The sequence below is a fragment of the Lederbergia lenta NBRC 16444 genome, assembly GCF_001591545.1.
GTDB lineage: Bacteria > Bacillota > Bacilli > Bacillales > Bacillaceae_C > Lederbergia > Lederbergia lenta.
This window is the reverse complement of record NZ_BCVC01000006.1, coordinates 57,672-160,778: the sequence shown is the minus strand read 5'-3', so window position 1 is coordinate 160,778 and position 103,107 is coordinate 57,672. Positions and strand designations below refer to the sequence as shown.

General features: G+C 35.4%; 87 protein-coding genes, 2 pseudogenes and 1 riboswitch (1 of these 90 cut by a window edge). Of the genes and pseudogenes, 19 read left to right on the top strand and 70 right to left on the bottom strand.

Annotated elements, in window-relative coordinates:
* The 5 genes from BLE01S_RS16505 to yicI form a co-directional block, all read right to left on the bottom strand.
* Positions 1–557, bottom strand: a 557-nt coding sequence (locus BLE01S_RS16505; RefSeq protein ID WP_157419507.1) for an FAD-binding oxidoreductase, incomplete at its 3' end; no start/stop codon positions are given.
* A 488-nt stretch (positions 558–1,045) separates the two neighbouring features.
* Positions 1,046–1,870 (bottom strand): carbohydrate ABC transporter permease, encoded by an 825-nt coding sequence (locus BLE01S_RS16500; protein ID WP_066144900.1) that lies wholly within the window; start codon positions 1,868–1,870, stop codon positions 1,046–1,048.
* Positions 1,867–2,730, bottom strand: coding sequence for a carbohydrate ABC transporter permease (locus BLE01S_RS16495; RefSeq protein ID WP_066144898.1), 864 nt, complete (start codon positions 2,728–2,730; stop codon positions 1,867–1,869). The genes BLE01S_RS16500 and BLE01S_RS16495 overlap by 4 nt, the downstream gene beginning before the upstream one ends.
* 78 nt (positions 2,731–2,808) lie before the next feature.
* A complete protein-coding gene (locus BLE01S_RS16490; protein WP_066144896.1) occupies positions 2,809–4,086 on the bottom strand; it encodes an ABC transporter substrate-binding protein in 1,278 nt (425 codons plus the stop codon).
* 69 nt (positions 4,087–4,155) lie between these two features.
* Complete coding sequence (gene yicI / locus BLE01S_RS16485; protein ID WP_066144894.1) at positions 4,156–6,468, bottom strand: alpha-xylosidase; 2,313 nt, start codon at positions 6,466–6,468, stop codon at positions 4,156–4,158.
* A gap of 174 nt (positions 6,469–6,642) precedes the next feature.
* On the opposite strand from yicI, the gene BLE01S_RS16480 reads away from it, so the two are divergent.
* Entirely contained in the window at positions 6,643–7,530 is an 888-nt protein-coding gene (locus tag BLE01S_RS16480) for an AraC family transcriptional regulator (RefSeq protein ID WP_066144892.1), read from the top strand.
* 167 nt (positions 7,531–7,697) lie between these two features.
* Here the strand turns inward: BLE01S_RS16480 and BLE01S_RS16475 are convergent, their stop codons facing one another.
* The 18 genes from BLE01S_RS16475 to BLE01S_RS21015 form a co-directional block, all read right to left on the bottom strand.
* Positions 7,698–8,759 carry a sugar ABC transporter substrate-binding protein gene (locus tag BLE01S_RS16475; RefSeq protein ID WP_066144890.1) on the bottom strand — a complete coding sequence of 354 codons (1,062 nt, stop codon included), beginning with the start codon at positions 8,757–8,759 and terminating at the stop codon, positions 7,698–7,700.
* A 24-nt stretch (positions 8,760–8,783) separates the two neighbouring features.
* Entirely contained in the window at positions 8,784–10,490 is a 1,707-nt protein-coding gene (locus BLE01S_RS16470) for a methyl-accepting chemotaxis protein (RefSeq protein WP_066144888.1), read from the bottom strand.
* 169 nt (positions 10,491–10,659) lie between these two features.
* On the bottom strand, positions 10,660–11,835 hold the full coding sequence (locus BLE01S_RS16465; RefSeq protein ID WP_066144885.1) for a sugar ABC transporter permease: 1,176 nt from the start codon (positions 11,833–11,835) through the stop codon (positions 10,660–10,662).
* A 12-nt stretch (positions 11,836–11,847) separates the two neighbouring features.
* The gene (locus BLE01S_RS16460) at positions 11,848–13,368 is read right to left on the bottom strand and encodes an ATP-binding cassette domain-containing protein (RefSeq protein ID WP_066144882.1); all 1,521 of its coding nucleotides are present in this window, start codon (positions 13,366–13,368) and stop codon (positions 11,848–11,850) included.
* Between the two features lie 98 nt (positions 13,369–13,466).
* Positions 13,467–14,609: a sugar ABC transporter substrate-binding protein gene (locus BLE01S_RS16455; RefSeq protein ID WP_066144879.1), complete on the bottom strand. Its 1,143-nt coding sequence runs from the start codon at positions 14,607–14,609 to the stop codon at positions 13,467–13,469.
* Positions 14,610–14,841: 232 nt separating this feature from the next.
* A complete protein-coding gene (gene xylF, locus BLE01S_RS16450) occupies positions 14,842–15,939 on the bottom strand; it encodes a D-xylose ABC transporter substrate-binding protein (RefSeq protein WP_231955870.1) in 1,098 nt (365 codons plus the stop codon).
* Between the two features lie 10 nt (positions 15,940–15,949).
* A complete protein-coding gene (locus BLE01S_RS16445) occupies positions 15,950–17,491 on the bottom strand; it encodes a response regulator (RefSeq protein WP_066144875.1) in 1,542 nt (513 codons plus the stop codon).
* Entirely contained in the window at positions 17,466–18,932 is a 1,467-nt protein-coding gene (locus BLE01S_RS16440; protein WP_066144873.1) for a sensor histidine kinase, read from the bottom strand. Before BLE01S_RS16440 ends, BLE01S_RS16445 begins: the two co-directional genes overlap by 26 nt.
* Positions 18,929–19,906: a sugar ABC transporter substrate-binding protein gene (locus BLE01S_RS16435; RefSeq protein WP_066144915.1), complete on the bottom strand. Its 978-nt coding sequence runs from the start codon at positions 19,904–19,906 to the stop codon at positions 18,929–18,931. The genes BLE01S_RS16440 and BLE01S_RS16435 overlap by 4 nt, the downstream gene beginning before the upstream one ends.
* An 864-nt stretch (positions 19,907–20,770) precedes the next feature.
* Positions 20,771–20,932 (bottom strand): hypothetical protein, encoded by a 162-nt coding sequence (locus tag BLE01S_RS20875; protein WP_157419506.1) that lies wholly within the window; start codon positions 20,930–20,932, stop codon positions 20,771–20,773.
* A gap of 34 nt (positions 20,933–20,966) precedes the next feature.
* On the bottom strand, positions 20,967–21,707 hold the full coding sequence (locus BLE01S_RS16425; RefSeq protein WP_066144869.1) for a hypothetical protein: 741 nt from the start codon (positions 21,705–21,707) through the stop codon (positions 20,967–20,969).
* Between the two features lie 843 nt (positions 21,708–22,550).
* Positions 22,551–22,973: a MarR family winged helix-turn-helix transcriptional regulator gene (locus tag BLE01S_RS16420; protein WP_066144867.1), complete on the bottom strand. Its 423-nt coding sequence runs from the start codon at positions 22,971–22,973 to the stop codon at positions 22,551–22,553.
* A 68-nt stretch (positions 22,974–23,041) separates the two neighbouring features.
* On the bottom strand, positions 23,042–23,776 hold the full coding sequence (locus tag BLE01S_RS16415) for an SDR family NAD(P)-dependent oxidoreductase (protein WP_066144864.1): 735 nt from the start codon (positions 23,774–23,776) through the stop codon (positions 23,042–23,044).
* A 13-nt stretch (positions 23,777–23,789) separates the two neighbouring features.
* Positions 23,790–24,539, bottom strand: a complete 750-nt coding sequence (locus BLE01S_RS16410; protein ID WP_066144862.1) for an SDR family NAD(P)-dependent oxidoreductase — start codon at positions 24,537–24,539, stop codon at positions 23,790–23,792.
* A 73-nt stretch (positions 24,540–24,612) separates the two neighbouring features.
* Positions 24,613–25,884, bottom strand: coding sequence for an MFS transporter (locus BLE01S_RS16405; protein ID WP_066144860.1), 1,272 nt, complete (start codon positions 25,882–25,884; stop codon positions 24,613–24,615).
* Between the two features lie 89 nt (positions 25,885–25,973).
* A complete protein-coding gene (locus BLE01S_RS16400; protein WP_066144858.1) occupies positions 25,974–26,780 on the bottom strand; it encodes an SDR family NAD(P)-dependent oxidoreductase in 807 nt (268 codons plus the stop codon).
* A 475-nt stretch (positions 26,781–27,255) separates the two neighbouring features.
* Positions 27,256–27,483, bottom strand: a complete 228-nt coding sequence (locus BLE01S_RS21020) for a uracil-DNA glycosylase family protein (RefSeq protein ID WP_174521741.1) — start codon at positions 27,481–27,483, stop codon at positions 27,256–27,258.
* A 112-nt stretch (positions 27,484–27,595) separates the two neighbouring features.
* Positions 27,596–28,030 (bottom strand): hypothetical protein, encoded by a 435-nt coding sequence (locus BLE01S_RS21015; RefSeq protein ID WP_066144854.1) that lies wholly within the window; start codon positions 28,028–28,030, stop codon positions 27,596–27,598.
* A 429-nt stretch (positions 28,031–28,459) separates the two neighbouring features.
* On the opposite strand from BLE01S_RS21015, the gene ahpC reads away from it, so the two are divergent.
* The gene (gene ahpC / locus BLE01S_RS16385) at positions 28,460–29,029 is read left to right on the top strand and encodes an alkyl hydroperoxide reductase subunit C (RefSeq protein WP_066144852.1); all 570 of its coding nucleotides are present in this window, start codon (positions 28,460–28,462) and stop codon (positions 29,027–29,029) included.
* Positions 29,030–29,041: 12 nt separating this feature from the next.
* Entirely contained in the window at positions 29,042–30,571 is a 1,530-nt protein-coding gene (gene ahpF / locus BLE01S_RS16380; RefSeq protein WP_066144850.1) for an alkyl hydroperoxide reductase subunit F, read from the top strand.
* A gap of 305 nt (positions 30,572–30,876) precedes the next feature.
* On the opposite strand, the gene BLE01S_RS16375 is transcribed toward ahpF, so the two are convergent.
* Positions 30,877–32,931: a catalase gene (locus BLE01S_RS16375; protein ID WP_066144913.1), complete on the bottom strand. Its 2,055-nt coding sequence runs from the start codon at positions 32,929–32,931 to the stop codon at positions 30,877–30,879.
* A 254-nt stretch (positions 32,932–33,185) separates the two neighbouring features.
* Here BLE01S_RS16375 and BLE01S_RS16370 point away from each other — a divergent pair, with 254 nt between their 5' ends.
* Positions 33,186–33,803 (top strand): hypothetical protein, encoded by a 618-nt coding sequence (locus BLE01S_RS16370; RefSeq protein ID WP_066144848.1) that lies wholly within the window; start codon positions 33,186–33,188, stop codon positions 33,801–33,803.
* Between the two features lie 231 nt (positions 33,804–34,034).
* On the opposite strand, the gene BLE01S_RS16365 is transcribed toward BLE01S_RS16370, so the two are convergent.
* Positions 34,035–34,487 (bottom strand): helix-turn-helix domain-containing protein, encoded by a 453-nt coding sequence (locus BLE01S_RS16365; protein WP_066144846.1) that lies wholly within the window; start codon positions 34,485–34,487, stop codon positions 34,035–34,037.
* 479 nt (positions 34,488–34,966) lie between these two features.
* Here BLE01S_RS16365 and BLE01S_RS16360 point away from each other — a divergent pair, with 479 nt between their 5' ends.
* Both BLE01S_RS16360 and BLE01S_RS16355 read left to right on the top strand, forming a co-directional pair.
* Positions 34,967–36,247 carry a phytoene desaturase family protein gene (locus BLE01S_RS16360; RefSeq protein WP_066144844.1) on the top strand — a complete coding sequence of 427 codons (1,281 nt, stop codon included), beginning with the start codon at positions 34,967–34,969 and terminating at the stop codon, positions 36,245–36,247.
* Positions 36,201–37,115 (top strand): RNA polymerase sigma-70 factor, encoded by a 915-nt coding sequence (locus tag BLE01S_RS16355; protein ID WP_326255780.1) that lies wholly within the window; start codon positions 36,201–36,203, stop codon positions 37,113–37,115. The genes BLE01S_RS16360 and BLE01S_RS16355 overlap by 47 nt, the downstream gene beginning before the upstream one ends.
* Positions 37,116–37,314: 199 nt before the next feature.
* Here the strand turns inward: BLE01S_RS16355 and BLE01S_RS16350 are convergent, their stop codons facing one another.
* Genes BLE01S_RS16350 through BLE01S_RS16340 form a run of 3 tightly spaced genes read right to left on the bottom strand, consistent with a single transcriptional unit; the run spans position 37,315 to position 40,496 of the window.
* Positions 37,315–38,529, bottom strand: coding sequence for a NupC/NupG family nucleoside CNT transporter (locus tag BLE01S_RS16350; RefSeq protein WP_066144842.1), 1,215 nt, complete (start codon positions 38,527–38,529; stop codon positions 37,315–37,317).
* Between the two features lie 57 nt (positions 38,530–38,586).
* Positions 38,587–39,543: a nucleoside hydrolase gene (locus BLE01S_RS16345; RefSeq protein WP_066144840.1), complete on the bottom strand. Its 957-nt coding sequence runs from the start codon at positions 39,541–39,543 to the stop codon at positions 38,587–38,589.
* Positions 39,540–40,496 carry a nucleoside hydrolase gene (locus BLE01S_RS16340; protein ID WP_066144838.1) on the bottom strand — a complete coding sequence of 319 codons (957 nt, stop codon included), beginning with the start codon at positions 40,494–40,496 and terminating at the stop codon, positions 39,540–39,542. Before BLE01S_RS16340 ends, BLE01S_RS16345 begins: the two co-directional genes overlap by 4 nt.
* A gap of 188 nt (positions 40,497–40,684) precedes the next feature.
* A riboswitch (purine riboswitch) is annotated at positions 40,685–40,786 on the bottom strand.
* A 213-nt stretch (positions 40,787–40,999) separates the two neighbouring features.
* Here BLE01S_RS16340 and BLE01S_RS16335 point away from each other — a divergent pair.
* On the top strand, positions 41,000–41,854 hold the full coding sequence (locus tag BLE01S_RS16335; protein WP_066144836.1) for a 5'-methylthioadenosine/S-adenosylhomocysteine nucleosidase: 855 nt from the start codon (positions 41,000–41,002) through the stop codon (positions 41,852–41,854).
* A 100-nt stretch (positions 41,855–41,954) separates the two neighbouring features.
* On the opposite strand, the gene BLE01S_RS16330 is transcribed toward BLE01S_RS16335, so the two are convergent.
* The 5 genes and pseudogenes from BLE01S_RS16330 to BLE01S_RS16310 form a co-directional block, all read right to left on the bottom strand.
* Complete coding sequence (locus BLE01S_RS16330) at positions 41,955–42,578, bottom strand: NDxxF motif lipoprotein (protein ID WP_066144834.1); 624 nt, start codon at positions 42,576–42,578, stop codon at positions 41,955–41,957.
* 4 nt (positions 42,579–42,582) lie between these two features.
* Positions 42,583–43,125: an HAAS signaling domain-containing protein gene (locus tag BLE01S_RS16325; RefSeq protein WP_432806514.1), complete on the bottom strand. Its 543-nt coding sequence runs from the start codon at positions 43,123–43,125 to the stop codon at positions 42,583–42,585.
* 711 nt (positions 43,126–43,836) lie between these two features.
* Positions 43,837–45,018, bottom strand: a complete 1,182-nt coding sequence (locus BLE01S_RS16320) for a saccharopine dehydrogenase family protein (protein WP_066144828.1) — start codon at positions 45,016–45,018, stop codon at positions 43,837–43,839.
* A 625-nt stretch (positions 45,019–45,643) separates the two neighbouring features.
* Positions 45,644–46,393, bottom strand: a pseudogene (locus tag BLE01S_RS16315) (AraC family transcriptional regulator); the annotation flags it as partial.
* Between the two features lie 32 nt (positions 46,394–46,425).
* Positions 46,426–47,388, bottom strand: coding sequence for a helix-turn-helix transcriptional regulator (locus BLE01S_RS16310; protein WP_066144822.1), 963 nt, complete (start codon positions 47,386–47,388; stop codon positions 46,426–46,428).
* A 110-nt stretch (positions 47,389–47,498) separates the two neighbouring features.
* Here BLE01S_RS16310 and BLE01S_RS16305 point away from each other — a divergent pair, with 110 nt between their 5' ends.
* Together BLE01S_RS16305 and BLE01S_RS16300 are read left to right on the top strand one after the other, a co-directional pair.
* A complete protein-coding gene (locus tag BLE01S_RS16305; protein ID WP_066144820.1) occupies positions 47,499–47,993 on the top strand; it encodes a GyrI-like domain-containing protein in 495 nt (164 codons plus the stop codon).
* Positions 47,994–48,932: 939 nt separating this feature from the next.
* Complete coding sequence (locus tag BLE01S_RS16300; protein WP_066144818.1) at positions 48,933–51,086, top strand: SNF2-related protein; 2,154 nt, start codon at positions 48,933–48,935, stop codon at positions 51,084–51,086.
* 137 nt (positions 51,087–51,223) lie between these two features.
* On the opposite strand, the gene BLE01S_RS16295 is transcribed toward BLE01S_RS16300, so the two are convergent.
* From BLE01S_RS16295 to BLE01S_RS16265, 7 genes are all read right to left on the bottom strand, one after another.
* Entirely contained in the window at positions 51,224–52,075 is an 852-nt protein-coding gene (locus tag BLE01S_RS16295) for a sugar phosphate isomerase/epimerase family protein (protein WP_066144816.1), read from the bottom strand.
* A 106-nt stretch (positions 52,076–52,181) separates the two neighbouring features.
* Complete coding sequence (locus BLE01S_RS16290) at positions 52,182–53,069, bottom strand: carbohydrate ABC transporter permease (protein ID WP_066144814.1); 888 nt, start codon at positions 53,067–53,069, stop codon at positions 52,182–52,184.
* An 18-nt stretch (positions 53,070–53,087) separates the two neighbouring features.
* Entirely contained in the window at positions 53,088–54,059 is a 972-nt protein-coding gene (locus BLE01S_RS16285; protein WP_066144811.1) for an ABC transporter permease, read from the bottom strand.
* Between the two features lie 111 nt (positions 54,060–54,170).
* Complete coding sequence (locus BLE01S_RS16280) at positions 54,171–55,661, bottom strand: ABC transporter substrate-binding protein (protein WP_066144809.1); 1,491 nt, start codon at positions 55,659–55,661, stop codon at positions 54,171–54,173.
* Entirely contained in the window at positions 55,654–55,860 is a 207-nt protein-coding gene (locus BLE01S_RS16275; protein WP_066144807.1) for a hypothetical protein, read from the bottom strand. Before BLE01S_RS16275 ends, BLE01S_RS16280 begins: the two co-directional genes overlap by 8 nt.
* 87 nt (positions 55,861–55,947) lie before the next feature.
* Complete coding sequence (locus BLE01S_RS16270; protein ID WP_066144804.1) at positions 55,948–57,558, bottom strand: response regulator transcription factor; 1,611 nt, start codon at positions 57,556–57,558, stop codon at positions 55,948–55,950.
* 81 nt (positions 57,559–57,639) lie between these two features.
* A complete protein-coding gene (locus BLE01S_RS16265; RefSeq protein WP_066144802.1) occupies positions 57,640–59,406 on the bottom strand; it encodes a sensor histidine kinase in 1,767 nt (588 codons plus the stop codon).
* Positions 59,407–59,991: 585 nt separating this feature from the next.
* Between BLE01S_RS16265 and BLE01S_RS16260 the strand changes: the two genes are divergently transcribed.
* Positions 59,992–60,414 (top strand): hypothetical protein, encoded by a 423-nt coding sequence (locus tag BLE01S_RS16260; RefSeq protein WP_066144799.1) that lies wholly within the window; start codon positions 59,992–59,994, stop codon positions 60,412–60,414.
* Between the two features lie 487 nt (positions 60,415–60,901).
* On the opposite strand, the gene BLE01S_RS16255 is transcribed toward BLE01S_RS16260, so the two are convergent.
* The 5 genes from BLE01S_RS16255 to BLE01S_RS16230 form a co-directional block, all read right to left on the bottom strand.
* A complete protein-coding gene (locus BLE01S_RS16255) occupies positions 60,902–62,836 on the bottom strand; it encodes a fructose-bisphosphatase class III (protein WP_066144797.1) in 1,935 nt (644 codons plus the stop codon).
* A gap of 756 nt (positions 62,837–63,592) precedes the next feature.
* Positions 63,593–63,808, bottom strand: a complete 216-nt coding sequence (locus BLE01S_RS16250) for a DUF7695 domain-containing protein (RefSeq protein ID WP_066144794.1) — start codon at positions 63,806–63,808, stop codon at positions 63,593–63,595.
* 731 nt (positions 63,809–64,539) lie between these two features.
* Positions 64,540–65,967: a 6-phospho-beta-glucosidase gene (locus BLE01S_RS16240; RefSeq protein ID WP_066144788.1), complete on the bottom strand. Its 1,428-nt coding sequence runs from the start codon at positions 65,965–65,967 to the stop codon at positions 64,540–64,542.
* 19 nt (positions 65,968–65,986) lie between these two features.
* The gene (locus BLE01S_RS16235; protein ID WP_066144785.1) at positions 65,987–67,834 is read right to left on the bottom strand and encodes a glucose PTS transporter subunit IIA; all 1,848 of its coding nucleotides are present in this window, start codon (positions 67,832–67,834) and stop codon (positions 65,987–65,989) included.
* Positions 67,835–67,953: 119 nt separating this feature from the next.
* Complete coding sequence (locus tag BLE01S_RS16230; RefSeq protein WP_066144782.1) at positions 67,954–68,790, bottom strand: BglG family transcription antiterminator; 837 nt, start codon at positions 68,788–68,790, stop codon at positions 67,954–67,956.
* Positions 68,791–69,288: 498 nt separating this feature from the next.
* On the opposite strand from BLE01S_RS16230, the gene BLE01S_RS20870 reads away from it, so the two are divergent.
* From BLE01S_RS20870 to BLE01S_RS16215, 5 genes are all read left to right on the top strand, one after another.
* The gene (locus BLE01S_RS20870; RefSeq protein ID WP_157419505.1) at positions 69,289–69,426 is read left to right on the top strand and encodes a hypothetical protein; all 138 of its coding nucleotides are present in this window, start codon (positions 69,289–69,291) and stop codon (positions 69,424–69,426) included.
* A 95-nt stretch (positions 69,427–69,521) separates the two neighbouring features.
* Positions 69,522–69,938: an IDEAL domain-containing protein gene (locus BLE01S_RS16225; protein ID WP_082788784.1), complete on the top strand. Its 417-nt coding sequence runs from the start codon at positions 69,522–69,524 to the stop codon at positions 69,936–69,938.
* Between the two features lie 23 nt (positions 69,939–69,961).
* The gene (locus BLE01S_RS20525) at positions 69,962–70,123 is read left to right on the top strand and encodes a Fur-regulated basic protein FbpA (RefSeq protein WP_082788783.1); all 162 of its coding nucleotides are present in this window, start codon (positions 69,962–69,964) and stop codon (positions 70,121–70,123) included.
* A 520-nt stretch (positions 70,124–70,643) separates the two neighbouring features.
* Complete coding sequence (locus BLE01S_RS16220) at positions 70,644–71,180, top strand: sigma-70 family RNA polymerase sigma factor (RefSeq protein WP_066144776.1); 537 nt, start codon at positions 70,644–70,646, stop codon at positions 71,178–71,180.
* A complete protein-coding gene (locus BLE01S_RS16215; protein WP_066144773.1) occupies positions 71,161–72,132 on the top strand; it encodes a DUF4179 domain-containing protein in 972 nt (323 codons plus the stop codon). The genes BLE01S_RS16220 and BLE01S_RS16215 overlap by 20 nt, the downstream gene beginning before the upstream one ends.
* Before the next feature lie 417 nt (positions 72,133–72,549).
* Here BLE01S_RS16215 and BLE01S_RS16210 read toward each other — a convergent pair whose 3' ends face one another.
* The 8 genes from BLE01S_RS16210 to BLE01S_RS16175 form a co-directional block, all read right to left on the bottom strand.
* Entirely contained in the window at positions 72,550–73,167 is a 618-nt protein-coding gene (locus BLE01S_RS16210) for a Cap15 family cyclic dinucleotide receptor domain-containing protein (protein ID WP_066144769.1), read from the bottom strand.
* A 10-nt stretch (positions 73,168–73,177) separates the two neighbouring features.
* Positions 73,178–74,137, bottom strand: a complete 960-nt coding sequence (locus tag BLE01S_RS16205) for a nucleotidyltransferase domain-containing protein (protein WP_066144766.1) — start codon at positions 74,135–74,137, stop codon at positions 73,178–73,180.
* 316 nt (positions 74,138–74,453) lie between these two features.
* Entirely contained in the window at positions 74,454–75,179 is a 726-nt protein-coding gene (locus tag BLE01S_RS16200; protein ID WP_066144763.1) for a M48 family metallopeptidase, read from the bottom strand.
* Positions 75,180–75,191: 12 nt separating this feature from the next.
* Positions 75,192–78,287 carry a type I restriction endonuclease subunit R gene (locus BLE01S_RS16195; RefSeq protein ID WP_066144760.1) on the bottom strand — a complete coding sequence of 1,032 codons (3,096 nt, stop codon included), beginning with the start codon at positions 78,285–78,287 and terminating at the stop codon, positions 75,192–75,194.
* A gap of 42 nt (positions 78,288–78,329) precedes the next feature.
* A complete protein-coding gene (locus BLE01S_RS16190; RefSeq protein ID WP_066144757.1) occupies positions 78,330–79,571 on the bottom strand; it encodes a restriction endonuclease subunit S in 1,242 nt (413 codons plus the stop codon).
* An 8-nt stretch (positions 79,572–79,579) separates the two neighbouring features.
* Complete coding sequence (locus BLE01S_RS16185) at positions 79,580–81,109, bottom strand: type I restriction-modification system subunit M (RefSeq protein ID WP_066144755.1); 1,530 nt, start codon at positions 81,107–81,109, stop codon at positions 79,580–79,582.
* Between the two features lie 11 nt (positions 81,110–81,120).
* Positions 81,121–81,702 carry a restriction endonuclease subunit S domain-containing protein gene (locus BLE01S_RS16180; RefSeq protein ID WP_066144751.1) on the bottom strand — a complete coding sequence of 194 codons (582 nt, stop codon included), beginning with the start codon at positions 81,700–81,702 and terminating at the stop codon, positions 81,121–81,123.
* A 269-nt stretch (positions 81,703–81,971) separates the two neighbouring features.
* A complete protein-coding gene (locus tag BLE01S_RS16175; protein ID WP_066144748.1) occupies positions 81,972–82,271 on the bottom strand; it encodes a helix-turn-helix domain-containing protein in 300 nt (99 codons plus the stop codon).
* 166 nt (positions 82,272–82,437) lie between these two features.
* On the opposite strand from BLE01S_RS16175, the gene BLE01S_RS16170 reads away from it, so the two are divergent.
* Complete coding sequence (locus BLE01S_RS16170; protein WP_231955872.1) at positions 82,438–82,950, top strand: hypothetical protein; 513 nt, start codon at positions 82,438–82,440, stop codon at positions 82,948–82,950.
* Positions 82,951–83,053: 103 nt separating this feature from the next.
* Here the strand turns inward: BLE01S_RS16170 and BLE01S_RS16165 are convergent, their stop codons facing one another.
* From BLE01S_RS16165 to BLE01S_RS16130, 8 genes are all read right to left on the bottom strand, one after another.
* Entirely contained in the window at positions 83,054–83,962 is a 909-nt protein-coding gene (locus BLE01S_RS16165) for a hypothetical protein (RefSeq protein WP_145981941.1), read from the bottom strand.
* A 717-nt stretch (positions 83,963–84,679) separates the two neighbouring features.
* On the bottom strand, positions 84,680–85,747 hold the full coding sequence (locus BLE01S_RS16160; protein WP_066144742.1) for an RNA-guided endonuclease InsQ/TnpB family protein: 1,068 nt from the start codon (positions 85,745–85,747) through the stop codon (positions 84,680–84,682).
* Between the two features lie 20 nt (positions 85,748–85,767).
* Positions 85,768–86,127 (bottom strand): hypothetical protein, encoded by a 360-nt coding sequence (locus BLE01S_RS16155; protein ID WP_066144739.1) that lies wholly within the window; start codon positions 86,125–86,127, stop codon positions 85,768–85,770.
* 135 nt (positions 86,128–86,262) lie between these two features.
* Positions 86,263–86,463 carry a hypothetical protein gene (locus tag BLE01S_RS16150; RefSeq protein WP_066144736.1) on the bottom strand — a complete coding sequence of 67 codons (201 nt, stop codon included), beginning with the start codon at positions 86,461–86,463 and terminating at the stop codon, positions 86,263–86,265.
* A 26-nt stretch (positions 86,464–86,489) separates the two neighbouring features.
* Entirely contained in the window at positions 86,490–87,050 is a 561-nt protein-coding gene (locus tag BLE01S_RS16145) for a DnaA N-terminal domain-containing protein (protein WP_066144733.1), read from the bottom strand.
* Positions 87,051–87,208: 158 nt separating this feature from the next.
* Positions 87,209–88,657 (bottom strand): hypothetical protein, encoded by a 1,449-nt coding sequence (locus BLE01S_RS16140; protein WP_066144730.1) that lies wholly within the window; start codon positions 88,655–88,657, stop codon positions 87,209–87,211.
* Positions 88,658–88,776: 119 nt separating this feature from the next.
* Complete coding sequence (locus BLE01S_RS16135) at positions 88,777–89,349, bottom strand: hypothetical protein (RefSeq protein WP_145981942.1); 573 nt, start codon at positions 89,347–89,349, stop codon at positions 88,777–88,779.
* Between the two features lie 301 nt (positions 89,350–89,650).
* Positions 89,651–90,418: a four helix bundle protein gene (locus tag BLE01S_RS16130; RefSeq protein ID WP_066144725.1), complete on the bottom strand. Its 768-nt coding sequence runs from the start codon at positions 90,416–90,418 to the stop codon at positions 89,651–89,653.
* Positions 90,419–90,799: 381 nt separating this feature from the next.
* Here BLE01S_RS16130 and BLE01S_RS20865 point away from each other — a divergent pair, with 381 nt between their 5' ends.
* The 3 genes and pseudogenes from BLE01S_RS20865 to BLE01S_RS21215 all read left to right on the top strand — a co-directional run.
* Positions 90,800–90,961 (top strand): hypothetical protein, encoded by a 162-nt coding sequence (locus BLE01S_RS20865; protein ID WP_157419504.1) that lies wholly within the window; start codon positions 90,800–90,802, stop codon positions 90,959–90,961.
* 14 nt (positions 90,962–90,975) lie between these two features.
* On the top strand, positions 90,976–92,460 hold the full coding sequence (locus BLE01S_RS16125; RefSeq protein WP_066144722.1) for a recombinase family protein: 1,485 nt from the start codon (positions 90,976–90,978) through the stop codon (positions 92,458–92,460).
* A 66-nt stretch (positions 92,461–92,526) separates the two neighbouring features.
* Positions 92,527–93,579 (top strand): annotated as a pseudogene (locus BLE01S_RS21215) (recombinase family protein); the annotation flags it as partial.
* 603 nt (positions 93,580–94,182) lie between these two features.
* Here BLE01S_RS21215 and rlmH read toward each other — a convergent pair.
* The 9 genes from rlmH to BLE01S_RS16085 all read right to left on the bottom strand — a co-directional run.
* On the bottom strand, positions 94,183–94,662 hold the full coding sequence (gene rlmH, locus BLE01S_RS20520; RefSeq protein WP_082788779.1) for a 23S rRNA (pseudouridine(1915)-N(3))-methyltransferase RlmH: 480 nt from the start codon (positions 94,660–94,662) through the stop codon (positions 94,183–94,185).
* Between the two features lie 94 nt (positions 94,663–94,756).
* Positions 94,757–94,930, bottom strand: coding sequence for a CxxH/CxxC protein (locus tag BLE01S_RS20515; RefSeq protein WP_082788778.1), 174 nt, complete (start codon positions 94,928–94,930; stop codon positions 94,757–94,759).
* 195 nt (positions 94,931–95,125) lie between these two features.
* Positions 95,126–96,337, bottom strand: a complete 1,212-nt coding sequence (locus tag BLE01S_RS16115; protein WP_066144717.1) for a S1C family serine protease — start codon at positions 96,335–96,337, stop codon at positions 95,126–95,128.
* Positions 96,338–96,602: 265 nt separating this feature from the next.
* Entirely contained in the window at positions 96,603–97,397 is a 795-nt protein-coding gene (locus BLE01S_RS16110) for an MBL fold metallo-hydrolase (RefSeq protein ID WP_066144714.1), read from the bottom strand.
* 5 nt (positions 97,398–97,402) lie between these two features.
* A complete protein-coding gene (locus BLE01S_RS16105) occupies positions 97,403–98,209 on the bottom strand; it encodes a two-component system regulatory protein YycI (RefSeq protein ID WP_066144711.1) in 807 nt (268 codons plus the stop codon).
* On the bottom strand, positions 98,196–99,533 hold the full coding sequence (locus tag BLE01S_RS16100; protein ID WP_066144706.1) for a YycH family regulatory protein: 1,338 nt from the start codon (positions 99,531–99,533) through the stop codon (positions 98,196–98,198). The genes BLE01S_RS16105 and BLE01S_RS16100 overlap by 14 nt, the downstream gene beginning before the upstream one ends.
* Positions 99,530–101,356, bottom strand: coding sequence for a cell wall metabolism sensor histidine kinase WalK (gene walK, locus BLE01S_RS16095; protein ID WP_066144703.1), 1,827 nt, complete (start codon positions 101,354–101,356; stop codon positions 99,530–99,532). The genes BLE01S_RS16100 and walK overlap by 4 nt, the downstream gene beginning before the upstream one ends.
* Positions 101,357–101,361: 5 nt before the next feature.
* Positions 101,362–102,069 carry a response regulator YycF gene (gene yycF / locus BLE01S_RS16090; protein ID WP_066144700.1) on the bottom strand — a complete coding sequence of 236 codons (708 nt, stop codon included), beginning with the start codon at positions 102,067–102,069 and terminating at the stop codon, positions 101,362–101,364.
* A 132-nt stretch (positions 102,070–102,201) separates the two neighbouring features.
* A protein-coding gene (locus tag BLE01S_RS16085) for a M23 family metallopeptidase (RefSeq protein WP_066144697.1) crosses the window boundary here: on the bottom strand, positions 102,202–103,107 show its 3' portion. The gene runs 528 nt beyond the window's last position; 906 of the gene's 1,434 nt are visible here — the last part of the coding sequence; its start codon lies beyond the right edge, outside the window; the stop codon is at positions 102,202–102,204.

The window sequence follows — 103,107 nt, the reverse complement described above, 5'->3', positions numbered from 1 at the left end:
TCCCCCCCCCCCCCCCCGCAACAAGCCCAAAATAGATCACTATTTTCACTTTTATTTGCTTTAATAAGTTCTCCATTTGCACTTACCATTTCAATTTCAATCAAATTATCACTAGTAAGTCCGAATGGCCGTGATAACATACCAATTCCCCCACCGAGTGTAAGACCAACTATACCTACACTACTTTCGGTACCTGCTGGAATGGTCATACCATATTTCCATAATTTATTATATACTTTCCCTAAGTTAGCTCCTGCTTCAATTTTTGCGGTCATCTTCTTGGAGTTAATTAAAATCTTGTTCATTTCACTAACATCAATGACCAAGCCACCAGTGATTAATGAGAAATTTTCATAACTATGCCTGCCGCTTCTTAATCGAAAAGGTACCTTATTTTCTTTTGCCCACCTTAATGCATTTAATATATCTTCTGTTTTTTGACAAAAAACAATTTTACTAGGAAATTTTGAGATGCTTAAATTATTATTTATTCTTGCACGTTCATATTCCTTATCATCAGGAGTAACGATTCGCCCTGTAAGCTTTGTCCTTTCCAAAACATAACCCCTTTCTCAAGTGTGTAAAGTTACATGTAACATATTATGCAAAACCCTTGAGAAGGACGTGTGTTGAATCACCATGATTGACTAGGTGTTTTACACAGCCATAGCGAATAATTTTGTATTTTACGTTTCACAGGAATGTCCCTCTTTTTAGCATACACAAACAACCTATGTATACATTAATGATGATAATGAAAAGGCATATACGAGAACACCGATGAAATTATTGCATCAAACTTTAATATAATGTTACCCGGTGATTTATTAAAATGAGGTTAAATGGCTCCACTGGGCTAATCTTCAGTCGTAGAGAAAAGTGGAAAAATCTTGTCAAGGAATCTTAAATATCTAATATTTTACAAAAAATGTAATCGAAATGTTTTTCATAATCAGATTGATAAGAGTGATACTGATGACTTTGTCTATTACCTAAGAAAAGACACCTCAAGAGGTGTCTTTCAATCATAAAATATTGCCAACTCCTATTTCACTGCACCATCTGAGATTCCTTTTATAATGTATTTTTGTAAAAACATATATACAACGACAATAGGGATAATCGCTATGATCAATGCAGCTAGCGCTAAGTGCCATTGTTTGGAATACTCCCCAAAGAAATAGAACATTTTTAGAGGTATTGTGTACATCCCATCTTTATTGATAACTAAAGATGGTAGTAAATAATCATTCCAGAACCAAATGGCATTTAACACAATAACTGTTACCGTCGTTGGCTTCAGAATTGGCAAAATGATATACCTAAATACTTGGAATCTATTACATCCATCAATGATAGCTGCCTCATCTAATGCGATTGGTATCCCTCTGAGCGCACCAAAGTATAAAAAGATGGATAAACTCGAAGCTAAACCTAAATACATAATCATCAACCCGAAACGATTTAGCATGTCAAAACTTCCAAAGATAGATATAAGGGGAATCATAATCGATTGAAATGGGATTAACATACAAATAGCAAAGATAAAATAAATGAGCGAGCTTGTTCTTCCTTTTCTACGGGACAATGCATATGCCGCCATAGACGCGCAAATGCAAATGAGAAAAATACTTGATACTGTGATAATTAAGGAATTAAAAAAGCTTGATACAAAGTCCAATGCTCCAAACGCTTGAGGATAATTTTCAACCGTCCCTTCGGAGGGTAAACCAAGTGTATTAACAAAAATTTCCGCCTTCGTTTTAAAAGAATTCACTATAACTAAATAAAAAGGGTAAAACCAAAAAAGTGATAATACCAACCCAAGCACTATATATCCGTATGTTTTGGTTTTATTTTGTGTAATCATAAGTCAGTCTCCCTTTTTCTCGTGAAGTAAAGTTGGACTACTGAAATCACGGTAATAATAATTAAGAAGATAATTGCTTTTGCTTGAGCATAGCCCATTTCCTGTACTTTGAATGCGGTATCATATATATTCATCGTTACCATTTGTGTCGAGTTAAATGGCCCACCAGCTGTCAATGCCATATTCTGATCATATACCTTGAAGGCGTTAGATAAAGTAAGAAACAAACTCACCGTAAATGCTGGTGCCAGTAACGGAAATTTAATCTTCCAAAATTTTTGCCAACCATTGGCACCGTCAATTGTAGATGCTTCTAATAATTCATCTGGGATACTATTTAAAAAGGAGATATAAATGATCATAATATATCCACCCATTTGCCATATGAAAAGAATGACCAATCCCCAGAAACCTGTAGCAGTATCAGATAACCAACCCTTAAAGAACTCTAAACCAGTTAGATCAGCTATTCCCTCAAATGCCTTCAGATAAATAAACTGCCAAATAAATCCCAAGATAATACCACCAATTAAGTTAGGCATAAAAAATATTGTTCTAAAAAGGGTGTTAAGTCTCCCCATTTTCTGCGTAACAAATAATGCCAAAAGTAACCCTACAATATTAATTCCAATAACGGACACAACGGAGAATCCTCCAGTAAACCAAAGACTATAAAGAAACTGGTCATCCTTCAATAATTTGATATAGTTGTCAAAACCAACAAATCCATTTACTTGAAAACCATTATATTCTGTAAAAGAATAATACACACCTTGTATAAAGGGAATGACTAATACGATTGTTAATGCTAATAGACATGGTGCTAGAAATACCCAATAGGTGAGACTTTTCATTTTCATCTTTACTCACACCCCAAATTAAGAAATAGCTAAATGGAGTTAAGATTGACTCCATAACTCCATTTATTGTAATAATTATTAACGCATTTCTGTATATTGCTTAATCGTTGTTTTTTCAAGTTCATCCCATTTAATATCACCATTTAAATACTTTTGGTACTCTGGGAATAATGCAGTTGAAGAGAATCCATTTGGATATTGATTATGTGCCCAAACGCTTGATTTTCCATCGAGTAACATTTGATACACTTCTTTTGATACAGGATCCTGCATGCTTTCAATATCATAGCCATCATGTGCAGGTATATATTTGAATTCATCTACTATTTGTTGTTTTCCATAATCAGAGGTGTACATCCAGTCGACGAAGTCCTTAGAAGCTTTTACTACTTCTTCGTCCTTTTCTTTATTTATACCCCAGAACCAAGAAGGACCAGCACTAATAAATCCTTCCTCATCACTCTTTACAAATAGCGGTAAGATCCCTAGTTTCTCCTTAGAAAAGTCTGGATCTATGCTATCAAGAGAAGGAACGATCCAGTTTCCTTGGTGAATAATTGCTACTTTATCATTCGTGAATAGCTCCTCAACAGACGTACTGTAGTCGAGCGACAAAATCGGTTGAACATTATACTGATTCACTAAATCTGTATATTCTTTCAAGCGACTTCCATATTTAAAGTTTAATTCGCTAGCTTCATAGGCGATCTTTAAATCATTCTCAAACTCAGGAGCGGTAAAGTGATTTGAAAATTGACTAACGACCCAATCCTCTTTCCCACTAAATCCGAATACAGCTTGTAACCCAAGTTCTTCTTTTTTGCTATCAATTGTTTCAACGGCATTAACAAAATCACTGTAGCTAGCAATAGTAGATGGGTCTACTCCAGCAGCTTTAAAGATTTCTTTGTTAATCATCCAACCAAAACCTTCAATATTTAATGGAATTCCATATGGTGTATCCTCGATTGTTGCCCCTTGTAATGTGCCTTCAATTGCTGTTTTTGCCGACTCCATATCAGATACGTCTAGTAAATACTTTTGGTACTTCTCCACATCCGATAGGCCACCTAATAAAAATATTGATGGTTCCTCATTGGAAGAAAACTTTGCCTGTAAAGCAGATGATGCATCTTGTCCACCACCAACAGTAGTTAACTTAATGTCAACGCCTTCATTTTCGCTTTCATATTTTTTAATCAATGCATCTAACTGATCCTTCGTTTCTACTTTAATATTAAATACATCAACAACTACCTTTTTTCCACCACCGCTACTCCCACCAGAGGAACATCCTGCTAATAGCCCAATAACTAAAAAAACAACACCTAATCTTTTAATTAAGCCTTTTTTCATTGTTTCTTACCTCCGATATTTTATTGGTACTAGATTGGCTACTATACAAGTAGCCAATCCTTGTTCAATCTACAAAACAATCTCTAATTTTTGTGATCCTTGAAGTCTAATTCTCGCTCCGTTCGAACTCGTTTCTATCTCCCCCGCAGATGCTGAACTGATCGCTTTATAACAGTTTAGCAAAATCGAATAAGCGAGATCTTCCATATTTGTTTCAATCGTTATTTTGTTGTCCTTTTTTATTGCTTTAATATCTCCTTTATAATTACCATCTACATCGGTAACAAAAGTGCTTGCTTCTTGCCCATCCTGTAATTCATAGATTTCAAAAGTAACATTTTTTGAAAAGTCATAATCCGACCGACTATTTTGGTCTCCTATAGCTAAAATAGAATTTTCTCTTACATATAATGGGAGACTCATATAATCATAGTTTTCCTTTTTCCAAGACCCACCTTCAACGACTTCTTTCGTCAGTAAGTGCGTCCATCTTCCATGTGGCAAATAATAAGTGCCCAAGCCATCCTCATTCATAATGGGTGCAACTAACAAACTACCACCCAACATATACTGTCGATCCAATACATGCGCATTTGGGTCATCCGCAAACTCCAAAATCATTGGTCGCATAACCGGGATGCCCGTCTGATTATTTTCAACAGATGTACCATATAGATAGGGCATTAAACTGTTTTTTAATTTAGAAAAGTGCTTGGTTACTTCTACCGCTTCTTCATCAAATAGCCACGGAACACGATAGGACGAACTGCCATGCAAGCGACTATGGCTTGATAACAAACCAAAGGCAATCCAACGTTTAAATAAGTCTGGGGTAGCTGTACTTTCAAATCCACCAATATCATGACTCCAATAACCAAAACCAGACAATGATAACGATAGACCCCCTCGTAAGCTCTCTGCCATGGATTCGTATGTCGCATTACAATCACCGCCCCAATGAACTGGGAATTTCTGTCCACCGACCGATGCGGATCTGGCAAACACAACTGCTTCACGTTTTCCTCTCTCTTCCTCCAATAAATCAAAAACAACTTGATTATATTGGTAAGCATAGAAGTTGTGCATACGCTTCGGATTCGAGCCATCATGATAAACTACGTCAGTTGGTATTCTTTCGCCGAAGTCCGTTTTAAAACTGTCTACCCCCATATCTAGCAAGGTTTTTAATTTTGAGCGATACCAATCACATGCACTAGGGTTAGTAAAATCAACAATGCCCATTCCTGCCTGCCAGAGGTCCCACTGCCAAACATCACCATTTGCCTTTTTCAATAAATAGCCTTTATTCGCAGCCTCTTCAAATAAGGGAGACTTTTCTGCAATATACGGATTGATCCATAAACTAATTTTCAATCCTTTTTCTTTCAACCTCTTTATCATCGCTTCCGGTTCAGGGAAGGCATCTCGATCCCATGCAAAATTACACCATTCAAACTCTTTCATCCAAAAACAATCAAAATGGAACACACTTAGTGGAATATCTCGCTCAGCCATACCATCAATAAAATGATTGACTGTTTCTTCATTGTAGTCAGTAGTAAATGAAGTGGTTAGCCACAATCCATAAGACCATGCTGGTGGGAGAGCAGGTGTGCCAGTTAATTGTGTATAATTACTTAATACTTCCTTTAAGCTTGATCCACCAATAATGTAGTACTCGATCATTTCCCCTTCTACACTGAACTGGGTTTTAGAGACTGCTTCCGATCCTATCTCAAAGCTTACATTCTCCGGATGATTAACTAATACACCGTACCCTTTATTACTTAAGTAAAATGGTATATTTTTATATGATTGCTCGGAGCTTGTCCCACCATCCTCGTTCCAACTTTCAACCAATTGGCCATTTTTAACATAAGGAGTAAAACGTTCGCCAAGACCGTAAATATTCTCACCGACACCTAAGTTTAATTGACTACGCATATAACTCTCTTTTTCAGGCCCTTGAATCCAAGCCACTCCCTTTGGATCGACCTTTGTTAGAACTTGATCATCGTGATAAAAGGTGATTTTAAATGGTTCGTGTGAAACTTCTACCCGAACATCCCCACTCTTAAAGTTTGTTTCTCCCTTTGTGTTAACAGCTCCTAGTGGAATTAATCCTTGCTTCACATCAAAATTAGGTGTTTGACTCACTCCGCCTTTATGATGCCACGCCCGTACTCGAATAACATTTTCCATCGAAGAAGATAGTTGGATAGTTAGTGAGGGAGTATTTAATGTATCACCTCTATGCCGAATTTCCTTACATGGTGCATAAAGCGTTACCATTTTATCTTTTATAGATACATCACGAACATTATGCGCATGATGAATATCAAATCCTTCCCTAGTAAGCCAAAACCCATCAGTAAATTTCATTTAAATCACTCCTCATTGTCTAGATTGGCAGCGCAATCATTATAGTTTTTATTATTTAACGGTTCTAAATTATTTACTAATTAATATGATAACGACATTAATTATGCTTTTCTTGCACAATCACGACATTAAGTAACACAATTCTGATATATTAATAAAAAGGTGATGATCATTGTGGAAAAAGAAACGTTATTGGAGGCAAGAGTACACGGAGATTCTATGTTTCCGTTCCGTCTATATATGGTTGACTACCTAGATGGAAATGTCATATTTAATATGCATTGGCATCATGAGATTGAGTTCATTTATGTCGAGAAGGGACCTATTCATTTTCAAATCGGCACTAAGCAATACACGCTTGCTGAAGGTAGTGGTTTTTTTATTCCTAGTGAACAATTACACGGAGCCTACCCTTCCGGTAATTCTTCATTCAAACTCCACGCAATTGTTTTTCATATTGATCTATTACGGAGCTTTGGCTATGACTTAATTGAAAGTAATTATTTAGAAGCTGTTAGAAATTTCTCTGTCTTTCACTCCACCCTCTTGACGCCTGACAATAAAGATGACAGGGATATGTTACACATACTGAGGAATATAGTAGAGACCCATTCATCTAAAACCCCTAGCTTTGAACTTAAGCTAAAAGGATACTTATTTTTACTATTCTCAGAGATTTTTAGAAAAAAGGCATGGAAAAATAATGAGCAAATTTCCAAACGAGATATAACGAAAACAGAATTATTAAAAAGGGTTCTACAGTATATTGAAAAGCACTACAAACAAAAAATAACCGTGTTAGAACTCGCTTCTCAAATTCAGATGAGTGAAGGACATTTTAGTCGGTTTTTTAAATCCTTAGTGCGAATGACGCCAATGGAATACATTAATAACATTAGAATTAGCAAGGCTTGTATATTAATAGAAAAAACTAATCGTAAGATGTTAGATATTGCCTTAGATGTCGGTTTTACAAACCAGAGTTATTTCATTCGGTTATTTAAGAAACAAAAGGGATGCACACCTAAGGAATTTAAATTAAAACTGGATAGGGAGGTATGATGGATCATAAGGAAACATTCAACGCTTCAGTAAAATGAAAGGGAGAGCATACGATGCTTTTTGGGTAGGTATAGGTAAAAGCTTTCCCTATGCTAGCATTTCAAAAAATAAAAAGAACTTCAATAAACTTGAAGTTCCTGTTTCAAACATTATCATAGAAGCCTTTTTTATTTATATACTTCCTCCTCAGTTAAATATCCATCCTTTATCACTGTGTCCACTATATTATCTTTTGTCACAGCAACAGGTTCAAGCAATACAGAAGGGACATCTATTTGACCATTATTAACTTTATTGTTGGTATCGATCTGTTCGCCCTTCCCTACCTTGATAGCCATTTCAGCCGCTTCGGCTGCTAAAACTGGAATAGGCTTATAGACAGTCATTGTTTGAGTACCTTCTATTATTCTATGAATTCCAGCCAATTCAGCATCCTGTCCTGAAACAGGTATTTTTCCAGCTAAGCCAATAGTAGATAATGACTGAATAACACCACCAGCTGTCCCATCATTCGCAGCGATCACCGCATCAATTTGGTTTTTGCCTTTTTTCAACGCCTCAAGCATATTTTTTTCTGCAATTTTAGGTTCCCATTCCTTCGTATATTGATCATATACTAGATTGATTTCCCCTTTATCAATAAAAGGCTGCAACACATTCATTGCCCCTTGACGAAACAATATAGCGTTATTGTCGGACTCAGCCCCACCAATATATGCAAAGCTTCCTTTAGTTACTTGATTCAATACTTCCGTTGCTTGTATTTCCCCCACTTTTTCATTATCAAAGGAAATATAATAATCTAATTCTGCATTTCTGATTAATCGATCGTAAGATATAACCTTAATTCCAGCTTTATGTGCTAGTTTGACTATGGTCGCAGATACTTCAGCGTCATGTGGAACGACAACTAAAACGTCTGCTCCTTCGTCAATCAATAATTCGGCTTGTTTAATTTGGACATCGTCTAGTCCATTTGCTGCCAAGGTCTTCACGTTTCCACCTAGACTAACGATGTGTTCTTCAAATAATGCTTTGTCTTTGTACCACCGTTCATCCTTTAGCGTATCTAGCAAAAAACCAACATAAATCTTTTTTTCATCCGATGTCAACTTAACATTCGTACTTGCTGTAGATTTTTCAATCAGACTAGCATTAGAACAAGCAGTATTTACTAATAATGTTAATCCTATAAAAAATCCGATGATTATTTTACTTTTATTAAACATGCAATTCTCCCCCTTTCCTATATTTTAAAGTTGAAATTTATTGATCATAGCATTCATACGTTCTACCATATCCGTTAATTTTTTAGCACTTGATGAAATATGATTGACCGCTTGACTTTGCTCATGCATCGTTGCAGTAATCTCCTCAGTGCCTGCCGCGGCTTCTTCTGAAGCAGCTGCAACATATTCTATTGCTTCATTAATTTCTTGGCTCGACTGTTGAATTTCTATGAACACAGCTGAAATATTTTTAATTCTATTCGACATTTCTTCAACTTTGTCATTAATATTCATGAATTGTGTACCTGATAATTCAATTTGCTTTGTTCCCTTATTTACCTCCAGATAGCCACTGTTCAATTCACTAGCAATATTTGTCGTTTCTTTTTTTATACTAAATGTAATAGAAGCGATATTTTCTATAGAATTCGTTACCTCTTCTGCCAACTTTCTAACTTCTAAAGCGACTACAGCAAATCCCTTACCGGCATCACCAGCTCTTGCTGCTTCAATAGACGCATTTAAGGCAAGAAGATTCGTTTGGTCAGCTATAGATTTTATAACACTCACAATTTCCGTTATAGACTGAGTCCTCTCTTCTAATGTCTTCACATTGATGACTGAAATTTGGAAGACATTATTGATCAACTTCATTTGTTTTAAAGACTCTCTCATCTGTCTGTTACCATTGGTGGAGACATTCAGAACTTGGTTAGAGAATTGAACCAATTCTTCACTATGCGCATTTACAGCTAAAATTTGATCAGTTAACCCTTGTGTATTCTGGGATATATTTACAGCATTTTCTGATTGAGAGCCCACTCCAGTCGCCAAATCCTCAATCGTAATAGCCACTTGTTCACTACCACTGTTAACCGCTCTCGATGCTGTAAACAACAATTTGCTTTGATTATCAACCTCAGTCGACAGGCCGGAAACCTGAGCAATCATATCACGAAGGCTTTTTCCCATATGATTTATTGATTTTGAAAGTTGACCAATTTCATCCGTTCCTACATACGTAAGCTCATCCACATTTAACTTACCACTAGCAATTTCTTCACTTCTTTCTACAATTTTATTTAAATGATTCCTTATCTTCCTACTCATGAAAAATATGAAAAAGAGTGAAATAAAAATGGAAGCAGCCGCTGAAAAAACTAAAACTAAATTAATCTTCTTTAGGTCTTTTTGAGTGCTATTAAGCGCTGAATTACTAGAGCTAGTCGCCCACTCCTTTAACTCTTTTCCTAATGCCACTGTTTCGACTTTTAGAGCGTTTGTCTCTTTTTGTAACCGCTCAAATTCATTTACGTTTATTTGCTGTACATTTGGAACGACCATACTAAAGAAATATTGATCTAGCTGATTGTTATTTTTAATAATCTTATTAAAAATGGTAAGTTGCTCTTTAGGCAATTGTTGTTTTAGGCTTTTTGCCTTTACCGTAAACTCTTTACTATAATATAAATAATCATTTAACTTACCGTCATCTGATAATATGATATATTCCGGAATTAGAAGATACTTCTCATGATATAGAGCCACTATGTCTTCCGCCTCGGATGATATTTTATTTTTGATGATAGTAGAATCCATATATTTACTCGAATTATTTAAAAATGAATAGGTAATCAAAATAGATAGAAGGAATGCAACAACTATAATTAAAAAAATGATCGTATATTTTCCTCCTATTTTGATATTATTCCATCTGATCTTACTTAGCATATGACCACTCCTATCCGCCATAACGATCGAATACAAATCCTCTACAGCATGTATCAGTATGACTTATCATTTGTTGTCTTAAATTGTATCTGTATACTTTAATTAAAAAAATAAAATGCCAACTATTAAATATAGCTGGCTCCTTTTCTTCATCATTCAAAATAGGCGGTTATGCCCTTTGTTTACGAGTAAATACGTCAAAGATAACCGCCAAGGCCAATACGCCACCACGGATAATATATTGAGGTGCAATTCCTACACCCATCAAGTTCATACCGTTTGTTAGTGTAGCCATAACGAGGGCACCAATAATTGCTCCAGTTACTTTACCAACTCCACCTGCTGCAGAAACACCACCAACAAACGCCGCTGCTATTGCATCAAGTTCAAAAAGCGTCCCGGCAGTCGTTGTAGCGGATTGTAAACGAGAAGTAAACAAGATACCGGATAGTGCAGATAACATTCCCATGGAACCAAATACAAGGAATGTAATTTTACTTACATTAATTCCACTAAGATGGGCTGCTTCCGGGTTGCTCCCTACCGCATAAATATGCCTTCCTATTACAGTCTTTGTTGTAATAAAATGATAGACAATAACGACAAGAAGGATAATAATAACTGTCCATGATAAGCCGTTGTAGCTAGCTAGAACCCAGGTAATATAACCAATAATGGCTGATACAAAAATTAATTGTAGAATAAATATTTCTTTAGATACAACTTCAAAACTATATTTTATTTTATTTTTCCTATTTTTTACTGTACTAAAAATATAAAAGATAATCGCCAGTGCACCGATTATTATGGATAAAAGATGTACACCATTAATTACTAAAATGGATGGAATATACCCATTGCCAATAGCGTTGAATGCATCATTATTAATGATAATTGTTCCAGTCTTCTCTGTTGCCATCAGAATAGCCCCTCTATAAATAAGCCATCCGGCAAGTGTAGCAACGAATGCAGGAATCCCAACTTTAGCTACTAAAAAACCTGTAATCGATCCAGCGGCTATTCCGAGAATGAGGATAATAGGAATGACAATATAAATTGGCCATCCCAATTGCATAAGTAATATTGCTGCAAGAGCACCAAGGAATCCAGCTAAAAACCCTATGGATAAGTCAATATGTCTAATCACTATAACTAGCATGACACCTACAGCTAAAACCGCAATATACCCTGCAGAATCTAGTAAATTACTTATATTCCTTGAGGACATAAATAGGCCATCTGTTAGAATTGAAAATGTTACCATAATAACAATTAAAGCAATGTACATCCCATAATCACGAATATTATCCTTAATTAAATGCTTCGCTTCATTTAATAGTTTCATATTATTGTCCTCCTATTGCGTAGCAAGTTGTATAATTTTTTCCTGATCAGCTTCCTCAGATGACAACTCACCTTTGATTTCTCCTTCTGCCATTACATAAATGCGGTCGCTCATCCCAAGAACCTCACCAAGTTCTGAAGAAATCATAATAATACTCATACCTTGATCTATTAGTTCATTCATAACTGAATAAATTTCAAATTTCGCACCAACATCAATCCCCCTTGTTGGTTCGTCTAATATAAGTAATTTAGGACCTACAAACAGCCATTTACCTAATGAAACTTTTTGTTGATTGCCACCGCTCAAATTACCTACTAGTTGTTGCAAAGATGATGTTTTAATACCTAATGAGCCTTTATAATGATCAGCAATATTAATTTCTTCATTTACATTAATAATCCCATTTGAAGAGATTCCCTTTAAATTTGCTGCAGTAATATTATTCTTAATATCCTGTAATAAAAACAGACCATCACCTTTTCGATCTTCCGTCACATAAGCAATTCCTGATTTTATGGCCTGGCTAGTATGTTTAAAGTTGACAGGAATCCCTTCCACCAATAGACTCCCTTGTAACTTATATGACTTTGAATTACCAAAAATACTAAGGGCAAGTTCTGTTCGTCCTGAGCCCATTAATCCGGCTATACCAACAATTTCTCCTTTTCGCACATGTAAGTCGATATCCTTAGAAACATTGCGTCCCAGTTGAGGATCATAGGCAGTCCATTTAGATAACTCAATAACTTTTTCACCCAAAACCTTTTTCTCTCTTTTCGGGTAAATATCCTCAATTTCTCGACCGACCATATTCTTGATAATTGCACCTTCATTTATCTCTCCCTTAGAAGCGTCCAGTGTGCAGATCGTTTCTCCATCACGGATAACGGTTGCCTTATCTGCAATAGATATTACTTCCTTCAATTTATGGGAAATCATAATACAGGTAATCCCCTGCTTCTTTAATTCCCGCAATAACTCTAATAGGTTTTCACTATCGTCTTCATTCAGCGCTGCTGTCGGTTCATCTAAAATAAGCAACTTTACATCTTTGCTTAAAGCTTTTGCAATTTCGATCAACTGTTGTTTTCCTACTCCTAAATCTTTAATTAGAGTTTCAGGAGTTACTTTCAGTTTGACCTTATCAAGCAGCTTTTTCGATTCAACAATGGTTTTGTTAAAATCCAATATCCCGCTATGATTAACTTCATTGCCTATAAAGATATTTTCATAAACAGAGAGGTCCGGAAATAAAGCAAGTTCTTGATAGATAATAACGACCCCCGTTTCAACACTGTCATTAATTTTGTTAAATTGTTGCACTTTATCATTGAAAATGATGTCCCCCGTGTACGAACCATATGGATAAACACCACTAAGTATTTTCATTAAAGTAGATTTACCGGCCCCATTTTCACCAACTAGGCAGTGAATCTCTCCCTTTTTCACTTTAAAATTGACATTACTGAGCGCTTTGACTCCTGTAAATTCCTTCGTAATCTGTCTCATTTCCAGAATATATTCGCTCACTGTTTTACCTCCTCAACAAACAATATGACAAGCAGGAGATAGTGACAGATTTTTTTATCCATCACTATCCCTAAAGATTGCTCTAGGTATTCATATTTTTATAGTCCAGTAAACTCACTCTCTTTATAGTAGTCCGAATCAATGAGTTCAGCTTTAACGTTCTCTTGCTCAACAACGATAACATCTGTCTGTTTTGCAGATATCTCCTTACTTCCATTGTCGTATGAGCCAGTAGTTTCAGGCTCTTTGCCATCAAGAATGTCAACAGCCATTCCCATAGCGTCCTGAACGAGTGTACGAACGTCTTTAAATACTGTCATTGACTGTTTTCCATCGATAATATATTGAATAGAGGCCTTTTCGGCATCTTGACCAGTTATTACATAGTTTGAAACGTCTGGGTCTCCGGCAAATACATCTGCAATAGAACGTGAAGTACCGTCATTTGGAGCAAGTATTGCAATATCTCCCTTTAAGTCCGCAGTAGCTGCTGTCAGGTGAGTTTGAGCTTTATTTTTTGCTTCATTTGGATCCCAATTTGTTGTAACTTGACCAAGTATCTTGCCTAATTCATCACGTGAAAGTTCTGCTTTATCTTTTAACCCCTCAGCTGTACTCGAGTTAGCAACAACGAAAGTTCCATCCGCAATCTTCGGTTGCAGCGCTTTCCATGCTCCTTCAAAAAATAAAAAGGCATTATTATCAGAAGCTGCTCCAGCATAAAGATACAATGGGATATCTTTGCCTTCACCTGCGTGATCAATTAAGAATTGTCCCTGTGCTTCACCTACCGCAACACTGTCAAATGTTACATAATAATCAACTGCTTCTGTATCCGTAATTAAACGATCATACGCAATGACTGTAATACCTTCCTTTTTCGCAGCTTCTACAGCCGCACCCGCCGCCGGACCATCATGTGGAGCAATAATTAAAACATCAATCCCTTTACTAATGAGGATTTCTACATTTTCCTTTTCTTTAGCGGATGATCCTTGGCTAAATAAAATTTCAGTTGTATAATCGGAATCCTTTAACGCATCATGAAATCGCGTCTCATCTTGGACCCATCTCGGTTCATCTTTCGTTGGTAAAACAATTCCAACATTTACTTTACCTCCAGGTTTTTTCCCATTATTACTTTCTCCGCTACTCTTTGTACTATTATTACTACAGCCAACTGCGATAATTGCCATTATCATTACAACGAGCAAGACAGAAACCAATTTAAAATGCTTCATATTGAAACCCCACTCTCATCTATAATTTTTAACTACAATTCAAATATATCAGCTTCACTTTCCTGTAAAACGCTTTCTTATAGCATTATTTTATTATCGTCTGTATTTTTTAAATGTTCTAGAATCAAGGATGCAGTAAGCTACAAGATGACGAGTCCAACCTATAGGTCTTAAGAACTAATACATTAAAATAAAGTCACCAGGATAATTCCTGGTGACTTTAGCAGTTAAACTATTCATGCTTTTTTCCATAGACTTCTTGTTTTGTATGGAAACCATCTGCAATTATTGTTTCATCAATGTTTTTTTTATCAACAGCAATTGGAGAGTATAGCACGGATGGGACTTCAGCTTTCCCATTGTTTATAATTCTTTCTCCCTCTACTTCTTCCCCTCTGGCAAGTTTTACGGCAAGCTCAGCGGCTTGGCCTGCAAGTTCTTTCAATGGCTTATATACTGTCATGGTTTGCGTGCCTAGAACGATTCTTTGTGCAGCAGCAAGGTCAGCATCCTGCCCAGCAACAGGTACTTTTCCTGCAAGACCTTGTTTAGCCAGTGCTTGAATTACCTTACCAGCTGTAGCATCATTTGCTGAGATCACAGCATCTACCTTATTATTGTTTGCTAATAAAGCCTCTTCCATATTGGACAGAGCATATTCAGGAATCCAATCCTTTGTCCATTGGTCATAAACAATGGTAATATCTCCTTTGTCAATAAGAGGTTGGAGAATATTAAAGACGCCTTTTTTAAACAAATGTGCATTGTAATCTGTTTCTGCTCCACCTATATACACATAATTTCCTTTCGGAACTAATTTTGTTATTGCCTTTGCTTGGAGTTCGCCTACCATTTCATTGTCATAAGAAATATAAAGATCAATTTCAGAATTTCTTACTAATCGATCATATGATAGTACTTTAATCCCTGATGCATGTGCCTTTTTAACAATCATAGCTGTTGACTCGGCGTTATGTGGCACAATGACTAGTATATCGATACCCTCATTGATTAATGTTTCGGCCTGCAAAATTTGCTGTGCATCATCCCCCTTTGATGCCAGTATCTTTACCTCTGCCCCTAAGTCTTCCACAGCCTCCTTAAACAACTCGCGGTCCCTTAGCCATCTTTCCTCGGCTAATGTGTCCATAGAAAAACCAATAACTATCTTGCTGGTCTTTTCTACTTGACCCTCATTAGTTTCTTTGTTTAATGAGGCTTCCCCGTCTAAAACTTGTTTTTCAGAACGGTTCGACTTTTGTTGACAACCAGTAGCAGTATAGATTACAAGAAACATAAGTAATAGAATATATACCTTTTTCAGTTTCAACCCCCCTTAGCTATCCTTTCGTGCCGATTAATGATCTTCTATACTCTGTTGGTGATGCACCATACATCTTTTTAAAAACCTTACTGAAATAGTTTGGATCTTGGTATCCAACATCGAAAGTAATTTCTTTCAAGCTCTTTTCTGGAATCATCATTAATTTCCTAGCTCTTTTTAATCTACATTCAGTCAAAAAGGTTATATAGTTCACGCCTAATTGTTCTTTAAAAAGTTTGCTAATATAAATAGGGCTTAATTCAAATTTATGTGCTATCCCATCTAGGGAAATTTCCTCATGAGAATGTTCAACTATATACTGCTTAATCCGCTGAATTGTATCATCTTCTATTTCATTATAATACTCGATATAAGACTGCCACATTTGGTTCATTAGATGATTCGTTTCGGTGCGCAATTGCCTAAAGTCTTTTATTTGAATGGAATACAAAGGAGTATCAGTTTCCACTCCCATTTCATTTAACACCCGAGAGGCAATCCAAAGCAGCTCTAAAATACGTTGCTGGGTCTCAATAAGACTAACACCTTTATTCTCAAAAAAACCAATTAATTCAGCTGCTTCTATTATAATTTCCCGCCACTGACCATTTCGAATCTGATCAAAAAATTTACTTTCCAATACCCTTGAATTATATCCAGCTATTTTTGTATCAGCTAGTGGCATATCGGCATAAAAGCGATACTTAACAGGCAGAGAAATATCTTTGGTAGTAATAAGCGATTCTTGATAAGACTGCCTAATTTTATCCAACGAGTCGCAAATATTACCAATCCCAATAAACCAACCAGCTCTATCGTGGGTACTGGATACGGATAAAATACTTCTAGCCAAAGTTATAGCTTGGGAACGAAATGATTGACCAGGCTGCCTAAATACAATCATTGGAATCTGTCGTCCATATAAAGCACCAACCCATGTACTCCCTATTTTTCTAACTTTTTGTTTAATTTCCGCATATAGGCTTTCCGAATCCTGTGGTAATAAAATACTCATTACAAACTTTTCACTAGTCATGGGAGTATCCAATAGCTCAACTAACTCATCCAAATGTATCTCGTGAACATGGTCAAATAATAACTGTGTTACAACATCTGTTTCTACAATAGTTAATGCCTTTTGCAAGGTATTTTGCTGAAATAGATTTTCTTTCCTAGACAGTTTTTCCTCATTGATTTGACTTATTACCCTACTTACGGTTTGTACAACCTCTGTTGCTTTACTTGGCTTAAGGAGATAATCTTTTACACCTAGCATTATCGCGGACTTTGCATATTCAAACTCGGCATATGCTGTAATCATAATAAACTTGATATGAGGATTTTTCTCGTTCATAAGGCGGATCGCTTCAAGACCAGACATTTTAGGCATCTTTATATCCATTAATACCAAATCAGGCATAAATAACTCAGCCATCTCTAAGGCAACCTTCCCATTTTTCGCTTCTTTTATTTCAAGCTCTGGAAAGTTATTAGATAGTATCGCTTTTAGGCCTTCTCTTACTATCTGTTCATCATCCACGATGAGGAGTCGCTTCATTGCCGTCCACTCTCCTTGTTTTCGGTATTTTTAAAATTACCTTTGTACCTTTCCCTGGTGAGCTCTCCATATCAAATACATCATTGCGATTGTAAAATAAATTTAAACGCTTTACGACGTTGTTAATCCCAATTCCTGTAAAATGACCTTCCCCTTTATTATTATTTACTTGAAGTATTTGTTTAATCTTTTCTTCCGTCATGCCTGGACCATTATCCTCCATCTCTATTCTTACGTGGTCAATTCCATCTTTAACGCAAAAGCTGATTATTCCTCCATCCTCATTTGGCTCTATTGCATGGATAACGGCATTTTCTATGATTGGCTGCAAGGTTAACCGTGGAATTTTTACACCTAAACAGGATTCATCAATCTCCATATGAAAGTGCAACCGGTCTGTGAACCTTGCATATTGAATATCTATATATTGTTTAAGGACCTGCACTTCTTCGAATAAGGCGGCTGAGTTTTCTAACTTATTAAGGTTATAGCGTAAAAGCCCCGCAACACTTACTAAAAGATCACTTGTTTCTTCCGACCCTTCTAAATAGGCCTTTTTTGATAATATATCCAAAGTGTTATACAGAAAATGGGGGTTAATCTGGCTTTGCAGGCTATGAAGCTGGCTTTCTTGCAATAGCAGTTTACTTTGTTGGAGTTCATGCTCCAGCTGTGCCTTCTGTTTAATTTCAGATAAATAGTTATTAATATTGATTCGCATCTTATCAAACATTTTTGCAAGAAAGGAAATTTCATCATCCGAATCCACTTCAATTTTCAAATCAAATCTCCCCATAGATAACTCTTGTGCTGCTTCCGTTAGCTTTATGACAGGCCGAGTAATCCTTTTTGAAAACCAATGGGCCAATAGCAACAACAATAAGGTAATCAAAAGTAAGAGCCAGAATCCCAATATTCGTAATTTTTCCGAACGTTCAATAATGCTACGGTAGAATCGTTCATATGTTTTAATCTCTGTGTCAATTAATGTAAGTGTCATTTCCGAAATATACTTCGAAATTCGGCTCGCTTCAGAAAATGCACTCAAATAATCTTCTGTTTGTTGTTCTGTGCGGGCTAGTACAGATTGATTCATTGTTTCAAGAAGGCTGTCGATTAAGTTTTCGTAATTAGTTAATGCATAATCATTATCCACATTTCTAAATTTGGAAACTTCATCTGTTGTTCTCTGAATTTTAATTTCACCTAAATGGAGTGCCTTTAAATTTGCTTCTGTCGGTTCAATTAAATAATTATTAAGAGTAGTGACAATTTGTTGGCTATCACTTGTCACTTCATTCATGATTAAATAGCGCTCTAATATTTCATTGTACTGATTTTGCATTTTTTGATTATAGTGGGTCAATGAAATCCAAATAGCAGCCATAATAAATAAAACAGTTAGGACGAGTACCAATATTTTTTTCTGAATGCTATTCATCTTTCATCCATCGCCTCTACAATCCGAATTTCCGTTTGATATCCATTTAAATCTAAAGGAACACTTTTATTATTAAGCCATTCTAATATTAGTTTCACACTCATCGTCCCCATCTCTTCTGGAGACTGCTCTATGATTCCATCAATCTTCCCCTGATTAAGCAATGTGATAGATTCATAATCATCATCAAATGAATAAATATAATATGGCTCAATTTGTGATCTACTCTCAACTTCTTGGATCATTCCCGCCAATATATCAGCATTAATGGCAATGAAAGCATCAATATTCGGGTGATGGTTCAGTACCTCTTTTGTTTTTGCAATGACTTGATCCCTTGCATCAGGGGTCTCTATATTAATTATTTGTATATCTGGGTATTTTCGCAAAACATCTTTAATACCTTTAAGGCGTAGCTTTTGAAAGTATTGTTGTTGTATATCAATCATGATCACTACTTCTCCTTCGTTACCCATATCAGCAACTAATTGTTCACCAATCATTTTTCCAGCTAAGTATTGATCTGATCCTACATACGATTTTCTAAGACTATCCCCCATAGGAACATCATTCGCTACAGTAATAATGGGAATTCCATAAGAAGCTGCCTTTATTTTTGTTAACGCTTTAAACTCATCAGTATCTAGCCCTTGAACAATAATTCCATCCATTTGCGAATATATAGCGATTTCAAGCTTTTTTAAAAAATCCTCTCGGTTATTGCCATAGCTTCCCCAAACTTCAAGACTTGCTGATTCTTGTGCGGCCTGTTCCATTGCACCCTTTGCTACTTTGTCCCAAAAAGGCGTTTCAAGTTCTTGTGTAATTAGTACCAGTCGATGATTCCCATCTATTTGTTCTACAGCTTTGGGCAACTCCCAATCTGATTCAAAGACTTTAACTCCAGAAACAATAGTAAAATAGAAAAGGAGAATGCAAACTAAAATGGTTATAACGATAGCTATTCTACGCAAAAGATACATCAACCTTTCCACGATAACCTTATGTTTATTTTAGTATAAATGAGCCCTTCTCCATTTAAAATTCATGTTCAAAGCTTTTGTAATTAAAAGTGAATGTCTTTTGATTGATACAATTTCATATACTAAATTTTAGCTTTAATTGATTAAATGGGTACTTAGATACAAAGAAGTACTACTTTTCAAATGGATACTAGCACATTATGCTATTTTTAACAATCAAAAAAGAAAGATAACATGATATCCACGGCCATTTTCACATATTGGACTTAGAAAAAGCCGTAAAATTCCTTCTCATGAATTAACATTTGCTGATAATACGAGTGATATTAATAAAGTTTGAATGGCTATGGGTAGTAGGAATGCTACCTGACGAAAGGGAAATTCAAAAATAAGGAATTTTCTTTTCCCTAGATATTGATTTGGGATAAAGAAGGCCAAATCTTTATAGAAGTGAACATCGTAAGTGGTCATCACAAAACCATAACATGGATTTTAGTTAACCTCCTAATTGAATATGAAAAAGGCAAAAATAATGGATAAATTCATTATCACGTCATTCCATTAGATCTAGGTAAATAGCTATAATCCCTGGTACTACTGTTTTAATTTAGGTTTTCGGGATACAAGGGACCGAACAGTTTCAAGGTGTTCCTTTATGTACTGGGCCATTTTTCCAATAAAAAAGATCGTATCCAAGATGATACGATCTAATAAGACATTAAATAACTAGCAGGTAAATGTAATTACCTAAATTCTAAAATCACACTACATAGTTCCTTATTTTCCCCTTGTTATTTCTACATATACTAAGTATATTATAGCAATAACAAATACTACTATTTCCGGAATTTTAGATTAAGAATGAGTAACTTCTAGAGCATAGTCGAACATTCCTTCACCCAAATTCCCTTCTTTTCGTCCCATGATCGCAGCAACCATTAAATGTGAAGTATTTCTAAAAATAAACAATGTGGCTGAAACAATCAACAAAGAAATTCCTGCAGCTCGTTTATTCATAAAGTCACCTTTATTCTTCCATATTGTCTAGTTGTTATTTAGGTGCTTTACTTGCTTCTTTGACGGCATAGATTCCATCTGGCAGTCCCGCATTACCTTTTTTAGCGATATATAAATCAAGGAAGTATTTCTTATCAATTATTTTCACATTGCTACCAGCATAATAATTCCATACCTCCTCATACGTAGTTCCATATGAGCTTTTCATGTTAGGTGTATATTCTACCCAAGAATATATCTTTAGTGGGATTGGCTGACTAATTGAATCTGAGCTAGAGTAAGATTTATTCCAAGAAGCTCCTACAGTAGCTTGAACTGCACTTTTCGCATAACTTGATGAAAGAGAAACATTACTTGTATAGCCTCTAGAAACTGAATAGCTGATGGTCCGGGTAATTTTCTGAGTTGTACCATTATATACAGGAACCGAGACTCTTTTCTTTAAATCAGTTCGATATACAGAGGAAATTAAACCAGCTTGTACATAGCGACTTTGATTTATGATTGCAAATGGAGTCACTGAATTATTTTCAGGCGCACTTATAAGCCCGTTATTATTAGCAATCTCTTTTTCCTTGAACCCCTCTATTTGTTGTAATTTTTCTTCACTTCCCTCCAATATACGATCATATTCTTTAGGATTGATCTCCTTTTCGACACCATCCTCTACTAATATTGCTCTTACAACCTCTGAATCATTAGATTTTAAATCCTCTGATTCTGCAAAGGATAACATACCCGGGAATACAAATATAGAAACGATTAGTGACATCATAACTGGTACTCTTAGTAATTTCATTTTACATAGCAATTCAATGATTCGTCAGAATAAGTTAAACAACAACATTCTGACGAATCCCTCCTTCCTTTTCCATAGACTTCTAAAAGACGTCAAGAAGTCAAAAGTAGTTCCTCATTTTCTTAAATTAACTTTTATGCTTTTCTTTTTATACTCCTCTAAAATAAGATAGTAATAACCTTGTTATGACTCGCTAAAACGCTATATTCAAAACCAAAAGGGAGTGATTACTCCCTCTTCTATATTCTTTCTTTATGGCGTTGAAAGATCTCTATTATTTTTATCTATCCTTAAAATAAAAACTTACGAAGGAAATCATGGGAAATATACAAGATGTTCATGCTGCTTAATGGTTAAACCAATGAGCACCGCTCTCAACCCAATGTTTATTAAATGATTGAATCAAACATCCCTGTCGGAGTATCCGATATTACAGGAGTAGATCTTTAAGTGAGGGTTAGTAAAACATGGCATGGTACGGTTAACTTTGAAGTTGTAATTTTTGTAAATTGACACCACTTTAAACGGAAGGAGGTCGTTTGTGGAGTATGTCATTATAAATGCAAATGCTACCTCAAAAATCCCTAAAATGGTTTCCTTTGAATAGGCTACATCTATTCTCACTACTGCATGACTGCTTATAAAGCCGTCATGCAAAAATTCTTAGCTTTTATAAATTAATACAAAATGTGGTGATTCTAATAGTAAATAAAATTCTCCCTCGAAGGGAATTAACAGCAGGAGGAGCCATATCCAAGGGTAAATCACTGCTAAATTGAAATTTCGTTAAGCTTCTTTATCATGCTATGAATGAAAAGTTTAGTTTCTATTATCATTTAGTTTCTTATAAATATTTAACAATTGTAGCCTTTCCTCATCCGTTAGCTTTTCAAATAAATTTTTGCGGAGTATTTGGCCTTCTATATTAGCTCTCTTCACTATTTCGATACCTTTATCCGTAATTCCCAAATAAATAATTCTTCGATCGGATTTATCTTCTAGTCTAATAGCTAATTCTTTTTGTACGAGCTTCTCTGATAAATGTGTTAAAGTCGGCGGTGTTAGTCCCAGTACTCTTGCGATATCTGATGGACGGCTTTTTCCATTTTCCATTATATGACCAAGTACTAAAATGTGAGAAACACCTAGGTTTTCATAAAATATTTTATTCCACTGGATAATAAGGTTATTTGTTACTTTGTCCATATTATGAATGATCTCGAAAATAGTCTGTTCTTTCATAAAATTCAATCCCTGCTTTCCAAAGATAAGAGCCCCTATTCCCTAGAGGCTCTTTTTATCTTAGCATGTTATTGAGCTGAGAATCCACCATCAATCACCAATTCAGAGCCTGTGATATAAGACGATTCATCAGATGCAAAGAATAAAGCTGCATTTGCAATATCTGCTGGCTGCCCTAATCTTTGTAAAGGTGTTGCCTGGATTAAATGACCAAGCAATTCCTTTGAGGTACTTAAAGTTTGTGTCATAGGTGTTTCAATAATCCCTGGAAATAATGTATTTACACGTACACCTTGTTTACCAAAAGTTGTTGCGGCTGCCTTAGAAATAGCACGTACCGCACCTTTAGAAGCAGAGTAATGGTTAAATCCTTGACCAATTTGTGCTGTATAAGATGAAATATTCACGATAGAGCCTTTATTTTGAGCTGTCATATATGGCGCCACATGTTTCATCCCTGCAAATGGGCCAAATCCATTGATGGATAGCATTTTTTGCCAATCATCTAGGTTAATATCTTGGTAAGGTTTTTCTGATGAAATTCCTGCATTGTTCACAAGGATATCAATTTTACCGAAGCGGTCATTTACTTCTTTAGCAAATGTTGCCCATCCTTCGTCTGAAGCAACGTTTAATTTCATGCCATGCACATTATCCATCTGGCTTACTTTTTCAAGTGCTTCATCATTTATGTCTGCCGCGATTACGATTGCACCTTCTTTGCTGAATAATTCAACCATTCCTAAACCAATGCCTGAAGCTCCACCTGTAATAATTGCAACTTTATTATCTAATCTTCCCATGATTAAACACTCCTTAACGTAATTTAATGGAACCACCATCTACCATAATTGTTTGACCAGTAATATAATCTGAATCCTTGCTTGCTAGGAATACAGCAACTTGACCGATATCTTGTTCAGGATCGCCAAGACGACGTAATGGGATTCGGTTTATCATTGCATCATACATCTCTGGAGCATTTTCACGCCATTGCTCTACACCAGGAGTAAGTGCAATCGGAGAAATTAAGTTTACATTAATGCCTTCTGGCCCCCACTCGTTTGCTGCAACACGTGAAATGGCACGAATCGCTTCCTTAGCAGCAGCATAAGAAGTTTGTGTTACTTGTCCATCAAGCCCAGCACCTGATGCAAAGTTAATCACCTTACCTTGAGACTTCTTCAATTCTGGATATGCCGCTTGCATGAAATGGAATGTAGGATAGAAGCCTGTACCAAAAGATAAATCTAATAATTCTTCTGTTGTTTCGCTAAATGGAGCTTGTTTAGATACGTGTGCATTATTCACAAGGATATCTATCTTTCCGAACTTTTCGACTACACTGGAAACAATCTCATATACATTTTCCTTTTTCGAAATATCTTTAATAAAAAGTAATCCTTCTGCATGCTCATTCACTTGGGCAAGTGTTTCTTTTCCTTTTTTTTCATTTACGTCAACGATTACGATGTGGGCACCTTCCTTAGCCATTGCAAGAGCGATTCCTTTTCCAATACCTGATGCACTTCCTGTTACAATCCCTACTTTACCTTTTAACTTCATTACGATTACCTCTTTCCCTGATATCTTTGATAGCTAAATATAACGTGTTAAAACTTATTTCTCCAAAATATGGTTAATTCCAAGATCCATCTTCCACCAATTTCTTCTTTCCTTTATAAGCAACAAATACACAGAATATATTAATAATCAACATCGCTATAATTGCGTAAAGTACTATCGTGTAACTACCAGTAAAGTCAAACGCATAACCATAGAGCGGCAACGCAACGACGGAAGAGATCGCTAATCCCATAGATGCAGTTGAATAAATTTGGCTATACTCTCTATTCCCAAACAAGCTCGACGTTAGGGATGGCCCTAATGTTCCAATGGAAGATGAAATGACACCGAAAAGCCCAACAGCAAACGTAATCATGCCTGTACTATTACTAGAGAATGTTAAAAGACAGATCGCAATCAAACCAGCACCCATTGCTATGATCGCTGTTAGCTTAGAACCGATTTTATCGCTCAAGAAGCCAATGACTAATGAACCTACCAATACACCAATCATGTACGTCCCCATCACATTCCCAGCAAAAGTAACATCAAAGCCCTTATCCATTAAATAGGTCGGAATATGCATCGAAAAGCTGGCTATCGATGTAATTAGGAAGAAAAAGAGCACCAATGCATAAAATGACGATGATTTCCTCGCAACAGACAAAGTGACACCTTTATTTCCTGCATCTGCTTCCGTGTTAATCCCTTCTTGTACTTGTTGCTTTTCTTCCATCCCATATGGAAGCAATCCCTTCGCTTGTGGCGACCTCTTGATCAGAAGTAATACGATTGGAATAATAATGATAATGACTGCAATACCAACAGAAATATAAGCCGCTCTCCAGCCTTGTCCCCCAATCAGTTTACCAACTATCGGTTGAGCAACTGCGCCAAGCGCTCCACCAGCAGCACTCATAATTCCAAGCGCCAAACCATTCCCTTTTTTAAACCATTGGTTCACAATGACGGGCCCAGCAATCACTGTAATAAACACACCACCAACAGCTAATGGAACAGCGAAAATATACCATCCCCATACGGAACTCATTAAACCAAACATCGCAAATGCACCAGCTTGAAGGATGATTCCAACAATTAAGATCAAACGCGTATCATATTTCGCCATCAGTTTACCACCTATAGGTAAAAAGAGCATTGTCACAATCGCTGATACACTAAAATATAATGATAAATTACCCATTCCAATTCCAAGATCTTTTGTTACAGGTGTTAAGAACAGACCAGATGAATTATTTAATGCACCTTTTCCTAACCCGACGATGATACAAAGTGCAATTAAAATCCACCAAGCATAATGAAATCTATTTTTATTCTGACTCACGAAGTTTCCCTACTTCCTCGTATACTTTCAATTCTTTCATACCACAACATATATGGGATGCATTTCTGATTCTATTGGAAATTGCGTTTTTAGCCTTGTGCTTTATTCATATAATCTCTGAAGTCCGGAATGCTAGGATTCCCAATATAATGTCCACCTTCCACTTGAATCGTCTGCCCAGTAATGAACTTAGACTCATCTGAAGCTAGGAATAACACCGTATAACCAATGTCATCGGCTTCACCATGATATGGCAATGCATTATATTTTTCGAAGATATCCAATACTTCAGGTGCCATATTATTTTTAGCCGCTGGAGTTAAAATCAATCCAGGTGCCACTGCGTTACAGCGAATTTTATCTTTCCCGTATTGCGTTGCAATATACTTCGTAAGATTTACAACACCCGCTTTCGAAGCACCATATGCCGCACGAATGGCATCTCCATGAAAACCCGCCATAGAAGCAGTATTAATAATCGATCCACCACCAGCTTTGATCATATGTGGAATCGCATATTTACTACCCATTAATACACTTTTTAAATTTACATTTAAGAGGCGATCCCACTCATCCAGATCCATATTGACCACATCTAAATCCTTCTTCAGATTTGTTAAGCCAACATTGTTAAAAAGGACATTAATCTTTCCATAGTGGTTAACAGTTAATTCAACCGCTTCCTCAATAGACTTGCCATCTCCCGCATCTATAAAAATACCAATAGCCTCTCCGCCTTGAGCTTTAATATCTTCCGCTGCTTGCTTCGCCCCTTCAAGGTTAAAGTCAGCAATCACTACTTTGCAGCCTTCTTTCGCTAATAACTTTGCGGTTGATAAGCCAATTCCCGAAGCGCTTCCAGTCAATAATGCTACCTTACCATTTACTCTACCCATGATCTGAGTAACCCCTCTCTAAGAAACATCTGATTTTCAAAACTCGATATTCACACCTTGTCGTAATAAGCATTCCCTTAAAGAATGATTAAAATAATTTACATATAAAGTTTTCTATATAACAGGCCTTTGCAGAAATTCTCGTTACGAGTTCCTGTTTACTACAAACCGTAATTTTAGTTCTAATATATCTTTTCACTTAAAATAGTTAGACGTCGAACCATTCAGCACCTAAATAGTACCAAAATGATAGAACAAATGCAACGAGAAGATATTATTATTTATAATCATTTTAGTTTGAGCGCAATCATTGCAACTAAACATTTGGCACCGAAAGTAATAGTATTCACACACTATTTATATAGGAAGATATGTGTATATTTTTACTACTAAATTTGTGGGAATTTACGGGTGTACATCCAAATTTCCACTGTAAAATAACATCGATCATTTCAAATTATTGGATAATCATTTTCTACGATTTAGTTTTGCTTTGATCAAATTGATTTGCGTATTTCTTAACAATACGTTGAAGCTCTGGCTTAACCATTTCAAACTGTCTTTTTCTATGACCATTAGCACCAGAAGGATGTGGGAACCCAAAAAGACAACTGTATTCCGTAATATTCCCTTGATTTACTAACTTTTTGACTACTTCACTTACCGCCTTTCCAAGCGGAATAAGTAAAATGTCATTTTTCATTTCTTCTATTTCTTTAGGAAATACTTGATATGCAAATTCTGTCAGCAATGAGGATTGAGTTATTTTCGGGGTATGTCCTGTATAATTCTTTCCTTTAATAAAGACAGGATATTTAATTAGAGAAGTCGTATGCATCAAGTTTTGGCATTGGGCTAAATAGTAGTTGACTGGTACTTAGTTGCAAAGCATCATTCACTCCACATGCATCTAGCATTTCTATTAGATTGGTTCTCATCGTACCTGCAAAACCTGCCGCTCTCTTAGAGCTTTTCATCAACTGTATGAGTGTAGCGTCTTGTTGTAAACATACTTTGGCCTCCTGGAAGGCAGCTTTCATTTGTGTCCATCCCGGGGTGATCCCAACTATAACAATTTTAGCATCACGGTTTATATACTCATTATGTGGTGCATAATATATTTCAATGTCACTGGCTTTTTCTATTAAAAATTTTTCGTTTATTAGATCTCCTTTATCAATCTTAGTAGGATTAGGCAAACGATTGATAGAAGGCAAATAGCGTTTTAATTGAAGGTAATCTACTGTCAAACCAAACACCTCTTATCATTTAGTCATGGAACATATCTAATCCAAATAGACCGTTTACTAGATGCGCTTATTTTCGTTATCACATAAACTTCGGCTATGGTATCTCTAATATCTACAATTGGGAAGTTCTAATGTTAATTGAGAATAAATCTTTTGCAATCAAATTCAAATAATAATTTAAACCACGATATATACTCATTCATCCCATTGGATTCACCAACTGCCATTATTGATTAGAAAGAGCAAATTAATGTAGTTCAAGATGAAGGTAGTCTATTCTTGACAAATGTGAAGTAATATACGATAATGAATATCGAATTAGAATTATTATAGTTAACCATCAAAATACATGATTGGTTGTTTAAGGTTTAAGTTACTCCTAAACGAACAACTATTAATTCTAAAAACATACTAGGAGGAATATATATTATGTCTCTAATTGGTAAAGAAATTCAAACATTTAAAGCAACAGCTTACAATAGTGGTAATGGTGAGTTTATCGACATTACTGATGAAAATATGAAAGGTCAATGGAGTGTTGTTTGCTTTTACCCAGCAGACTTTACATTTGTTTGCCCAACAGAACTTGAAGATCTTCAAAATCAATACGCAACTCTTAAAGACCTTGGTGTTGAAGTTTATTCCGTTTCAACGGATACTCACTTCACTCATAAAGCATGGCACGATCATTCAGATGCGATTAGCAAACTTGAATATATTATGATCGGCGACCCTTCACAAACAATTTCCCGCAACTTCGATGTACTTGATGAGGAAGCAGGTCTGGCACAACGTGGTACATTCATTATTGATCCAGACGGTATTGTACAAGCAGCTGAAATCAATGCAGACGGTATCGGCCGTGATGCAAGTACGCTTATTGACAAAATTAAAGCAGCACAATATGTTCGTAATAACCCAGGCGAAGTTTGCCCAGCAAAATGGCAAGAAGGCGGCGAAACACTTAAACCAAGTCTTGACCTTGTAGGAAAAATTTAAGGAGTGCATTCCATGTTACTTGATGCAGATATAAAAGCACAATTAGCCCAATATCTTCAAATGATGGAGGGCGGAGTGCTTCTCAAAGTAAGTGCGGGAACAGATGAGGTTTCACGCGATATGATGTCACTAGTGGACGAATTAGCCACTATGTCATCACAAATTAAAGTGGATAACACGGAGTTGAAGCGAACTCCGAGCTTCAGTGTGAATCGTATTGGCGAAGATACAGGAGTTACTTTCGCTGGTATCCCTCTTGGTCATGAATTCACTTCTCTCGTACTAGCTCTTTTGCAAGTCAGCGGCAGAGCTCCTAAAGTCGATCAAAAGGTAATTGACCAAATTAAAAATATTAAAGAAGAGTACCACTTTGAATCGTATATCAGTCTAAGTTGTCAAAACTGCCCAGAGGTAGTACAGGCACTTAACTTAATGAGTATTCTAAACCCTAATATTACTCATACCATGATTGATGGTGCAGCATACAAAGAAGAAGTAGAAAGCAAAAACATCATGGCGGTGCCAACAGTGTTCCTTAATGGAGAATCATTTGGTAGCGGCCGAATGACTGTGGAAGAAATCCTTGCTAAATTAGGTAGTGCACCAGATGCATCTGAATTTGCTGATAAGGAACCATTCGATGTACTTGTTGTCGGTGGTGGACCAGCGGGTGCAAGTGCAGCAATCTATGCAGCACGTAAAGGTATTCGCACAGGTATCGCTGCTGAACGTTTTGGTGGCCAAATCCTTGATACAGCTTCTATTGAGAACTTTATTAGTGTTAAACACACAGAAGGCCCTAAGCTTGCAGCAAGTCTTGAGGAACATGTGAAAGAGTACAATATTGATGTGATGAATCTACAACGTGCTAAACGTTTGGAGAAAAAGGATCTCATTGAAATTGAACTTGAAAACGGCGCTGTACTTAAGAGCAAAACCGTTATTCTTTCAACAGGTGCTCGCTGGCGTGATGTTGGCGTTCCTGGAGAAGCTGAATTCAGAAATAAAGGTGTGGCGTACTGTCCGCATTGTGATGGCCCATTGTTTGAAGGTAAACATGTAGCTGTTATTGGTGGAGGTAATTCAGGTGTGGAAGCAGCAATTGATCTCGCCGGCATTGTTAAGCATGTAACAGTTCTTGAATTTATGCCAGAGTTGAAAGCTGATTCTGTATTACAAGATCGTCTTTATAGCCTACCAAATGTTACTGTACTTAAAAATGTTCAAACAAAAGAAATTACTGGTACAGATAGCGTAAATGGAATTAGCTACATTGAACGTGATACAGAAATAGAACAACATATTGAACTATCAGGTGTATTTGTTCAAATCGGTCTTGTACCGAATACAGATTGGTTAGGCGACTCAGTGGAACGTAATCGTTTTGGCGAGATTGTTATTGATAACCGAGGAGCAACAAACGTACCTGGCGTATTTGCTGCTGGAGACTGCACGACTAATCCATATAAACAGATCATTATTTCTATGGGATCAGGTGCGACAGCATCCTTAGGGGCTTTCGATTATCTAGTTAGAAATTAATGAACGAATATGATTAGTTCAAGTATACCTATATAAGTATACGAAGAAAGTCACCTTGCTCTCATAGCAAGGTGACTTTCTTTTTTACAAGCTCAAAAAATTTTCCTATTATCTAGTTATTTGAATGAATTTCATCATAGACAGACTCACACAGGAACCCGAACAAAGTTGATTTCCGCTCCATTCAATTAGGTTGAGACCCTATTCGCAAATTATTGAGTGCACTTTCGTGTAAAGCTTCGGATTTTAGTGATTAAGTAATGATGAAATTAAATCATATATAAACTAACTAATTTTTCCTTTTCTTATACAATCAGCCTATCCCAGAATCGGTGAGCTGCAATTGCGTTAACTAGTTGATCTGTGAAGATATTTGCTTGTTCACTACCAAGTATGACACCTAATTTACTAGGTAATTGCTGATCTTTAAACCACTGCTCTCCTATATCTGTTGCTGCGATCGGTTTATAATGAATAAAGGCCTCTTTCATAAACATTTTCGCATCATGTTCGAATTGTTTACTCGCAGATGTTCCTCCAGCAATGTAGACCCCATCAAAAACAACAGAAGCATCGGTGGCAAATGTATGTTTCGACATATGTACACTGCCATCATCTGCTTTAATTGGACCTAATTTATCACTTAAAATAACTGCTTGTACACCGGATAATAGTAAATTTTCTACTACGGATTTAACGGTTTTACCATTAAATCCATCAGCAACAACTACTGCTACTTTTCGCGTTTTTGCCAATTTCGGTGTATTCTCTTGACTGAGTGCAGGTGAAGATTTGGTCACCCCTGTCCCTCCTGATGAAGGAGTAACAGCGCCAAGTGTCACAGCAAAAGCATTCGCTAATCCTAAATCGACATTGCTAAACATATCAACAATTCTTTGTTGTATTTCTTTATTTTTCACTTTACTAAGTTCAAATCGGAAAGCATTGATAATATGATCCTTTTCAGCATTACTCATACTGTTCCAAAACAATGTCGCTTGGCTGAAGTGATCATCAAAGCTTTTACTTCTTGCCCGTATTTTTCTCCCTTCCACTTTCTCTTGATAATGTGCATATCCACCGTTTTCTTCACTTACACTATGTGGAGAATTATTGGCTAATGCATTGTTACGGTATGCAACTTGACCTATGTTAATCGTTTGGCGATGATACCCATCGCGTTGATTATTATTAAATGGGCAAATTGGACGATTGATTGGAATTTCATGAAAGTTCGGTCCACCAAGACGGATCAACTGTGTATCTGTATAAGAAAAAAGACGTGTTTGAAGCAATGGATCATTGGTAAAGTCTATGCCAGGAACGACATTTCCGACATGAAAAGCCACTTGTTCTGTTTCAGCAAAGACATTGTCAACATTTCGATTTAGCGTCATTTTCCCTATAAGTTGTACGGGAATATCTTCCTCTGGCCAAAGCTTTGTCGAATCGAGAATATCAAAATCAAAAGCAAATTCATCTTTTTCTTCAAGGATTTGAACGCCAAGCTCAAATTCTGCATAATTGCCCATATTAATAGATTCCCATAAATCACGACGATTAAAATCTGGGTCTTTTCCACCTATTTTTTGTGCCTCATCCCACACAAGTGAGTGTGTACCTAAAACCGGCTTCCAATGGAATTTTACGAAATGTGCTTTGCCTTCTTCATTTATCAAACGAAACGTATGCACACCGAACCCTTCCATCATTCGGTAGCTTCGCGGAATCGCGCGATCACTCATTAGCCACATAACCATATGGGCACTTTCTTGATTTTGCGAAACCCAATCCCAAAACGTATCATGGGCGGAAGCTGCTTGCGGCATTTCATTGTGGGGTTCAGGTTTAATTGCATGGATAACATCAGGAAACTTAATACCATCTTGGATGAAAAAGACGGGCATATTATTTGCAACTAAATCGAAGTTGCCTTCCTCTGTATAAAACTTGGTTGCAAATCCTCTAACATCTCTTGGCGTATCCATTGATCCTCTAAAACCAACAACAGTAGAGAAGCGGACAAAAACAGATGTTTTTATACTGGGATCTTGCAAAAACTTAGCTTTAGTAAAAGGTTTCATCGAGTCATTATATACTTGAAATTCTCCATGTGCGCCAAAACCTCGCGCATGGACTACTCGTTCTGGAATACGCTCATGATCAAAATGAGTCATCTTTTCACGAAAATGAAAATCCTCTAGTAATGTTGGTCCACGTTCTCCCGCTGTTAGAGACAGCCCATCTTCTGATACTTTCAATCCTTGATTGGTCGTCAAATCTTTATTCTGATTATCATCACTTCGAAATTGATCTAGTTGTTCATTTTTTTTGTTTTTAATAATTTTCTCATCTTTCACAGTCAAACCTCACTCCTTTTTGGTGTTCATTCCCTTGACGTAGTCTTTGTAAAAAATGAGTATATTATGTAAGAATATTCATTCTCGAGAATACAAAGGATTAAAAAAGGTGACTTAGCTTGGTTTGATCTTCATATAGCGTTCATAATGAAACTTTATAACACTTTCATTCGTAATCACTAGGAGAATAGGTAAAATATTCATTGGCAATATACCGCACCTGAATGAAATAGGCGAATGAGAGGTTTATGTTTATGAGGAAAAAACCAATAAAAGTAAATAAAGAACAGAACAAAAAGCGACTACGAATCATTTATGGCTTTTTAATGATCATGATTGTTTTGCTTCTAATAGGAGGCACTTTTATTGAATCGAATGGGTTTATGACGGATCTTTATAAAGCGTTCGTCTTTAACTTTATTGGAATGTCCTTTGTGTTTGCCGCTGCTTTGACATTCTGTTTCTTTTTTCTGTATCACATCTTTGTAATCATCATTTATAATCCCCAGAGGATTATAAAATCATCGGTCATCAAATTCGCAATTGGTGGGATATTCACCTTAATAATTACCATTTTTTTATTAATTTTCGGTGTTACTGAAGCCAAAAAGTCTATTCAGAGTATGAAAGATTATAAAAATGGCGAATGGCAAGTCAAAGACTTAGTAGTTACAGATGTTTATAGAGGATCTCATGCACATAAAGGATCTCTTCGTACTAAGAGTGTACTAATTGAAACTGATAAAGGTGAAATGACACTCTATTTTGAGGACTTTCTAATATATAAAGGAGAGAAATATCGTTTTACTTACTTAGATGCAACAAAGACGATTATCAAAGTCGAAGAAATGAAAGGTGAAACAAATCCCTGACTATGGAGTGTAGTGCTCAGCTTACTTTCTTTACTTTTGTGCTCGATTAGCAATAATAATTTTTCTTACATTTGTACTAAAAAACCTCATTTACCTGTGATAGGCTTAGCGTGATAAAGCAAAATGAGGTTTTTATTTTTTAATTTAATATTTTTATGAGGACAAAACTGTGTTGAATTAGCACGAAATGACGTATTTAAATACAAATTGAATATATTAGTATTTGTTTAATTAAATATATTTATTTTTCAATTGATCACTGCCGATGCCACCAATCACCATTAAAATTAGTGGTAAAAAATTGGTAACAACTTTTGGTAAACCCTCTAGTATAAGAATATTTGTACCGAAAAAATGGTTTAATGCGAGAATGATGATTTTAAATACTAATAAGAAAACACCTAATAAAAAAATACTATCGAACAAATCTTTCCACTTTGGGTACGCCAATTGCTTACTATCCTGGATTACTTTCTCCTTCAACTCTTCATCACTCCTTAATAGTTCATCTATCGTAATACCGAATAAATCACTCAGATCGATGATTATCTCGATATTAGGATAGTTTTTTCCAGTCTCCCATTTTGAAACAGACTGACGACTAACATGAATCTTGTCAGCAAGCTCTGCTTGTGACCACCCCTTTTTTTCTCTTTCTCTTTTTAATCGATCACTAAAATTCATCATCTCATCTCCTTTCCTTACAATTCCATTATTAAAGAATAAGTAAATGAAGTAAAGCTAGTTCTAGGCGCATCAAGGCGCAACCTCTAGTTGCCACATTCTATACGTCTCAAATTCATTTACTATTTTCGGATTTTATCATCTTCATGTAGTATTATATTCCCCATCCGTTATAAACAAATTGGCTACAGAAAAAACAAGGAAATTGTGCGTTCAATCTCCTTACCATTTTTTAATTTAAATTTTATATCAATCCAACAATAAGGGAGGGGAAAATTTCCAATAATTCTCCAGCAAATCTTCAAAACCTCATTAAGATATTTTACTATTCCTTTGTCTTAAGTGAACTTCTAACAAAATTCCCGATCACTTCAAAGCCAGTAATTTGATCTCCCTTATGCACAAATTTCCATGAGATGTGTCACATTTATCCTCCTATACACGTCATGAGTTATGAAAAAACTTTGGGAGGTTTGATTATGACTAAAAAATGGGATGTTATTATTGTCGGTGGTGGGCTAGCTGGTTTAGTGGCAGCTAATTATTTAGCTAAAACCGATTTGTCTATATTAGTTCTAGAAAAAGGGAAAAAGATTGGTGGAAGGGCTAGAACGGATTGCATACGTCAACAGTATTTAAATTTAGGTCCCCATGCCCTTTACAAAAAAGGAAAAGCCAAGTTGATTCTCGAAGAATTAGATGTTGAACTTAATGGAAAATCCCCTAAATTAGGTGGCATTTTAGTTGAAAAAAATATGGAATACACTGCACCTTTTACTCTGTTGGGGATTTTTTCAACAAGTCTTTTAAATTGGAAAGAACGTATTGAATGGGCTAGAGTTTTGATAAAAGTGATTTTAATTAATACCGAAACGTTAGCACAGCAGACGTTCGAAGAATGGGTTCAGCAAACATCAGATTCAGAAAAAGTTCAATCATTATTTTATTTACTAGGTAGACTTGGGACGTATTGCCATGCCTCTGAAAAGGCAAGTGCAAAAATCATTGTATCGCATTTGAAGGCTGTTCTGAGCGGAGTACTTTATTTAGATAACGGTTGGCAGACAATTATAGACCAACTCCACAATAAAGCAGTTATCTCGGGTGTACAGATTCAAACACATAAAGCTATCAAACAAATTGACCCCATTGAAAATGATCATTTTAAATTAGTTCTATCTAATAACGAGGAATTTTCCGGAAAGTATGTGTTATGTACAACAGCCCCTCATGAACTTAATCACATGTTAGGTGAAAAGGCTACCCTCTCTCAAATTGACGCCTTTTCCAAAATGACAGCAGTAAAGGGAGCTACGATCGATGTTGCTTTAACGCAGCTTCCTAATCCTAAGCAATTGTTCGCTATGGGTCTAACGGACCCGCTCTATTTCTCCGTACATTCAAGTTATGCCCGACTTTCTGAAGATGCTAAGAGCGCTGTACTTCATGTGTTTAGATATTATCATCCAGATGAACAAATAGACGGAATAACGGTAAAAAACGAGCTTGAACAATTCTTAGAAAAGATGCAGCCAGGGTGGAAAAATTATGTAATTACAAGTCGTTTTATTCCTCAAATTAACGTGAATCAGCGCTTGCCTCGAATAGGAGATGAGCAAAGGCTAAACCGTTTTAAAACAGAATTTCCAGGATTATATATAGCAGGAGATTGGGCTTCTCTCGATTCTATATTGTCAGAAGGAGCAGTCAGCAGTGGAAAACAAGCAGCGGAAGAAATTATTAAAAAGGAAAAGAGTTGATATCGTGCAAATTAGTAATGAGGATTATCAACAATTTAAACCATTGTTGTTTTCAATAGGTTATCGTATGTTAGGTACAATCTCGGAAGCAGAAGATATTGTACAAGAAACCTTTTTAAGAGCGTACCAAATGAAGGAACAGAAGATAGATAATAAGAAAGCGTATCTCTGCAAAATGGTGACAAACCGCTGTCTGGATGTTTTAAAGTCAGCACGGTACAAAAGAGAACAATATATAGGGCCATGGAATCCTGAGCCATTGTTAATCGAGAAAACAGAGGACTCTGACCCATCTGAAATTGTCTTGCAAAAAGAAGGATTGAGTATTGCCTTTTTACGGATGATGGAGCATTTGGCACCAGATGAACGAGCAGTCCTGCTATTAAGGGAGGTATTTGACTTCCCATATTCGGAGATTGCTAACATCATGGAGAAGAAAGAAGAAAACTGTAGGAAGATCTTCAGTCGTGCTAAGCAAAAGATCTCTCTCATAGAAGGCGAAAGCTTAAACTTTGAGGAGAATAAATCTATTATTAATCGCTTTATCCAGGCCTTTCAAATGCAAAATATAGATGCCTTATTAAAACTTGTATCTGAAAATGTCACCCTATACTCGGATGGCGGAGGAAAAGTTAAGGCTGCTGTTCGCCCAATCGTAGCTATATCCAACGTCTTGGCATTACTATACGGTATAATGAAAAAAGCCGAAAAAGACTTTTATTTTGAAATTAAAAATGTTAATAGTCAGCCAGCAATCGTGGTATATATGAATGGCACGGTTCATAGCATCCTTAGCTTTTATATTATTAATGAAAAAATTAACGAAATATATATGACTATGAATCCTGAGAAACTGCCCATTCATTAAGAAAATATGTAGTAGAAAAATCTGATTTACCATTTGAATGGTGACAAAAGGCGAATGTATTGGACTAATACAAAAGTGAAATAATAATGGGCAGCACTATTCTTACCGACTTTTGCTAGGCGGATTACTGCAAAAAAAGAAACTACTTGGGCTATTCCCAAGTAGTTTCTAATAATATTCTCATATTCTCGGAGCTCAGCTAAACCAACATCCCTGCAATGGCTGCGCTCATCAGATTAGCAAGTGTTGCCGCTATAATTGCTCGTAATCCCATCTCGGCAATATCCTGTCTTCTTGACGGTGCCATTCCTCCTAATCCACCAATTAACAATGCAATGGCTGCAAGGTTGGCAAAACCACAAAGTGCAAAACTAATCATTACTACACTTTTAGGTGATAGGTTAGCTATTTCCGGAGCAAATGAAGTATAGGCAACAAATTCGTTTAATACAAACTTTTGCCCAATAAAAGAGGCAGCCTTTAATGCTTCATCCCATGGAATTCCAATGAGGAAGGCAAATGGAAAGAATAGATAACCTAATATTTGTTCAAGCGTTAAAGAGTCGTAACCAAAGATTCCACCGATTGCTCCAATAATCATATTAACTAAAAAGATAAGTGATATAAATGCAATTAACAATGCCCCTACACTCACGGCTATTTTTAATCCGTCCATAGCCCCACGGGATGCCGCATCGATAACATTTCTCGATTCCTCATCTTTGACCATTTGAATACGATTGTTTGAGTCTATTTTTTCTGTTTGGGGAACAATTATTTTTGCAAATAACAATCCGGCCGGAGCACCCATAAATGCAGCAGCTAACAGATAATCAAGCGGAACACCAAGCGTAGCATATCCACCTAAAACAGCCCCTGATACGCAGGCCATTCCACCTACCATGACGGCAAATAACTCCGATTTTGTCATTTTATCAATATAAGGTTTTATAACTAATGGAGCTTCTGTCGGTCCTAGAAAAATATTGGCAGCAGCTGACATCGATTCGGGCTCACTTGTCTTAAGAGCCTTTGCCAAAAGCCCACCGATGATTTTTGTAGCAAACTGCATAACTCCCAAATAATATAGAACCGAAATTAATGAAGCAAAGAAAATAATAATAGGCAGCACTTGTAATGCAAAAGTAAATCCCGCGTTTTCTGCGCTTAAAATCCCGCCGAACATGAACTGAACTCCAGCATCAGATGAGTCAATCACTTTTTGCACAATGCCTGAAATGACTTGCAGTATTTTTCTTCCGAAATCCCATTTCAAGACGATAAATGCAAAGATAAGTTGAATGGCTAACGCGCCAATTACAGTTCTTAAATTAATAGATTTACGTGCTGTTGATAAGGCAAATGCAATTGATAATATACCGATGATCCCAATGATTCCCCAGATGTATTGCATAGCTGCTCCCCCGTCATGGTGAAATTAAGTAAATGGTATTCATATTTAATAAATCGTCTATTGGATGGAACGCAGTACATCAAATAGCATTGCTTCAAAAGCATCACGATCAATACCTTCACATACACGAACATTTTTTTTGCGTTCTAAGCGATTGTTTATATCCACTAAGCTGTACCCTCTTGTGAGTTCGCCAGTTAATTCAATATCTACATGATAAAGATTAGACTTGGTCATTATTTCTTCCTTTGCTGCAACAGCAGCTAAAAGTGTATCTGGGTGTGTTGTACCATTTAATTTGTGGACACTTTTATTAAACTTCATCACAACTTGGTTAATATCTGTGAAAAACTTTGACCCTTTTGTCGCTAATGCTGCAATAGCTTCATGGTCAGTGTCATCCATAATTGAATATTCCGTACACATTTCCCAACCAACCATTGTGATTGGAATCGCTGAATGAAGAACAATTTTTGCTGCTTCAGGGTCAACCCAGAAGTTATATTCCGCACTTGGTGTAATGTTTCCAAGGGCATTATTCGTTCCGCCCATAATGTAGAGATGAGGAATTTTCGGAACAATTGTCGGATCCTTTTTAATTGCCATTGCGATATTTGTTAAAGGAGCAATAGCAATTAAATGAATATCCCCCGGATATTTATGAACCGTTTCAATAAGAAAATCAACCGCATGTCCCTCAGCTGGACGCTGGATAGCCTTGTCAAAAAATGAATCCCCCATCCCATCTTTTCCGTGAACATCCTCTACCGTGCGATGTTCTTTTTCTCCAAGCCCCATTAGTGGACGCTCATAACCTTTATACACAGGTACTTGTCCACCTTTACCAGCAACCTCAATCGTGTAAAGGGCATTTTCTACTTGCTGATCAAATTGGACGTTCCCACCTGTGATCGTAATTCCCTCCACTTGAAAATAATGAAGGGCAGTTAATATTGCAATCGTGTCGTCTCCAGCTGTATCCGTATCAATAATAACTCTTTTTTTCTCTATCATTTCGAATTCTCCCCACTAACTTGCTTAGCTAATTCGGTCATATAATCGAAGAAAGCATCGCGATTAACATCATAAACGACATTAACAGGACGACCATTAGGTGTTTCAACTGTTCGCCCCTGGCTTGGTCCATCTGTGATAACAGTACTATTAACCTTTTGTACTTTAACAAGATCGGTATTGCCAATGAATGCAGTCGTTAACACATCCCATAAATAATAGGTGGAATTTGTTTTAAAATGAACGAGCGGTGGTACCATTGCATAACATTGGCCAAGGAAATCAACCCCAATATATTTACGCTCTCTTGCCCAACGTTCACGCACATCTAAAGTCAAAGGTACTTGATTCGTACTTTCAAGTGCCACTAAATCAATTTCTATATTTGTTTCCCATACTCGACCTGCAGCTTCTGGATCCCAAAATACATTCCATTCCGCTGTCCCATCATGTTCAGGTTCATGAACATTGCCGTCCTCACGGAAAGTGCCGCCCATCCATACAAGTCTCTCAATTTTTTCTTCAATATCTGGAGCTTCATCTAAAGCACGAGCAAGATCAGTTAGAGGGCCCGTGAATAATAAAGTTGTTTTTTCTGGATTATTGCGAATTGCATCGATCATATGAAGATGTGCTGGTTTTTCTGCCACTGGTGTAATAATTTCCCCAGATTCGTTTAAAATCGGCAGTGCATCTACAAGAAACGCATGCATTCTCCAATCTTTTGGAAATGGGTTCTTTCCACGTGAATTTGACTCAGCAACATCAAGACCAGCTTTTCCAAAGCGATCCATAATTTTTCGACTTGCGAATACCGCTGGCTCTAAATAACAATCAGCCGGAATGACCGATACACCTGTTAATTCAATATTGTCCATTTGTAATAATAAAAACAACGATACAAGATCATCCACACCGCCGTCATGATTAAAATAAATTTGTTTCTTTGCCATTTCACATTCACCCTTTTCAAAAATTGTTTATATGAACACGTCACCAGTCTCTACCTAATCTTCTTATGGCCCCTCATTTTCAAAGGAGAATATTCAAGGCTAGTAAAACGCAAAAAAACCGGGTATATATTCTACCCAGGCTGCGGAATTACATTCAAAAGTAACAGAAATAGAGAATACAAGTTTCCATTTCCAGTCACTTTTCATGTAGTCCGGTAGTTTACGGTTACCAGGTAGAGACGCTTGTGCCATATTCACAAGCATATACATTTAATTAAATTATCTTTTCCTCTTCTATTAATAGCATAAAAGCTCTATAGCGGTCAATCCAATCACGAATGTTTATATGTTTTGACAATTATAATGTTCGTGTATACAAGCCGAGTCATTAATCTCTCTTGTCAAATTCCTTTTGATATAGTATACTCCTAAATGCAAATTATTACGTGATGATTTGCATTTAATGTTCGTGTTTACATATATACTGAAAGGATAGATAAAAAATGAACAATTATTTTAAGCTATTTACGAATATTGTTATTTTACTTTTATTGTTGGTGGGATGTTCAACAAATGCGGAAAAGTCACCTGAAACAGACCAGCAACCGAAGAAGGAACAACCAATTGCCGTCCAAGGCGCGATGGATGTGGAGGTTTCAGAATTTCTAAAGGCCATGGGCGATTATAAAGAGGAGAAACATGGGAATTACTCCTTTTATGTAGGGGAATTGGAGGGCATTCCGATTGTAGTGTCCCGAACAGAAGTCGGAATGGTGAATGCAGCGGCATCGACAACTCTATTAATTGAAAAGTACAAGCCTAAAGCGGTAATCAATCAAGGAACAGCTGGTGGGCATGATCCAAATATTCATGTGTTCGACACGGTAATTGGCACTGAGGTCATTAATATCGGCAGCTTCCGCTCTGAACGTATGGAGGATGGCCAAGGAATGAAACCCGAGAAATGGATCCATATGTCAACAGAGCTTAGAGATAAGAATGGTGAAAAGCAAGATTATGCATCATTACCAAGTGACCCAAAACTCGTAGAAGTTGCAAAAAGTGTAGCTGACCAGTATAAGCATGGAAAAGTCGTGGAGGGAGTTATAGGTAGTGGTGATTGGTGGAATCGGGAAATCGATCGTATCCAATGGTTTCATGAGAACTTTGGAACAAGTGGAGAAGAGATGGAAGCTTTCGCTGTTGCCCAAGTTGCTCATTTACTAGATGTTCCATACCTATCCTTACGAACGATTTCCAATTCTGAAGTAACAGATGACAATATTGAGGATTTGGAAAAAGCGGGCCATTATGGCGCAGAGTTTACGATTGATGTTGTAAAAGCCATCGCCAATTAACTCCAATTAAACGATGTATACAAACATGCAGCACCTCCCAAAATGGAGGCACTGCATGTTTTATTCAGACATATGATAAAAATGACCTTGGGTAATTCTTTTACCCTTCTTTTTGTTCCCGTCCAAATGCCTTAGTATCAATGTTTTTCTTATTAAGAAAGTCTTCTATTTTCTTCTGTTCTTTTCCATTTACTCCATCAAATTTATCCATTATTGATTTAATGTTTACTTTTGGAAGAGCTTCTTCACTTGCGGGGTTTGTTACATTATCAAACATTTCATCTATTGCATGAAGTGTCTCATTAACGCCTGTAATGTACCGACTTATTCTCTTAGATTCCTCTTGATAACCTTCAGGCAATGTATTGTTTGAAATATAGTTAGAGAAATTCTCATCATTTTCTTTTGTAAGTTTATTAATTTTATCCAACTTCTCTAGCTCTTCTTTCGTTAATTCCTTTTCATCATATATAGCCTCTTGAAATGGTTCACCCGCATTTAATAACTCTTCCGAGCTATCTAGATAACTTTTTATGCTTAATTTTATTTCTTCTTCATTTATCACATTATTTTGTTTTTCGGAGGTAAAGATATGATCAGGAACCTCCACATCCTGTATAGAAAGAACTTCATCTTCATCATCATCTTCTGTAATGTCCATTTCCCCCCGCGAACATGCGCTTAATATAAAAAGAATTAAAAAGCTAAAAAACAATTTTCTCATACAATTACTTCCCCCTTGCAATTAACATGTTCCATCTTAAGTATTTAATCATCAATCGAACAATAAATTTCCCAATAAAATATCCTAGGAATGCTAAAATTGTACCTATCATAATCCCTTTAATGGACTCGGAAATTTCACCAAATCCTATAGTATTAAATCCATTAATAAATCCCATTACAATTAAAATCAGTGGAGATAATATCATGAAAGGTACACCGATGATATAAGCTAATATAAATGGTAAAAGGATTAGCAACACAAAGAAACTCACTATAATGATAATACAATTCATCATATTTAATCCCATAATTGACAACAGTGCTGTAAACATACTTCTAATGCTTTTATTCTCTTCCACCTTATTAATTGCATAAACAGCGTTTAATTCTTTAGCAATCTCTTCAGGATTTCCTAATTCTTTAGATATTTCCTCTTCACTTTTATACTTATGTCCTTCCTCAGCAAAGTGCAAAATATATTCATCTACTATATCCCTTTTTTCTTTTGCAATCATAAATTTTAAACCACTTTCAAGAAATTTCAAAAAATTATCCTTGTTCAAGTTAATCTATTCCACCCTTTATAACTCTGTATTATAAATAAGACTATTAATTCCAGTACTCCTTATTAAACTAAGTATCCGAAATTCGGAAACAGCGTTTGTAGCTGATCTAATACTATATATATTAAAAAATACTTCATTGTAACATTTTAGTTCATTGCTTCACCTTTTGTTATTTTTTGAACATAAGAAAAGCCCTTTCTAGCAAATTTATCTCAGCTTTGATATTTCATTGTTATTTAAATTCAGACAAGTGAAATCCAATATCGCATAAACAGGAGTCCTTTTCAAGAATTATCTAATAATCCTTTTCCATCAAAAGTATCGAATAGGACCAGTTCCTGCCTACATGGATTCTTAAATAAAAAGCATAAAGAAACTACACCGCTAATAATGTGATGGTGTAGTTTCTTATCTCAAAATATACTTTGTTACAAGTGGTTAGCTACTGTTCATATTTTTATGCTTCGTATAAACGTATGAAATCTTTCTTATCACCATAACTTATTCAACAATACTCTTCGGTTGATCGACGGTAATCGTCGACTCAACTTTAATATTTGTGCTATTTTCATCCTCTTTGGTATAGCGCCCTTTTACAGAAGATCTCCTAATTCACTTTTAACTTTACCAACAAGTCAATCATTCTATTTCTTTCTTTAGCTAGTAAAGACATATACCTTACTTCCTGTATTAAGCAAAGATTATCTCATCTATAGATTCCAGTTCCTTTACCTCTTCTTGAATAGTTATTCCGCGTTTTTCCAGTTCCGTAAAAATAACTTGTGGATGAAGGAACGCTTCCTCCGGAATAATGACACCTTTCTTTTTAACCATTCCTTTTGCAATAAGTTCAGTCGCAATTGCCATTGGGATTCCAACGTTTCTTGTATAAGCACGTAACCCTTCTACTGACCCATCGGAGGCAGGATGTGTGTGAGTTAACGTATATTCATAGTGTTTGCCATCCTTCATACCTGTTACTTCAACATGGAGTGCATAACCGTATAGTTCCGTTTTATTCCCCTTTTCAGACTGATATAAATACTCGCTGATGCAGTCTAAAATCCCTACCTCTTGTTCGTTCATTGTAATTTTTTCATTTGTTAAGAACCCATAGTTATAAAGAGCACGAACAAGCTCCATGTTTTCTTTCGGCCATGTACCACGGACTTCAATCAGTTTCACGTCTTTTTCCCTCAGCGCCTTTTCCAGCGTTTTCGTTTCTGAATGAGGAATAATATATTGAGTGGTTTTACCATATGGCTCTGGTAGCTGAATTTCTCTTGGACGAGCAAATGGAGCTACTTGAATAAATTTGCCGTTTTCATACACGACACGTGTTGGCAAGTTTGGATCGTATTCATATGTTGTCGTTTCAGTGATCGATTTTGAGAAGGCAATTGGACGGAATGAGCCGTGACTCACGCGTACTGTCTCAACCGTATCCAATTGGTTTGCTGCATGCATGGCCATCATTTGCGTCAAACCAGGCGTCATCCCAAATCCCGGTAAACATGTTTTTCCGTTTTGTACAAAGAGATCATTAGAACTATCTTCCTCGCCAAAACCGTTTAAATTAATACCATGGCAGCCTGCTTCAGCGATACAAGCAGTTGATAATCCGTTTAATGTAATGGTTGTTCCATCCATGACAATATCGTAACCGCGCATCTTTTCCACTGTTTCTTCATGATCAAACACATTCACTTTTACAAAATCCACCCGTGGATCATTCAACCACTCGACGACCTTTTTTCCTTCTTCCTCGTTAAAATCGGCAACAGAAATCTGTTCAAACTCAGAATGTTGGACTAAATCAAATATCGCTTCACGGCAAATCTTCCCTGCTCCACCTAAACAAAATACCTTCATGCTCTCATTCCTCCTATTAAATATACAGTTGAATAGTTTGCTTCTAGTAATCTTCCATTACATCTCAGATGAGTTTTGCCGATCATTCGAATCAGGATATTTCCACTTGCTATCGTACTAATCGTATAAATCTAGCAAAAAAGCATGGACATTTCTTTTACATTTGAATAACTCATCACGTTGGACAATGACAAAACCCAAGCTTACCGTTCCAAACAGGATTACTATCATTTTCTTGTCAGCATGCTAGTAACATAGCACTTGATAAAACAAAGATAGATGCTTAATATTATCTCTCTTGGCTTTTGTTCCTTTGTAGCAAAATGTATTTATAAATACATTATAAAACCACATTATTGAGCTAGTATTAACATGATGTAAAAACAGCGTTAATAGTATACTTTGCTTGTTTTCGTTAAAACCAAACCCCGAATAGTGGGCACTTAAAAAAGTGGACCTATTCGGGGTTCAGTTTATAGATAAGCTATTCTCTTCTTTTTTCCATTCTATTAAATCTTCGATATTTATCTGTAATTGTATTCTTTCCATTTTTCTACCTTTATTAATCGTTATCTTCCAAATGAGCGGATGTAATAACTTTCCAAGAATAATCTGGTATTTCCATTCACTTTGTTTTATCAATCAGCTCTATATATTGTGAATCCCCATATCCTATTGTTGGGAAAACCTCGAATAATCGCTTAAGCAACTCAGTTGTAGGTAAATGTTTATTTTTTAAAATGTATTTTATGACCATATTATTTTCTGTCTGCATATCCAAAAATAACTCAATTGCCTGGTACATCACTGGAAGTAGTTCATTTGTCGGTTTCATATGATTGACCAATACTTCTTCATAGATAGAATAATAGCTACCTAAAGTAAGCTCCGTTTGGCTTACTTTAAATTCATCCTCTCTAAAGCTGTTAAAAAACACTTTACCTTTATACTGAGACTGTTCAAGATAGGCAAGGATAGTTAGAAGATTCATCTGACAAAACATGTCTTCCCCAAACCACAAAACAATATAGTTATAATTTTTCTTAAATAGATTATTTAAGGGCTTTATTACCTTGCTGTTGTAATTTTCCACAGTCTCATCATGTCCTGATGCTCTCGTTTGAATGAACGCATGATCGAAAATAGATGTCGTAGTCTCATTTACGCACATTGCTTCATTAAACGGTACATAATCAGAATCTCCCATAAGCTTTTTATTTTTAAATTCCTCATACATTACTTGACCGTTTAATATGTTCAGTACATCTTGATCAAATAATGCTCTCTTCCCTTTTTTTAATTGTTCAACCTCCGTTATTCTAGAGATATTCATTCTATAACCATCCTTCCCTTTATGAATAGTAAGCTTAGTAAATCTAAAATTATTTTGGTTTTAACTGACAATGCTTATGGGCAGAATAAGCATAATCTCTCTTGTAAACCTTGTAATACTTCTTCTGGTACTTCCCTGACCTTGATATCCCCGCCTAGGAAAAGTAGCCAATTTGTTATTTCAGTCAATTCTTCGGGATTATGAACATTGATAAATGTCTTTAGATTGGCTGTTGTTTGGTAAGGATTCGTATAGGAAATGGACACTTTTAAAGGATGATATTTTTTGAACTGGGCAATTGCCTTTGGACCAAGTTCAAGGATAAGGTTCATTACTTCTTCCTGCTTACTTAGTTTTTCTAAAATCTTTTTCTTACTTAATCTTTTTTTCGTAGGGTATGTTTTGACGTCGGTGAGATTGTCTACAGGAAAAATCCGCCTCTTTTCATCCTTTAAGTCATAGCCCTCAAACAACCAAAGGCCTTTTTCATGATAAAGGTGCAAGAGAAAAATTGGATAAGACTTTATTACCTTCTCTTCTTTGATGGTAATCAATAAATAGCTATCCAAAAGAAGGATTTGGATAAGTTTTTCTAACATGGGATGGGGAAGGTCCGAAAGATCAAGTAGGTCGGGATTCTTGGGATTGGTTCCTTCAAAAAGCAAGATTTGATTTAAAAGAACAAGATCATCTTGCTGGTTTTCTGAGATAAGTCCTAGTAATTTCTCAGCTAAAGACTGACGACTCTTTAGATAAGGGAGTTGTTGATTTCTTGTGGCCATAAAGGCAATAAAAAGAGCTTTAATCTCATTATCGGTAAAGCGAACAGTTGGCAGGACAGAGTTATTCATAACAGAATAACCCCCATCCCTTCCAACCTCCGCGACAAGAGGCATTCCCATGGCTTCAATTTCTCTAATATCTCTCATAGCTGTCGAACGGGAGATGTTAAATTCTCTCATGATTTCAGAGATTGTAAAATGGGCGCGATTGTTGATATAACGCATGATGATATTAATTCGCTCAACTTTTTTCATCGTGGCCTCCTAAACAGTATCACTTTTTGACATGATTTAAGGTTATTATAAACCCATCAAGTGGAAAGACAAATCATTTGATAAACTTTTAAAAAAGGAAGGTTTTAAATATGGCAGATTATATGATAGAAGAAAAAGATGGCTTTACCGTCTTAGGTATTGGAACCGAGCTTAAGAGTGATTACACAGACTTTGCTGGCATAAACAAGGAAAAGTCAGACTTTTGGCAGACCCTCAGCCAAGATGGAACACTTGACACTTTAAAAGCACTAGCAACAAATGACTATGTTTTTGTTGTAAATGAGGCAGTGAATAACAAGATGATGCATTATGCTGGAGTGATGACAGAGGCACCCGCACCCGCAGTAAAAGAATCAAGAGAAACCCGAGTTATTCAATTTCCTAAAGGGGAGTACTTAGTTGTTAAAGGAGAAGGAAAGACTACGGAAGAATTGAGTAATATAGTTACTGGCACTGCTTTTGGTCAAGCCTTACCAGAAGCCGATAATGTTGCCTATGTTGGAGGGCCAAATGCAGCGGTTGTGATGGGGCAGCGAAACGGCTTAGTTTTTGGTGAAATGTGGATTCCGGTGGTTAGGAAATAAGGAGATAGTTAACCATAAGCAACATTTCTAAGGAATCTTGAATCAGCGTTACTATTCCACCAATTCCTTACCGCAAGTGATGTAACTTTCTTAACACCTGTGTAATCACGCCTGCTCGTTTTGATCATGTAGGGTCTGAGGTAAGGCACAGTAGATTTGCTGTAGAAGTATTTGTAATTCCAGCATGTACAGTTACGGGGACGGTAGTTGATTTCTATTGTTGTATACAAAAGTACCTCCTTACATGGATCCATTTAAGGAGGTACTTTTATAAGAACTTCCTTCCAATCATTACTTTATTTTTAACTAACTTCCCTTATTTCTCCAACCTTGCTAGCGCTATAAATCTTCAAAAATATTCTTCCACGGTTATAAGGATTTCCCAGACCATTTGAATCACTCTCTATATAGAATAGACTTGCTAATTCAGGTATTATTGTAAATATATATTTGAACCCTTCAAAAGTAATGCAAAATATTATATCCCCAATTTATAGACATATAGGTAATCATTATGTCCTATTATAAAGTAAAGATTATCATTGTAAGTGATCTCCCAGCGGTAGGGGTCTCCAATATTTACCACCACACCTCTTAAATCACAAAGGAATTCGATGCGGATATCCTCTCTTCCATTGAAAAATTGTAAAGGACAATACACTACCTCCAATAGAACTTGATAGCTAACCAGCACTTTTATGAAAGACTTACTGAGGCGGAGACCCAAATCATGTAATACTTTATGTTCATTATTTTATGCCACGCACTGGAACGCTTGAGAATAGCTTCAATATCTGGCATCTGTGGCAGTAGAAGTATTTATATTCTCTATTTGCCCTTAACCGTACCACTCCATTCTGCTTGCTATTGTTAAGTCTGATTAAAACAATAAAGAAAGCTAAAAATATATATTTATATATACTTTCAGGGGGATTAACGATGATTAGGAATAAAAAGGATGTGAGGCGCTTAGAATCTGAATTAAATCACATTCAAAAAAGTATGAATCCATTTTCAGAAGAATATTTAAATCAAGGAATTAAAGATATATGGGAAAGAATGAAGATAATTGAGGGCAAAGAGAAATTAAAGACAATGCCAATGGATGTTATTTCTACTTTGGAAAAAGGGATGCCTATCAATCTATTAGTCAATAACGGCTTTCGAACCGTTTTTGATATAGTAAATCAGGAACCTAACGAGCTGATGCGAATAGATGGCATTGGGGAGAAAAGTGCTTATCCGATTTATGAGGCTGTCTTAAAAATAAAAGAATCGGTTTATCAACAAGCCATTCCGAGGATCAATCCGGATAACTTATCGATAGATGATATAAAGCTTCTAGAATCTATTTATAAGAAGTGGGAGCTTTTGAAGTTCATTGAAGCGTTGACAGTAGACTTTGAACAATTAAATGAGTCGATTAGGCCGGATATTGAAACGATCAAAAGACAGAAAGGTTTTATCGGATCCCTATTTCAATCTAAATCTGAAAAGGAAAAAATTAAGTCAGCATTTGAGCATCTGAACCAAGAGAAGTATAAAGAGAACTTAGATGACATAAAAGAAAAGCTAGATTATATCCTTCATTTTTCAGTAAATAAAGAAGAACTAATACAACATTTTGTTAACGAAAATGCCTCTTATTACACTGAAATCGAAAAGGTTACAGACTCTCGGCCAGTGGACTCCCACCAAGATTTACCTACGGAAATCGTTGAGGCGGTAAATAATTATATTTTAGATACGAAAGATCTAGATGTTACATTAAGACGTTATCAAGAGTTTGGAGCGAAATATGCGTTATATCACAAACGGACTTTACTTGGAGATGAGATGGGATTAGGTAAAACAATTCAAGGACTAGCTATGATAAATCACTTATCTCAAAACAATCAGAAATATGCTATGGTTGTTTGTCCTTTAAGTGTGGTAACTAACTGGAAGAGAGAAATTAATCAGCGTTCTAAATTAAAAACATTTATCTTCCACGGCAATAACCGTGATGCCGAATTTACAAAATGGCAATCAAATACTGGAGTTATTATTACAACTTATGAACAGACATTACGAATGACATTTGAGGAGGAACACCATTTAGATATAATGATTGTGGACGAAGCACACTATGTCAAAAATCCAGAGGCAAAGCGTTCACAAAGTATATATAAACTAGCAGGTATGACGGAGTATGTATTATTCATGAGTGGAACACCAATTGAAAATAGATTAGAAGAAATGAAGCAGTTAATGTCCATTTTACAACCTGAAATCGCTGAAAAGTTATCGCAAGAATTACATTTATTACAACCAAATAAATTTAAGCAGGTTGTGGCACCCGTATATTTAAGAAGAAATCGTAAAGATGTGCTGAGCGAGTTGCCTGAACTAGAAATCATACCACAGTGGATGAATTTTGGCGAAAAAGAAAAAAGGTACTACCATCAAGCTGTCATGGAAGGAAAGTTAATGGCAATGCGACGCGCGGGATGGCAAGGTGGTTCACCGGAAACTTCCCCAAAATTAGAAAAGCTGTTAGACATATGTGAAGTAGCTGCTGAAAACGAGCATAAGGTATTAGTGTTTTCCTTTTTTAAAGATGTAATAAAAACAATCCAACCGTATTTAAAAGGAAGAACATTTGAAGCCATTACGGGGGATGTCCCAAATGTAAGAAGACAAGAGATCATCGATGAGTTTACAAAAGCACAACCAGGGTCGGTTTTAATTAGTCAAATTACCGCTGGAGGAGTCGGATTAAATATTCAAGCGGCAAATATCGTCATTTTATGTGAACCTCAGTGGAAACCCTCTACAGAAGAACAAGCCATTAGCCGGGCCTATCGAATGGGACAATCTAGAAACGTTATCGTTTATCGATTACTAACGGAGGACAGCATTGACGTTACTATGTTAGAAGTATTGGGAGAGAAATCTAACTTATTCGATTTATACGCTAGAGAATCGGATGTTGCTTCACTTGCATTAAATGAGCAAGAGGAAGCTGAGGAATCCGTTAAGCAAAAAGTATTAAAATTAGAGAAGGAACGTGTGCAGCGAAACTTAGAGGACACTTTAAATAGCTCCCTTTAAGCAAAATTTAACTTAGATTATATAAAAAAGCGTCCCGGTTTAAACTGAGACGCTTTTTTATAGGCTTAAATGATTGATGCAACCTAATAATTAAAAGAAGTGTAAAGATCCTTCTTCACGTTGATTATAGACATGTTTTATACACTAAAAAACTTTGAAAGATACCTATAACTAATCTCTACACTTTCTATTTGATTTCTCTTCGTCCAATCCTGTTCAATAAAAATATACTTTGATTCAGGGTTGTTTCTAAACGTTTCTATGATACTTGGAATATCCATGATTCCTTGCCCCGCTTCCGTAAAATCAGCGATATTGCGTACCTTAATCATAGAGTCTCTGTTAAGAGGAGTATCATTTTCGATTTTCTGAAATAAATTAATTGTATCCACATCAGTGGATAAATCCTTTTGATGGATAAGATCGCATCTTCCACCCATTTTCTTTAAATATTCAACGGGGTCTACTCCCCCTCTTAGCGCCCAATAGGTATCGAATTCTATTTTCAAGAGGTCTTCATTTGTATTTTTAAGAATTAGATCTAACACATAGTCACCATCAAATTTTTGAAATTCATGGAAATGATTATGATAATAAAGTTGTAAATTATGCGTTTTAAGTAATGCTCCATATTTATTTAATTTTTCCGAAAAGGAAAGGACGTCTTCTTTATTTTTAAAATATGCAATTGCAATAACTAACGATTGAACCCCTAGCAATTTCGCATATTCAATTACTTCTTTTACTTTATCTACTTCTAAGTGTTCTTCTGCTATATGGGCAGAAACTGCCTTTAACTCTAGTCGGTCAAGTTCCTTTTTCAAACTTGCTGGTTCCAAATTACCAATAGTAGCCTTAAGATCATCACCATGAAAAAATAATTCTACATTTTTATATCCGATTAAAGCTAACTTTTCTAAAGTCCCAGTAAAATCTTTTTCTAGTTCATCTCTCACTGAGAATAATTGCAAACCAAACTCTAAACCCATAACATGTTACCCCCCCAATATTCTAAATATTTTGATCTGATTTTGAATTTTCTTAAAACAAAAACTTGACGATGGATACCTGTAATATCAAATGTTTTTATGTTGCTTATCCTTTAACCGCACCCAGTGCAATTCCTTTTACAAGATATTTTTGGAAAAATGGGTATGCTACGATGATAGGTAATATACCAACTACAGCAATGGCCATTCTTACAGAAGTGCTTGGAACTTGAGATGCTGCCTCACTTGCATTCGTACCTAAGCTGCCTTCCGATAGAAACTGTATGTCACTGAGCATCCTGTTTAGCATATTTTGGATACTAAACATTTTTGAATCTGTAATATATATAAGCCCGTTAAACCAATCATTCCAGTATACAATTGTTTGCAATAAACCAATTGTTGCAAGAATGGGTAAAGATAAGGGGAGAACAATAGAAAAAAAGGTCCTGAACTCTCCTGCCCCATCTATTCTAGCTGACTCTATAACAGGTTCTGGAATGGATGTTATAAAAAAGGATCTCATCAGTAATACATTGAAACCATTTACTAATAAACCTGGAACAATTAATGCCCAAATAGTATTTTTAACATCAAATACTTGAGTATAAACTAAGTACGTTGGAACAAGTCCACCATTAAATAATATTGTAAAGAAAACGAAAAAAGCTAAAGCATTACGATATGGCAAATCCTTTCTTGAAAGTGAGTAAGCAAGCATTGCCGTAATAGCTAAACTTGCAGTCGTTCCCACGATCGTAACAAGAATAGTAATTCCATAAGCTCTTAAAATATTCCCTGAATTATTCATCAAATATTCATATGCTGATAAACTAAATTCGGCTGGAATAAAATTATATCCTTCTCTTAAAATAAATTCTTCCGTAGTAAAAGATGAGGATATTAAGATAATAAAAGGAATGATACTAATAATTGCAAGAAAAGCCAAAAAAATATGTGAAACCATCTGGGTAATGCGGTTTGATGTTACCATTCTTTTATCACCTTCTCATTAAAATAATGCACTATCCTTATCTCTTACTCTAACAGCCCAGTTTGATAACAATACAAGTATAAAACCTACAATCGATTGATAGAGTCCGGCAGCTGCAGACATTCCAATATCTCCAAGCTGTATCAGACCACGATAAACATATGTGTCAATAACGTTTGTCGTATCATATATAGCTCCTGAATTCATTGGCACTTGGAAAAACAATCCGAAGTCCGAATAAAAGATCCGTCCAATTGCAAGCAATGTCATCATAATAATAATTGGCAAAATCAATGGAATCGTAATAAAACGAATCTGTTGCCACTTATTAGCACCGTCTAATGTTGCTGCTTCATAATATTCTCCATCAATTCCAACTATGGCTGCTAAATAAATGACACAGAGAAAACCTACACCTTTCCAAGTACTTACAAAAGTTAGGATATAAGGCCAATAAGATGCCTCAGTATACCAGGAGACTTCCTCTCTCCCTAACAATGGCAGTATTGTATTATTTAAAAAGCCTACTTCTGTACTTAGAAATGCATTTGCTAAATAACTAACAATGACCATAGAAATTAGGAATGGTAATAAAATCGCACTTTGATAAAAGCGAGCTGCAAATTTATTTTTAATCTCATTTAACATAATCGCTGCAGCTACAGCAAATATTGTATTGAGAATAATAAATAAACCATTATACAGAATCGTATTACGAGTAATAATAAAAGCGTCTCTCGTACTAAATAAGTATTTAAAATTATCAAAACCAACCCAATCACTACCTAATATTCCAACAGAATAATTTACATCTTTAAATGCAATAATTAAACCCAGCATTGGTAAATAATTGTTTAGAAGAAGATAAATTAATCCTGGTAACATCATAATAAACAGTGGTAGATACCGGATAAATTCCGCTTTTCTTTTTCTATACTTTGTTTTTGATAGTTTTTGATTTTTAGGATTTATTACTGAAACTTGTCCCATTGTGTATCCCCCCTCTTCAAAAAGAATAATTGACATTTGTATATTTAGATAAAATAGAGAACTTAAATTAGTTCTCTATTTTTTTGGTTAATCTATAACTTTATTATTTGGTTACTGGTTCTTTCTCCATTCATCAAGTTGTTTTTGCTTCTCTTCTAGAATCTTGTCTGAACCAGCAGCTTTTAATTTTTTATTAAATTCTGGCAAGGCCTTTTCTGGATCTAATGTTCCTGTTTCCAATCCTTTACGGTATTGTTCTAAAACATTAGCCGTTGCTGCTATCTCCGTTTTTACTGGTGTTGCATTAAAGCTAAATCCAAATGCTGGGGAAATTTCCGCACTTTCATTAAATACTGATAATTCTTCCCAGTACTCTTTGTCATTTCCTTCCCAAATATGAGTAAGAAAGTTGTTTCCAATTAACCATTGATTAAATACGTACTTACTTCCTTCTTCCAGTTGTACAGCAAATTCTTCCTCATTTAGCTCATAATGTTTATCTTCAATACCTAATGTCAATAAATTCATAATATCTGCATCAGTGTATAAAAGATTCATGAAATCCATTGCTTTTTCGGGATTTTCACTATTTTTTGCTAAAGACATCATAAAGCTTGTAGCTGAAGTAGTGAATTGATAAGGTGCCGTAACCCTTACAGCAACCATTTCACGTCCAGAACGAATTGTCTCTTGAGTTTCCAATCCAGGCTTCATATTTGTAAAATAACCAAATCCTTTACCGGATTTCACGATATTATAGCCAACTTCGTCAGAGGTAGCAGCATCTTTTATAATATAGTCAGCTTTATACCACTCTCTTGCTAAATTGACAGCATCTTTGTAAATTGGGTGTTCATATAAATTTTCAACTTTCCAGTTATCCTCTTTCATTTCTAGTACACCAATATTATCGCCCAATCGGTCAAAATGTGGATAAATATATGTTTCTACAGTTGATAGTAAATCACCCGTATTTACAATCGGATCTACGCCTGGTTCATTATCTTTTATAATCTTAAAGATTTCCCCCATATCTTCGATTGTTTTCACTTTAGAAAGATCGATATTATATTTATCCACTAAATCCTTTCTCATAATAAATCCGTGATCTGAGGCCCAGTCTCTTACACTTGGTACTCCATAAATCTTTCCATCGATTTTTGTTGCATTAATCATATGTTCAGGCATCTCTTTTAATATTCCCTTCCCATGTGATTCAAGCAATTCATCTAATGGAAGTAGCTGTCCCTTTACCGCTTGACTACCGTAATTATAAAATGATGATGAAACAATTAGATCAAGCTTTTCTGTACCTGTGAGCATGAGGTTTGTTTGTTGCGTCCATGCACCTCCACTGATAGGTAATAACGTAACATTTGCATTAATTTTTTCTCTCGTAATTTTATTAATTTCTTCTTGAACATTCTCCACATCTTCTATATTCGAAGATGCTATATAGGCCATTGTTATTTCATATGGTTTTTCACCATTTTCTTTTGATCCCGAAGTCTCAGACTCCTTTTTTGTCCCACATCCCGACATAACCATTATTGACATAATAAAAGCCGCAAATAATACTTTCACTAACTTATGTTTAGCCATTTAATATTCCTCCTAGCTTCGATGTTATTATCTTTCGTTCAACAATAACAAATTTTCTAACAATACACTTTTCATAATCCGACAATCTTCTTTCGTTTTTCAGACTTTTGACTAAATTACGTAAAAACTGAAAAATATAAACAGGGATTCTCCATTGATCCCCTTGTCTTAGACTAACCAATGATACTAGCATCTTCATCGTGTAGGCATTTACACCTAACAAGTAGGGATATTCTGGCACAACAAAAAAAAGTGCGCCCACATAGATTGGTACGCACAATTTAAATTACACAACTCTTCCAGTACATTTTTTTCGAAATTCCTTCGGATTCAGGCTAGTTGAGTTTTTGAATAATGTGGAAAAGTAAGAGAAATTAGTATAACCACATTCTAATGATATCGTGCTAATTGAAAGTTCCGTGTGGATAAGTAGTTGTTTAGCCTTTTCCATTCGAACTTGTTGCAAATACGCTGAGATGGAAAATCCAGTTTTCTTTTTAAAAATTCTTGTTAAGTAATCTGGATTTAAATATACATAGTTTGCAATATCATCTCTCGTTAATTTATGATTACTCATATGCTCTTCCATAAATTTCTTTACTTGGTCAATGACTGAATTACTATTATCTAGTTGTGGATGAGTCTGTTCCATTGTCAATTTTAATATAAATAGAATATGCTCTTTAAATTCTTCTACACTATCTATATTTTCAAGTCCATTCAGCAATAAATTATTGGAGAAAACTTTATTCGCTTCCAATCCTTTTTTCTGTAATAAATAAAAAATGATTTGCAAAAAATCCTGATAAAATAAATGAAAGGATTTCCATGTTACATTTAGGTCTTGAGTTTCCCATGATGTAATATACTCATGAATGTCAGCTAATAGCTTTTCCTTAGAGCCTGTCTTCATTCGTTCCATCCATACGGATTTCGGAAACTGAGGTATAAAATCCCCCTCATTATAATTATCTAATTTGATTGTTTTATTTTTATAGATTACATTATTTTTATCCAGATCTTTTAACTCGTTAATAACCGAAACAAGTTTATATAAAGGAGACTGTCTTCCTACATAAAAACACACATTATGGTTTGGGTATTTCTGGGATTGTGAGACGATGTGATCAAATAAGCTCGTCATATGCTCTTCATCTTTCATCATTTTAGTCTTTTGTATAATAAATAACAAATGGCTTGGTGATAATTTAATTATTGTCGTAGCTAGTTCACATTTAGTTACTTCTCTTCGGATAAAACGGATAAAATTTTTCTCATCTTTTGCCCTATTTAGGTACTTATCATTACTCGAAAAGCGTATATGCGCCATAACAGGTAAAAAAAGTGCATGCTCATCAAAACTCATATCATAACTTCCTAAGTATTCTTTCAAATCTTCATTTGATGAAGGGATCACTCCATCAATTAAGTTTTTCCAAAATGTTGTTTCCTGATTTGACCGATGTACTTTTTGGAGATTCAAATATGATTCTTCTACTTGATTCATATCTCGATTAGACTGAATTTTATTAAGAGCTTGCTTTATTTCTAATTCCAATTCATTATAATCAATTGGTTTTAAAAAGTAATTTAACGTTTTTAATTTTATAGCCTCTTTTGCAAATGTAAAATCAGAGTGACAGGAAATAAAAATGGCTTCAGTTTCAGAATAATTCTCCCTGACCCATGACAACAACTCAATACCTGACCCCTTTGGCATATCAATATCACTTAATAACAAATCAATATGATGATTCATAAACACAGACTGTGCTTGCTTTTTATTATGGGCAGTATATAAAGAAGAAATCCCTAACCCTTTCCAATCAATCCCTGCCACAATTCCTCTTACAGCATGGATTTCATCATCCACAATAAGCACATTAAAGTCTTTCATTTGCTTATCCTCCCATCCATTCCGTATATTAAACTTTGCTATGTGAAGGGTTGATAATTTTTCGGCTTTTGACCTAGCATATTAGTCCTGCATCGTATTTTTCATATGATTTTTTACACTATCTAAATCTCTTGGATTTAAGGGTAATTTGATTGTTATTGTTGCACCTATTTGATTTTCAAAATCAATACTCGCTTTATTTTTTTCATATAGTAATTCTAATCTTCTTCGTATATTCCAAATGCCAACGCGATCACCATCTTCTGTAATATAGGACTTGTCTTTATTTAGTAATGATAAGACCTCATCTGAAAAACCTTCGCCAGTATCAGAAATTTGTATAATAATATAATCATCCTCAGGTTCTCTTTGCCAAACTTTAATCATAATTTTTATCGAATCATCTAAGTTCAGTCCGTATTTGATTGTATTTTCTACGAGTGATTGTATGATTAACGGTGGCACTTTAACCCTATACCACTTAGGGTGAATATCCACATGATAGGTAAACGCATGAGGAAATCTTAACTCCTGTATTTTCAAATAATTTAATGTATGTTTCATTTCATCTTCCAATCCTACGAAATAAGAATTACTTTTAAACATAAAACGGAAATAATTCGATAACGATTGTGACATCTGTTGAATTAAAGCAAAATCTTTTAATGTCGCTAAATTATATATAATGTTTAAAGAATTCAGAAAGAAATGCGGATTAATTTGCAACTGCAGATGTTTTAATTCTGACTTTTGTAAGTTTATTTTCTGCTCATATCCATCGATTTTCAAATGATGGATATCCGAAATCATACGATTAAAAGAGTCGTTCATCATCTCAAATTCCGTTGAACTTTTTGTCTTAGGAAGACGTACTTTTAAATCACCTTTACGCAGCTTTTTCATTGCTCGAACTATTTGCAAAACAGGAGTAAGAATTATATTTCTCATCAGTACAACAAATAAAATTAACAATAAGATGGATCCAATTGAAATATATATTGAAATACGTTGAATAAAGGGCAATTCTTGAAGAATAACTTGTTCAGGTATTAAAGCCACGATATTAAAATCCGCATATGATGATGGCTCACTCAACACAATAAACCGATCATTTTTTCCTTTAATCAAGTAAGGGTGTAATTTATCCTCTAATTTGATCCCTTCCGTTTGAAGAAACTTTGTATGATTGATTGGGCTAAAATCAGATGTAGTTAAAATTGTTCTCCCTAACTCACCATAATTAATATGCTTGAAAGGTGTGATTAATTTATCAACATGTATCCATGCTCCAACAGAAATATCTTCATTTTGAATAATGTAAAGTAAATAATTTTTATGTTTCCCTTGCCAAAGTTTCCATTTTCCGTTAGGAATTCTTCCACTCTCTTTGTTTAATAATTGCTTTATTTCATTCGATATCTCTAATCTTTCCGTATAGCTATTACCAAATTTTTGTGTGTAAATCATATCATCGTAATATGGGGCATGAATAAACAAAGAATCAACTGGATGAGAAAAATTCGCCTGATTGGAAATCAATCTATACAGTCGAAGCTTTGCTTCTACATAATCATTGTATTCAGTATCTTTATTTTCCTGAAGCAATAAAAGATCTGCTTGATTGGAAAGTTGATATACAAAATCACCTATACTTTTCAATTGTTTTTCGATTTCATTCTTATGCAGATTTAACATTTTTTTATTGGATTGGGCAACTTGATTCCTTATGACATCAACAGAATAAAAACTATTAATGATAAGTATTACGATAAGGGGAACTAGAATGAAACAAATACTTAAAAATAACTTTACAATAAGTGAATTCCAAAATGATGAGTTATGAAACATAAATTGTCACCTTCACTGATGTCATTTTCCAAAAAGTCATTAAAGCTATATTACTCTTACTCATTATCTTTGATAGGAGAGAGTCGTAACCGATTACAATTTCAAAGCTATGTTTATAGACTTGGAATGAAAAATAAACTAGAGCCCAAATCGTTTTCTCATGGCAATTTATTAAGCCTAGCTACATCCTTCCATTTTAACTTATACTCTAAATTAACTCATATCAAAGGAAAAGAAGGCTCCATATCAAATTAGTTTACACCAAATATTGTCGATTCTCTAGGAAAAAAGTTAATTCCAATAGGACTTTCGAGATAGCAGACATAGTTTATCCTCCCTTTTTCGACATACAAAGGCAAATAATCTCTATCAGGCTAAGTATCTAACTGTCTTACTTTTAGAACTTTCTAGATCATACTTAAACTATCTACGAAATGTCCCTCCAACGTCACGATGCAGATAAAAGCATTGGAGGAAGGGCTTTGGTTTCGTCTCTTTGACCGATAATGGTACTATCGGTACTGGTATAATTCACCAGATAGAATTAAAATGTTATATCTATGTAAATAATTAGGGGGAATAAATTTGAATAATTTTGGTGAACTTTTGTATGCTGGTAAAACCGACAACAACAAAAATGGTTTTGTATTTGTTCTTTTGGGGATTCTGTCCTTTGTTGGCGCAAATTTTATCTATGCTAAGATGATGTTAATGGTTATTGGAGGCGTGTTTACACTCATCGGATTATACCTACTTCTATTTAAACGAAGTGAAGAATTTTCAATCTATGAAAATAAGATTGTTTTGACTTTAAATGGGCAAGAACTTTCCATTCCAAAAGAGCAGATTAGCCATATCGAATATCAAAAAATAAAAGTTAGAAGAAGTCCGGTCGTGAATTATTATCCAGTACTTATATTAAACGATCAAAACAAAGTGTTAATTAATAAGGCATTTAACTCCATTGTCAATCAAGATTTCAAGAAAGTTATTGAGTCATACCTTTGAATAGCACGATTCTAAAAAGAGGCAGTCATCTATTTTAGTAACTGCCCTTTCTTTATATAAATTTAATAGAATAAGGGACAAAGGCTTAAATTGATTGGTCTATTTTGCTAATGTCGGCAAAACACAGCGACTTCATTGAAACTTAATTTACATATTTTTTTCCCTTTCACTGTGAGTTCCAAGAAAACATAGTAAACATTAATAAGCCATTTTCAACATATCCTAAAATCAGTCCCCACTGGAAGCACCAATATCAACAACAATACTGTATCTTTCCATTTATTACACCATCTAATGTAATCGCCCACCATAATCTATCATACTAATAAAAATACAATAATCTATAACGTGATTCAACTAAATTATTATCCTTATTTGCAAAAGATGAATTACAAAAAAATGAGGAGATTTCTATAAATCCAAAGCTCTCATTTTTTATCATTAATGTGCTATCAACTTTTTAACCCCTTGGTTCAAATAATTAAATTTACTTCATATAACGATACTCCATCAAACTCTTTAAAGCAGAGACTTCCTTTAATAATTCCTTCCCAACGTTTGTTTCTAGCACCATTTTTCTTTCTACGACCTTGTCCACTAATCTCTTCACGGATAAAACATCCATGCCATTATGCAAGACATTTTCTTTGGAATTAAAGTGTTTATGGGCAACCAATTTCATACCAAATGAATTATATAACAGGGTATACCCCGCAATCCCTGTAGTTGATTGATAAGCCTTTGAGAAGCCTCCGTCAATAACAATCATTTTTCCATTTGCTTTAATTGGGTCCTCCCCTTCTATTTCTTTAACAGGAGTATGCCCATTTATGATATGACCATGGTCGGGATTTAGATTAAATTCTGTCAAAATGTCACGGCAGATTTCTTCCCTTTCCCGTAAATAGTAATATGGATTCTTATTCTCTTTATGAGCCTCTTTATCTTTAATAAAATACCTTTCAAAGGTTGTCATTTCCCTTTTGCCAAAGAGGGATGAATATTCGCCTGTCCATAAATACCAGACCATATCTGTCGAAAGATCATCGGTTTCTTCAGGATGTCCAAAAGCGTTTCGTAAATGAAGTTCAAAAACATCCAATAAATCTCGACCTTCATACTCTATATTATCAATCACCATTTTTTCCATATGTCCTTTATCATCTAAAGGAATACAGCCATGCAGTAATAGGTTCTCATTGTATTTCAAATATAGGCTGCCTTTCTTCATCAGAAAATTCATATGTCTAGCCAATTTTTCCGAATGCTGTACAGAAAATAATAATTTATCTATTACCTGCTGTTCCTCGATTAACAATTGACTGGGGTTTTCTGGGTCAACAGTTGCAAAACAAGTGTTTTCGAGCAGATAATTCTTTCCATGAATCACTATTTCGTTCTTATCATAATCAATTTTCTCAAGCATTAACCTTCCTGACATATTAAAAAATGGTCGTCTCTTAATGATAGGACTTTCAAGCTTGAACTGGATTATGGCAATTGCTTGATGAATTTTTGTGATTTGTAATTCTTCTTCCTCTGATAGGTTATTCCCAGAAGTTTTCTTTGGTCTAAAAGCTGAATTATCCTTATAGTATTTCTCAGCTAAATTTAGTAGTGGTCTAAGATTGATTCCATACACATCTTCAATAATATCCAAATTATTATACCTAGCACAGATTCGGATAATATTGGCTAGGCAAACTTTTGAACCGGCATACGCCCCTAGCCATAATACATCATGATTCCCCCACTGAATATCAACAGAATGATAATTAATGAGTGTATCCATAATTTTATCAGGCTCAGGTCCACGGTCATAAATGTCCCCCACTACATGAAGATGGTCAACAACCAATCTTTGCGTGCAATATGCAAGACCAATAATAAGTTTATCAGCCTGATTAAGAGAGATAATTTGCTGAACAACTTTAGTGTAATAAGGTTTCTTATTTTGGGACTCTTCTTCCGTTTTGTATAATAACTCTTCTATAATATAAACAAACTGTTCAGGTAATGCTTTACGTAATTTCGAGCGTGTATATTTTGAAGAAGCAAAAGAAATAAGCTTAATCATATGATTAATGGTTTCAGCATACCACCTGTTTAAATCCCGCTGATTATCAAGATTATTCTTAATTAACTGTAATTTATCCTCAGGATAATAAACTAATGTCGTCAATTCATTAACATTTTTCTCAGATAATACATCCTTAAAAAGTTCTTCTATTTTCTCTTTTACTCTCCCAGAACCATTTCTTAGTACATGTTGAAAAGATTGATATTCCCCATGTAAATCACTGACAAAATGTTCCGTTCCCTTTGGTAGATTCAGAATAGCTTCCAAATTAATAATTTCCGTAACCACTTTGTCTTCACTATCATACTTTTCGGCCAGCAATTCTAAGTACTTTTTATCCAAAGCGTGTATCCCCCTAAGTAATGCGAATAAATGCTATCTTTATAATTCCTTCCGATATCTTTTTGGTGCTACACCATATTTTTTGTTCAAAGATGATAAAAATAGCTGATATTATCATAGCCTATTTCTTCTGTCACTCATAGTTACGGATATTTTTTGTATGTTCAAGTAACTACTTTGCTTTTATTAATCACCTTTCGTGAAGAAGCTCCTTGAAGGTTAGTTTTCGCTTTTTTATTATTTTACTTACCGTTATGGTTTAGTTTTTCCGAAAAGATATTGCATCTGCCGAAGTCATATTTATCGTGCTTTTTATCTTCGAAGTTGTGCTTAAAGAGTCGCGGTAAATTTTTATGCCAAGATTCCCATATATACAATAAGTTTTTTGTTTAACATTGTATATGTCAGCTTTAAGATCGTCAATATAAACTTCTATGCTCCATTGATATTCGACTGCAATTTTATTGATTTTTTTAGTTGCAACTTTTAACCTCAAAAATTTTATTTCGTCTAGCTTTTTTAATATCTTTGGTTTAATGCGAATCTACAAAGGAAAATTCTCCATCAAACCTATTTTCTCGGTAATATTTTTAAATTTTCATCTAGGTTCGGTAATCGCTTCCGTAACACTATTTGACTACCCAATCTTACTGACATATCGATTGCCTGCTTTCATTAAGAAGCCTGCTGTTATAACTGTAATCATAGTTTTCAAAAAAACAAATCCCTTGTTCACTTTCATCTAATAATCTATCTTTAATCCGCTTCATAAACTGAATAACTAAAATCAATAAAATCTTCCAGTCTTGCATTTTTTTCTTGCCTCATCCCCCAGCCATATCGCTGGTAATCCTTCCCGCCATCTATGAATATAGATTCACGTTTACATTTCTTAAAATCATAGGTATGTATTGATTCGATTATATCGTCGCAGATTTTACAACGAACCTTGTTTACTAATACTCTTCTCACTAAATATCAATCCCTTTTTACTTGTGTTAGTTCGGCTATTATTTGGATACTACGACCATATCTGCATACTCTTCATGCCTTATGTCTTTCTTATTTCGCTTACATTTAAAACTAGCACGAACTAGTACTTGGTGTGCTAAATCCCCTTTTTGATTTGGGCATTTTATGATCCATCGTATCACCAAACTGCAGTAATTGCATATATAGCTATCCCGTTCTTTTGCCATCATTTCTCTCTTTGCTTATGAACTTTTTAAGTCAATTGACTAAGTAGGTCGATCATCGGACACCCTGTTTAAAAAGTTTTAGGAAAAAGAAGAAAAAATACAGGTAAATGACCGTTTCATCTTTAATTTAGGATTCAGCCATTTACAATCAAAAAAAACCCACAGATGTTGATATGTCGACATCTGTGGGGGCTTTTTACTCTTAATCTATGGACTTTAATTTCTTCCTCCACGGGCATTTGATCTAGCTTTTCCTTTTTGCTGTTCAATTGGTCGCTCCTAATATCACCTATAACCATAAAATGAGCGGTAAAAATAGAAATGAAGCTATAAGCTAATTAGAAAACTTAAAAGATAAAGCGGCACCATCAGGCACTCTGGATGAGCACAGCTACACCGCCATATGTGCTTTAGAGAAGGCAAGTGGTATGCTATATACGGTTCAGCTTAGTTATTTGAGAGGCAAATAACTAAGCTGTTTTTACATTTAAAGCATTTTTCAAGTTAGATAATATTTGATCCGTTTGTTTTTATTACTTGTTGGTACCATTCGAAAGAATCCTTTTTATAGCGTTTAAGAGTCCCATTACCTTGGTTATCACGGTCTACATAAATAAAGCCATAGCGTTTTTTCATTTCTCCTGTTGTAAATGAAATTGGATCAATGCAGCCCCAAACGGTATAACCAATGACATCCACACCGTCTTCAACGATTGCTGTTTTCATTTGAGCAATGTGCTGTTGTAAATACTCTATCCGTTCTTTGTCATAAACATGGCCATTTTCAAATGTATCAGCGTAGCCAAAACCATTTTCTACAATAAAAATCGGTAATTCATATCGGTTATTTAGCAAATTTAAATAGTAGCGTAAACCAATTGGGTCGATTGACCAGCCCCATTCAGTTGCCTGAACATATGGATTTTCTACAAGTGTATCGTTTCCAAGCAGAACATCGTTTAAGCACTTTGCTTCAGGTCTTACCGAAACCGTATTACTCAAGTAATACGTGATACCAATATAATCAACAGTACCTTCACTCAAAATTTTCAGATCTTCCTCAGTCATATCTAAATGATAGCCTTTATTCTCCCACTCTTTCACAAAGCGTTTTGGATAATGACCACGAACATGAACATCAGTAAAGAATAACTGTTGGTCATCTTCTTTTTGTGCTAATAATATATCTGCTGGATCACTAGTTAATGGATAATTCGGTGTTGCTGCTAACACACAGCCAATTTGAAAGTCAGGATTAATTTTCTTCCCTTCTTTTACGACCCACGCACTTGCAACGAACTGATAATGTACTGCCTGATACATTGTTTCAAGTTTAGTTTCATTGTCAGTGTAGATGATTCCAGAATTTGTCCAGGAGTAAATTGGATTATCCAAAATTCTTTGGTTGTTGATTTCATTGAATGTCAGCCAATACTTCACTTTATCTTTATACCGTTCCATTACTGTGATAGCAAATCGTTTGAAAAAATCTATCAGACGACGGTTTCTCCATCCACCATATTCTTTTACTAAATGATATGGCATTTCAAAATGTGCTAAAGTAATAACAGGTTCAATTCCATAACGTAACAGTTCATCAAACAACTCATCATAAAATTTCAACCCTTCTTCATTTGGTTCAACTTCATCACCATTCGGAAAAATGCGCGTCCAAGCAATGCTCGTACGCAAGCACTTAAATCCCATCTCAGCAAACAATTTCACATCTTCTTTATAATGTCCGTAAAAGTCAATTCCATCGTGGTTAGGATAATATTCACTAGGTAATATTCCATCAGTAATCTTACGCGCTTTATCCTTTGTTCCCGCGGTCATAACATCAGCGATGCTTACGCCCTTTCCGCCTACATTCCATGCTCCTTCAACCTGATGGGCGGCGATCGCGCCACCCCATAAGAAGTTGTCTCTCATTTTTAAAAGCCCCCTTTAATTATTCGCCAATAGAGAATAAAATACTTTTTGGTGTAATATTCCCACTCGTCTCTTTATAGCTAATACGTTCTATACTTTCAGGATCCGTAACAATAACAGGCGTGGTTATTTTATATCCTTCAGCTAAGATTTTCTCTTTATCAAAAGTTAGGATGATTTGACCTTTTTTTACTTCATCACCTGCAGAAACTAATGCCTTAAAGTATTTTCCTTCTAAATTAACCGTGTCTATGCCTACATGAATTAAGCACTCACTTCCGGCGGTTGATCTTAGTCCAATTGCATGTTTTGAAGGGAAAGCAACAACAACCGTTCCATCAAATGGTGCGACTATTTTTCCGTCTTCTGGAATCACGGCTACACCTTTACCTGCAATACCACTTGAAAAAACATCATCTTCAACTTGTTCTAAGGGAATTACTTTACCAGTTACAGGTGAACAAACTAATGTTACGCTAGTTTCAACTCCCTCATGTGCCCCATCGCTTTGTTGATTTTCTGGATAAAAATCCGTCATTTCCTCTTGTTTTACTCCAAAATAATAAGCCAGTACAGCACCGGATATTAAAGCCGTTAAGATACCAGCCAAATATCCTAATGTCGGCGTGTAAACCGGTATTGAGAAAACATTATGAAAAACATAAGCATTCATTGTTACATTTGTAACTCCACAAATTGCCCCACCAACACCACCAGAGATCGCTACAATCGGTAATAGACGTTTATAGCGTAAAATAATCCCGTAAACGATTGGTTCAGTCACGCCAGCAAGAAGTCCTGTAAGCGCAGTGGGGCCAGCTAAAGCTCGCATCTTTGAATGTTTCTTTGCTCTAAGGAAGAATCCAATTGCAATACCAATTTGAGCAAATACTGCCGCTACTGCCATACCTTCAACTGGGTCTCCACCTAAATTAGTGAGATTATCTAAAGTAATTGGCGTAAATCCCCAGTGCAGTCCGAACATTACCATAAATGTCATGCCCCCGCCAAGCACAAAACCAGATACTAATTTACTACTGGCAATTAACCACGTCACACCTGATGCTAATGCGTTCCCCACATCTGTACCAAAAGGTCCAAAGAAAATTGCAGTTAACGGAACCATGATTATCAAGGCAAACATTGGTACTGCGAAAAGTTGAATATCTTTAAATATGATTCTCTTCAAGATTTTATCAACATAAACATAAATAGCCATAGCGATAAAAATTGGGAAAATTGTTGTTGCATAACTAACTGCTTCAAGCGGTATTCCAATAAAATCAGTTTTCCCTAGTTCAATGAGCCCCGTAAACGATGGCTCTAATAGAGCAGCACCAATTGTTCCACCAACATACATATTTCCACCCATTTTTTTAGCAAGGGTAATACCTAAGAATATTGGCAAAAAGTAAAACACAGCATTACTAGCAGCACTTAAAACCGCATAAGTAGAACTAGAATCAGACAATAAATTAAATTGAACTAAAACTGTTAGTAAAGCTTTTATCATACCCGAGCCTGCCATTGCAGGAATGAGAGGCGAGAATGCGCCAGATATGATTTCAAAAATAGAATTAATTGACCACTTTCCTTTTTTCACTCCAGCAGCACCATCCATATGACCCGTCAATTGCTGGATTGTTGCAAAGTAATCCGGGACTGCACTGCCAATTACAATTTGGTATTGTCCGCCGCTATTTACGACTGACAAAACAAAAGGCAATTTTTCAATTTCTTCTTTTTTAGCTTTGTCAGGATTTTTTAGGCTAAACCGCAATCTTGTTGCACAATGAACTAGATTCGTAATATTCTTCTTTCCACCAACTAATTCAATAATTTGATTGGACTCATTTTCATATTTCATAATGAAGTTCCTTCCTTTTTTCAAAATAAAAGGCGTAACCAATAAATCAATAAATATAGCCGCTAACAGCTAATCATTTATCAATCCTTTAGGTTACGCCTGTTTTACCAGTTACGATCCTATTTTTCAGATGCTAATTTATACAAATGTAACGTTAGATACACTACTTCCTCAGTAGAAATCTTCCAATGTTGTTGTTTTTCTAAAAACTCTTTGATTTTAACAGCACAGCTATAGTGGTTTTCATACTGCAATTTCACTACATTTAATAATGTAGAGGTATCCCCTGATACCACTTCATTATTTAATTGACGCTTAATAAAATATCGAATGTGCGTAATAAATCGAGTAAAATAGAATGATTTCTCATTAAATTCAAACCCATAGTGATATTTAATAATGTTCGAAATGCTTTGAATGACTTTCGTGATAAAGATAGTCTCTTCTACTCTGTCATCTTTTCCTAAAGCATTTACAAAGTGCAGTGTTATAAATGCTGCTTCTTGTTCCGGAATTTCAATTCCCGTTTTTTCTTGCATCATTCCAACAGCCTTAAGTGCTATCGAGTATTCTTTAGCATACAACTGTTTAATTTCCCACTCTAAAGCTGAACGGAAACTCATTCCTTCTTTTGCGCGGGTAATAGCAAAACTAATATGATCTGCTAATGCTAATAGGGATGTTTCATTTACTTTATTTCCTATTTCTTTTTCATATAACTGCAATATATCACTTGCTAATTCGAGATCCTTGACATCTATTCGTTTTAAAAGTGATTCGAGTTCAACCATGGAATCTTTGCTTTCTAATACAAACTTTTGACTTATTTTTACGTCTTTAAGAATGTTCCCTTCTTTAATTCCAAACCCGAGGCCCTTTCCCGTCACTATCTCTTCAACATTATTACCATTTTTTACTAAAACGACATTATTGTTAAAAACTTTAACGACTTTCATTTTAAAGTTCCTCTCTTTTAGGCATTTATGCAACACAAAAAGACATAACCTAAAAAAGCGGCACACAAAAAAAAGGAAAATTGTGTTTAAGCTCCTTGGTTACGCCTGAATTATCAGTTACGTTCCGTTAGTTCGAGAATACCAGAATAGGATAGCGCTGTCAAACAATTTTTAATAAAACTTTCAAGCTTTATTTGTAGCAGGAGTTTTCCTTTTCAAGATTTAATAAAGTAGTAAATATTCTTGTCTCCTCTCCAATTACTTTGTATTTTTTCTCATTCCCCTAACCTTCTCCAAATTAAATTGAATATCTAAAATACTTATATGTGCCTGTGTTGCAGTTCCAATACAACTTTATTCAGCAATCCCCCTCACATCTCTTATTGGACAATCTTCTCCAATAATATATAATTGATAGTGATAATCATTATCACTATCAGTTATTTTTACTTATCTTTATTTACATATCAAAAAGGCAAGTAAATGGGAGGTGCAATAATGGAAGTGACAATGATTGAGATATGTGACTGGTGCAAGTATATCAACGAAAAAAATTTTATAGAAAATGATGATGACAGTCATCATACTACCTGTCCTTGTTGTGGCTCAGATATTTTAGAAATCCAAGAGATATAGCGTAAAACAAATAAAAAAGGAGACTTTCAATTGGAGAGCTATAAAAGATCCCTTTCGAATCACAGAAACATTGCATTACATTTAGAGGAGGTAAAATGATGATTCAGCATTTCATTGCAAAAGAAACATTTACACATCAAATCGAATGTTTTTGTCCAGGCAACATACACTCAACTACTTTAACTATTAACAAAATGGACATACTCGAAGTCCGTGAACAAAGCTTCACTTTCCATAATGGATGGTTTGTACAAGCTATAATTAATAATCATGGATGTTTCTATATAGCCCTTGAAGATTTAGATCAATATTTTTATCAAGGAAGGCTTATAACTACCATTGACTTAGAATTGAATTTAAATTATTTGCAACTTCAAATAGATAAGGCTCTTGAGAAAAGGGACGAAGAGCTATTTTTAAAAAGTACAAAGCAATTAAAAGAATCAAATGCACTGAAAATGCAGATTGAGCACTTTATAAATAACGAAGTCGGGAATTATTACTCACAATAATCATATCTGAAGGGTTGATTGAAATGAAAGGTATCTCAGACAGAATGATAGATAATGAAAAGCAGCAAATTATTCGACAATTACTAAACATGGAATTTTATAAATCACCTGATGATCGTCAGCTATATGAGTTAACACTACAAGAATTAAAACATGAATTTAATAAATACGTTGGAAACTTTTAGCTAATTGGAGGAAATTAAATATGTAAAATTGTCTAATTGAAACTAAATGAAATATATCACTTGGAAGAAGCCAAAGACAACATTGTATCTTTGGCTTCTTCCAAGTGGGAAATGTAATGTCTGAAACACGTCAAGTACTTAACATCTACTTTTCGAATGTGCTCTGACATGATTATCACGATTCATAAAATTTAATAGCTTCACTATTTTTTCTGAATAGTCTTCTTCACAAATCCTACCCTCAAAACAATTCGTTCTCCTATCAAAAATTGGCATATCACTATACTCATAATAGAATTCTATAAAAATCATATTCTCGAGAATACAATCAATACAATTTTTAACAGTATCTAAGAAATAACCATTTATATTTCCTATATTAGTTTCTACTATTTTCTTCGCTATTGTATAGTTGAATTGCTCAGTAAGTGCCTTGTCATACTTAAATGGACGTAAATTCTTTAAATTTGAAACTTTTTTCTAATCTATTTGCCTCTAATAAGTGAAAGGAGGTTGCTACATGTCATATTCTATTCAATTAGTCGAGTTAGCTAGGGCAGGTGATAAAGAAGCATTTGAACAATTAGTAAAAATTGAAAGTGAAAAATTGTACAAAATTGCTTACCTGCACATGCACAATAAAGAGGATGCACTCGATGTACTACAAGAAGCTACATATAAAGCGTATATTTCAATCCATCAACTCAAATCTCCGGTTTATTTTAGTACTTGGTTAGTCAAAATATTAATACGAACAGCTTATAAAGAATTGGAACGTAAAAAGAAAACGATTCAATTGCCTGAAGAAACAATTCAATTTCTTTTAGAGTCAAATCAAATCGAAGCCCCGTCTTTTGATTTGTCAGAGGCCCTTTCTGAGCTAAACACTGATTATCGTAATGTAATTACCCTTTTCTATTACTATGATTTACCGATTCGTACCATTGCAACTGTACTAAATAAGCCTCAATCAACTGTGAAAACCTATTTGCGCCGAGCTAAGATGGAATTAAAAAAAATGTTAGGAGATGATTATTATGCAAAAAAACTTATTTAAAGATATTGAAGTACCTAATGAGGAAGTTCTTCTCGCAATTGATAAAGGAATTGAACGTGGAGAAAAAGCCCGGCATAAGAACAATAAGCATAGGGGTGTTTTTAAAAGAACGTCATTCTTCACTTCGGCAGCAGCAGCAATGATAATTGCTTCAGGGTTTATTTTTTCTCCCGTTGCGAACGTTTTAGCGCAAGTTCCGATACTTGGTAGCATCTATGAAAAATATCAAATGCCAATTGGCCAAGAATTAGCCTCAGATCATCTCCTTACAGAAATCAACGAAACGGTTGAGGATCAAGGTGTAAGTATGAGTATTACGTCAATATTTTATGATGGTCAATATATCGGGTTAACATTTAAAGCTATTGGAGAAAATCTAGCCGATTCCATTGGTGGGGAAGTAGCTCCCGAATCTGGCTATGCGTATGAAATGTTTGACCGAAAAGATGAAACAACTTGGTGGGGAGGTTCTATGGGTGCTTTAACAAAACAGGATAATGGATATACAGGTGCAATGATATTGGAAAATCCAAATACGGATTCAGTAGATTCCCTGACACTCCCTATTACATTTACAAACATTGCAGGGGTTCAGGGGGAATGGTCATTTAATCTTTCGGTTGAAAAATTACCTGCAAAGGAAATTCACATTGCGCAATCAGTATCGTCCATGAGTGAAGCATATCGTATCCATTTTGACAAAATAGTCGTGGGGCAAACAAATGCTACCTTATCGTATGAAGTTTTGGATGCAGCTGATATAGAAGGTGAACAACTAGAGCTCAACATCTTAGATAGTAAAGGATTATCTATTTCGACAAATTCAATAACTGATTCAAAAGTAATCTTTGAAATCGATCGTAAAAAAACAGACTTTGTATCAGTAGAACCTATCTATAAAATCGGTACAAAAGAAATAAAATTAGATACGCTAAAAATAGATTTTAAATGACTCAAAAAACCGAACTTTTATAAGTTCGGTTTTTTTACATTTATTTTCTCATCTATAGCTCAGCTTATTAGGAATAACCTGAAATGTATCTATGCGCAAAATAACACTTAAAATAAGCGCAATTTATCTCCTAAAGTGACATGAAACGGAAAATAAGGTTGCATTTTCACAACCATTACCCGCTTCCGACAACAAAATACCACCTTATCTACAACTTTTTTTTCCTCTATTTATGATACGGTTCACCGTAGTGATTTAAGAGGCAAAAAAACAGCATTGGGATGTAAATTCCAATGCTGTTTTTTTAGGATTATTACAAACAAACTACTATTTATATATATATGTGCGATAAAAATGCAGCTAAAGTATTGACCTCATAGCTTTCTGTAAAATTACCTCATCTGCTTAATTTACTTTTTACAAAACCTTTTCTTTATTTTTCTGCCGTGAGTATGCACTAACTATTTCTCCATCCATTTTCCCCTCGCCCACAACAGAAAGATCAAGGTAAATGTCGCCTTTTGTTTTCCTGCTTGTCCAATAAATACCACTTAATTTCTTTGGGTTATCTATTATGAACCTACAAGTTCCATATTGGACTGGATTTTTGTCACTAAACTTACTTTTTGGGTTTGTAATATATGTATAATACAATACATAATAACCATTTTCTTTGACAATCTTACTTGTAATTGTTGAACTTATTGTTTCATCCGATACTAATTGAATATTCAAGTGAAATAAACTTTGCTTAACATTCACTTCTATGGTCTTATTCCCAATTTTCCCTTTATAATTGTACTCTAAAATCCCTTTGTACCGCTTATATAGTTTAGGGGTCTTCTCCAATGGATTTAGTTTCCAAACCCATTTTTCGTACAATATTGAAATTACTATTGTTATAGAAACTGATAAGCCTGTATATCTTGAAAAGTCTTTAAATGAGTTTGGCATTGATATCAATGAACAAATCACAAATATAGCAATAGCGATATAGATAGCAACTTTCAAATATCTTTTAACTGAATCTGACATAGGCCACCTCCTATATATCGTACTCATAAAAGTAATACAAATCATTTATAAACCTTTTGTAGCTTTCGATTTCAGTGGAAGAACTACATAGCGGCTTTATTCCGTTTGCTTCTTTGTAATCGGGTATCATACCAACATTTCTATGAAGGTAATTTGTTATCTCACCAAAGGCATAACGGTAAGTTGAATATTTTGTAAAAATCTCGTTTGGTAAATTCCATAATAAAGATTCCAATCCAAAAGAACTTATAATGTCTGCGGATTCATAGCCTTCGTCTTTCATGATGTATCTCATCTTTTTAACAATCCTGACCATCTTCTTGTAGTAAGTTCTAGTTTGATTGTTTTTTTCTCTTCCATTTCTAATGTGTTGTTCTGGATAATTGATTATTGTTTGTCCTTCATCGGAACGTATGAGAATTCCACCAATATAGTTATCAGGGTTTGACGAATAGTCATTACTGTAGTCTCTATGTCTCATACATGGAACACCATCAGCATCTACACGATATGTATTTCCATGAATCTTTATTGACTTATTTTTACGTTCTACATCGCTACCAAATTTTTCTCTTAAAGCAATTTCAACTTCATCCTTAAACGTCTGCACATTATCATTGGAACTACTAAAACCATACGTGCTATCACTTGTTGTCGGTCGATACTTAGTTCTAAAAGTTGACTCTAACACTACAGCAATATCTACATCACTTTCAGTTCTTACATTGGTATTATTTGCATAAGAGCCTTGAACAAATAATTTAACCTTTCTATTTCTTGCTGCATTCCTCATTTCTATCGAATAGGAATAAGTATCAAGATACATTTTTTCAATATTTTTACCTTCATCACTAAATCCAATATTCTTTAAAGCATCTCTGACCATCCCAATAGCGTTTTTGCATTTTTGATCCTCGGTATCACTCAATGGTGCCGCAAATGATTTCAGCCTATCCTCTGTAAATTTCATTCTTATCTTATCCTCCGTTTTTATAGATTAATAGTTTCAATACCTTGCAAATGTAATGAAAAAGGCAGTCCAAATAATCTTGAACCGCCACCTGTTGTTTTATCCTGTTGTGTTCATCACTAAGTAGTTCGCTTTGTTGATACTATAATACCTGCACTTACCCCATTTGTCAAATACTATATATAACATTACGGCAGCGATTGCAGGTTGTCAAACCAATAAAATAAGAACCGAAATAACCAGTACTATTCAATCTGCTTATAAGCAATTTACGTCTCCTTTGAGGAACCGTCTTTTGATATTCGAGTTTTCATCTTTATAAATCCTTTACAACTTCTTCATCCAATATTGCCTTTCTCTTCTCCCAATCCGGCATTAAAGAATAAAGCATGTTATAAAAACTTTCACCATGGTCATTGTACTTAAAGTGGATCAACTCATGTAGAATGACATAATCAATGCAATGCTTTGGTGCTTTTATTAAGTTAAAGTTCAACAAAATGGTATTGGTATCTAGCAATGCTGAACCCCAACGTGCCTTCATTATCCTTATATCAATAATTGGCTTCTCGACTCCATACTTTTCAACTAATGGGTAAATTTTATTCAATGATTCTTGGAATGTAGTTTGGGCTTTATTTCGATACCATTCTTCCATCAGCTTTGCTTTACGCCTTACATTGTCTACATCTTTCACGTACATATAAATAAACCCTCTGAAGTATTTAACTTCTTCTACATCCTCTGCTTCTTGGACACGTAGTCGATATTGTTTGCCTAAATACTTGTACGACTCACCACTGACATATTCCCGTTCACTTTGCTTATAAGGTTGCACACTTTCAAAGTTTTTTACATGCTTTGTGATCCATGCTCCTTTTTTTCGCACGAAATCATAAATGAAGTTTATAGGAACATTATTTGCAGCTGAAACTTCTATCGTCGTATCAGGCTTGATATTAAGGTTTACATTCTTTACTTTCTTTCTTTCTATCGTAAATTCAATGATTTTATTGCCATATTGAATCTGATGTATCTCCATGTTGTTCACACCTTAATAACGCCTTAAAGCAACAGTTTTAATTTGCTCAATGATTTTATCTATCGTATCGAAATCTAATTCTATATGGTATTTCTTTGAGAATTCATATAACAAATCATCTAACTCTTGGGCGATACGATTATGGATTTCCAAGTTATCATGCCAGTCTACTTTCTGATGTTCTTTTACCACATCATCCATTTTTAAAGCTAAATCACCTAGATTGTATTCAGCCTTAGGATCTTTTCCTCTCATTATGTCTTGCGTTACTCCATAAAAAGCCTGAGCATTTCGGTTATCCCTAATCACATCAGGAAAATCATCATTGGATTGACCTTTACGATAATCCGCCATGATGTCTTGCATACGGTTTAAATATTCCGCTTCGGATATACGCTTATCCTTGTATTCCTGGAGAGCTTCCTGTATTCGTTCAGAAAACTTCTTGTAAAAAGCAGGGTTTTCATCCCATTTTGTGCTTACACTCTTTGACAAACGTGTACGAATCGCATCTGCTTTTGCACGTTTTGATCCTAGGCGGTCCATTTCCTCTTCAAATGCCTTTTCATTTAAAATATCAACAGGATTTGTAATGCGAATAACTTCTTCTGCCGAAATATAGTTATCCATCAATTTCTGCATCTTTGCTTCGTATTCTTTGTGATCTATGCTGTCAGAATAACGTAATTTCACACTTTTACGAAGTTCTTGATAAAACTTTAAATCCTTCTTGTATTTCTGTAACTCCTCTGGTGGCATTGCATTATATATCTTTTCAGATTCTAATGCAATGCCAAGATTGCGACCGAACTTGCTCAATATATCATAAAACTCATTGCGTCTTTCCTCGTCTTCAAGCCATACTTCATATTCTTCTGTATCCTGCTTATTTTTAATTGACGAAAAGATTTGTAATAAATCTGAATGGTATTGACGTAATAGCCCAATTACACTAATTACATCATGTATTGCACCTTCCAGATCTTTTGGATCAAAGTTTTCCAACCCTGCACCCGAGTACATTTGCATTGCTTCATCAAGTTTTTCTAATAGCCCACGATAATCCACGATAAAACCATAGTCTTTTCCTTCATAAAGCCGGTTCACTCTGGCAATAGCCTGAAGTAGGGTATGCTCTTTCATTGGTTTATCTACATATAAGATGGTCGCTCTAGGTGCGTCGAATCCAGTAAGCAACTTATCAACTACGATTAGTAAATCAATTTCATCTCCATAAATAAATTCATCCTTAATACCATCTTCATAGGCTTCAGGTGTACCGTAACGATTCATCATTCGCTTCCAAAAATGCTGTACTTTGTCCTTGGATTCTTCGTCTACTGCTTCATGTCCTTCTCTCTGGTCTGGTGGAGAAACAACTACAGCACAATTCAGATCACCAAGTTCTTCAAATGCTTCCAAATACCGAATGGCCTCTATCTTACTATTTGTTGCAAGCATTGCTTTGAATTGACTACCTTGAGTCTTGTAATTATCAAAAAAGTGTTGGTTAATATCAAAAGCAACCATACTTATTCTTTGGTTAGACGATGCAATTCGTTCAAATAAACTCCATTTTTTCATCACTTCATTTTTTTGTTCGTCATTTAGATGACGGGTAATCATTTCAAGTCGATTGTCAATGGCCTTCTGATTTACAGTTTGGTCAACCATTTTACCTTCATATAAAAGGGGAACAATCGTCTTATCCCTTACACCATCAGCAATTGTATAAGCATGAATTAGTTTACCGAACTTAACCATAGTACTTTTTTCTTTTTTCATTAAGGGTGTTCCAGTAAACCCAAGATAACATGCGTTCGGAAATACCTTTTTCATTTTGATATGAAGTTCACCATATTGCGTACGATGACTTTCATCTACTAAGACAAAGATATCTCTGGTTTCGACTGGTTTTTGCTTAACAGATGCTGTATCAAATTTATGAACTAAAGTTGTTACGATATCTGCATTGTTGTCATTAATTAAATCTATCAAATGGCTACCTGTCGTTGCTCTACTTGCTTTTAACCTCGTATGATTGAATGTCTTGTGTATTTGTTTATCTAATTCTACTCTGTCTGTTACGACAACTACTTTAGGGTGGTAATCGCCTAACTCAGACATAATGTATTTAGCAAGCATCACCATTGTTAAACTCTTTCCTGACCCTTGTGTATGCCAGATTACACCCGACTGACGATTACCGTTTTCGTCACGCTCTTCAATTGTTTTTAAAATCTCCTTTATCGCAAAATACTGCTGATAACGAGTGACTTTCTTTTGATCCTTGTCAAAAAGTGTGAAGAAACGAGTGAGTTCTAGTAATCTTTCAGGGTAGAACAAGGAGATTATATTTTTATCCTGCATAGTCGGCAAACGGTCTATAACTGTTTTATCTAACCAAGACTGTAGCCAATCTTCCTTTTCTTCCTTCCAAATCGACCAGAACTTTTTCGGTGTATAAGTTGTTGCGTATTTTGTTTCATTCTTATTAGTAGACATAACAATCTGTACAAACTTAAATAACTGTGGAGCATAGTCTTTTCCTTGATTACGAACCATTTGACTTATGCCCTGTTCCATAGAAATAGATGCTTTTTTACACTCAATTACGACAAATGGAATCCCATTTACAAACAATGCAATATCAGGGCGAATCGTTCCTCGCCCATCCATCCGTTCCACTGAAAATTCCTCTACTACATGGAATTCATTATTCTCAAAGTTTTCCCAGTCAATATATTGAATGGTAAAAGACTTTTTTGATCCATCTGGTAGAAACTCAGTATAGGTCCGACCTAACATAAGTGTTTCATAGATTTTCTCATTTGTTTTAACAAGTCCATCTGTGAGTGGTTCATCCAAATCACGAATTGCTTGCTGAATATTTGCATCACTAAATTTATGTTTAATACCTTGATATTCGTAAGAGTTAAAATCTTTTAATCTTCTTTCTAAAATGGACTTTAACAACACTTCATACAGATTCCCACGTAATGCCTCTGCCTTTTCGGGAGTTATTTTGGTATAACCTAATTCCTGTAATACGTCTAAGGCGGGCTGTTGACTGATATACCTTTCATCATAACTATTTGATTTAATCACTTCCACACCTCCGTTTCAAACATTGTAGGAAAAGTAAAGGAGTTAAGCCTTTACTCGTACTTTACCTGTCAGAAGTAATTGCATGAGACCTTTTTTTTGATGTTTAATATTATTAAGTTCTTTATTTAATAGTTCTAATTCCTTATCTATTGTAGAAAGTACATTAGCAATTTCCCTTTGCTCATTTATTCCCGGTACCTTTATGTTTAAGATATATAAATCTTTAGGGTTAATTCTTTTAGATCCTGTACCTGTTGATATTCTTTCCAAGTTTCTGTAAAACCCTTCTCTTGACATGTAATAGAAAAACCACTTTGAATCAATACCCCTTTTGAAATTAAAAGAAGGAATATCTGAAGAAGTCTGATAGCCGTCAAATTTTTCAGGAATTAAGCCAAATGCACCCTTATGAAGATTTTGCTTACCGTATATAAATTGTCCAGCCTTTCTAACATATTGCGTCGTTGCACCAACCTTTTCAATAGGGTTTACCTCTCGCTGCTCTATCCCCTTCAAATTCAATCTTACCGTCAACCTTTTTTCTAAAATAGGGTCTGTTGCAATTTCCCTACTTTCAATAATACAGTCCCCTATTTTTTTCTTCATCCAATCGCCATCAAACCCTGGCAATCTCACCTCACCCGTCAACAAGTTCTGTATTAACCCTTTTTTCTGTTCTTTTTTCTGCTCAATTAACTTTTCTTTTAGTTCTATTGCTTTGTCCCAGGTGGATAGGATGGAGGCAATTTTTTGTTGTTCTTTTAATGGTGGTAAAACTGCATCTATCTTTCTCAAGTTGGGTCTATTAATACCTAAAACTGAAATTCCAGTTGCAATCCTCTTCATTTGCTTACGTATATTCCAATTTGATAAAAAAAACCTTTTAAATTCCCGGTTTAATAGATCAGTTTTATCTCTCGCAACTATTACATGTAAACCACTAATAAACGGAATATTTCCCTTATTTAATACTACAACTGATTTTCCAATTCCCTCATAATCTTCAGAAGCATCTGCAAAGGCAATATCTCCATCATTTAAAATGTAGTTTTCGCTTAAATTTTCCAATGGGACATCGTACTTTGGTATAATATCTGCGTCCCTTTCCACATCAATATAATTTTCTTTCAATTTGTGAATATCTCCATAATGCAAATAACATATACCTTTATTTGATAAATTAGCTCTTGAAACAGGTAATCCCCCGTCAAAATCAAATAATGTATCAAACGTATACTCTTTCCAATCTATTGGATAGTTCCTTTTAATTTCCTTTTTCAGCATTCTTCCACCTACAATCCTAGCTCTTGCAAATATTTTTTCATCTGGGATTCAACTTCTTGAAGTTCTAGCTTTATATTCGTAATATTATCTTTCACCTGTGCCATATCCACTGGTTCTTCTTCTTCAAAGATATCGACATAACGGGGAATATTAAGGTTATAATCGTTCTCCTTTATTTCATCCAAACTAGCAACATACGCATATTTATCAATAGTTTCACGTTTTTCATATGCCTCTACAATTTTCTCAATATCCTGTTCTCTTAATTGGTTTTGATTTTTACTTTTTTCATAGTGACCCTCTCCAGAGGCATCAATAAATAAGACATCATTTCTCTTTCTATCCTTCTTAAACACCATAATACAAGCAGGAATTCCTGTACCAAAGAACAAACTCTCCGGTAATCCAATTACCGCATCAAGTAAGTTCATATCAATCATTTGTTTGCGAATTTTTCCTTCGCTTGCACCTCTGAACAACACACCATGCGGTAAGATTGTTGCCATACGGCCATTTTCTGCTAATGAATACAACATATGTTGAACAAAAGCATAATCACCTCTCGAAGCTGGTGGTACTCCCCATTCAAACCGTCTGTGTGAATCAAGTCCTGCTTCCATTTTAAACTTTTTATCGTTTGTTCCTTCGCCTGCAAACCCCATTGCCCATTTATCCAATGAGAACGGTGGATTTGCTACGATTGCTTGGAACTTCATTAGTTTTCCATCTTCTAAGTGTAATGGGTTTGCTAATGTATCGCCCCATTCGATTTTCGCATCATCAATTCCATGCAAATACATGTTCATAAGAGCCAATGAGTGTGTTGCTCCATTTCTCTCCTGACCATAAATCGCTACTTTCCTACTGGGCACTTGTTCTGCAACCTTGATAAGCAATGAACCTGAGCCACATGTTGGGTCATAGATTCTATCATTCTCTTCCGGTTTAATTAAACGGGCTAATAGTTCTGACACTTCTGCGGGTGTGTAAAATTCCCCACCCTTTTTACCAGCATCGGATGCAAATTGCCCAATCATGTACTGATACGCATTTCCAACAATATCTTCATTTCCTATTTGTGATGGTCTTAATGAAAGGTTATTAAAATCTTCTAATAAGGAACGTAACATTGCATTTCTCTCTGATGCCCTGCCAAGAATTGCTTCACTATTAAAATCAATGTTTCGAAATACACCACGAAGTTTACCAGTGTTCTCATTTTCAATTTTTTCTAATGCCTTATTAATGATCTCTCCAATTTCTGGATCATTACGTTTACTATATAGATACTCAAATGTCGAATGCTCTTCTAATATGAAACGTTCTCTTGATAGAGCACGCTCAATACGTCTTTCATCCCCATCATAACGTTTCGTATATTCTTCCACATGCTCTTTATACGTATCACTTAAATATTTGATAAATAGCATTGTTAAAATGTAGTCCTTATACGTACTGGAATCAATTTTTCCCCTAAATGTGTCGGCCGCACGCCAAAGCACACCATTAATATGTTGTTGCGTTACTATTTCTTTCATTTAAACTCCTCCTATTGTCTCCCCTGTAATAATTGATTAGAGATTCCTTGAAACCAACGTTCTTTTTCTTCTATTAACTTTTTATAAAGATGTTGTTCTTGTAGATGAAGTCGTAGTAGCTCTATAAAGGCCTTTTGGTTTTCCATTGTTGTTTTAGCTACAGGTATTGTTTTAAGTATATTTTGATTTGTACTCGGAATACGACTCCCTGATTGTGATCGTTCCAATTCCTTTTTTACTTCAGATGTATTTAAGTACCAAGCAATATACTGTGGAAGATACTTCATTTGATCCACTTTAATTATCGCAAAATATGATGGTACTAATAGCCCTCTATGTTTCTTATCAATAAAAACAGAAGTATAGGGATGACTTAATCGAATTAATACATCGCCTTCAATTGTAAAGTAATGATCTTCTAACACATCATCGCTGATAAATTCATCTAAAGGCTCATTATTAATAATACCATCTTCGGAGATGTTCTTTAGGGTGAGAAGTTTATATGTAGCCTTTGCATCATGATCCCCCTGAGCCTTTTTTCTACTTAATACAAGACCTGTACTTATCTTAGCAATGTCTCCAAGTTGCATTTTACACCTCCTGTTTAATTGTCAAATATGACATTTGAACAAATGTTGTTAAATACAATATATAACACATTCAGCTTGTAGTCAATCCTATGTGGTGATGAAACTAACTTTATAGCATCTGAACAAGTCTGTTTAAACAATATTACATGCTTTATTACTACATTTTTATCTGTTAAGACAGGGTGTACTTCAATGAACATATTTTTAATTACATATCATGAGATGACAAAAGCTATCGCAAATACACTTTTGCAATAGCTTCATCAATTTTATCTACTCTTTTTTTCATACCGATTACCTATTTCAACCAAGAGCTGTTCAATCTCATTAATATTCCAATTCAGGCCTTCCCTAAGAATCCTAATTTTCATATGTACAGGGATTTCCCTTGACCCTCTTTCAGCACGGAATATAAATGATGCACTGCATCCTATTCGGCTTGCAATAGAATCATATGTCAATGCTTCCTTATTACGATATTCTTTTATCACACTTCCAAAATCATCGACTGCTTTCCTAATTCTTTCTAATGTTTGTTGATCCATTACTATTCCTTCTCCCGCTCCCATTGTGCATCCTCCTAATATAACCAGCTTTTCCTGGTCCCAGTTTTTTCTACTATCATATAGTAGACCTGGGTCTTCAAAATATAACCCTATCTGTTACATTGGCAGAATAATTTTCGTCTAACTGCCTATCATATATTAGCTTTACAAAATGAAAGGGGTTGTGCTAATGATGGACAAAGAAAAATTCATCGAAATGTCACCAGCAGAAAGAGTACAAGTAGTCAATAAACTATTAAAGAATCATGATTTAAAGGAAATCAGCAATCTCGTAAAAATACCCTCAAGTAGTTTCAGTAAAATTATGCGGGAAGGGGATTATATTTATCATAAGGCTGATAAGAAATACTATCCGTTTATCCGTTCCGAAGGTGAACGAGCGGTAAAAAAGTTACAGAGTGGGGACGACGATGAAATAGCCTTTATCAAACAAAATGTAGATACATTGAAAAAGGTTGTTAAGCAGTTTGAAGAACAAGGGCTTTTACTGCTTGATAAACGCATCTATAGTAAGGATGCAAAGTTTGTCAATAAAAGCATCCGTATGAACAATGACGTTTACGGACAATTTACTGGATTTTGCGAGGATTTCTATCCTCATCTAAAAACCCAAGATCTTATTGCACAAGCACTAATTGACGCAATGAACAGATATAAACCAGAGAACGAGCGGGAGCAATGAACAGCTCTCGTTTTTTCATGTATAAATTTCCTGCGGAAGAAAGGTGCCTATAATGTTAGGTACAACAACTTTAGGCACCCTCAGTGTAATCTCTGTATACTTCTTAGATTTTGAATGGGTTTCCTAGGAAACTTGGAAAAGAAGTGTAGTTTTCAGTGGAGATGTTTTTGGGGATAAGAATTGGGTTAATCCCGAGATTAGCAAGATCTCGTAGATATTGTCGATGAGTGGGTTTAGATATACCCCCCTCTTCCTTTGACTTTTTAAGAGGGGTATCAATGTTACCTTTGGAGATCATAACGAGGAACTTTCGAAGGCTTTCTTTTTTTCGTTGCGAGAGGGAACTATTTGAAATTTTTTTTTCAGCCTCGGTGATTTTATAATAATCACCAGTATGGACAATCGGTATTACGTGCTTTTCCATGTATTCTTTCCATAGCTTTTTTGAAAAGTATGTTTTCAATTTCTTTGGTCTACCTTTTCCCCCTTTGTCTTCCCTTTTCATACTATTCAAGTGGCTGTTTTTCAATCTCAACTCGTATCTGAGTCGCCCAATATCGTATGGTTGGATTTCTTCACCATTTGAAATCCGTTCTTCTTCCTTATCATATATTATCAATTCCGTACTTTTACATTTGTGATATTGGGATGTTTCATATTTTAGGGGATTACCAGTTTCATCTTTTCCCCACTTAATTTTCTCTTTGTATGCAAACCTTACTGTATATTTCTCCAGTAACTTGAACAACAGCTCCCGGTCTCTTGGTTCCAGCAGCTTTGCATCTAGTTTATAGTCAATTCTAGTGAGTGTGTGGAAATCAAAGTAATCTGAATCCCCAAAATGTCGGTTAAGAAATTTACGAATATCACACTCTACCAAAACGTAATCCTCTTCTGTTATTGTTCCTCTGTTCAACATCTTTATGGCATCAACCTTCATTTGTAAATACCATACACCATCTACATGCTCCCATGTACGAACTATGGCATAAGCAGGATAAACTTTCTTCATTTTACTATTTAGCTTTTTAACAGCTGCACGGATGTAACGGTAATTGTTTAGCTTAACACCGTATAAGGAAAATAGGTGTTGTAAGTCTTCGGATATTACCGGTATAAACAATTCGAACGTGTGAATCAATTAAACCATCTCCTTTGTATTTATCGTGTGGAATAAGCAATCCCTTTACTATCATGCGTTTAAAGGGGTTAACTTTTCCCATCCCAAACTAATTTATATGACTACCCAACACATTGATTATTACTGTTGTGATGATGAAGTAAGGCATGCTATGTTGTTCTAAAGAAATATATTCACACTTGTCCGTTCTACAAGCCCATTTAGTATTACAGCGGTAAAGGTAATGTATTGCATGGCTGGTGCTAGAAAACTAACGAACAAAAAACCGCAAAGCATAAATGCCTCACGGTTAATATATCTGTTTTTTCATCCATGAACCCGACAACTATTTGCTTACTTTTCCATTTGACTTCTTGTCTTCATCATTCAAAAAAAGACTCTTAATAAGAAGACCAACATCCTATTTACGGCATATCTTAAATAGGTATATGATTCGTTGAGATTCCCCCCTAAACGGGAAAGCAGGATAACGCCTGTGGGATTCTTGAATGACTTATCGTTCGCAGTCCATTTCTGTTTTGAACAGTCCTCAAGGTGAGGGCATCCCATTGCCCCTCCTAAGACAGTGCATATAGCATCTTAGGCTGATTAACTTTTACCATCAACCACAGGTGCATATCGAATATTCATAGCACCTACAAAATCACGATGTTTTTCAAACCCACATTTACATTTATATTTACGGTCTTGGGCTGTGTTCCTTTTAGCACATTTAGGACATGTTTGACTTGTGTAGGCAGGATTCACATATTCAACTTTAATACCTTCTAATTTCGCTTTATATTCAATGAATTGTGAAAGACGATATAATGTCCATGTATGCAAATTCTTTTCGTTTTTACGACTGGTTCCTGTCGTCTGTCTAATATTCGCTAATCTCTCTAAATGAATGACAGAAATTTTATTTTCCTTGGCAAAATTAACAATTGAACGGCTTATCTTATGGTCTTGATCTCGCATCCAACGCCGTTCCTTATCCTTTAAACGCTTTATAGCATTTAACTTTTTCTTTTTGCCTAACTCTTTCCGTTTAGAAAGAAATTTTTTCCTCATATATTTATTCTTTCTTCCATTTCCAAAAAAACATACCTTTTCATCATCTGTTACAGCAACCGCAGGTACTTTTAACCCTAAATCTACCCCCATAACTTTCGTTCCAATATCTTGAACGGTAGAAATCGTGACGGAAATTTGAGCAATCCATTTATTTGCCTTTTTTGTAATCCGAAGCGTACCTAATTTATGCTTTAATAACTCAAGAGTTCGATGATCTTTATCAACTACTAAAGCCCGAATAGGTGTTTTAGATGCTTTGCCATTAACCATAATGGGCATAGAAATATGGGTATTGTTGAAACAATAGTTCTGATTGTTCCACACACACACGGGCCTTTTTAGAACAGGGACATTCTTATATTTATTTTTCTCGGCTTTCTTGTATACACTTTTTGCATCTCTTATTGCTTGGTTTTTCACAGCACTTGGCAGAAGGGCATGAATATCTTTGCTTGATTTCATTGTACTCTTCTTTTCTGTTATCATTTCAGATACAAGGGTATTAATCGTCTGAATATATGTCTTACTCATACGTTCCAAAATAGAGGCCTGATCTTTTGTAGGTAATATTTTAATTTGTACAGTAATTGTCTGTGACATCTTTTCACCCCAACGTTTTGCTATTTCCTTTTTATTTTGTACTCCAACAGTGAAACGATTTTAGTTGTATATTCTTCTTTCCTTTTATCAACATTTCTCCCGTGGTTTTCCTTTAAATATTCACAAGGAATAAACAAATCAAAACCAATAATCACTTGACCATTATCGTCAATTATTAAATAGTCGGTCGATTCCACACTCTTTGTAATCGGGTAGACACGGTTATTAGAAAGATTTTCTCCATCTTTTCCAGCTAACCTCAAATCTGTTTCTGAAAACACTACATGTGTCGCTTCACTCACTGAACAAACAACAAATCCTCTTGTCTCAGGTGCCATTCCATGCCATGCTTTTGTATAAAACTTCTCATAGTTACTCATACTTTTTTGCACCTCCCAATTGTCCCTCTTTTTCCATTTTCCTTTTCCAAATTAGGGTGCATCAAATCAATGCTTCAGTAGTCGCCCCAGCCCACACCCAATCTTCTGGCGATTGTTTTTTTATAGCATCTTTTTTTACCCATGAAATGGTCCACTTTTAATAAATTGATACCATTCAATAATCCGCTCGTTTTTTTCCCGGACTTTTCTTGTTACAATGGATTCTGTTACTTTACCAAAAGTCACTTTTACTTGTTTTGTTGATGTACCGTTTACTCTAATAGGAATAGAATTCCCAGTTTCCTTAAATGTTCTTGTTTGATTCAATTTACTCACATTGATGCCCCCCACTTTCATTACAATTATTTACTTCTAAAAAGCGAACCAAATATTCCATTCTCCCGACATTTACGCTTTTCACGAATTCTTTCATTTTTAGCATATATTCTTTTTTGCATATTCGACAAATCTACATCGGCTAACGGGAGATTTAAACTTCTTATAATCCTTTCATTTTCCCTTCTTAATCTGATTGAATGATTAGATGGAGTAATTATAGGAATTTCAACGCTTACTTTTTTATATTTTTGTTGGCTACTATCGTCATCAATGACTTTTTTCTCGATTGCAGAATAAGAATCGCTTTCCTTTCTTTCTTCTTTAGTATGCAAATAGATAACCTGCAAATTAAATTCTTGACCTGTCAACTCTTTTAGTACTTCAGTAAAATGATGCAAGTATCTTTGTATTATCCACTCTTTGGCAAATTCAGTTTTCGCTTTAATTATAATAGTATTACCTTCTACTATTTTCCCCGATAATGGAGCAATCCACGTTTGGTACATTGGCTTTGATAGACGTTTTTCAATCTGTTGCAGGATAATCTCCCAAAACTCACGGTTTTCCTTCTCCAATTGATCCACTTTATTGACTCCTTCCAAGATTTATTTCTCAACTATATCCTGTAAAAAAATTCAACATCTTCAACGTAGAACATTGATTTTCATCTAAAATAGACTTTTCCATGTCCTCTGTCTCCTTTGCCACTACATTAATGTGGAAAGTTTCAAAGCCATTTCAGCTATTTTAAATACGTATAAAACAAATCTTTATTTTCAAAGAGTGCTTTGTAGAGTTTCCGTAAATTAACGTCGCTCTCGAAAGTCAGTAACATTATCACCATGCGTTTTATGACATCATTAGCTTCATTTTCAATCCAGTCCCATGCCTCCCTTGTTAAAACCAGATTATGGTGTTCCTGGATTAGCTGGCTTAACACTTTGATTAATTGCCCTTGCTCTTCTGCATTCCCAATCATTTGAATTAAATTGCTCTTATTAGCCATGTCTTCTTCAACCGCCTCTTTTATGGTTGCAATAACATTCATGATGCTTTCACTTATCATGTATGTGTTATCCCAAAACACCAACAAATCCAGGGTGTCTATGACATTTTTTTCCCTATTAGCCGTGTATTCTTCTATCTTTTTCAATTCCTGTCTTTTAATCTTTAACCGTTCAATTAACTTTTGGTATTCTTTATTTACAATTTGTTCAGTCTTTTCCTTATAAAATTTTCCTTTAAATATTGACAAAAGATCATTTTTTTCAATATATCTGCTTGTATGCCTACCTATAAAACCTAAATCTAAGAATATACTTCCAAATTGCGACTCAATGGAGTCAGGGAGATCGGCCCATCTCTTGGCAATCCCCATATCTTCTCTTATTTCCGGATCTAAAAATACCCAAGACGAACAGATTGCCTTGATAAAGTCTACTGATTTAAACCTTGGGCCTTTGTTATCAAAGCAACAAATGTCAACAAGAATTTCTAAAGGAAGTCCCGTATTTAGGTATCTGATGATAATTAGCCTAGCCCCGAGTTGTGCAGCACTCTTGAATCTTTGTAATTCTCTCGAGAAATAGTTCCGAACCGTATTTATAGTAAATTGTTCAGCAATAAGACCATCCAATTCTGCATTAACACCAATGGATAATTCGTATAGTGCCTCAAGACGTTTTTCTTCTATCTCAATTACTTCTAAACGCTTTAAGAGCTTAGAAGGGTTAACACGGACAGGTAAATCAATCGGCCTATCTAAAAGAGAGTTAGCCCAATCTACTGCCTTTTGTGCCTGCTCGATGGAAATATTCCCATAGCAACATGCAAACATTGGAAACCTGTTCTCAATCAATGCAGCGATAGCTAGAATGAAATTGTGATAATTCTTGCCCTGAGTCTTTGAATAGAAAACCTCTCTTGCTCCCCAGTCATCCTTATTTAGGAAACCCAATAAAATATCTTCCTTTAATCTTTCTTCTTTCACTTCACTATATTTAGCTATACTGGAAAACAAGGTGAAACTCTCTCCTGTTTCTTTACTTTCTAAGTCGCCAATTATATTCCAATACTTTTCCTTTAAGCCATATTTATCAACGTATTGCTCTTCAGTACGGTCTAAAACTAATCTTTTAAAGCCATCAAGATTATCCACGTAATAAGTGGCGAATGGATACGCCTGGATCAATAGTAATGTCTCCTCAAAACCTCTTGCCAATCTTCTTGATTTATTTCATTTGGCACAATGTCCAATCCAATGTAAACTCCCATAAAATTCACCCTCATTGCCTTGTATAATTTAGTAATTTATATTCCAATTACTCTCCTCGCTGCATTGTGTGAGCCCTTATAAAACGGATTAAATACTTTCTCCTCTTTATCCATGGATAGGATTTCTAATTCAACGGTTGGATTAGAGATTGAAAACAGCGACTTCTTTTCATATATTCTTTCTGCAACAGCATTGATAGCAGTATTTCCTTTTGTAATCATTGGCGAATCGTTTAATTTATCCACTTCATTCCAATCACTGTATATTAGTACCTTTGAAGGTAAATAAAACTCGTTGTTCAGGACTTCTTCTACGTTTGACAAAGCAAAATCAACCGCTAATATTTCGGCATAAACATTCATTTTTCTCATTGCATGGTTGTAATGTTTTTTTGATTTCACCAATGTAGTCCCTTGTCCAACAAAAATGATCCCAAGCCCAAATATTCCTTGATGTTGCAATTCGGAAGCATCGGTAAAGACACGCAATACCTCACTATCCCATAACCAACTTTCAAAACGCTCTCTGGCCCCTTTCGTTGGCTTTTTCTGCCACCTCATCAGTTGTTGTCTGTAGTTACCTTTTGAATGGTAATTCCGCTTTACCAAGTGTTCCTCTCCTCCTTCTTCCATTGACTATAGTCAAAATAAAAAAGCCCGCATTCCTCTTAATCAGAATGCGAGCTTTTTTTATCTATTGATATGTTTTGAGTTTTATTTACCCAGATCATTTTAATTCCCACTTTATCAAAGTATTATGTTGACCCAATTATAGTTGACTGTAATGCAGTAATCAAGTAATTACCGAATATTCCCTTAGTCTGAACTGTGGGATGGGAGACATGGCGTTAAAAAAGGAACCTAACCGTGATTGATTGGGTTCCAACTAGCAGGGATTAACATATCATTCCTACATTAACACCTTAATTTCTGTGTCGATTTGTTTCATTCCTTGAATCAATAAGTACTGAATCTCTTCGATCATTTCCTTTATCTCCTCGTACTTTTCCCTATCATAAATACCTTTTGACATCATTAAATTAAGGTATGCTTTAACTACGTTACTTTCCTGGATAGCCAAGTTCAAAAACGCTAGTTTCTTTTTAGGATATAATTGCTCTGATTCCGAAGCATGGGAAGCAATATTACTAGCAGAAGTGACCATTTGTTTTAGAATGTAACTATACCACTCACCGTGGCTAATACATTGCAACTCATACAGTTCTTTTACCAATCTTTGTGCAGTTTGAACGCAAGGCAGTGTTCTTACATTCTGAACAACTGGAATTGGTAAACTCACACTGCTGTTGTTTATTTTTAAATTTTCAAGGATTCTGTTCAGCATTTTGATAATACTATCAATCATGCTATCTAATGTCAGAAATTCTCCTTCCGAAATCAGTCCTTTACCATTACAAGTCATTAGCCAAGACTTCGTCTCCTGTGCACTTCCTATAGCGTCTGAATAAAGATTAAACTTTTGTCTCAGGTAAAGCTGTTCACCTTTAGCAATGTTCTGAACAATGCTTGTTGCAGATCTCTGTAGCTGATCTTTCATTTGAGATTCCTCAAACGGTAGTACCTCAACAATCATACCAATTTCCTTCAACAATTCGATAGATAATTGTAGTGCTCGTAGTTTTTCAACGTTTTGCAAAGTTAAATATTTTGCTGTCAATTGCATCACTCCTTGGATATTTTTCATAGTTATCCTATAAAAATGAATCACATAATATAATTTTATGCCTGTTCGAGCATGTACTATCGAGCGGTATCAAAGGGCTAGCTAATATAATGACTTTTATAGTGTGGATTTACAGTGGCATGCCATGCAGGAGGATATGAATTATTCTATTGCAAACAGTTCTAGCTTTTTTATAGGTGAATGAGTGTTTCAAAAAGGTAGAGCAAATATTATGCTTGGTAGAACTGAATTTTTTGGACATCATTTTGATAGTCTTGTAAGGTAATATACATAGGGTAACAATCAAACCCTTTCCCACATTATCCAAATGAACATCCCACGAATAAAACCTCACTACGAAAGGAAGCATTACTTATGAAGACACCCCCAACATTTGATTACAATGAAGAATTTGAACAACAATTATTGACGGAAGAGGAATTTGATAAGGTTAAAGCAAAATCGTTTATCAACCTCATGTCAGAAATGTTCATTAAATATGAAACTGAGATTGAAAATACTATAATTTCTAACTAAGGAGTGAACTATCCATGGCAAGAGCGATCGGGTATGTACGTGTAAGCACAGACAAACAATTAGATAACACATCCATTGAGAAACAAAAGGAGGAAATAGAAAAGTACTGTAAAAACAACCAAATTACTCTCGTTCATATTTATGATGAGGGAGCTTATTCCGCAGAAAACATCAGGGATAGAAAACAGTTTAAGCAGATGTATAATCATGCTTTTGATAAGGAGGAAAATATTGATTATGTAGTAGCATTTAAGTCTGATCGTATTTCAAGAGATAATCTCGATGCTTTGTACATTTACAAACGATTGACAGAGGCAAACAAACACCTTATTTGTATAGCAGATAACATTGATACTAGAGACAGAAATGCAAAGCTGCTATATCAATTCATGTCCTTAGTTGCAGAGCTTGAAAGGGATACAATTAAATTCCGAACCTCAACTGGAATGGAAAAAAACTATGAAAAGGGTAATTTCAACGGCGGAAGAGTATACGGCTACTATACTGAGAATAAAGAACTAAAAATGGATGCCAATGAGGCAAAAGTGGTGAAGTATATCTTCAAGAAATATGCCATTGATCAATGGGGATACCGAAAAATCGCTGCGAATCTTAATGAACAAGGATTTAGGACAAGATTAGGAAAATTTTGGTCAATTACTGCCGTAAGAACAATTTTAAATAATAGGATTTATATTGGCGAAGTTAAATGGAGGGGTAACTATCGAAAAGGAAAGCACATAAGAATTATTGACGATATACTTTGGAACAAAACCCAAAAAATGCTTCAAATAAAAAGTTATTTACCCCGAAAGCTCCATCCTGGTACATATCCATTATCCGGCCTTATCAAGTGTCCAGAATGCGATTCCCCAATGGTTCAAGGAAACAGTGGCAAGAAATATAAGTACTATCAATGCAACAGAAATAAAAGCAGTGGTAGGAGTGCCTGCCATTCTAACCTTGTCGCCAAGGAATACGCTGAACAATACGTATTCAATCACTTTTTCAATACATTAAAAACTTTAAACCTCACCTCCCCCATTATAAACTCCACAGTTTCTACTATTTCAAGCGAAGTAGAACCCATTGAAGATAAAATTATAATGATGAAAAAAAACCTTCAGCATCTATCAAGGAAAAAAAGCAAGATTATCTCATGGACAAGCGAAGGTACTCTCGATGAAGAAACTTTCAGACAAGAAATGAAAATCATTCAACAGGAGGAAAGTGAGCAAACACAATTTCTTGATGTACTGGAGGCTCAGCTAAAACAACGAAAAAAGCCAAATTTATGTGAAAATATTGCAATGGCAGTCAATGAGATAGAATCTTTCTTTGCAATTATGGCGGATGAAGATAAGAAAAAAATTCTACATTCCTTTATTGATAGTATCAATGTAAATCCGGGGAATTCAACAAAGGAAAGAACCATAAAGGAAATTAAATTCAAGTTTGATTTAAGACATATTTCACAATTGTATCAGTCTGCATCATAGGGAAAGGGAACATCCTTTCCTTTTTTCTATTTGCAGCCTAATATTAATTTGAAAGGAGAAGATACTATGGATAAAATTAGAAAGGTTGCAATCTATTGTAGGGTGAGTACCGAAGAACAAGCGAGCGAAGGATATAGTATTCAAGCTCAATTACAAACCATACGTAACTATGCAAACCTCTACAATTGGCAAGTATCAAATGAATATGTTGACGAAGGGATAAGCGGGAAAAATATTAAAGGTCGTCCTGCAATGCAACGATTAATGGCGGATGTAGAATTGAATAAATTTGATGCCGTAATTGTATGGAAAATTTCCCGATTATCACGCAATATGCTTGATACGCTTGTCATGCTGGATAAATTTGAGGAAAACGACGTTAAGTTTATTTCCTACAGTGAGAACTTTGATACCGGAAGTCCAATTGGTCGGCTTGTTGTCCAGTTAATGGCATCTATTGCGGAAATGGAGCGTAACACACTCTCTGAAAACGTCAAATTGGGAATGAAACAAAGGGCTTTAGAGGGTTCTTGGAACGGAGGTATTGTATTCGGTTATGATTCGATAAAAAAAGAACTTGTAATCAATGAACAAGAAGCTAAAGTAGTACAGCTAATTTATGAACAATATTTATCAGGAAAGGGTCTAAAGGCAATTGCTAACCTATTAAACAAATCTGGTCATCGAACAAAAAGAAATCGTTTATTTTCTATCAATGGGGTAGCTCAAATTTTGGATAATCCCGTCTATAATGGAAAAATAAGTTGGCTTAAAGTGGAGGATTGGGATACAAAACGAAGGAAAGGTAAAAACCCTAATCCCATCCTTGTAGAGGGAAAGCATCAGGCAATTATTTCAGATGACATTTGGCATTTAGTGCAGGCAAGAAGAAAGAGCAGATCCTTTAAACAACGCCAATCTAATAAACCATTTTTATTAAACTCACTTCTTCGTTGCCCTGTCTGTGGTCAAGGGATGGTTCCTGCTATCACCACTTACACAAGAAAAGACGGCACAAAACGTAAACATCGTTATTATGTTTGCTCCGACTTTCAAAACAAGGGATCGACAGCATGTAGATCTAACGGGATCAAGGCTTATGAAGCAGAAAATAAAGTGCTTGAGCGAATTGAAAACTTCCTTGCTAATAAAGAACGATTCATCTCAACAATACAATACTTAAATAAGGAATCTCTACACTCTATTTCTGAGCTAAAAAGAGAATTAAAGCAAACAGAACAGGAACTGATAGACATACAACAGCTTCAAGAGAAATATTTAGAAGCATTCGAACAAAACCTTTTCCCTATCACAATCTTACAGGAACGATTACAACAAGTAGACAAGGACAAAACACACTTGGAACAAAAGAAAAATGAACTCAGCATACAACTAAGCTCATCAGATGCAAAATTCATTCCGCATGAATTGGTTCGTATTCTATTAGAAAAGTTCATAGAAATCTACAACGTTTCTTCAAGAGATGGGAAAAAGCAATTACTCCAATTACTTATAGGTAAAATTTCAATTAGACAACTGGAGAATCGCTCAAGAACCATTCAACAGGTTGAACTTGACTTTGATTTTTCAGAGGTCAATATATCAAAGACTTTTACTCTAATTCATTTGTTGTATCGTAAAACGGATAAAGATGTTGGATTTTCACAACCATTGCCCGCTTCCGACAACAAAATACCACCTTATCTACAACTTTTTTTGCCTCTATTTGTGGTACGGTTCCCCCCGAATAATCCTAAACGCCCGATACACCTGCTCCACCAATATCAATCTCATCAATTGATGCGGAAATGTCATTTTAGAAAAAGACAAGCTTTCATCAGCTCTACTCATCACGTCGGAGCTCAATCCGAGTGAGCCGCCGATCACAAAGACTATTTTACTTTTTCCATATGTAGCTAAGTGATCTATTCGATCGGCTAGTTGCTCGGAGGTTTTCATTTTTCCTTCGATTGCGAGTGCGATGACATGGGCATCAGGGCTGATTTTAGCAAGGATGCGCTCGCCTTCTTTTTTCTTAACTTGTTCCATTTCATTTTCACTTAATACTTCTGGGGCTTTTTCATCGGGGAGTTCTATGATATCTACCTTGGCATAGGCTGTAAGACGCTTTAGGTATTCTTCGATTCCCTGTTTTAAATATTTTTCTTTTAATTTACCAATGGAAATAATTGAAATATTCAACCTTGCATTCTCCCTTCATTGCGGATATGTTACACACAGGTTGCAAACAAGCTATCCACAATAGTTATCCACATATCCACAAAATCAATCCACATTATGTGCCCGAATTTTTGTTCGCCACAATATAAGCTGCTGGATTCGAACAATATTCACAGGGTGTGGATAACTCGATCTCCCTTTTTACCTCTTCTAAAATCGGTGCTAACTCATGTTCGTCGACCATAATATCAAGTGCTAATTCTACGTGTTCTTTACAACAAAAAATCATCTGAAACCCTCTTCCTTATTGGTTTTTAGTGTGTATTTGAATCTGGTACAATATTCAGATTCGTCCATCTTTTATTTCGCCATTTTACCTTGCAATTTTACTCATTTTCCATAACACTTATCCACAACCTATTTTAACACTAAACAAAAAGGCGGGAAAGCTGTTGATAGCCTCCCCGCTTTTATTTATCCACATTTACATTCTTGTTTCATCACTTAATGTAAGTGTTATTTCATTTACTTTACCAGCTCTGTAATATTTCACTTTCATTGAGTCGCCAACCTTTTTATGGTTATATAAGTATTTACGTAACTCAAGTACGTCCGCAACCTTTTCTCCATCAAGTTCTGTAATAACATCTAACTCCTGTAGTCCTGCTTTATCTGCCGATGAATTTGGAACAACTTGCTCGACCATGATACCTTCTGACACATTATTTGGCAGCTTTAATGTTTGCTGCTGATGGTATGCGGCAACTTCACTCACATTTCTAAGTGAAACTCCCATTGCTGGCCGTTTTACCTCTCCATACTTTTCAAGATCATCAATGATTGGTATCACATAGTTAATTGGAATAGAAAAACCAATACCTTCTACAGCACTTTGAGCGATTTTCATCGAGTTAATGCCAATCACTTGTCCAGCGATATTGATAAGAGCGCCTCCACTGTTACCAGGATTAATTGCAGCATCTGTCTGAATAACTTCTGCATGCCAATCTGGTATTCCATCCTTATTAATATCTACTGGCACTGTTCTATTCACACCTGAAACGATACCTTGAGTAACCGACCCAGAAAATTGTAACCCTAACGGATTTCCAATTGCCATAACAGGTTCACCAATTTTCAACGCTTCGGAATCGCCAAATTCCGAAATTAAATCATCATCGATTCCTTTAGCGCTCATTTCAACTACTGCTAAATCTGTCCACACATCACTTCCTCGAACTTTAGCAGCCACTTTTGTACTATCTGCCAATGTGACTTCTAGTTCTGTTGCTCCCTCCACAACGTGATGATTGGTTACGATATAAATAATATCTCCTGCCTTTTTATAAATAACCCCTGAACCAACTCCAGCTTCTTCCGTTTCGCCATTTCCATTTGACCAGAAGTTAGCTGATTGGAGATTGGTAATCCCAACAACTCCCTTACTTGCTTTACCAACTGCTTTTGTAACATCTGTAGTGACATCAAGTGATAGATTTTTTGTGATTGTTTGATTATTACTTCCTTTATTCGTTTCAATGGATGTCTGATTCGTACCTCCACCAAATATTCCTGGATAAATCATGGCAACGAGCAAAGCACCAATGATTCCACCAATTAAACCTGAAAAGAACCCAAATTTGCCGCCTTTTCTTGTTTTGTAACGGTTTGGGCTGTGATCATCATAAAACCCCACTTCAACCATTCCTTTCTTTGCATATGCTTAGTTTGCCTTTCCTTGCCATTATTATAATAGTCAAAGATGAATTTCCAAAATGTATTACATGAAAAAAGCTGTTTTTTACTTATAACTAGTAATAACTTAAATTATAGCCTATATTGCGACAATTAACTGTATCACTAACATCAAAAATCCAAAATAAAAAGAATGAAAACAAACGGTAACTTTTCCGTAAGTTTTCATTCTCTATTCCCTTATTGGGACTTGGATGAAACATTGATTATACTGCAGTTAAATCTGTTGGTATGCTAGGATCTGTATCAAACAGTTCAAACTGTGATCCGACAGCCATTCCTTGTGCCTCGAGTGTTTGTTGGACGCTCATTCTTGCTAAATCTTTCATATTATTATCGCGGCTTAAGTGGGCCAAGTAAATTCGCTTCGTATTGTCACCAATTACTTCACTCATTGCTAGTGCTGCGTCTTCGTTAGAGACGTGACCAACATCACTTAAAATTCTGCGTTTTATATTCCACGGATATCTACCCATCCGCAACATATCAATATCATGATTGCTCTCAAATACATACATGTCTGCATCAGAGATAATGCCTTTCATACGGTCACTGACATAACCTGTATCTGTTACGATGACAAGCTTTTTTCCTCCAGAACGGAATATATAAAACATTGGCTCTGCCGCATCGTGAGAAACACCAAAGGATTCAATATCTAAACCGCCATATGATTGAACTGTTTCCATGCCAAAAACAAATTTTTGTTCTGTTGCAATTTCACCGATAAGCCCATCCATCGCTTGCCATGTTCGTTCATTTGCAAACACAGGCAGCTTATACTTTCTCGCCATTACGCCAATTCCTTTAATATGGTCGCTATGTTCATGTGTGACAAGTAAGCCGTCTAACTTAGCAGGATCGCGTCCTATTTGCTGAAATAAATTGCCTATTTGCTTGCAACTCAAACCGGCATCCACTAAAAAGGAATGCTCATCTGTCTCTACATAAATAGCATTTCCAGAGCTGCCACTTGCAAGCACGCTAAATTTCATTGCCATTCCTTTCACTCCAATATGTTTTTATCTGGGCTTGTATTCATTTGAATGACTTGACCATCAAATGCATTCACAAGCATGTTTTCTTGCTCACCTTCATGCTCCACCACGAAATGCCATGTAGGTGTAAGAACCTGTGTCGCTTCCATACTTACGAGCGTGTAGTAGCCGAGCTTCGCACTTATGATTTCACTATTCGGATTTAGGGCTCCTTTTAGATATAAAGCCTCTAAAGCCCGAAAAGCCGTTAGCACTTCTTCTTGTTCATTTATGGGTTCAATTGTTTCTAGCATTGTTTGATCATATGCATACACTTCATTTGATTCATTCACATAAAAAGTAAGATACGCGCTTCGATTCAAGAACATGAATTTATTATGGAATGTTTGATAATAGGTAATGGTTCCGACTTCTTTATCATAGTTCCAGAAGTCGTATTGACTTCCCTCTAACACATTAGCTTTAATAAATGCATTTAGCTCTGATAAATCGGCTTTTTCCGTCAGTTTAATTGGCTTTTTCAACTCTGCACGGATAAGTGTATTACCTTCTAGCGTAATCACTTGATGTTTCGAATCTTCTATATCATCTTCTGAAAAAACCTTCGTATTAGCGCTCATATACTGGTCGCTAACTATTTCCATTGGAAGGTCATCATACACAATACCATCGTCTTTCATGTTTTCCTTCAGTGAGACATCGCCTTTTACTTCTAATTGATTTGTTTGATGTTTTGTTAACAGCTGGCTAAATAGGAAGAGATCGAGGATCAGAAAGGCGATAATAAATATACTTTTTATCCTACTCCAATCCAAGGAAATCCCCTCCTGTATCATCTATTGTGAGACGAAGCCAAGATCCTCCATATAGGTAAAACCAAGAAGGCTCGAGTACAAATACCTTAGGATTTTCAGGATCAATGGCAAGCTTATATCCGATCATTATATCTTCAAGTAGATCTATATCCTCTTGGATATCAGAGCTTTCCTTTAAGTAATTTAGCACCTCTTCACCAGAAGGTAATTCTATTGACTTCTTATCAGTAAGAGGGATAGAAATGTCTAAAGAGAAATAAGGCCGTCTATATTTATAAATCTCCTCCGCTCCCCATACCTGGCGAATCTCTGTCATACCATCCTCATTAAAAACAGGTCGTCCTTGTATAAACAGTTGAAAAACGGTTGTCTGTTGATAAGATCCAAGCGAAAAATATCGATATTTATCTGTCCAACCTGAATGTTCATTAACAAAATCAATACTTCTATTTAACACATGTTTATCACTTTCTTGTAGATTTAATGTTCCTGGGTCTTGTCCAGGATTAATATAAAAAATCATATTTGTGTTGTAATCTACGTTCATCATACTAGAAATATCTGTGAATTTTTCTCCATTAGCCAATATATCTCTTCTAACAGCACTTGGATCTTTGAAAAGAGCATTCTTAAACTTCTCTGGATCAATATAATCTGCGTAGTATTTGTATTCATCTAACTTCGTTTTATTTTCAGGCAAAAATATCGTCTGATTGCTAGGTAAAGTATATTCTCCATATTTCTCATACTTTTTCTTGTCGTCATTAATTTTTGTGATTAAAGCTGATATTCGTTCCGGATTGACATGGCTTTCAAACACTCGATTTTCCTTCGTATTAACAAAGTAAATGGTGGCACCATCTTGTGAATCGCTAGCTAAATTAATGACAATCCTGTTGAAAGCAGCATTTGGCACATTATTTGTTTCTACGTGCAGTACCCCTTTGTACAGTTCAAATGGGACTAAATCAGGAAAGTAAATTTCAACATTATTATTCGTATGGGAAATATCATGAATCCGAGCGTCACTTAAAACTTTTGCTTGGCTAATATCATAAAAATTCCATCCTCTTATTTCATTAATAAGTGGATCGATATCTTTATCCTTAACAGTTCCATAATGAACATTGTCGAGATGGAAAAGAACACGATTTGGTTTAATCAAGCCATCAGGTTCCTCTTGATTAGAAATAGACACCTCATGTACGTTCTTTTTATCACTAGATTCAAGCTGTGGTTGATAAGTCCATAAGCTCCATGTAAGAGCAGCACTTGCAACTACAAGTAACAGGAGTACTACTGATTTTATAGTTTCATATCTCAAGACCAATCATCCTCTTGTACAGGGTCATAAGGCAAAGTAAACAATATGGTCGTACCCTTACCCTCTTTACTTTTTGCCCAAATCTCTCCACCTTGTGCACTGATCATTTCTTTCGCAATAGCAAGCCCCAGTCCTGTTCCACCTAATTGCCTAGTTCTTGCTCTATCCACCCTATAAAAACGCTGAAAGACTCTATCAATATTATCTTTAGGTATACCTATTCCTTGGTCACTAATGCTTATTTCTACTTTTCCATCAAGTTCTTTCAGACGAAATGTAATCTGACCACCATCTGGAGAGTACTTCAATGCATTAGAAATAATATTATCAATTACTTGAGTAATTTTATCTTCATCTACTTCTACAAATATCACTTTATTTGGCAACAATCTTTTAAATGTAATGTCACGCTCTTTCATCATGTCAAAGCGATCAATAATATGATTGAAAAACTTAACAAAATCAATCCAATTAGCATTGATTTCATAGTTTCTACTGTCCATTTTTGATAGGTTCAGTAAATCATTCACAAGTCGAATCATTCGCTCTGTCTCATATTGAGTCACACTTAAAAAGCGTGGCGCTAATTCTTTGTCATGTAATGCACCTTCAGACAAAGCCTCTAAATAACTGCGCATAGTGGTTAGTGGTGTTCTTAATTCATGGGAAACATTCGCAACAAATTCTCTACGCTCTGCATCTAGTTTTTCCTGTTCTGTAATATCATGCAACACAGCAATCAAACCATTTACAAACCCAGTTTCACGCTGAATCACAGAAATATTGGCACGTAATATATATGGATATTTATCCGTACTATAGTCTAATATAAGTGATTCCCGCTCTTCAAGCAGGTCTTCATAGCTATATTCCTCTTCTAATTGCAATACTTCAATTACAGGCTGACCATCAACTGTTTCACGTGAAACATTTAGCATTTCCACCGCTCTTTCGTTGATTAAAATAATACGACCTTTTCGGTCAGTCGCTATTACTCCATCTGTCATGAAGGTTAAAACAGAAGAAAGCTTTCTACGTTCTCCATCTGTCATCGCCTGAGCTTCTTGTAATTTTTTTGTCAAATGATTAAAGGATTGTGCTAATTGTCCAATTTCATCTGGACCGTATACTTTCACTTTACGAGAGAAGTTCCCTTTTGCCATTGCCGTTGCCTGACGTTTCATATCAGCAATTGGCCGGGTAATCATCCTTGCTAATACAATACCTAGAATGGCAGTGATAAGCATAGCAATAGCTGTCCCAGTGATAAATATATTATTAATTTCGTCCATTTGCTCAAACACGGTTTCAATCTTTGCAACAACATATATAGCACCAATTATTTCGTCACCAGATTTAATCGGGTAGGTTAAAATCCACACTCTACCATCAGATTGCTTATCAAGAAAAAGCCTATCTTCCTTTTCACCGTATGTCAGCGTCCGCTTCACCATCACATCTGTCATTTTCTGTCCAACAATCTTTTGATTGCTTGGATCAGACGTGCCAATAATCAAACTGCGATTATTAATGATACGTACTTCTGATATATCTGACGCAGAGAAGTCCAAAAGTAAATTATGGACTTCTGTTTCAAGAGGTGGTATATCTGCCCCTGATCTATCTTTAATTAATTCTTCCCTAATATTATATTCTAAAAGTGGGAGTCTCCCCTCGACCGCTGTTTGAAAATTTTTAACGAGCCGGTCTTCTAATTTTCCAACGAAGTAAACACCAATAATCTGCATAGCAATAATAATTAACAAAAGATAAATAAGGACAAATTTAAGATGAATAGAACGGAAGAAGCTTACTTTTTGCATGCAGATTACTCCTGTTCAGGTGCGCGTAGATAATAACCCACGCCTCTTCTTGTCACAATCCATGTCGGATGACTTGGACTATCCTCAATCTTTTCCCTGAGACGTCTTACCGTTACGTCAACTGTTCGAACATCTCCAAAATAATCATATCCCCAAACGGTTTGTAACAAATGTTCTCTTGTCATTACTTGTCCAATATGTTTGGCCAGATAATGGAGAAGCTCAAACTCTCTATGTGTTAATTCAATTGTTTCACCATTTTTTGAAACGACATAGGCATTCGGATGAACAGTGAGCGTCCCAATTGTAATTTCATTATTTTCCTCTTCTTCTATTTGCTGAGAAATTTGAGAATGTCGACGTAAATTTGCCTTCACTCGTGCAATTAATTCTCTCGTGCTAAATGGCTTTGTTACATAGTCATCTGCACCAAGTTCAAGTCCTAGCACTTTATCTATTTCTGAATCTTTTGCTGTTAGCATAATAATCGGCATGTCATATTTCTTGCGTATTTCTCTACACACCTCCATGCCGTCACGTATCGGTAGCATAATATCTAGCAAGATCATATCTGGTTTCATTTCTTCCACAAGTCGAAGTGCTTCATCTCCATCATAAGCACATTGCACGGTAAAGCCTTCCTTTTGTAAATTGAATTGAAGAATATCAGCAATTGGCTTTTCATCATCCACAACAAGTATCTTCTTCTCCATGGCATTTATCTCCTTTAAAAATATTTATCATCTATATAAACGTAAAAGTATGTGTACTCTTAATCTCTTTATTTTAACACATTGAAAGAGACAGGTCCAAAAGCGCTGTGGCTTCATTGACCTGTCTCTTTGTTAAAAGTAACTTAGAGGATTTTTCAGCTGTCCGTTCTGATACATTTCAAAATGAAGGTGTACTCCGTGAGCATCTCCCGTGGCACCCATTATTCCAATCGAAGAGCCTTTTTCAACCTTTTGTCCCGCCGAAACACTAATGGAGTCTAAATGTGCATACACTGTTCGATACCCATTTTGATGGTCGATAACAATTTTATTTCCATATCCACCATTATTCCAACCAGCGGAACTAACAATCCCATTATCTGCAGCCTTAATAGTAAGATTGCTTGGACGAGCAATATCAATTCCCTTGTGCAATTTACCCCAACGCTGTCCCGTTTCACTAGATACATACCCTCCAGAAGCAGGCCAAGTAAATTTCCCAGTTCCACGTGAAGGAATAACTTTCGTACCTTTTTCGATCATTTCGTTAATCGGTTTTTCTATTATGTTTTCATCCATTATTTCCTTACTATCCTGTTTCCCATTTTCCTCAATCACTTTATAGGTGAAAGCAGTTTTACCCTTCTTGCCCGTTTGTGTCACTTTTGTTTCGCCTTTTGGCATCTCACTATTTTCAATAAATTCTTTTTCATAGTCTACAGTATCTTCCTGGTAAGCTTCTTTTTCTACCATTACATGGAGAAGAGGCTTCGTCACAAGTACGTTCAATTCTTGCCCAATTTGCAAAACGGATTTTTCCGTCAAGTCTTCATTTAATTGTATAAGCTGCTCACTTGTTAACTGATAGGTATCAGCAATCGTTCCCAACACATCTCCTTGTTTTACTTCATGTGTCTTTTCTTCTAATGTACCTTTTTGAAACAATTTTACCGCTTCATCTGCAGTAAGCATTTCATTAGGAAGAATTAAATCAGAAGAAAAAGTTATCTCTTCTTCCATGTGGACATCTTTTATCCG

What these genes read in the sequence shown, in the direction of transcription:
- BLE01S_RS16220 (WP_066144776.1), top strand. Translation starts at nt 70,644, where the DNA reads ATGTCATATTCTATTCAATTAGTCGAGTTAGCTAGGGCAGGTGATAAA.
- BLE01S_RS20865 (WP_157419504.1), top strand. Translation starts at nt 90,800, where the DNA reads ATGAAGACACCCCCAACATTTGATTACAATGAAGAATTTGAACAACAA.
- BLE01S_RS16490 (WP_066144896.1), bottom strand. Translation starts at nt 4,086, where the DNA reads ATGAAAAAAGGCTTAATTAAAAGATTAGGTGTTGTTTTTTTAGTTATT.
- BLE01S_RS16400 (WP_066144858.1), bottom strand. Translation starts at nt 26,780, where the DNA reads ATGGGTAGAGTAAATGGTAAGGTAGCATTATTGACTGGAAGCGCTTCG.
- BLE01S_RS20870 (WP_157419505.1), top strand. Translation starts at nt 69,289, where the DNA reads ATGGAAGTGACAATGATTGAGATATGTGACTGGTGCAAGTATATCAAC.
- BLE01S_RS16210 (WP_066144769.1), bottom strand. Translation starts at nt 73,167, where the DNA reads ATGTCAGATTCAGTTAAAAGATATTTGAAAGTTGCTATCTATATCGCT.
- BLE01S_RS16225 (WP_082788784.1), top strand. Translation starts at nt 69,522, where the DNA reads ATGATGATTCAGCATTTCATTGCAAAAGAAACATTTACACATCAAATC.
- yicI (WP_066144894.1), bottom strand. Translation starts at nt 6,468, where the DNA reads ATGAAATTTACTGATGGGTTTTGGCTTACTAGGGAAGGATTTGATATT.
- BLE01S_RS16310 (WP_066144822.1), bottom strand. Translation starts at nt 47,388, where the DNA reads ATGAAAAAAGTTGAGCGAATTAATATCATCATGCGTTATATCAACAAT.
- BLE01S_RS16110 (WP_066144714.1), bottom strand. Translation starts at nt 97,397, where the DNA reads ATGGCAATGAAATTTAGCGTGCTTGCAAGTGGCAGCTCTGGAAATGCT.
- BLE01S_RS16180 (WP_066144751.1), bottom strand. Translation starts at nt 81,702, where the DNA reads ATGCAACTTGGAGACATTGCTAAGATAAGTACAGGTCTTGTATTAAGT.
- BLE01S_RS16265 (WP_066144802.1), bottom strand. Translation starts at nt 59,406, where the DNA reads ATGTTTCATAACTCATCATTTTGGAATTCACTTATTGTAAAGTTATTT.
- BLE01S_RS20525 (WP_082788783.1), top strand. Translation starts at nt 69,962, where the DNA reads ATGAAAGGTATCTCAGACAGAATGATAGATAATGAAAAGCAGCAAATT.
- BLE01S_RS16465 (WP_066144885.1), bottom strand. Translation starts at nt 11,835, where the DNA reads ATGAAACTATTAAATGAAGCGAAGCATTTAATTAAGGATAATATTCGT.
- BLE01S_RS16270 (WP_066144804.1), bottom strand. Translation starts at nt 57,558, where the DNA reads ATGAAAGACTTTAATGTGCTTATTGTGGATGATGAAATCCATGCTGTA.
- ahpF (WP_066144850.1), top strand. Translation starts at nt 29,042, where the DNA reads ATGTTACTTGATGCAGATATAAAAGCACAATTAGCCCAATATCTTCAA.
- BLE01S_RS16440 (WP_066144873.1), bottom strand. Translation starts at nt 18,932, where the DNA reads ATGAATAGCATTCAGAAAAAAATATTGGTACTCGTCCTAACTGTTTTA.
- BLE01S_RS16240 (WP_066144788.1), bottom strand. Translation starts at nt 65,967, where the DNA reads ATGAGAGACAACTTCTTATGGGGTGGCGCGATCGCCGCCCATCAGGTT.
- BLE01S_RS16365 (WP_066144846.1), bottom strand. Translation starts at nt 34,487, where the DNA reads ATGAATTTTAGTGATCGATTAAAAAGAGAAAGAGAAAAAAAGGGGTGG.
- BLE01S_RS16160 (WP_066144742.1), bottom strand. Translation starts at nt 85,747, where the DNA reads ATGTCACAGACAATTACTGTACAAATTAAAATATTACCTACAAAAGAT.
- BLE01S_RS16350 (WP_066144842.1), bottom strand. Translation starts at nt 38,529, where the DNA reads ATGCAATACATCTGGGGAATCATTGGGATCATCGGTATATTATCAATT.
- BLE01S_RS16330 (WP_066144834.1), bottom strand. Translation starts at nt 42,578, where the DNA reads ATGAGAAAATTGTTTTTTAGCTTTTTAATTCTTTTTATATTAAGCGCA.
- BLE01S_RS16290 (WP_066144814.1), bottom strand. Translation starts at nt 53,069, where the DNA reads ATGGTAACATCAAACCGCATTACCCAGATGGTTTCACATATTTTTTTG.
- BLE01S_RS20875 (WP_157419506.1), bottom strand. Translation starts at nt 20,932, where the DNA reads ATGAATAAACGAGCTGCAGGAATTTCTTTGTTGATTGTTTCAGCCACA.
- BLE01S_RS16190 (WP_066144757.1), bottom strand. Translation starts at nt 79,571, where the DNA reads ATGCTGAAAAAGGAAATTAAAAGGAACTATCCAATAGATTGGAAAGAG.
- BLE01S_RS16420 (WP_066144867.1), bottom strand. Translation starts at nt 22,973, where the DNA reads ATGAAAGAACAGACTATTTTCGAGATCATTCATAATATGGACAAAGTA.
- BLE01S_RS16335 (WP_066144836.1), top strand. Translation starts at nt 41,000, where the DNA reads ATGAACAATTATTTTAAGCTATTTACGAATATTGTTATTTTACTTTTA.
- BLE01S_RS16155 (WP_066144739.1), bottom strand. Translation starts at nt 86,127, where the DNA reads ATGAGTAACTATGAGAAGTTTTATACAAAAGCATGGCATGGAATGGCA.
- BLE01S_RS16470 (WP_066144888.1), bottom strand. Translation starts at nt 10,490, where the DNA reads ATGCTAAGTAAGATCAGATGGAATAATATCAAAATAGGAGGAAAATAT.
- BLE01S_RS20515 (WP_082788778.1), bottom strand. Translation starts at nt 94,930, where the DNA reads ATGATTTTTTGTTGTAAAGAACACGTAGAATTAGCACTTGATATTATG.
- BLE01S_RS16295 (WP_066144816.1), bottom strand. Translation starts at nt 52,075, where the DNA reads ATGGGTTTAGAGTTTGGTTTGCAATTATTCTCAGTGAGAGATGAACTA.
- BLE01S_RS16345 (WP_066144840.1), bottom strand. Translation starts at nt 39,543, where the DNA reads ATGATAGAGAAAAAAAGAGTTATTATTGATACGGATACAGCTGGAGAC.
- BLE01S_RS16285 (WP_066144811.1), bottom strand. Translation starts at nt 54,059, where the DNA reads ATGGGACAAGTTTCAGTAATAAATCCTAAAAATCAAAAACTATCAAAA.
- BLE01S_RS16410 (WP_066144862.1), bottom strand. Translation starts at nt 24,539, where the DNA reads ATGAAGTTAAAAGGTAAAGTAGGGATTGTAACAGGAAGTGCATCAGGT.
- walK (WP_066144703.1), bottom strand. Translation starts at nt 101,356, where the DNA reads ATGCAAAAAGTAAGCTTCTTCCGTTCTATTCATCTTAAATTTGTCCTT.
- BLE01S_RS16275 (WP_066144807.1), bottom strand. Translation starts at nt 55,860, where the DNA reads ATGAAGATGCTAGTATCATTGGTTAGTCTAAGACAAGGGGATCAATGG.
- BLE01S_RS16215 (WP_066144773.1), top strand. Translation starts at nt 71,161, where the DNA reads ATGCAAAAAAACTTATTTAAAGATATTGAAGTACCTAATGAGGAAGTT.
- BLE01S_RS21020 (WP_174521741.1), bottom strand. Translation starts at nt 27,483, where the DNA reads ATGAAAAATGACATTTTACTTATTCCGCTTGGAAAGGCGGTAAGTGAA.
- BLE01S_RS16475 (WP_066144890.1), bottom strand. Translation starts at nt 8,759, where the DNA reads ATGTTTAATAAAAGTAAAATAATCATCGGATTTTTTATAGGATTAACA.
- BLE01S_RS16200 (WP_066144763.1), bottom strand. Translation starts at nt 75,179, where the DNA reads ATGGAGATACATCAGATTCAATATGGCAATAAAATCATTGAATTTACG.
- BLE01S_RS16280 (WP_066144809.1), bottom strand. Translation starts at nt 55,661, where the DNA reads ATGGCTAAACATAAGTTAGTGAAAGTATTATTTGCGGCTTTTATTATG.
- BLE01S_RS16370 (WP_066144848.1), top strand. Translation starts at nt 33,186, where the DNA reads ATGAGGAAAAAACCAATAAAAGTAAATAAAGAACAGAACAAAAAGCGA.
- BLE01S_RS16500 (WP_066144900.1), bottom strand. Translation starts at nt 1,870, where the DNA reads ATGATTACACAAAATAAAACCAAAACATACGGATATATAGTGCTTGGG.
- BLE01S_RS16165 (WP_145981941.1), bottom strand. Translation starts at nt 83,962, where the DNA reads ATGAAGAAAGTTTATCCTGCTTATGCCATAGTTCGTACATGGGAGCAT.
- BLE01S_RS16445 (WP_066144875.1), bottom strand. Translation starts at nt 17,491, where the DNA reads ATGAAGCGACTCCTCATCGTGGATGATGAACAGATAGTAAGAGAAGGC.
- BLE01S_RS16340 (WP_066144838.1), bottom strand. Translation starts at nt 40,496, where the DNA reads ATGGCAAAGAAACAAATTTATTTTAATCATGACGGCGGTGTGGATGAT.
- BLE01S_RS16235 (WP_066144785.1), bottom strand. Translation starts at nt 67,834, where the DNA reads ATGAAATATGAAAATGAGTCCAATCAAATTATTGAATTAGTTGGTGGA.
- BLE01S_RS16230 (WP_066144782.1), bottom strand. Translation starts at nt 68,790, where the DNA reads ATGAAAGTCGTTAAAGTTTTTAACAATAATGTCGTTTTAGTAAAAAAT.
- BLE01S_RS16495 (WP_066144898.1), bottom strand. Translation starts at nt 2,730, where the DNA reads ATGAAAATGAAAAGTCTCACCTATTGGGTATTTCTAGCACCATGTCTA.
- BLE01S_RS16455 (WP_066144879.1), bottom strand. Translation starts at nt 14,609, where the DNA reads ATGAAGCATTTTAAATTGGTTTCTGTCTTGCTCGTTGTAATGATAATG.
- BLE01S_RS16125 (WP_066144722.1), top strand. Translation starts at nt 90,976, where the DNA reads ATGGCAAGAGCGATCGGGTATGTACGTGTAAGCACAGACAAACAATTA.
- BLE01S_RS16415 (WP_066144864.1), bottom strand. Translation starts at nt 23,776, where the DNA reads ATGGGAAGATTAGATAATAAAGTTGCAATTATTACAGGTGGAGCTTCA.
- BLE01S_RS16300 (WP_066144818.1), top strand. Translation starts at nt 48,933, where the DNA reads ATGATTAGGAATAAAAAGGATGTGAGGCGCTTAGAATCTGAATTAAAT.
- BLE01S_RS16305 (WP_066144820.1), top strand. Translation starts at nt 47,499, where the DNA reads ATGGCAGATTATATGATAGAAGAAAAAGATGGCTTTACCGTCTTAGGT.
- BLE01S_RS16185 (WP_066144755.1), bottom strand. Translation starts at nt 81,109, where the DNA reads ATGAAAGAAATAGTAACGCAACAACATATTAATGGTGTGCTTTGGCGT.
- BLE01S_RS16320 (WP_066144828.1), bottom strand. Translation starts at nt 45,018, where the DNA reads ATGAAGGTATTTTGTTTAGGTGGAGCAGGGAAGATTTGCCGTGAAGCG.
- yycF (WP_066144700.1), bottom strand. Translation starts at nt 102,069, where the DNA reads ATGGAGAAGAAGATACTTGTTGTGGATGATGAAAAGCCAATTGCTGAT.
- ahpC (WP_066144852.1), top strand. Translation starts at nt 28,460, where the DNA reads ATGTCTCTAATTGGTAAAGAAATTCAAACATTTAAAGCAACAGCTTAC.
- BLE01S_RS16175 (WP_066144748.1), bottom strand. Translation starts at nt 82,271, where the DNA reads ATGGGAGCGGGAGAAGGAATAGTAATGGATCAACAAACATTAGAAAGA.
- BLE01S_RS16360 (WP_066144844.1), top strand. Translation starts at nt 34,967, where the DNA reads ATGACTAAAAAATGGGATGTTATTATTGTCGGTGGTGGGCTAGCTGGT.
- BLE01S_RS16205 (WP_066144766.1), bottom strand. Translation starts at nt 74,137, where the DNA reads ATGAAATTTACAGAGGATAGGCTGAAATCATTTGCGGCACCATTGAGT.
- BLE01S_RS16425 (WP_066144869.1), bottom strand. Translation starts at nt 21,707, where the DNA reads ATGATGTCACTAATCGTTTCTATATTTGTATTCCCGGGTATGTTATCC.
- BLE01S_RS16170 (WP_231955872.1), top strand. Translation starts at nt 82,438, where the DNA reads ATGATGGACAAAGAAAAATTCATCGAAATGTCACCAGCAGAAAGAGTA.